99 protein-coding genes (1 of these 99 running past the window's edge) are annotated in these 115,343 nt (G+C 48.7%); 21 read left to right on the top strand and 78 right to left on the bottom strand.

Translation table 11 applies throughout. The annotated features are described in order from the left end of the window. The 15 genes from BMW94_RS22960 to BMW94_RS22890 form a co-directional block, all read right to left on the bottom strand. On the bottom strand, positions 1–281 hold the start of the coding sequence (locus tag BMW94_RS22960) for a dTDP-4-dehydrorhamnose reductase family protein (protein WP_091001183.1). 547 nt of this gene lie to the left of the window's left edge; the window shows 281 of its 828 coding nt (coding positions 1–281); its start codon is at positions 279–281; its stop codon lies beyond the left edge, outside the window. After that, the gene (locus BMW94_RS22955) at positions 278–1,264 is read right to left on the bottom strand and encodes a polysaccharide biosynthesis protein (protein WP_091001182.1); all 987 of its coding nucleotides are present in this window, start codon (positions 1,262–1,264) and stop codon (positions 278–280) included. The genes BMW94_RS22960 and BMW94_RS22955 overlap by 4 nt, the downstream gene beginning before the upstream one ends. Further along, positions 1,257–2,348: a non-hydrolyzing UDP-N-acetylglucosamine 2-epimerase gene (wecB, locus tag BMW94_RS22950; RefSeq protein WP_091001228.1), complete on the bottom strand. Its 1,092-nt coding sequence runs from the start codon at positions 2,346–2,348 to the stop codon at positions 1,257–1,259. The genes BMW94_RS22955 and wecB overlap by 8 nt, the downstream gene beginning before the upstream one ends. Positions 2,349–2,362: 14 nt before the next feature. After that, positions 2,363–3,964: a glycosyltransferase family 4 protein gene (locus BMW94_RS22945; RefSeq protein ID WP_091001181.1), complete on the bottom strand. Its 1,602-nt coding sequence runs from the start codon at positions 3,962–3,964 to the stop codon at positions 2,363–2,365. Between the two features lie 60 nt (positions 3,965–4,024). Then, positions 4,025–5,164: a CgeB family protein gene (locus BMW94_RS22940; protein WP_254790331.1), complete on the bottom strand. Its 1,140-nt coding sequence runs from the start codon at positions 5,162–5,164 to the stop codon at positions 4,025–4,027. Positions 5,165–5,226: 62 nt separating this feature from the next. Continuing rightward, entirely contained in the window at positions 5,227–6,321 is a 1,095-nt protein-coding gene (locus BMW94_RS22935; protein ID WP_254790330.1) for a CgeB family protein, read from the bottom strand. 257 nt (positions 6,322–6,578) lie between these two features. Beyond that, complete coding sequence (locus tag BMW94_RS22930; protein WP_091001180.1) at positions 6,579–6,920, bottom strand: hypothetical protein; 342 nt, start codon at positions 6,918–6,920, stop codon at positions 6,579–6,581. Position 6,921: 1 nt separating this feature from the next. Then, positions 6,922–7,221 (bottom strand): hypothetical protein, encoded by a 300-nt coding sequence (locus BMW94_RS22925; RefSeq protein ID WP_091001179.1) that lies wholly within the window; start codon positions 7,219–7,221, stop codon positions 6,922–6,924. After that, the gene (locus tag BMW94_RS22920) at positions 7,218–7,556 is read right to left on the bottom strand and encodes an alpha-helical endospore appendage domain-containing protein (protein ID WP_091001225.1); all 339 of its coding nucleotides are present in this window, start codon (positions 7,554–7,556) and stop codon (positions 7,218–7,220) included. Before BMW94_RS22920 ends, BMW94_RS22925 begins: the two co-directional genes overlap by 4 nt. A gap of 23 nt (positions 7,557–7,579) precedes the next feature. Further along, the gene (locus BMW94_RS22915; protein WP_024632560.1) at positions 7,580–7,867 is read right to left on the bottom strand and encodes a hypothetical protein; all 288 of its coding nucleotides are present in this window, start codon (positions 7,865–7,867) and stop codon (positions 7,580–7,582) included. Positions 7,868–7,988: 121 nt separating this feature from the next. Next, positions 7,989–8,741: an amino acid ABC transporter ATP-binding protein gene (locus BMW94_RS22910; protein WP_091001178.1), complete on the bottom strand. Its 753-nt coding sequence runs from the start codon at positions 8,739–8,741 to the stop codon at positions 7,989–7,991. Beyond that, complete coding sequence (locus tag BMW94_RS22905; RefSeq protein WP_063566662.1) at positions 8,738–9,448, bottom strand: amino acid ABC transporter permease; 711 nt, start codon at positions 9,446–9,448, stop codon at positions 8,738–8,740. The genes BMW94_RS22910 and BMW94_RS22905 overlap by 4 nt, the downstream gene beginning before the upstream one ends. Positions 9,449–9,452: 4 nt before the next feature. Further along, positions 9,453–10,196, bottom strand: a complete 744-nt coding sequence (locus BMW94_RS22900) for an amino acid ABC transporter permease (RefSeq protein WP_091001177.1) — start codon at positions 10,194–10,196, stop codon at positions 9,453–9,455. Between the two features lie 26 nt (positions 10,197–10,222). Beyond that, the gene (locus tag BMW94_RS22895) at positions 10,223–11,062 is read right to left on the bottom strand and encodes a transporter substrate-binding domain-containing protein (RefSeq protein ID WP_091001176.1); all 840 of its coding nucleotides are present in this window, start codon (positions 11,060–11,062) and stop codon (positions 10,223–10,225) included. 292 nt (positions 11,063–11,354) lie between these two features. Next, positions 11,355–11,684 carry a hypothetical protein gene (locus BMW94_RS22890; RefSeq protein WP_063566659.1) on the bottom strand — a complete coding sequence of 110 codons (330 nt, stop codon included), beginning with the start codon at positions 11,682–11,684 and terminating at the stop codon, positions 11,355–11,357. 266 nt (positions 11,685–11,950) lie between these two features. Here BMW94_RS22890 and BMW94_RS22885 point away from each other — a divergent pair, with 266 nt between their 5' ends. Next, entirely contained in the window at positions 11,951–12,487 is a 537-nt protein-coding gene (locus BMW94_RS22885) for a GNAT family N-acetyltransferase (RefSeq protein WP_091001175.1), read from the top strand. A gap of 153 nt (positions 12,488–12,640) precedes the next feature. Here the strand turns inward: BMW94_RS22885 and modB are convergent, their stop codons facing one another. Further along, the gene (modB, locus tag BMW94_RS22880; protein WP_091001174.1) at positions 12,641–13,324 is read right to left on the bottom strand and encodes a molybdate ABC transporter permease subunit; all 684 of its coding nucleotides are present in this window, start codon (positions 13,322–13,324) and stop codon (positions 12,641–12,643) included. Beyond that, positions 13,321–14,193 carry a molybdate ABC transporter substrate-binding protein gene (modA, locus tag BMW94_RS22875; protein WP_091001173.1) on the bottom strand — a complete coding sequence of 291 codons (873 nt, stop codon included), beginning with the start codon at positions 14,191–14,193 and terminating at the stop codon, positions 13,321–13,323. Before modA ends, modB begins: the two co-directional genes overlap by 4 nt. Positions 14,194–14,660: 467 nt before the next feature. On the opposite strand from modA, the gene BMW94_RS22870 reads away from it, so the two are divergent. Next, positions 14,661–15,719, top strand: a complete 1,059-nt coding sequence (locus tag BMW94_RS22870; protein WP_091001172.1) for a substrate-binding domain-containing protein — start codon at positions 14,661–14,663, stop codon at positions 15,717–15,719. 40 nt (positions 15,720–15,759) lie between these two features. Here the strand turns inward: BMW94_RS22870 and rpsN are convergent, their stop codons facing one another. The 19 genes from rpsN to BMW94_RS22770 all read right to left on the bottom strand — a co-directional run bounded on the left by rpsN (position 15,760) and on the right by BMW94_RS22770 (position 36,215). Continuing rightward, the gene (gene rpsN, locus BMW94_RS22865; protein WP_091001171.1) at positions 15,760–16,029 is read right to left on the bottom strand and encodes a 30S ribosomal protein S14; all 270 of its coding nucleotides are present in this window, start codon (positions 16,027–16,029) and stop codon (positions 15,760–15,762) included. Positions 16,030–16,059: 30 nt separating this feature from the next. Then, the gene (locus BMW94_RS22860; protein WP_091001170.1) at positions 16,060–17,256 is read right to left on the bottom strand and encodes a GTP-binding protein; all 1,197 of its coding nucleotides are present in this window, start codon (positions 17,254–17,256) and stop codon (positions 16,060–16,062) included. 240 nt (positions 17,257–17,496) lie between these two features. Further along, positions 17,497–18,723: a staphylopine family metallophore export MFS transporter CntE gene (locus tag BMW94_RS22850; protein ID WP_091001168.1), complete on the bottom strand. Its 1,227-nt coding sequence runs from the start codon at positions 18,721–18,723 to the stop codon at positions 17,497–17,499. A gap of 116 nt (positions 18,724–18,839) precedes the next feature. Next, a complete protein-coding gene (locus BMW94_RS22845) occupies positions 18,840–19,016 on the bottom strand; it encodes an ATP-binding cassette domain-containing protein (protein WP_175480819.1) in 177 nt (58 codons plus the stop codon). 336 nt (positions 19,017–19,352) lie between these two features. Further along, positions 19,353–20,513, bottom strand: a complete 1,161-nt coding sequence (locus BMW94_RS22840; RefSeq protein ID WP_254790336.1) for an amidohydrolase — start codon at positions 20,511–20,513, stop codon at positions 19,353–19,355. 162 nt (positions 20,514–20,675) lie between these two features. Continuing rightward, complete coding sequence (locus tag BMW94_RS22835) at positions 20,676–21,737, bottom strand: LLM class flavin-dependent oxidoreductase (protein WP_091001167.1); 1,062 nt, start codon at positions 21,735–21,737, stop codon at positions 20,676–20,678. A gap of 71 nt (positions 21,738–21,808) precedes the next feature. Then, positions 21,809–22,681: a LysR family transcriptional regulator gene (locus BMW94_RS22830; RefSeq protein ID WP_063566647.1), complete on the bottom strand. Its 873-nt coding sequence runs from the start codon at positions 22,679–22,681 to the stop codon at positions 21,809–21,811. A gap of 232 nt (positions 22,682–22,913) precedes the next feature. Then, entirely contained in the window at positions 22,914–23,462 is a 549-nt protein-coding gene (gene ssuE / locus BMW94_RS22825) for an NADPH-dependent FMN reductase (protein ID WP_091001166.1), read from the bottom strand. Between the two features lie 24 nt (positions 23,463–23,486). Beyond that, positions 23,487–24,404 carry an ABC transporter permease gene (locus tag BMW94_RS22820; RefSeq protein WP_091001165.1) on the bottom strand — a complete coding sequence of 306 codons (918 nt, stop codon included), beginning with the start codon at positions 24,402–24,404 and terminating at the stop codon, positions 23,487–23,489. Positions 24,405–24,459: 55 nt separating this feature from the next. Continuing rightward, complete coding sequence (locus tag BMW94_RS22815) at positions 24,460–25,392, bottom strand: ABC transporter permease (RefSeq protein WP_062324145.1); 933 nt, start codon at positions 25,390–25,392, stop codon at positions 24,460–24,462. A gap of 42 nt (positions 25,393–25,434) precedes the next feature. Beyond that, positions 25,435–27,078 (bottom strand): ABC transporter substrate-binding protein, encoded by a 1,644-nt coding sequence (locus BMW94_RS22810; RefSeq protein WP_091001164.1) that lies wholly within the window; start codon positions 27,076–27,078, stop codon positions 25,435–25,437. Positions 27,079–27,145: 67 nt separating this feature from the next. Next, on the bottom strand, positions 27,146–28,486 hold the full coding sequence (locus BMW94_RS22805; protein WP_091001223.1) for an LLM class flavin-dependent oxidoreductase: 1,341 nt from the start codon (positions 28,484–28,486) through the stop codon (positions 27,146–27,148). A 307-nt stretch (positions 28,487–28,793) separates the two neighbouring features. Further along, positions 28,794–29,069, bottom strand: a complete 276-nt coding sequence (locus BMW94_RS22800; RefSeq protein ID WP_063566643.1) for a glutaredoxin family protein — start codon at positions 29,067–29,069, stop codon at positions 28,794–28,796. Between the two features lie 311 nt (positions 29,070–29,380). Then, positions 29,381–30,946 (bottom strand): glycosyltransferase family 2 protein, encoded by a 1,566-nt coding sequence (locus tag BMW94_RS22795; protein ID WP_175480818.1) that lies wholly within the window; start codon positions 30,944–30,946, stop codon positions 29,381–29,383. A gap of 65 nt (positions 30,947–31,011) precedes the next feature. Beyond that, positions 31,012–31,776, bottom strand: a complete 765-nt coding sequence (locus BMW94_RS22790) for a GT-D fold domain-containing protein (protein ID WP_254790329.1) — start codon at positions 31,774–31,776, stop codon at positions 31,012–31,014. Positions 31,777–32,588: 812 nt separating this feature from the next. Then, positions 32,589–33,320 (bottom strand): sugar phosphate nucleotidyltransferase, encoded by a 732-nt coding sequence (locus BMW94_RS22785; protein ID WP_079696647.1) that lies wholly within the window; start codon positions 33,318–33,320, stop codon positions 32,589–32,591. Further along, positions 33,317–34,090 (bottom strand): glycosyltransferase family 2 protein, encoded by a 774-nt coding sequence (locus tag BMW94_RS22780; RefSeq protein ID WP_091001162.1) that lies wholly within the window; start codon positions 34,088–34,090, stop codon positions 33,317–33,319. The genes BMW94_RS22785 and BMW94_RS22780 overlap by 4 nt, the downstream gene beginning before the upstream one ends. Further along, the gene (locus BMW94_RS22775) at positions 34,087–35,202 is read right to left on the bottom strand and encodes a glycosyltransferase family A protein (protein ID WP_254790328.1); all 1,116 of its coding nucleotides are present in this window, start codon (positions 35,200–35,202) and stop codon (positions 34,087–34,089) included. Before BMW94_RS22775 ends, BMW94_RS22780 begins: the two co-directional genes overlap by 4 nt. 62 nt (positions 35,203–35,264) lie before the next feature. Then, the gene (locus BMW94_RS22770; RefSeq protein ID WP_254790327.1) at positions 35,265–36,215 is read right to left on the bottom strand and encodes a glycosyltransferase family 2 protein; all 951 of its coding nucleotides are present in this window, start codon (positions 36,213–36,215) and stop codon (positions 35,265–35,267) included. A gap of 757 nt (positions 36,216–36,972) precedes the next feature. On the opposite strand from BMW94_RS22770, the gene BMW94_RS22765 reads away from it, so the two are divergent. Further along, the gene (locus tag BMW94_RS22765) at positions 36,973–38,538 is read left to right on the top strand and encodes a M4 family metallopeptidase (protein WP_091001160.1); all 1,566 of its coding nucleotides are present in this window, start codon (positions 36,973–36,975) and stop codon (positions 38,536–38,538) included. A 183-nt stretch (positions 38,539–38,721) separates the two neighbouring features. Here the strand turns inward: BMW94_RS22765 and BMW94_RS22760 are convergent, their stop codons facing one another. Together BMW94_RS22760 and BMW94_RS22755 are read right to left on the bottom strand one after the other, a co-directional pair. Then, positions 38,722–43,188: a WIAG-tail domain gene (locus tag BMW94_RS22760; RefSeq protein WP_091001159.1), complete on the bottom strand. Its 4,467-nt coding sequence runs from the start codon at positions 43,186–43,188 to the stop codon at positions 38,722–38,724. Continuing rightward, a complete protein-coding gene (locus BMW94_RS22755) occupies positions 43,181–43,414 on the bottom strand; it encodes a hypothetical protein (RefSeq protein ID WP_091001158.1) in 234 nt (77 codons plus the stop codon). The genes BMW94_RS22760 and BMW94_RS22755 overlap by 8 nt, the downstream gene beginning before the upstream one ends. A gap of 173 nt (positions 43,415–43,587) precedes the next feature. On the opposite strand from BMW94_RS22755, the gene BMW94_RS22750 reads away from it, so the two are divergent. Both BMW94_RS22750 and asd read left to right on the top strand, forming a co-directional pair. Beyond that, on the top strand, positions 43,588–44,718 hold the full coding sequence (locus tag BMW94_RS22750; RefSeq protein ID WP_091001220.1) for a YheC/YheD family endospore coat-associated protein: 1,131 nt from the start codon (positions 43,588–43,590) through the stop codon (positions 44,716–44,718). Between the two features lie 85 nt (positions 44,719–44,803). Next, complete coding sequence (asd, locus tag BMW94_RS22745) at positions 44,804–45,595, top strand: archaetidylserine decarboxylase (protein ID WP_091001157.1); 792 nt, start codon at positions 44,804–44,806, stop codon at positions 45,593–45,595. A gap of 502 nt (positions 45,596–46,097) precedes the next feature. Here asd and BMW94_RS22740 read toward each other — a convergent pair. Continuing rightward, on the bottom strand, positions 46,098–46,883 hold the full coding sequence (locus BMW94_RS22740; RefSeq protein ID WP_091001156.1) for a helix-turn-helix domain-containing protein: 786 nt from the start codon (positions 46,881–46,883) through the stop codon (positions 46,098–46,100). A 124-nt stretch (positions 46,884–47,007) separates the two neighbouring features. Next, positions 47,008–48,465 (bottom strand): MocR-like pyridoxine biosynthesis transcription factor PdxR, encoded by a 1,458-nt coding sequence (locus tag BMW94_RS22735; protein ID WP_091001155.1) that lies wholly within the window; start codon positions 48,463–48,465, stop codon positions 47,008–47,010. A gap of 136 nt (positions 48,466–48,601) precedes the next feature. Between BMW94_RS22735 and BMW94_RS22730 the strand changes: the two genes are divergently transcribed. The 3 genes from BMW94_RS22730 (at position 48,602) to BMW94_RS30765 (ending at position 51,114) form a co-directional block, all read left to right on the top strand. Then, the gene (locus BMW94_RS22730) at positions 48,602–49,219 is read left to right on the top strand and encodes a pyridoxamine 5'-phosphate oxidase family protein (RefSeq protein WP_091001154.1); all 618 of its coding nucleotides are present in this window, start codon (positions 48,602–48,604) and stop codon (positions 49,217–49,219) included. Between the two features lie 178 nt (positions 49,220–49,397). Beyond that, the gene (locus BMW94_RS22725; RefSeq protein ID WP_091001153.1) at positions 49,398–50,696 is read left to right on the top strand and encodes an aminotransferase class I/II-fold pyridoxal phosphate-dependent enzyme; all 1,299 of its coding nucleotides are present in this window, start codon (positions 49,398–49,400) and stop codon (positions 50,694–50,696) included. Positions 50,697–50,979: 283 nt separating this feature from the next. Beyond that, positions 50,980–51,114, top strand: a complete 135-nt coding sequence (locus BMW94_RS30765; RefSeq protein ID WP_217648198.1) for a YjcZ family sporulation protein — start codon at positions 50,980–50,982, stop codon at positions 51,112–51,114. 157 nt (positions 51,115–51,271) lie between these two features. Here BMW94_RS30765 and BMW94_RS22720 read toward each other — a convergent pair whose 3' ends face one another. The 5 genes from BMW94_RS22720 to BMW94_RS22700 all read right to left on the bottom strand — a co-directional run bounded on the left by BMW94_RS22720 (position 51,272) and on the right by BMW94_RS22700 (position 56,146). After that, a complete protein-coding gene (locus BMW94_RS22720) occupies positions 51,272–52,489 on the bottom strand; it encodes an ABC transporter permease (protein ID WP_091001152.1) in 1,218 nt (405 codons plus the stop codon). A gap of 2 nt (positions 52,490–52,491) precedes the next feature. Then, positions 52,492–53,244 carry an ABC transporter ATP-binding protein gene (locus BMW94_RS22715; RefSeq protein ID WP_076290881.1) on the bottom strand — a complete coding sequence of 251 codons (753 nt, stop codon included), beginning with the start codon at positions 53,242–53,244 and terminating at the stop codon, positions 52,492–52,494. 27 nt (positions 53,245–53,271) lie between these two features. After that, positions 53,272–54,645: a DEAD/DEAH box helicase gene (locus BMW94_RS22710; RefSeq protein WP_072735468.1), complete on the bottom strand. Its 1,374-nt coding sequence runs from the start codon at positions 54,643–54,645 to the stop codon at positions 53,272–53,274. Positions 54,646–54,857: 212 nt separating this feature from the next. Beyond that, positions 54,858–55,637, bottom strand: a complete 780-nt coding sequence (locus tag BMW94_RS22705) for an SDR family NAD(P)-dependent oxidoreductase (protein ID WP_091001151.1) — start codon at positions 55,635–55,637, stop codon at positions 54,858–54,860. A 50-nt stretch (positions 55,638–55,687) separates the two neighbouring features. Next, entirely contained in the window at positions 55,688–56,146 is a 459-nt protein-coding gene (locus BMW94_RS22700) for a chemotaxis protein CheX (RefSeq protein WP_063566082.1), read from the bottom strand. Positions 56,147–56,593: 447 nt separating this feature from the next. Here BMW94_RS22700 and BMW94_RS22695 point away from each other — a divergent pair, with 447 nt between their 5' ends. Further along, on the top strand, positions 56,594–57,496 hold the full coding sequence (locus BMW94_RS22695) for a LysR family transcriptional regulator (protein ID WP_063566083.1): 903 nt from the start codon (positions 56,594–56,596) through the stop codon (positions 57,494–57,496). 32 nt (positions 57,497–57,528) lie between these two features. Further along, the gene (locus BMW94_RS22690) at positions 57,529–58,338 is read left to right on the top strand and encodes a histidinol-phosphatase (protein WP_091001150.1); all 810 of its coding nucleotides are present in this window, start codon (positions 57,529–57,531) and stop codon (positions 58,336–58,338) included. Positions 58,339–58,685: 347 nt separating this feature from the next. Here the strand turns inward: BMW94_RS22690 and BMW94_RS22685 are convergent, their stop codons facing one another. From BMW94_RS22685 to BMW94_RS22660, 6 genes are all read right to left on the bottom strand, one after another. Further along, positions 58,686–59,318 carry a GNAT family N-acetyltransferase gene (locus tag BMW94_RS22685; protein WP_091001149.1) on the bottom strand — a complete coding sequence of 211 codons (633 nt, stop codon included), beginning with the start codon at positions 59,316–59,318 and terminating at the stop codon, positions 58,686–58,688. A 180-nt stretch (positions 59,319–59,498) separates the two neighbouring features. After that, a complete protein-coding gene (locus tag BMW94_RS22680) occupies positions 59,499–60,233 on the bottom strand; it encodes a metallophosphoesterase family protein (RefSeq protein ID WP_091001148.1) in 735 nt (244 codons plus the stop codon). A gap of 39 nt (positions 60,234–60,272) precedes the next feature. Then, a complete protein-coding gene (locus tag BMW94_RS22675; protein WP_091001147.1) occupies positions 60,273–61,214 on the bottom strand; it encodes a metallophosphoesterase in 942 nt (313 codons plus the stop codon). Between the two features lie 177 nt (positions 61,215–61,391). Then, complete coding sequence (gene sdhB / locus BMW94_RS22670; protein ID WP_063566087.1) at positions 61,392–62,156, bottom strand: succinate dehydrogenase iron-sulfur subunit; 765 nt, start codon at positions 62,154–62,156, stop codon at positions 61,392–61,394. A gap of 460 nt (positions 62,157–62,616) precedes the next feature. Next, positions 62,617–64,359 carry a succinate dehydrogenase flavoprotein subunit gene (gene sdhA / locus BMW94_RS22665; RefSeq protein WP_091001146.1) on the bottom strand — a complete coding sequence of 581 codons (1,743 nt, stop codon included), beginning with the start codon at positions 64,357–64,359 and terminating at the stop codon, positions 62,617–62,619. A 43-nt stretch (positions 64,360–64,402) separates the two neighbouring features. Then, the gene (locus BMW94_RS22660; protein ID WP_063566173.1) at positions 64,403–65,071 is read right to left on the bottom strand and encodes a succinate dehydrogenase cytochrome b558 subunit; all 669 of its coding nucleotides are present in this window, start codon (positions 65,069–65,071) and stop codon (positions 64,403–64,405) included. Between the two features lie 312 nt (positions 65,072–65,383). Between BMW94_RS22660 and BMW94_RS22655 the strand changes: the two genes are divergently transcribed. After that, positions 65,384–66,307, top strand: a complete 924-nt coding sequence (locus BMW94_RS22655; RefSeq protein WP_063566089.1) for a LysR family transcriptional regulator — start codon at positions 65,384–65,386, stop codon at positions 66,305–66,307. Positions 66,308–66,362: 55 nt separating this feature from the next. Here BMW94_RS22655 and BMW94_RS22650 read toward each other — a convergent pair whose 3' ends face one another. After that, positions 66,363–67,034 carry a potassium channel family protein gene (locus BMW94_RS22650; protein WP_063566090.1) on the bottom strand — a complete coding sequence of 224 codons (672 nt, stop codon included), beginning with the start codon at positions 67,032–67,034 and terminating at the stop codon, positions 66,363–66,365. Positions 67,035–67,051: 17 nt separating this feature from the next. Then, positions 67,052–68,392, bottom strand: a complete 1,341-nt coding sequence (locus BMW94_RS22645) for a TrkH family potassium uptake protein (RefSeq protein ID WP_091001219.1) — start codon at positions 68,390–68,392, stop codon at positions 67,052–67,054. Positions 68,393–68,861: 469 nt separating this feature from the next. Between BMW94_RS22645 and BMW94_RS22640 the strand changes: the two genes are divergently transcribed. After that, the gene (locus BMW94_RS22640) at positions 68,862–70,559 is read left to right on the top strand and encodes a CPBP family intramembrane glutamic endopeptidase (RefSeq protein ID WP_091001145.1); all 1,698 of its coding nucleotides are present in this window, start codon (positions 68,862–68,864) and stop codon (positions 70,557–70,559) included. Here BMW94_RS22640 and uvrC read toward each other — a convergent pair. Together uvrC and trxA are read right to left on the bottom strand one after the other, a co-directional pair. Beyond that, complete coding sequence (gene uvrC / locus BMW94_RS22635; protein ID WP_091001144.1) at positions 70,528–72,618, bottom strand: excinuclease ABC subunit UvrC; 2,091 nt, start codon at positions 72,616–72,618, stop codon at positions 70,528–70,530. The genes BMW94_RS22640 and uvrC overlap by 32 nt on opposite strands. Positions 72,619–72,968: 350 nt before the next feature. Continuing rightward, the gene (gene trxA, locus BMW94_RS22630; RefSeq protein ID WP_036605788.1) at positions 72,969–73,286 is read right to left on the bottom strand and encodes a thioredoxin; all 318 of its coding nucleotides are present in this window, start codon (positions 73,284–73,286) and stop codon (positions 72,969–72,971) included. 263 nt (positions 73,287–73,549) lie between these two features. Between trxA and BMW94_RS22625 the strand changes: the two genes are divergently transcribed. Further along, the gene (locus BMW94_RS22625; protein WP_090810527.1) at positions 73,550–73,705 is read left to right on the top strand and encodes a YqzM family protein; all 156 of its coding nucleotides are present in this window, start codon (positions 73,550–73,552) and stop codon (positions 73,703–73,705) included. Positions 73,706–73,821: 116 nt separating this feature from the next. Here BMW94_RS22625 and dnaI read toward each other — a convergent pair whose 3' ends face one another. From dnaI to BMW94_RS22570, 11 genes are all read right to left on the bottom strand, one after another. Beyond that, positions 73,822–74,772, bottom strand: a complete 951-nt coding sequence (dnaI, locus tag BMW94_RS22620) for a primosomal protein DnaI (RefSeq protein WP_053783224.1) — start codon at positions 74,770–74,772, stop codon at positions 73,822–73,824. 230 nt (positions 74,773–75,002) lie between these two features. Continuing rightward, complete coding sequence (locus tag BMW94_RS22615; RefSeq protein ID WP_091001143.1) at positions 75,003–77,780, bottom strand: alpha-mannosidase; 2,778 nt, start codon at positions 77,778–77,780, stop codon at positions 75,003–75,005. A gap of 4 nt (positions 77,781–77,784) precedes the next feature. Beyond that, positions 77,785–80,958 (bottom strand): beta-galactosidase, encoded by a 3,174-nt coding sequence (locus tag BMW94_RS22610; protein ID WP_091001142.1) that lies wholly within the window; start codon positions 80,956–80,958, stop codon positions 77,785–77,787. After that, positions 80,955–82,274, bottom strand: a complete 1,320-nt coding sequence (locus BMW94_RS22605) for a glycoside hydrolase family 125 protein (RefSeq protein ID WP_091001141.1) — start codon at positions 82,272–82,274, stop codon at positions 80,955–80,957. The genes BMW94_RS22610 and BMW94_RS22605 overlap by 4 nt, the downstream gene beginning before the upstream one ends. Positions 82,275–82,524: 250 nt before the next feature. Next, a complete protein-coding gene (locus tag BMW94_RS22600) occupies positions 82,525–85,632 on the bottom strand; it encodes an alpha-mannosidase (protein ID WP_091001140.1) in 3,108 nt (1,035 codons plus the stop codon). A gap of 4 nt (positions 85,633–85,636) precedes the next feature. Continuing rightward, on the bottom strand, positions 85,637–87,985 hold the full coding sequence (locus tag BMW94_RS22595) for a glycoside hydrolase family 3 N-terminal domain-containing protein (protein WP_175480817.1): 2,349 nt from the start codon (positions 87,983–87,985) through the stop codon (positions 85,637–85,639). A gap of 34 nt (positions 87,986–88,019) precedes the next feature. Further along, positions 88,020–88,874, bottom strand: coding sequence for a carbohydrate ABC transporter permease (locus BMW94_RS22590; RefSeq protein ID WP_205525065.1), 855 nt, complete (start codon positions 88,872–88,874; stop codon positions 88,020–88,022). Positions 88,875–88,958: 84 nt separating this feature from the next. Continuing rightward, a complete protein-coding gene (locus BMW94_RS22585) occupies positions 88,959–89,888 on the bottom strand; it encodes an ABC transporter permease (protein WP_091001139.1) in 930 nt (309 codons plus the stop codon). Between the two features lie 75 nt (positions 89,889–89,963). Next, positions 89,964–91,436 (bottom strand): ABC transporter substrate-binding protein, encoded by a 1,473-nt coding sequence (locus BMW94_RS22580; protein ID WP_091001138.1) that lies wholly within the window; start codon positions 91,434–91,436, stop codon positions 89,964–89,966. A 282-nt stretch (positions 91,437–91,718) separates the two neighbouring features. Further along, on the bottom strand, positions 91,719–93,233 hold the full coding sequence (locus BMW94_RS22575; protein ID WP_091001137.1) for a response regulator transcription factor: 1,515 nt from the start codon (positions 93,231–93,233) through the stop codon (positions 91,719–91,721). Position 93,234: 1 nt separating this feature from the next. Further along, a complete protein-coding gene (locus BMW94_RS22570; RefSeq protein WP_175480825.1) occupies positions 93,235–95,022 on the bottom strand; it encodes a sensor histidine kinase in 1,788 nt (595 codons plus the stop codon). Between the two features lie 581 nt (positions 95,023–95,603). On the opposite strand from BMW94_RS22570, the gene BMW94_RS30625 reads away from it, so the two are divergent. Next, positions 95,604–96,113, top strand: coding sequence for a hypothetical protein (locus tag BMW94_RS30625; protein ID WP_175480816.1), 510 nt, complete (start codon positions 95,604–95,606; stop codon positions 96,111–96,113). A 154-nt stretch (positions 96,114–96,267) separates the two neighbouring features. Here BMW94_RS30625 and BMW94_RS22555 read toward each other — a convergent pair whose 3' ends face one another. The 3 genes from BMW94_RS22555 to BMW94_RS22545 all read right to left on the bottom strand — a co-directional run bounded on the left by BMW94_RS22555 (position 96,268) and on the right by BMW94_RS22545 (position 99,512). Continuing rightward, a complete protein-coding gene (locus tag BMW94_RS22555) occupies positions 96,268–97,239 on the bottom strand; it encodes a helix-turn-helix transcriptional regulator (RefSeq protein ID WP_091001134.1) in 972 nt (323 codons plus the stop codon). Between the two features lie 88 nt (positions 97,240–97,327). Then, positions 97,328–98,863 carry a replication initiation and membrane attachment family protein gene (locus tag BMW94_RS22550; RefSeq protein ID WP_091001133.1) on the bottom strand — a complete coding sequence of 512 codons (1,536 nt, stop codon included), beginning with the start codon at positions 98,861–98,863 and terminating at the stop codon, positions 97,328–97,330. A gap of 355 nt (positions 98,864–99,218) precedes the next feature. Then, positions 99,219–99,512, bottom strand: a complete 294-nt coding sequence (locus BMW94_RS22545) for a YuiB family protein (protein ID WP_053783239.1) — start codon at positions 99,510–99,512, stop codon at positions 99,219–99,221. Positions 99,513–99,742: 230 nt separating this feature from the next. On the opposite strand from BMW94_RS22545, the gene hemQ reads away from it, so the two are divergent. Then, entirely contained in the window at positions 99,743–100,489 is a 747-nt protein-coding gene (gene hemQ / locus BMW94_RS22540) for a hydrogen peroxide-dependent heme synthase (RefSeq protein ID WP_076290903.1), read from the top strand. Between the two features lie 295 nt (positions 100,490–100,784). On the opposite strand, the gene BMW94_RS22535 is transcribed toward hemQ, so the two are convergent. Together BMW94_RS22535 and BMW94_RS22530 are read right to left on the bottom strand one after the other, a co-directional pair. Next, the gene (locus BMW94_RS22535; RefSeq protein ID WP_064635718.1) at positions 100,785–101,039 is read right to left on the bottom strand and encodes a hypothetical protein; all 255 of its coding nucleotides are present in this window, start codon (positions 101,037–101,039) and stop codon (positions 100,785–100,787) included. Next, positions 101,036–102,229, bottom strand: coding sequence for an NAD(P)/FAD-dependent oxidoreductase (locus BMW94_RS22530; protein WP_090904512.1), 1,194 nt, complete (start codon positions 102,227–102,229; stop codon positions 101,036–101,038). The genes BMW94_RS22535 and BMW94_RS22530 overlap by 4 nt, the downstream gene beginning before the upstream one ends. A gap of 509 nt (positions 102,230–102,738) precedes the next feature. On the opposite strand from BMW94_RS22530, the gene BMW94_RS22525 reads away from it, so the two are divergent. Further along, positions 102,739–103,740 (top strand): NAD(P)/FAD-dependent oxidoreductase, encoded by a 1,002-nt coding sequence (locus BMW94_RS22525; protein WP_091001132.1) that lies wholly within the window; start codon positions 102,739–102,741, stop codon positions 103,738–103,740. 84 nt (positions 103,741–103,824) lie between these two features. Further along, complete coding sequence (locus BMW94_RS30265) at positions 103,825–104,076, top strand: hypothetical protein (RefSeq protein ID WP_139209396.1); 252 nt, start codon at positions 103,825–103,827, stop codon at positions 104,074–104,076. Between the two features lie 21 nt (positions 104,077–104,097). On the opposite strand, the gene BMW94_RS22520 is transcribed toward BMW94_RS30265, so the two are convergent. Together BMW94_RS22520 and BMW94_RS22515 are read right to left on the bottom strand one after the other, a co-directional pair. After that, positions 104,098–104,241 carry a sporulation histidine kinase inhibitor Sda gene (locus tag BMW94_RS22520; RefSeq protein WP_017692430.1) on the bottom strand — a complete coding sequence of 48 codons (144 nt, stop codon included), beginning with the start codon at positions 104,239–104,241 and terminating at the stop codon, positions 104,098–104,100. Positions 104,242–104,598: 357 nt separating this feature from the next. Beyond that, complete coding sequence (locus BMW94_RS22515; RefSeq protein WP_091001131.1) at positions 104,599–105,258, bottom strand: YheC/YheD family protein; 660 nt, start codon at positions 105,256–105,258, stop codon at positions 104,599–104,601. Positions 105,259–105,494: 236 nt separating this feature from the next. Here BMW94_RS22515 and BMW94_RS22510 point away from each other — a divergent pair, with 236 nt between their 5' ends. Together BMW94_RS22510 and BMW94_RS22505 are read left to right on the top strand one after the other, a co-directional pair. After that, positions 105,495–105,749, top strand: a complete 255-nt coding sequence (locus tag BMW94_RS22510) for a hypothetical protein (protein ID WP_063566109.1) — start codon at positions 105,495–105,497, stop codon at positions 105,747–105,749. 26 nt (positions 105,750–105,775) lie between these two features. Continuing rightward, a complete protein-coding gene (locus BMW94_RS22505) occupies positions 105,776–107,302 on the top strand; it encodes a Ppx/GppA phosphatase family protein (RefSeq protein ID WP_091001130.1) in 1,527 nt (508 codons plus the stop codon). Here the strand turns inward: BMW94_RS22505 and ppk1 are convergent. Continuing rightward, on the bottom strand, positions 107,262–109,343 hold the full coding sequence (gene ppk1 / locus BMW94_RS22500; RefSeq protein WP_091001129.1) for a polyphosphate kinase 1: 2,082 nt from the start codon (positions 109,341–109,343) through the stop codon (positions 107,262–107,264). The two genes, BMW94_RS22505 and ppk1, sit on opposite strands and share 41 nt — an antisense overlap. A gap of 247 nt (positions 109,344–109,590) precedes the next feature. Here ppk1 and BMW94_RS22495 point away from each other — a divergent pair, with 247 nt between their 5' ends. Together BMW94_RS22495 and BMW94_RS22490 are read left to right on the top strand one after the other, a co-directional pair. Next, positions 109,591–109,818 carry a hypothetical protein gene (locus BMW94_RS22495; protein WP_072735535.1) on the top strand — a complete coding sequence of 76 codons (228 nt, stop codon included), beginning with the start codon at positions 109,591–109,593 and terminating at the stop codon, positions 109,816–109,818. A 415-nt stretch (positions 109,819–110,233) separates the two neighbouring features. Next, entirely contained in the window at positions 110,234–111,214 is a 981-nt protein-coding gene (locus tag BMW94_RS22490; RefSeq protein ID WP_254790335.1) for a glycoside hydrolase family 53 protein, read from the top strand. 545 nt (positions 111,215–111,759) lie between these two features. Here BMW94_RS22490 and BMW94_RS22485 read toward each other — a convergent pair. From BMW94_RS22485 to BMW94_RS22475, 4 genes are all read right to left on the bottom strand, one after another. Further along, the gene (locus BMW94_RS22485) at positions 111,760–112,557 is read right to left on the bottom strand and encodes an MFS transporter (RefSeq protein ID WP_254790326.1); all 798 of its coding nucleotides are present in this window, start codon (positions 112,555–112,557) and stop codon (positions 111,760–111,762) included. An 8-nt stretch (positions 112,558–112,565) separates the two neighbouring features. After that, complete coding sequence (locus tag BMW94_RS30990; protein WP_254790325.1) at positions 112,566–112,817, bottom strand: hypothetical protein; 252 nt, start codon at positions 112,815–112,817, stop codon at positions 112,566–112,568. A gap of 71 nt (positions 112,818–112,888) precedes the next feature. Continuing rightward, on the bottom strand, positions 112,889–114,337 hold the full coding sequence (locus tag BMW94_RS22480; protein ID WP_175480815.1) for a stalk domain-containing protein: 1,449 nt from the start codon (positions 114,335–114,337) through the stop codon (positions 112,889–112,891). A gap of 261 nt (positions 114,338–114,598) precedes the next feature. Continuing rightward, positions 114,599–115,240, bottom strand: coding sequence for an NAD(P)-dependent oxidoreductase (locus BMW94_RS22475; RefSeq protein ID WP_091001126.1), 642 nt, complete (start codon positions 115,238–115,240; stop codon positions 114,599–114,601). Positions 115,241–115,343 lie beyond the last annotated feature (103 nt).

Genomic DNA, 115,343 nt, shown 5'->3' with positions numbered 1-115,343 from the left:
CGCCGCAAACGATGCGGCAGAAACCCGTTAATATGATAAGCGGTAATTTTATCTTCATCCGCAATGCTGTTCAAAACACCTACCGCATTAACGATGACATCCGGATGCACCGCCTCCACCAGACGGTCGACCATAAAGCTGTCGTTTACATCCAGCAGCAGACCGTTAGGGTCTGATACATCCCGTGTCGTGTAGAAGACACTATGCAAGCCTTGACGGCGGAAATAGTCGACCAAGACATGGCCGGCCATTCCGTTTCCCCCAAGTATCAGCAGTTTCATGACAGGAATCCTCCGCGTTGCAGAATTTCACGAATCTCTTCTTTGGTCATCAGTTGATGCTCGGAACTGAAGCTGCTGAAGGAGACCGGAGGACAGTTCGTGTAGTGCTCTTTCAACCCTGGAATACCCAGTGTAGGCAAAATCACTAAGTATTGCTCATCGTAGATAACGGTTGTCATGCTCTCGAATTCACTCATCAAAATTTCGTGAATCTTCTCACCAGGTCGGGTGCCGCGTTCCACAATGGATACATTCTCCATGCCTGAATCCTCAATCAGCACTTCTGCCAGATCTACGATTTTGCATGTCGGCATCGTCATGACAAAAATCTCGCCGCCAACGCTTTCCACCGATGCTTTGAACAGCAATGTGATCGCGTCTTTCAGGGTGAGAAAAAATCGAGTCATTTTCATATCCGTGATGGAGACTTGACCTTTGGATCGAATCTGATTCTTGAATAAGTGCACGACACTGCCGTTCGTTCCGAGTACATTACCACCACGTACAGTGACAAACCGCGTATTGCTATGCAGCAGATTGGCATATACGATTAACTTCTCGCCGATCGCCTTCGTCATGCCATAGAAATTGGATGGATTGGCGGCCTTGTCGGTCGAAATATAAATGACCTTTTCCACCTGATTTTCAATGGCAGCTTCGATGACATTCTGTGTGCCGATCACATTGGTTTTGAGTGCTTCATAAGGTTGGTCTTCACACACCGGCACATGCTTGAGCGCTGCGAGATGAAACACATAATCCACATGCTGACAGGCAACGGTTAAGGCATCCTTGTCTCGAATATCACCGATGCGAAAATGAAGACGCGGGTCCTCAAATTCACGACTCATCGCCACTTGGCTGGACTCATTCCGGGAGTAAACGATAATCTCCTTGGGCTGCTGGGGCAGCAGTTGAGCCACAAGTTCATAACCCCATGATCCCGTACCGCCAGTCACGAGTATACGCTTATTTTCAAACATGCATTTTCCCTCCAAGCAGAAATTTGACCACTTTACTGGATACATCGGTTGCTTTGTAGCCTTGTGGACAATCCCAGTCGTTTGAAATTTCGGTCATTACTTTCACACAGCCCGCAATACGCTCCGCATCCAGACCTGAGACCACGTTGCTGCCGCAATCCACCGTCTCCGGTCTTTCTGTCGTGCGACGCATGGTTACCGTAGGCACACCCATAATGCAGCACTCCTCCTGTACGGTACCGCTGTCCGTAAGTGCACAGCGTGCATGTCGCTCCAGCATCACGAAGTCGAAAAAACCGAATGGTTCGTGAAATTCCACCAGCGGGTGCATCTCCAGTTGCAGATGCTCGGCGATTCGAATAGCCGTTCGAGGGTGAATGCTGCATATGACTCGCATGGCATGTTCTTCAGCGACCTGGTTCAAGCCTTTCATGATCTCCAGCAAATGAGGAGGATGGTCGACGTTCTCCGCCCGATGGGCCGTAACCAAAAAATATTGCCCGGACTTCAGCTTCAATTTTTTCAGTATTTTGCTGGAACTTACCTGTGCGTCATAGTGACGCATCACTTCATAGATCGGGTTGCCTGTCAGCACAATTCGGCGACTAGGCACCCCTTCGCTAACCAGATGTTTCTTACTCTGTTCGGTATACGGCATATTAATGGTGGAAATGGCGTCGATAACCCTGCGATTTTTCTCCTCGGGCACATCCAGATCAAAGCATCGATTGCCTGCTTCCATATGAATGACGGGTATGCCCATCCGTTCAGCCAGAACAGCACATAAAGCACTGTTCGTATCACCGAGCAGCAGCACTTTATCGGGTTTTTCCTGATGTAATAAATCTTCCATTTGCGTAAACATCGACGATAACTGTCGGCCCAACGAGGCCGCTTCATCCTGAAGCACATAGTCCGGAGCCCGTAGGCCCATTTCCTTAAAGAAAAGACCGCTGAGACTTTCCGTGAAGTTCTGTCCCGTGTGTACCAGAATATGTTTGGACGCGTACTGGTCCAGCTTGGAAATGATCAGGCTGAGCCGTATAATTTCAGGTCGCGTACCCAGCACCGTCATGATCTTCATCGCAATCCCTGCCTTCATCGTCTATTGGATAATTTCCGGCGAACCCGGCTTCGTTTGGCTTTGCCAGGCGCACGTTTGCGAACAGTCGGCTGCCCCACGCGCACACGTTGTTTCTTCTTTTTGCTTGCCTTCAGCTTCCTCCCGCCTGTTCCCGTTCCTCGTTTCATTCGGTCACGAACCCCGTTGCGGTGGGTTGAATGCGGGTAACGACTTCGTCCCGTTCTGTGGCTTGAGCGAGGTTCTGTTTCTTCATGAACAGGCTGACCAATGGCAAGTGGAGGCAAGGGCGAGAGTGGCAATGCCTGAATTACAGTCAATGGGAACAATCGTGCCCGAACCGAAGTAGGTTCCAGAATCAGCACGGTTCGCAAACGGCCCTCACCCCATGCGTACACTGGACCATTCGGAGGCTGAATGTACGGAAACCATCCGGGAAAACGCATCAACCACTGTGTCACCATCGTATGCAGCTTTGCCCTGTAGGTTTCAATACCGTACAGCTTTTCCGCTTCTGTCCGATTACGCCAACCGGTGTCGGAGGCCAGTTCAGGATCATTTAGCAGGGTTGTTGCCAAAGTGACAAGCGCCTGGGAATCCCCGGCCGGAGCCAAAAATGCACCACTGCCTACCGATTCCAGCAATTCCTTGAGCCCGCCTTGGGCAAAAGCAATAACCGGTTTGGCAAAATAAAGCCCCTCCAGCGCGGTCATGCCGAAGCCTTCTTTGACCATGCTCGGAATGACAATCATATCCATAGCCGTATAAGCGAGAGATACGCTCTCTTCAAACGGCGTAAAGGTAAATCTGCGATAATAACCGGATTTTTTCACCCGGGATACACACTCGTCATAGTACTTTTTGTCCGCTGACGTACCAATGATCCAGAAACGGCAACGCGGATGGGTTTCACACAATTGCAGAGCCATATCCACAAAAGGTTTCAGACCTTTGGCATCATATATGAAGGAAGAGATGTAACCGATACAGTTCTGCGATGACTTGAGACCAAGCTCTTTACGTTTGCGTTCCCTCAAGTGAACCCATCGCTCAGGGTCCGGCAAAGCCGGGTCCCAGGTTGGGGAGATCACGGTCAATTTGGCACTCATGCCGGCTTGTTTGAATGTCGCTACCGCACTTTCGGATATGCCTATGATCCAATCCGAGTAACGCCCTATCATCTGTACAGCTTCGTTTGTATGTTCATTCAACTGAATAATTTCGGTAATCTTCCAGATCACCGGAATTTGCAGAGACTTCGCTGCTACGGCCGGCATCACATTGACACAGGTATTTGTTAACACCAGATCAGGTGCAGTCTCCCGGATAAGGGAGACCACGTCCTGATAAGCCGGTTTATGGCGAAGCTGTTCTGCATCTGTTGCAATCCCCCGGTAAGGTGTGTACACACCGTGAAGCATCGGCAGGAAGCATACTTTGACCTGAATATCGAATCTCCGCGCAAGTCCGGCAAGCTTTCCTTCCTGAGGAACCACGAGCACACAATCGAAGATGGAGGCCATCTCCCTCATAAAATGAAGCAACAGCTTCTCCGCACCCGTAATGCTGCGGGTGTTGCACACATGGGAAAATAACATGAGTTTGGGTTTAGTCGCCATGGCCGCACGGACCCTGAATACGAATATCCAGGGTTCTGTGCACACCTCCTTTCGGCAGGATTAAGGGAATATGATGCTTAACATTTCATTGATTCTTTTGCCGTACGTGTGATCCTTCAATGTCCGCTCCAGCCCTCGAAGGGCAATTTCACGGCGCTCTTTCTCATGAGTGAGATAGTATTCGACCTTATCGAGCAGCTCCTGAGGGGAAGAGTAGGTCTCAATTTCCACACCCGGTTTATAGAAACGTGCCAGGTCATCCCGCGCATCGGTCAATTGAAGAGTTGTGGAAGCCGCAATTTCAAATGTTCTCGGATTCGGGGAGGCGGGTAGAATTTTAACATGGTTGTTGTTAACGGAATCATCTTCGTGAGAGCGGTGAAGGTTAATGACAATTTTGGTGCCGTTATAGACATCGTTCGTTTCCTGCGGACTCATCCAGCGACCCAGTTCGATCTTCTCACCGTAAGCAGCATAGTCAGGCAGGCGGTCCCACCAGATGCCATTAAATACGGTATTATGCGACATCAGCTGTGCCATGATTGGATTGAAGAAATACACCCGGTTCCAGTAGGCCGAACCGATAAAGCTGACATCCCGGTGCAAGGGTGATGGGGTCGTAATTGGAAAGTAATGATTGGTAAAAGCTGCAAAAGGCAGGTAGTGAACGGAAGGACAGCCGTTTTGTCGATACAATTCGACACAGTTCAGTTCCAATGTGAACACATGGTCGAAATGCCTTACTGACTCCAGCGTCATATCCGTATAGTACGGATCATCCGTTAGCCAAATTGCCGTCTGAATGCCTGCTTGACGAATCGTATCCAGATGTTCCAGCGGAATATCCATGCCATCCAGCACAAGCACCAGGTCAGGGCGTGTTTGCAATGCAATTTCGGATACAGGCTGACGTGGATCGGAAAGCGTTACCTGCGCAACCATGCCCTGCAATGTTGCCATAATGGCTTCGTCCAGTGGGGAGTACGGGAATCCTTTACCTGAGGATACGTACAGCACGTGCAGCTGCCGGAAAGGCAGTGGTTCCTGTGCACAATTGACAATATAGTTGGCACGGCCGCGCAAATATCCTTCTTCCTTGCCCGCATCATATCCGGCATGTTGCCCATTTTTACGTGCTTGGTCAGCCAGACTGAGCACTGGTGCATGAGACTTTCTCGTTTTACGGTGTTTGAGAGTCATACCGCCACTCCTTTTATTTTTGGGATAGTGTTCTCTATGCTGCTGTCCTGCAGATGGAATATCTATACATGCTCCAGCAGCTGAGCGATACGACGGTTAAACGTATGCTGGTTCAGCGTGGTGAGCAGCCCTCGCCAAGCTAGGGCTTGCCGTTCCTCTTCATGGTGCAGATAATATTTGATTTTGCGCTGAAGTTCAGCCGCCGATGTGAACGTCTCGATGTCGTATCCCGGCTTGTAATAGCGGGGCAGATCTTTGCGCGCATCCGTAATTTGCATCGTGCCACAGGCACTAATCTCATACGTGCGTGGATTAATGGAATGACCTTCAAGATGATGCGTATTGCGATTGTCTTCCCCATTCTCACAAGTCCGATGAACGTTAATGACGATTTTGGCGCCATTGTAATAATCCACTGTCGCTCCAGGATCAATCCAGCCTTCATGAATGAATCGGCCCAGGATGTCGGAGCGTTTCAGCCGGTTCCACTGGCTGCCCGCAATAAATACCTTTTTGTCCGCCAGAAAAGGTGCCAGCTCGTCGAACAGTGCGATTCGGTTCCAGAATCCGGTGCCGATAAAACAAATGTCATACTGATGCTGCGGCGCGGTGCGCCTTGGTTGAAACATTCCCGGGTTCACTGCAAGCGGCATATAGATTACCCGGCCCGCTCCATGTGCAGTATAGAACGGCACAGCCGCTTCCTCATGCGTGAACACGACATCATAATGCTGACAGATGGTTGTCGTATCTTCGGTAAAATACGGATCATCCACAAACCACACTGCTGTACGAATTCCCAGTGCCCTTATGCCTTTTACCTGTTCCAGATGATCGGGGGGAAATACGTGTAGTCCATTCATGACCAGCACCAGATCGGGCCTATGCTGGCTGGCTTCCTGCAGCATGGTTGCCGGCGATCCGACAACACACTCACGAACAGATTGCTGCAAGGCTCCAATGACGCCTTCGTCGATGGCATCGAATCCCTGCGGAATGTACAGCACCTTCATATTCCGCACGGTCGGCTCAAACATCTGTACTCGCTCCATCACGGCCTGACAGCCGCCAAATCTGCGGCCTTCTGCATATCCGCCGCGGTATGCCGTCTCCGCTTCTGTAGGCGGTCGGTGTCGTCGTTTTGCCACATCCTTCACCCTGTCTTCCTTCAGGAGAGACCATTCCAGATTCTCTCCGAGATTGGTGTTCCCTCTAAAGGATATGCCCCGGGGTCAGATGCATCATGGACGGGTGTCCTGCAAGGCGCAAAATTGGCGTCTGCCCTCCACATCCGCCTGCACGGGCATGTCCGCTTTTGCGGCGATACAAATAACCCGGAGGGATCTGTCCCCCCGGGCAATCGTTATATATTGGACATGCATCTATAGTCATCCGAAAATGTATACCTATTCTGCTATTGCGCTTTGTAAGCCAGCTGATGTCCGTCCTCGAATCCCTTGGCGAAACCCGCGTTGAATCCCTCGTTGTACGCCTCGTTGTAGCCCTGACTGTATGCACTGTCCGGGTTCGGATCGGTAGGGGTAGCCGGGACGAACGGTTGCGCGGGCTTCAGACTCCGGTGCCGCCCTGCCGTACGTTTCTTTTTTTTGAGCCACGCACTGCGTCCTTTGAGGGTACGTTTGTGCAGTACACGTTTGCCTTTGACCGCACGCAACTTGCGGATTTTACGCAGACGGGTCCCGCGGGCAAGCAATGCTCTTTTGGTTCTCAGACGTATTTTTTTCTTCTTTAACATGTCAACATTCCTCCTGTATGTTCTGGACCATGCGTATCGCATATCCAGGATCTTTGAGCCAGGGCACACCAGGCTCCCCATGCTGGATTCGGGCCAATTGAATCCCCGTAATCATCCGGGACATCTCCTCTTGATAACGGCTCAGCACACGAATGTTCTCAGCCAGACTGCGGGCGGATACTTCGGAGTGGGCAGACACGCTGGCCACACTGTCCAGAATGCGGGCGAGCGCCTGCTGACTGTGTGCAATGGACTCAATGAGGGACAGTTTCGCTTCCTGCTCACGCCGCAACAGACTCATTTTCCGAGATCCCCCATATCCATACCGCCAAACATGCCACCGTCCATGCCGCCTTCTTCACCATCACTCTGCACCAAGATGGCCTTCAGGTTGTTGCATAATCCGGTTTCCATTCGGGTCAATCCTTCCAGTATTTCCACCAGCTGATCATGCATTTTGAGTGGCTCTGCGACCTGATCGCTATGCGTCAGAAAAGCCTCACCGTTCAAATGATTTAGCGCCCAGTTCCTTACCTTCTCGGCTTCAATCGCCTTGGCCTCCAAAATCAGGGCAACATTCCACTGCATTTTGGCGGCTGCATCCAACATCAGGATGAGACTTTGTTCTCTGCTCATGTCCATTCACCCGCCTTCCGGGCTTATTCTTCCTCTTGATCCGCCATCTCCCGCATGACCTGGGTCAGCGTTTCGGCTACGGCTTCTTCCAGGTCTGCCAGGCCTCCCAAATAGGAGATGATGCTTTTGTTGATTTGTCCCGAGCTATCCAGCAGACCGTCAACGCCATCCAGCTCCGGTTCGATATCCGGCAAATGATTGATGATTTCAGACATGCGCACAGCGACTTGACGTTTGGCATCCAGTACACGCGCAACCTGCTGGTGAGAATGTGCAATATGTGTGAGTATTTCATCGATTTTGCTCTGCATGGTCCTCCTCCTTACCGTCACGGCCTGCTTCACCCATAGAAAAACCCGGCCTATCAGCATTTGCCTGCTACAGCATATGCCGGGCCGGGATCGTCAGTTACTCCAGCTTGCGCCTATATCGTCAGATGACGTAACTCCAATCGGATGAGTAACGGCTGAGGAATTGGCGGGTACGTTCCTGTTTGGGTCGCACAAATACGTCCTCCGGCGTTCCTTCTTCCACTACGGAACCCCCATCCATGAATACAACTCGATTCGCCACCTCGCGGGCAAAACCCATTTCGTGGGTGACGACAATCATGGTGATACCCTCCTGGGCAATCGATCGAATGACCGACAGCACCTCCCCTACAAGTTCAGGATCAAGCGCCGAGGTAGGTTCATCAAATAAAATTACCTCTGGATTCAATGCCAGCGCCCGAGCAATGCCTACCCGCTGCTGTTGTCCACCTGACAGCATGCTGGGATACTCATTAATTTTGGCGGACAGGCCCACTTGTTCAAGCACGCGCAAGGCTCGTTCACGAGCATCGGCTTTGGACATTTTCTGAGCGATGATTAACCCTTCCGTTACGTTATCCAGCACCGTTTTATGTTTGAACAGGTTATAGTGCTGGAACACCATCGCCGTTTTTCGCCGCAACTGCACAATGTCATGTTTGCGGGCATGCTTGCAGTCTACGGTTAATCCGCTGATCTGTACCTTGCCCTCATCGGCACGTTCAAGAAAATTCACACAGCGCAGCAATGTCGTTTTGCCCGACCCACTCGGTCCAAGAATGGCAACAACATCCCCCTGCTCCACAGTCAGATCAATACCTTTCAACACTTCCTGCTGGCCAAATGATTTGTGTATATTCGTCAGCGATATCATGACACCCCTCCTTTGCTGTACACGGCAACTCTGCGTTCCAGCAAAGCTGTAATCCGCTCGACAATCACTGTCAGACCCCAATAGATCAATGCGGCAGCAATGAAAGCCTCCAGAAATTTCAGACTAACCGAAGCCACCACATCCGCTTTCCCGAGAATATCCATCTGTGACACGGTAAACGCAAGTGTTGATCCATGCAGGAAACCAACAAACATGCTGCACAGATTCGGCAGAACCGCACCCACCGCCTGCGGTAAAATAATGCGTCTCATGGCCTGGGAGGTACTCATGCCCACGGCATGTGCAGCTTCCATCTGCCCGGTGTCCACTGCAAGAATACCGGAACGGATAATCTCGGACATATAAGATCCCGCAGTCAACGAGAAGGCAATGAGCACGAACACCAGAATCGGAATGGAAGAAGACTGAAAGGCCCAGCCGTACCGGGCAGCCAGCTTGTCGATGATCAACGGAATCCCGTAATAGATTAGAAACAAGTGCATCAGCATCGGTGTCCCCCGAAAAAACGAAACATAGAAATCAGCGATCCGGTAGACCCAGGGAACCTTATAGATTCGGATTAAAGCAGTAACCAGACCAATGCCAAAGCCTGCGATTAACGGTACAATCGTAATGACGAGTGTCAGTGGCAATGCCTTGAGAATCTGGAAAAAAGATGTGTAGATAAAGTTGAAATCAATAGACATTCGCTCACCCCGCTATTCGTTTCAGGCGTTCAGCTCGTACTGCTGGCCCGCGGACTTCTTTCTTACGTTCGTGACGCTGGAGTCTGCGTTCTGCGAGAGCAAACCCTTTTTCAAGTACAAGCACGATAACATAGTAGACTATTGACAGACTGATATACACTTCAAGTGCATGCGATGTAGCCGAGATCAGCGTTTGCCCCCTGCCCACCATGTCCATGACACCAATCGAAAAAGCAAGTGACGTATCCTTTAACGAGCCAATCAACGTATTTGCCATATTCGGAAAAGCAACGATGAGTGCCTGCGGTACCACAATGCGCCGAAACGACTGAAACGTGGTCAAGCCCGCAGCATAAGCTGCTTCCGTCTGGCCCTTGTCCACACTGCGCACAGCTCCGCGAAAGATTTCGGCAAAGGACGCTGCATCACTTAGCGCATAAGTTACGATGACGAATACCAGCGGATCGGTCCTGGACAGATCAACCCCTAAAGGCTTGAGCAATTCGGGTAATCCGTAATAGACCAGAAACAACTTGATGAGAATCGGTGTGCCCCGCATGAAAGAGACGTACAGGGTCGCGAGCTGGCTCAGCACCGGAATCCGGTATAACCTCGGAACCGCCAGAAGCACACCGCCCACCAGACCGAGCACAATGGAACCGCCCAGTACAATCAGTGTAATATGCAAATATCGCAGCAGTTCAGGGACGAAATCCAGAACCAATGACAGATCGAATGATTTACCCATAACCGTCGCTCACCTTTCTCAACGAACTATTCCTCAACCGTGTAATCGGCTCCCAGCCACTCTGTGCTCAATTTGCTCAATGTTCCATCTTCCTTGATTGATTTGAGCGCTTCATCCATTTTTGTTTTGAGCTCTTCCTCATCCTTGTTCAGAATGAAATACACTTTGGAGTTGGACAGAGCCTCTCCTACAGTCTTTAACTGTGCATCTACCACTTTATTTTGATAATCGATGGCAAACTGCGTGCTGATGGTTGCATCCACCCGGCCTGTTTTGATCTGAGTATTCGTATCTTCCCCTGCTCCGGAATAGACAATGTTAATGGCGTTACCATTCGCTGCATTCCATTTCTCAGCCAGTACAGCCGCATTACTCGTAGCGCCAACAATCAGTTTTTTGCCTTTCAGATCCTCGATGGATTTTACATCCTGGTTTTTCTCGCTTACAACGATTTTATTAGGGAAAATGTTATATGCCTCGTCATTAAAAAGGAACTTGGCCTGTCTCTCTTCATTCACTTCCATTTGGTGAGCGATCAGGTCTATTTTCTTCGTTTCAAGACTAAGCAGCAGGTTTTTAAATTCCATTGTACTGAACTCGAATTCATATTCAGGCAATCGTTTATCAATCTCGCGGATCAGTTCTACATCGTACCCCGTCAGCTTGCCATTCTCATCAATAAAGCAAACATTAGGGAATTGAGTACCTGTACCCACAATGATCTTCTTCACTTTATCTTGACCGGACGCAGATGCGGAATCCGATTCATTCGATGCATTGCCTGAACTGCAACCCGCCAGTACCACCAACATAGTCATGAACAGCAATGCTGTCCGGAATTTCTGAATCCCCCATTGATTAACCATTCCCGATCTCCTCCACAGGCTGTTATTCAGCCAATATGATGTGTAATCCCATTCCTCATCTTTGATTTAACTAACCATTCACACTTGTATAGTCGGAATTAGGTTGAACAAAGAATAGCACCGTATGTTATGCCCAGGCAATATGTATGTTAATAGGACATCCTGATAACGTTATAGAAATTCTCTATATTTCACCCGTTTCTTGATCCAAAAATAACCAAAAGAAGCGATCCTCCAACTAGGCTGGGGATCGCTTCTTCAATTGCAGATCACTTTATTTTCAAATACGCATCTATCTGCGACTAGCCCATTTAATTTTACGAGCTACTTCTATACGCTGCAGTTGCAACAGTCCGATTCGTTCTTCAAACTTCTTGCGTTCATCCGTTGAATGGGCCGCGTGAATCTGATGGCAAAGACCTGTTAGTTTACTGTTGATATAATCAAATCTCATCCATAATTCTTCCTCAGGTGTGCGCTGCTCCGCTTCCGGCTGAAATATTTTGAGCTGGTGGATAAGGGACTGCTGCCATTCCTGGTCCTCAATTTGGATGGCAAAATGCAAAAGATCAAGATAGTCGTCGATTTGCAACGATATACCGCAATCAGGTTTCGTATTCATTAGTCGTCTCTCCTTATTTCAGTTCTTGGCTGGAATCAGTTAGTTCTATATTACAGGATGGAGCATGGTTTAGGCGAGTCCTTAAACGAGTAAAATTGTAAAAAGTTTTGTCATTTTTGCATATAGAAGCTTTCGATGGGCTTATAGACAGATCTGATTTGAGAATTATATTCCAACTATGAATTTCATGATAAAATAACACCAAAATATTTAAACCAACTTAACAGGTTGGAATAGTTAATTTTCGTAGAAGGGATTGATCGACCATGACCGAACAATACCGATTGGCTACGCTTGAAGATGCCGAACAATTGCAGGCTGTTACCGTGGATGCCTATGAGACGATTCGGGCCCTGAACATTCCTTTTCCAGCCGGACACGCTACACTGGAAGTCATCCAGAATAATATTGTACAGCATGAATGCTATATTCTTGAAAAAGGGGGAGAAATCATTGCCACGGTTACCCTTGACCGAGCCGAAGATGTACAGCGGCAAGCCATCAGCCCCTATCCTTTCATCCGCTGGTTCGCGGTAAGTCCAGCCCACAAAAGCCAGGGTTATGGCTCTAAACTATTGGATTGGGTTGAGCAAACTATCATTCTGCAAAAGCTTGATGCTCCTGCCGTATTTCTGGCAACGGCGACCCGCCATCCCTGGCTTGCTCCCATGTATGAACGTCGGGGATATGAGCCTTTTCATCACAAAACAGTACAGACACCTGAACGGCAGGAAGAGATTGTATTTATGGTCAAAACGCTCGACCCTTCCCGTTATAAGACGCCTTCTGTTCAAACAGGCTGAACAAATAGCGGCTTGGATGAACGTAAACATACATGATATCCCATATACACATCCCGCGTAAATGAAAACCCGCTCCGAGGAAAGATTCCTTGAGCGGGTTTTTGAATGCTAATGTTAATCAATCCTTATCGCTTTCACATTACATAGGCCAAATTATGCCTTCCCGTCGCGCGGCTGTCTGGTTAAGAGCAGCATGATAAAAGAAATGACGATAATGGAGCCGGTCCACATCCAGGCCATCGTCTGATTGCCCGAATCCACAGCAACATAGATTGCAGTGGGTACGGTTTGCGTTTTGCCCGGAATATTACCTGCGATCATGAGCGTGGCTCCGAATTCCCCCAGTGCACGGGCGAAACCCAGGATGAACGCCGTCATCAATGCTCTCCCTGCAAGCGGAAGCGAAATATAACGAAATACCTGCCATTCATTCGCTCCGATGGAGCGGCCTGCATCTTCCAGATCCCGATCAATCCCGCTAAAACCGGATTTCATCGTCTGATATACCAATGGGAACGCAACCACCACCGAGGCAATCACGGCAGCCCACCAGGAGAAAATGACAGGTGCAGAGAAGATGGCTTCAATCCACTGTCCGAGCAGGCTCTTCCGACCCAGTAACACGAGCAATATAAATCCGACCACGGTCGGCGGAAGCACGAGCGGAAGCATAAATGCCGTTTCCAGAAAAATTTTGCCACGAAACGAGGTACGCGACATCTTCCAGGCCACAGTGAGGCCAAACACTGCTGCGATCACACTGGACAACAGCGCAACTTGAAGGGAAAGACGAACCGGTGGCCAGAATACCGCCCAGTCTATTGCGCTCACATTCATTCCGGAATGGAGAACCCGTACTTGGCAAATACATCAAGCACTTCAGGCGTTTGCAAATACGTGTAGAATTGTTCTGCTTCTGTCCGGTGCTTCGTACCTTCAATAATCCCTACTGGATAATTGGCAGGTGTATAGCTGTTCTTGTCCACTTCAAATGCAATTTTCACCTGATCAGAAGTGAGTGCATCCGTTTTGTACACAAATCCCGCATCCGCATTGCCTGTTTCTACATATTGCAGAACCTGTCTGACATCCTTGCCTTGTACAAGCTTACCTTGCAACTGATCCCACAGTTTGGCATTGGTCAGTGCTTCCTTCGCATAGGTTCCAGCAGGCACACTTTCCGGTATACCAATCGCTACGGTCTTGATAGAATCAGCGGTCAGATCCTTCTCGCTTGTTACGGTATCAGAACGATCCGCTGGAATAATGGCTACCAATGAATTTTGCAGCAAATTCTTCTGATCACCGGATGCAATCAGCTTCTCATCCACGAGTGCGTTCATATTTTTGGTCGCAGCCGATACAAAAACATCTGCTGGCGCGCCTTGTTCAATCTGCTGTTGCAATGCACCGGATGCACCAAAGTTGAAGTTAAGCTCCACATTGGGATTCGCGGCTTCAAAATTCGTTTCAATTTCCTTCATGGCATCCGTGAGACTGGCTGCCGCTGAGATCGTTAGCTCCACCTTTTCCTGAGGATCTGTTGCCCCGGACGTTGAACTCTCACCTGATGTCGCTGGTGTTGAACCCGTTTGTTCCATTGCTGTGGATGCATCTTTACTGTCCGTACTTGCACCGCAACCGGCCAATACAAGAGCCAGTCCAAGTGACATACTCCCCAACACATATCCAATACTCTTTTTCATCTACTTCTCCCCCAATGTTATGTTTAGTTATAACTAGATATAATTAATTATATTTCATTATACATAAGATCATTGAAATAGGAAGGTAGTCTTTGAATCATTCGTTCAAGGGCAAGCCATCAATAGCTGAATTGTGGTGGGCGAGTTTATCCTCTCTGGCTGTTAATGGTATAGTACAAGAGAACCCAGCGTTTATCCGGGACGATGAGCGTTGATGAACAAATATAGTTTAAAATCTGAATATATATGTTCAACTAACATTTACACCATAACGGAGAGGACAGAAATAATCTGAAGAAGCGAAGCGTTCGCCTTTATCCCCGGATTTCCCCTTTTGATAAAGGGATCAAAGAAATCTGGGGATAACAGCGATCGGAGGATTGTTCTGTCATTGGAGTGCCAGTGTAAATATCCATTAGTTGAGGTTATATAGTTATGATCTGTATCTTGAAGGAGGATCTTCACTGATGACGGAGGAGCAATCCTATACCACCGAAGAAATATCCAAGCTACTCAAAATATCCAAACTGACGGTCTACGATCTGATTAAAAAGGGTGACCTCGTCGCTTATCGCGTCGGCAAACAAATGCGAGTTGACGCCACCGATCTGGAGGCTTATAAACAGCGCTCCAAGCAGCTTCAATCGCCAGCGCACCGGGCCGCTGTGGATTCAGTTCCCCCCTCTGAATCTTATTCCGGGACGGGAAGTGATTCGACCAATCATGTCGTTCATTCCGCTGCAAATGCTCCGCCTCTATCCAGAGGGACATTCGCAGCTTCAACTTCAATGACGGGCAACACTTCGTCAGCCCATTCGGCCCGTCATCTGGTCATTACAGGACAAGATATCAGCCTCGATATTCTCATGCGATATCTGGAGAAGCAAACACGGGATATTCGTCCGCTGCGTTCGTTCATGGGCAGTCTCGACGGCTTGATCTCCATGTACCGCGGGGAGTCCGATCTGGTCAGTACCCATCTGCTGGATGGAGATACAGGAGAATACAATCTGCCCTACATTCGCAAAATCCTGATTGGCTGGTCGTATGTCGTCGTGAATCTGCTGACACGACCTGCCGGGCTGTACGTTCAACGTGGTAATCCGAGCGGCTTGCAGAACTGGACAGATCTGAAGCAGCCTGAGCTGCGATTGGCTAACCGGGAGAAAGGTTCGGGGGCACGGGTATTGCTGGATGAACAATTGCGTCTGCATGGTATCGCTGCTTCTCATCTGATTGGGTATGACGTGGAAGAAACCAGTCATATGGGTGTAGCTGCCAAGGTCAGTTCCGGTGAAGCCGATGTAGGAATCGGCACCGAGAAGGCTGCACGACTAGTCGGTCAGGTTGATTTTATCCCACTTGTTCAGGAACGTTATGATCTGGTGATGCTGAAGAAACAGGGAAACGAAGCGTGGATCGAATCGGTACTGCGCATTCTGCAATCACCGGAATTCAGGCAGGAACTGCAATCATTTGAGGGATATGATGTATCCCGAACGGGTGAAATTTTGTATGAAGCCTAGCGCAATGGCACCTGGATTGCTCCTGGAGCATGTATGTGTCTTACCAGCTTGACTTCGTGACGCCCGGAATTTGCCCTTGATGAGCCAGCTCACGGAACACAATTCGCGATACCTTGAACTTTCTCAAATATCCTCTCGGGCGGCCTGTCAGTTCACAGCGATTTTTCAATCGGGTCAGAGAAGCATTGCGCGGCAGTTTTTGCAGTGCTTCATAATCCCCTTTTTCTTTCAATTCCCGGCGTAGCTCCGCATATTTGGCTACGATCGCCTGACGTTGTTTTTCACGTACCACGTTTGATTTTTTGGCCATGAATTACAGCTCCTTTTATGAATTTATTTTTTATACGACTTCAACTGGCCAAGGCAGAGGATTGTCGAAATGCCCCCAGTCGGCCTGCATTTCTTCATCACTGAGCAGACATTGGTCAAGTTCGTCTTCGATGATGGTGCGCTCCATTTCAATCCCGATCATGACCAGCTCGGTCTGACGGTCTCCCCACTGGGCATCCCACTTATCCAATACATCTGGCTCCGTACGCAAAACTTCTTCCTTGTCCGCTTCCGGCAATGCCGCAACCCAATGTCCGGCAGGCCCAAACTGAATCGACGATCCCGCCTGACTCAGACTTGCAGCCACATCCCCTTCTGCCGCGAGCCACACCAGCCCTTTGGCACGCACCACTTCTTCCGGCCAGTAGCTCATGAATTCAGCCAAACGAGAAGGATGGAATGGTTTTCGACGACGATACACGAAGGAACCAATACCATATTCCTCGGTCTCCGGTGTATGTGATTCCTTCTCCAGCTCCTGAATCCATCCGGCGGACATGCTTGCCTTCTCGAAGTTGAAGAGACCTGTATTCAAAATTTCAGACGGGTTGACTTGTCCGTTCACAGTCTGAATGATTTTGGCGTTAGGCTGAAGCTTGCGGATGACACCTTCAAGCTTGTTCAGCTCGGCGTCATCGACCAGATCACATTTGTTCAGCAACAGAACATCACAAGTCTCGATCTGGTCAATCAGCAGGTCCACAACATCGCGCGTATCTTCCTCACCTGTAGCCTGGTTCCGATCCAGCAGACTCTGCCCTGAAGCAAAATCATGCCAGAATCGATGGGCATCCACGACGGTTACCAGACAATCCAGCTTAGCCAGACTAGTCAGATCAATACCCGACTCCTCGTCGGCATATGTAAAGGTCTGCGCTACCGGCACAGGTTCACTAATGCCTGTTGACTCAATCAGGATGTAATCAAACCTGCCTTCATTCACCAGCTTCTCAATCTCCTGCATCAGATCATCCCGCAAAGTGCAGCAGATGCAGCCATTGGACAGCTCCACCAGCTTTTCTTCGGTACGTGACAATGTCGCTTCACCCTTCACCAGAGCGGCATCGATGTTAACCTCACTCATGTCATTAACGATAACCGCAACCTTGAGCCCCTGCCGATTGTGCAGTACGTGATTAAGAACGGTTGTTTTACCTGAACCGAGGTAACCGCTAAGAACAGTTACCGGAACCTGCTTTTGTGTCATGTGTATCTACTCCTTATGGTTGTGGTCAATTTGCTTTCGACATTAATAGTAATTATTACGATTAACAACAATGACTATAATCCTGTTGAAGGATGTTGTCAAATCATTTTTAGTGCAAAACCGCAAACTCCCGCCAAAAAAAGGCCAATGGCCTACCTCCTGTAGCTTCGCATCATAATGATACGTCTCCAGAAAAGTCAGTCCATAAGCCTTTAATTTTTTCTTATAGATGCCATACAATCACGTCGTCACCACAGATTGGGCCCTATTGCCTGCTTCCATCCTTTGCCTGAAAGCTACAACGAGAATCATGGCTGTAACGGACAGCAGCGTGCAGATCGTAAACATGGTTGAATACGAGCTTATTTGTACAATTAATCCCATCGCAAGCCCGCCAAGAGAGAAGCCCAGATCATACGAGGACATGAAAATACCCATCAGTACATATCGGGAATCGGCAGGCAGCACAAATGATAAATACGTGGTTAATGTCGGGTACAGCATTGCCACGGCAAACCCACTGAACACCGCAGACAGGTAAACCACCGTACCGATCGTATCCGACAGAGCGAGTAGCTGGGTTCCCAGTGCCGTACATAACAGCAGACCCGCCATCAGCCACGTATTCCAGCTGCCGTCGGAGGGGATTTTTTTACGCAAAATGAATCTGCACAAGATGACGACCAGTCCCTGGATTGTTAAAAATACGCCTGCGCTCGCCTTCCCGGTCGATACCATATACAGCGGGAGAAAGGTCGCCGTGGCTCCAAATACACATGAAGCAAACAGCATAACTACGCTGCTAATCAACAGTGGTGTGCTGCGCCAGATGCCGCCGAATGACCGTAACATATCCCCGAGCGTATACGATTTATTCTGTACCGTGCTTCGGGGCAAGTCCACGTTATAACCGATCAGGAGCGGAAGAGCAGCCAAACCGATCATTAGCAAAGTAAACCAGATATCGCTGGCATTTTCCCAGATCTGGATAGCGAGTATGGGAATGACCAGAGACGGGACCATCGTAAAAAGGGTATACATGGACAATCCCTGAGCCCGGTCCTTATCCTCCAGCTTTTCCACCATACCAGCCTGCATCGTCATGGAAAAGAAAGCCGTGGCTACACCTTGCAGCGCCCGCAGCCACAAATACGTTTCCACACCAAAAACAACAAACAACAGCAACGTTGCGGCATGCAGAATCAACAGCCATTTCATCACAAGGAGTGGACCGTAACGCCCCAGAAGCTGCGCTGCAAAAGGCCTTAGAAGCATACACGTAAACATGTACGCCCCCATCATCAGGCCAATCTCGGCCTGGTTCAATCCTGCTGCTTCACTCCGCAAAGGGAGAATAATTGTCAAAGCCGAATTGGCGGCAAAAAATAAAAAGGCTAACAGATAAAACCGGATAAATGAAAAGGATACCGGGTTTAATTTGCCGTTCGCCGTTACAGATGACCTCAAACCGTTACCCCCACTTTCTTCTGGCAGTTAACCCACAGACACATCTGTGACTGGTTTTCTTTGTTCATAGGCAAAAACAATCATTACCGCCCCTAGGATAGCACAAATCATGTAGATCAGCGACTTCTAAAAGGCATAACGGATGCCAGCAATGCTTTTGCATATTCATTCTTTGCATCCGAGAGACGATTTCGTTCAAGCTCTTCCACGATCATTCCCCGATATAGAAAAAGTACCCGATCACACAGATTCGCCACGGCCTGAAGATCATGTGCAACAAAGAGATAGGTCATGTTCATTTCATGCTGAAGCGAACGAAGCAATTCCAGAACCTGAGCCTGAACGGAAACATCCAGTGAACTGAGCGCTTCATCCAGAACGTGATGTATGCATGCATATTTCCCTTCCTTTTCCCTCAGTAATATCTTATATAAGAGTAATTATTACGATTTATAATAGTAATAATTACGATTAGAATCGTAGCACACAATGTGCTGAACCACAACTACTACATTAAAATACGGAAACAGCAAAAAACGGTCACCTGATTGAGGTCACCGTTTTTTTGCGTCCATTCGTAATTGTATTAGCTTATTATGTTAATTACGTATCTACCTAGCAATTATCAGTTATCCGCCGCTTGACTGCAACTTTTGCAGTGACTGTTCAGCCAGCGCTGCCAGAAGATGTGCGCCAAGCGGCAGCGCCCGTTCGTCCACATCGAATGCAGGATGATGCCATTCGTGTGGGCCTGACGTTCCGAGGAAGAGGAACAGACCCGGAACCTCCTTTTGGTAAAAGGAAAAATCTTCGCCCGCCGGGGAAGGTATCGGCCGGATACTGGTCAACCCCACCTCGCTCGCGACCTGCTCCGCCGCAGCAGCCAACGACGCATCATTGACCACGGCAGGTGGTCCCTGAATCCAGCGCACGGTAGCCCGTGTCCCATAGGCTGCTGCGACACCGGCAACCACCTGATTGAAACGCTCACGAATCCGGGCACGAACCTTCTCGTCAAAAGTACGCACGGTGCCGTCCAATATGGCTTCTTCGGGAATAACGTTCCAGGCGGTGCCGCTGTTTATTTTGGTCACACTGATTACGGCACTCTCCTGTGCTCCAACATTACGACTCACGATGGCCTGTAATGCAGTCACAATATGAGATGCCACCACAATTGGGTCAATGCCCGCTTCCGGCACTGCCGCATGGGTTCCGACACCCTCCACTTTAACCACAAAACCATCTGCCGCTGCAAGCAGCGCCCCTTCACGGATACCTACCGTACCGACCTGCAGATCCGGTTTGTTATGCAACCCAAAAATAGACTGAACTTGGGATAGCGCTCCGCTCTGAATAACCTGCCGTGCCCCCGTCGCCTTCTCCTCCGAAGGCTGGAAAATCAAACGAACCTTGCCCGGCAGCCGGGACTCTCGCTGTTTCAACAATCGTGCTGCACCGATCAGAATGGCGGTATGTGCATCATGACCGCAGGCGTGCATTCGGCCAGCGATTTGCGAGGCATACTCCAGCTTCGTTTCTTCCTGGATCGGCAGGGCATCAATATCTGCGCGTAAGGCCACTACCGGGCCATTGTCCTGCCCAATTTCAGCGATAAGGCCCGTTCGCAGCGAATATTCATCTGCAATCCGTACCCCTTCCTCCACCAACCAGCCTCGAATGGCTTCTGTCGTTTCCCGTTCCTCTCCGGATAGCTCGGGGTTACGATGCAAATGTCGCCGAATCGCGGTTAAGTGCTCTGCGAATTCTTCATCCTGCCCAACGTAAATTTCATGCTTGCGGCTTTGTTCTTCTTGCTCTGCCTGTTGCTCAGGCTGTTTCAGATCACTGCTCACGACATTGCCTCCTTTTATCATCGTATGTGCCATGTAAGATGGGTTAATATGATACACGGGTCACTTCAACAGGTATGCTCTATATCATGTATATGCCTAACCGATCACCGCTTGCGCAGGTGTCGACTCATGCGCAAATTCGCCCAGTCCCTGCTCATCCAGCGCCTCACGCAACAGTTCAAATGAACGAATACGCTTGGCAAAATCACGTGTGGCTGTGGTAACAATCAGTTCATCTACGGCAAAATCCTGCTGGAACTTCGCCAGTGCCGGACCAACTGTTTCCTTCGTACCTCTCGTCACACTTGGCTCCAGAATCTCGATCCGATACTCCTCGTTCGATTGCCGTCCGAATTCTTCCGCCTGCTCCACGGAACCAACCGTCAATACCTTGCCATTCTCCAGATGGATCTTGACCAGCATGTGTTCACTTGCCAGTCCTTCGGCTTCTTCCGCACTCTCCGCCACAATCAATGATATAGCGAGGATGGCATATGGCTCCCGTCCATGTGAGCGGTCGAATTGTTCCCGGTAAATACGCAAAGCCTCCAGAGCAACCTCCGTGTTGCTATTAATAAACAGTGAAAATACGTAAGGCAGTCCCAGTTCTGCCGCCATGCCTGCACTATCAATACTTGCCCCAAGTACGTATAGCTCTGCCGGGTTTTCGGATACGGGCGCAGCACTCAAGCCGGCCAAAGGATGTGTATTATCTTCATGCGGTTCATTATGGATGAACTGCTTCACCTGATTGATTTTCTCTTTCAGTGAAGCGGCCTCCTGAATCCCTTGCTGTAGTGCCTGCGTGGAGCGGGGCAATCCTCCCGGTGCACGTCCAATACCCAGATCAATTCTCCCCGGACCAAGCGCAGAAAGCACATTGAAGTTCTCTGCCACTTTGTAAGGACTATAATGTTGCAGCATCACCCCGCCAGAACCGAGACGAATCCGCTCTGTATGCGCCAGCAAGTGGGAAATGAGCACCTCCGGTGAGGAGCCGGCAACATGACCTGAATCATGATGTTCCGATACCCAGAAACGATGAAATCCAAGCTGTTCAGCCCGCTGTACCAATTCAATCGTATGCCGAAAAGCATCAATCGGCGTCTCCCCTTCATAGATCGGGGTTTGATCCAATATGCCAACACGAATACCCATCCTATTCTCCTCCTTCGATCATGCCGAACCTGACTTTTTAAAATCCTTCCTTGCTTCCTCAATGACTCTCTCTATAGCTGCCGCAACAGTTCCCCGAAAGGCTCTGCAAAAGGCGAATGTTCTTCTTTTAACGTAACGACGCTGATTTGCAACGATACACCTGCAACCTCATGTACCTGAATGGGGAACAGCTCCTGATCCTGCACTTCCTTTTGCACTGTCAGACCTGGGAGAAACGCAATACCTGCTCCTTGCTTCACCAGTTTCTTCGCCGTTTCCGAATTATCAACGTGATATGTAATATCCGGCGGGTGCTCCAGCGAGTCAAAGGCCCGGTGAATGCGCAGCCAGTCCAATGAACCACATTCAAAAAAGACCAGCTGCTCATTCCTGATCGCCTCCATGCTGACATGCCCGCGTTCAATAAATGGATGGCCTTTGTACACGTATAGCTGGATTGGATCTTCATAAAAAGCAACCGTACGGATTGCAGGATGCATGACCTTCCGCACAAAAGCAAGATCGATTTCCTGACCCAGCAGCTTGGCGACGAGTTGGTCCGTCGTCGCTGTGGTCAGTTTGATGTTCACCTCAGGGTAAGCTTCCTTGATTTTGGGCAGAAAGTCGGGAATGACATAGTTGGATACGGATACCGTACTGCCGAGTCGAAGTGCATCGGGCGTCGTACGGCGTTGCTGTATCTTCTGTCTGCCCTTCTGAATCACTTGCAGCACCTGTTGGGCGTAGGGAAGGAATTTTCTTCCTTCCTCCGTAAGCACAATCTGTTTACCGAGACGGTCAAACAATTTGCAGCCGAGTTCACGTTCAAGGGACTGAATACGAGCGGTGACAGAAGGTTGGGACAAAAAGAGTACCTCGGCAGCCTTATTGAAGCTTCCGTAATGATTGATGTATACAAATGCTTCAATGTTCTCAATATTCATAAGCGCCCCCCGAATTACAAATTGAACGAAGAAGATTTACACTTGCCACTCCAATGACAGAACAACCTTCCGATCGCTGTTATCCCCAGATTTTTTTCGTTCCCTTTTTAAAGGGGAAAATCCGGGGATAAAGGCGAATGCTCCGCTTCTTCAGGTTTTTTCTGTCCTCTACGTTCTTGTGTAAATGTGTAGTTAATTTCTATATCTATTTATCCAATGAATTTACTTGGTTTTATGATATCGTAATACCATTCTTTTCCAGAGTCAATATCAATTCTTCCAGGGAACGATCCAATCTTGTAGTGATGTCCGCCGAAAGCACATATTTTCCGTCATCCAGTCGATCAATTCCCTGATCAACTGCGTATACTCCGCCGAGAATATGTCTGCCGCCAAGTGCTGCCAGAACAGGCTTCAATGCATAATCAATGGCGAGCAGATGGGCAATCGAGCCGCCGATGACTAATGGAAGAGCCAGCTTGCCCCGCAGACCTTCCTGTGGAATCAGATCCAGGAACAGCTTCAGCACGCCAGAGTATGATGCTTTGTATACCGGTGTTGCCACGATGACTGCATCCGCTGCTTCAACAACAGCGAGCGCATCACGAATGAATGAGCTATCAAACTTGGCCTGCACTAGATCTTCCGCTGGCAGGTCGGCTACATGAATTACCTCAACGGTAATGCCTGCCTCTTTTAATTTATTGCTGCTGTAATCCGTAAGGCCTGTCAGACGCGAACGTTTGGAAGGTGATCCGGCAATAATAACGACATGTGACATCATGATTCCTCCTTGGAATAGCGGTCAAGCCGCTCCATTTACTTTGGGGTCCAACCGATCGCGAATATCGTCTCCAATCAGATTAACCGCCAGCACAAACATGGTAATTGCAAGTCCCGGGAAGGTACAGATCCACCAGGCAACCGTCAGATAACCTCTCCCTTGCGAGAGCAACGCTCCCCAATCCGGAATTTCCTTCAACACACCAAGTCCAAGAAAGCTGAGCCCGGAGCCTGTCAGAATGGAGGTACCCACGCCCAGCGTCGCCATAACCAGCAACGGAGATAAGGAATGAGGCAGTACATGCTTCCAAAAAATACGGGCATTGGAGCCCCCGAGTGAACGTGTGGCTGTAATAAAAGGCAAACCTTTAACGGACATGACCTGCCCACGCATCACCCGTGCATATCCTGGAATGGAGGATACCGCAACAGCCAGTGCAATGTTAAGCAGTCCAGGTCCCAACGCTGCCGCAACAGATAATGCCAGTAACACGCCTGGAACAGCCATCAGAATATCAACGGCACGCATGGTGATTGTATCCAAAACACCTCCTGCATAGCCGGCAATAATGCCAAGAGCACTGCCCACAAGACCACCCACCAGCACCGAGGCAAATCCAATCAGCAGTGAATCCCTGCTGCCATGCACAACCACACTGAAGATATCCCTGCCAAAATAATCGGTCCCAAACAGGTGCGCAGCAGAGGGAGCCTGCAGGATGGCATCCGTCATCATCTGAGTTGGATCATAAGGTGCAATCCATCCCGGCACGATTGCACAAGTGCCGGTAAACACCACGACCAGCAAAGCTGCATAAAAGAATAAACGGGATACCGCGAATGAGACGCGGTGACGCAGGGGACGGCGACTCCAGAGGCGTAAACGCCCTGTTCTGGCCGTCCAGCCTTTTTCGTCACCCATCAATGGTTTCATGCTCATAAGACTCCTCCTTCCTCACTACGCGTTCAGATGTTTCAGACTGTTCCATCCGTCCTCACGTTCGGACTGCACGCCTAACTCTGGGATCAATGTACGCATAAGAGATATCCACCAGTAAATTCAACACGACATAGATAATTGCTGTGAAAAAGACTACGCCCTGCACAACAGGCAGGTCTTTGGCCATCAACGCATCCGCGATGATTCTGCCGATACCCTGTCTGGAGAAGACCGTCTCCACCACGACGGTTCCTGCAAGCAAATCACCAATCAACATGCCGATGACCGTCACCGCAGGAATCAGTGCATTACGCAGTGCATGACCGTACATGATGGTCCGCTGTGAAAGACCTTTTGCTCGTAATGCCACGATAAACGGCTCGTTCACCACTTCCAGCATGCTGTTACGCACCATACGTACGATGAAACCCGCACCGACGAGGCCTAGTGTTGCAGCTGGAAGCACCAATGAACTGAATCCGTCTGAGCCCATCGCCGGGAACCAGCCAAGCTGAACCGAGAACAACAGGATCAACAGAATGCCGGTCCAGAAGGTGGGCATGGAGATGCCAAACAATCCAACGAGCCGGGCGATGAAATCAATCACGCCATTACGATGAATGGCAGATAATACGCCGAGCGTAATACCAATGGTTATCGCTATGATTGAGCTGAGCGCGGTCAGCGCCAGTGTGGCAGGGAAATGTTCCAATATTTTGGGCAGCACCGGGTCGGAATTGATCATTGATTTGCCGAAATCGCCGCGCAGCATGTCTCCGAAATAGTTGGCAAACTGGATGTAAAACGGCTGATCCAGTCCAAGCTGAACCCGCAGGTTCTGAATCATCTCGGGTGTTGCCGATGACGGGTCCAGCATAAGCAGGACCGGATCACCCGGCAGCAGATACATGATGCAGTACACCAACACCGAAGCTCCCAAAATAACCAGAAGCGATGTAGCAAGTCTTGTCAGTATCGTTTGAACCATACCGGGTCGTCTCCTTCCTGTCTGCATAATTGACGTTTCGTATTATGGCTGAATCCGAACATCGTTGAACAACGGATAACCGAGTGAATCAAACTTGATGCCCTGCACCGACTTGGATGCAGCCACCGTATAAGGGAACACATAGATTGGCAAAATTACAGCCTGCTCGATCAGATATTGTTGAATCTGATTATAGATATCCACACGTTTATCCGGATCAGTCTCCACCGCTCCCTGTTCGAGCAGTTTATCGATCTTCGGATCAGATAAACCGGATAAGGTCGGGCGTTCACCTTCTGCACTCGTATGATAGAAGGCATAGAGCGCATTCGGATCGGAATTGACCTGGCTGTTGCCATAGAGATCATAATCCCAGTTCTGATAGATGACCGTAGCAACATCCTTCGTAATTTCAACCTCAACAGCTATACCCACCTGCTTGAGCTGCTGCTGAATAATCGCTGCAATGTCGTTACGCTTCTCCCGGTTCGGCGAACCGTCCACATAATGCAGGGTCAGCTTCTTGCCATCTTTTTCACGAATGCCATCTGCTCCCTTGACCCAACCTTGCTCATCAAGCAGCTGATTGGCCTTGTTGATATCCGGATTGATACTTCCTTCAAGGGAATCATCATAACCGAGGATTCCCGGAGACAGTGCAGACCACGCGCGTTCGTAGTTGCCCAGATACAGTGTCTTCACGATGGATTCCACATCAACTGCAGATTGCACCGCCTGTCTGACTTTCACATCATCCCAAGGCGCTTTGCGCAGATTGAAGAAGAGGGTATACGGCAAACCAACGGTATTGGCTTGAAGCAATTGCTGGTTCGGATCGTTCTTCAGGGCAGCAATATTTTGCGGTGGAACCGTCTCGGCGGCGAGTACCTGTTTACTCTGAACACTGCCGATGCGTGTTGCTTCTTCCGGTACAATTTTGAACGTAATCGTATCAATATGAGGGGCACCTTCATTTTCAACGGTTGCAGGAGCCCAGTTGTAATCCTTGTTTTTGGCGACAACGATATCCGCATTTTCATCCCATTTCACAAAGGTATACGGACCGGTCCCCACCGGATTTTTACCCAGTTGATCGCCATACTTTTTGGCGGCCGTAGGAGATACAATCCCCAGCAGGGCCTGACTCAAGTTACCGAGAAAAGCTTGCGAAGGCTGTTCCAGATTCACCTTAATGGTGTATTCATCAATGACCTCCGAGGAGCTATAAGGTCTAATCAGGGCAAGGGAATTGGCGGCTTTGGTGGTCGGATCGATTACCCGATCCAGATTGAACTTCACCGCTTCCGCGTTAAATGGTGTGCCATCATGGAACTTCACATCTTCACGCAGTTTGAACGTATAACTTTTGCCATCCTCCGATACACTCCACTCCTTGGCGAGCCAAGGTTTGATGGAACCATCCGGCAGCTGCACCACCAGATTGTCATAGATGGTTCGGATCGCACGTACGGTTACGGCAAGGCCACTTCGATGCGGGTCCAGCGTATCCGGCGATGTGGCGAGTGCGTAGGTTAGATTCCCACCTTCTGCTTGCCCAGCCGCCTGCTCCCCACCGGAAGCCTGAACTGCACTGTTCGAGTTACCTCCCGCTCCGCAACCGGATAATACCAGCACCAATACTGCCGCCAATGCCATATATTTCATCCATGAGATAGACCTGTTCATATAGCTTCCCCCTCTGTGTATACAGGTGTCATTGATTCATTTGTGCCGATTTTCAGTCTCCAGTTTCTTAAGCCTCGGTTCCCACTTGCTCCCGGGCAGCCGTGTAACGATTCACCGGAATTTGCACACCGAGATTGCCACGCAATGTGTCATGCTCATATTCGGTGCGATAGATGCCGCGCTCTTGCAGAATCGGAACAACCAGTTCCACGAAATCGGCCAATCCACTTGGCAGTTCGGAATGAATAATGAATCCATCCGCCGCTTCGGCTTCGAACCATTCCTGGATCTTGTCAGCCACCTTCTCCGGTGTGCCAAGGAATTTGCTCTTCGGTGTAGCTGCCCGCAGGGCTACTTCACGCAGCGTCAACCCTTGCTCTTTGGCATCCCGCTTGATTTTGTCCGTACCACTGCGGAAGCTGTTGCTGCCAATGCCATTTAATTCAGGGAATGGTTCATCCAGCGGATACTGGGAGAAGTCATGATGCTCGAAGAAACGTCCCAGGTAATCCAGCGCTTTATCGATAGTGACCAGGCTGGCAATCTCCTGATATTTCTGTTCTGCTTCCTCTTCTGTCCGTCCGATAATTGGATTGATCCCTGGCAAAATGACGATATCCTGTGTGGAACGTCCATAGGTTGTTGCGCGGGTTTTGACATCTTTGTAGAAGGCCTGTGCATCCTCAATTGAATCATGTCCTGTGAAAACAGCATCCGCTTCTTTGGCAGCGAGGGTCTTGCCATCTTCAGAAGAACCTGCCTGGAAAATAACCGGCTGTCCCTGCTTTGAACGTGCAATGTTAAGTGGGCCCTGTACGGAGAAGAACTCTCCTTCATGATTGAGTGTGTGCAGCTTGGATGGATCGAAGAAAACGCCGCTTTCTTTGTCTCTTATAAAGGCATCGTCTTCCCACGAATCCCACAAGCCTTTGGTCACTTGCAAATATTCAGTTGCAATCCGGTAACGTTCCGGGTGGGTAGGATGGTTGCTTTTACTGTAGTTTTTGGCTGAACCTTCAAGCGGGGACGTAACCACGTTCCAACCAGCGCGGCCATTACTGATCAGATCAAGGGAACCGAACTGTCTGGCAACTGTGAATGGATCACTATAGGAGGTGGAAAGTGTTCCAACCAGACCGATTCGTGACGTAATGGCGGCCAGGGCGGACAACAAGCTGATGGGCTCAAATCGATTCAAGAAGTGAGGTATGGATTTCTCGGTAATATAAAGACCGTCAGCGATAAAAACGAGATCGAATTTGCCTTCTTCTGCCTTCAACGTTTGGCGTTTGTAAAATTCAAAATTCACACTGGCATCCGATTGAATCTCCGGGTGTCTCCAAGTCGTCATGCTGCCTCCGACACCGTGGACAATCGCTCCAAATTTCAAACTGCGTTGAGCCGTCATAACCATTCCGCCTTCCTTGGATTAGGATATATCAAGAAATTTCTAAAGTCCGATCTGATATGGATTACGAATGAAGAAAATTCAAAAGTTAACTATTCCTATGAGTTTGGTCAGCTTTAATTCCACAAATCTTATCACTGCCCCGCACATCGGTCAACAGCGTTGCTTATAGAACTTTTCTATATAAGGATTGGATATCTGAATAAGAGGATGGATTAGAGCTTATAAAAGTCCCCGACTGCTGCACACTGATATGTCAGCCTTTAGCAGCCGGAAACTGCTTTATCAAGAGATCCGCCACGTCCGGTCAGACTGCTGCTTCATCAGGCTGGGCGAGAAGTTCCGCCAGTTTCTCCAGATCGGGCTCCAGCAATGCTTCATACTTGCCGTCTCCACCCACCTCAATGACAGGTACATGTCGAATGCCATATTTGGCTTCAAGCACGTCCCTAAGCACATCATTGCCTTGCACTTCGATGTTCTCAAAAGGCTGGTTGCGTGCCGTTAGGAATGCCTTAACCTCCCCGCAGAAATGACAGCCTGTTTTGCTCCAGAGCACTACTTTTTTCGATGTAGAAGACATCGGCATACCTCCTGATTGATTCATTGTCAGATCAGGATGGATGACCACCCAGACCATTAATTCCTATCTGTTAAATAAGAATTATGGCTATAAATGTACTCCTCACCTCTTCAAGCGTCAATGGATCTGCCAATAGAATAAACCTATAAGAGCATAGAAAGATTAAATTTAAATCACCCTGTCGTTACATTTCATGATTCGTGATATATGTAAAGTTCGGATGCGGAAAGATGTATCGCGTTACAATACGCTGTACATGACATTCCGCATCATGCTGTCGAAACAGTTATCAAGGCAGCCGAACCCGGTCATTACAAATCTTCGTTCAAGAGCTGGGGAGGAGCTATAATGGGCCACCCTTCTTCAATCGCACGTAATTGGTGTGCAGATACATGAACGATATGCCCGAATTGCACTCCCCACCGTTCCGCAGCATAAGGGGTTGCAAACCTCCTGCGTTTACCGCCACTGATTTGGAACCATATATCCCGCTCATTCGTCGCGGCAACAATCATGCCTTCCTTCAGCGCATCGCGGTGGCTCTCATCAGGTTGAGCATGAACATGACTTCTTTCCAAGGGCCAGCCCTGTACCTCACTCGCAGATACCAGTGGCTCACCTGCCGGTACGCCGAGCACATCCGGTTTCGCAACCAGAACGGGAGAAATCCCACGTGGAACGGGGATGTTCAGCTTGCGTCGCTGTCCACGCATCAGTCGATAAACATCGCCCTTGATATCAGAGATGAAACAGCCCTCCGGGTAAAAATCCGTACTGCGTCTCAGCTTATGCATTACATCGCTGCTGCCCTTGGTGGAAATGCGCTGTCGCGGGTCAGGGGAGTCCGTCTTGCCAAGAGGCGTCGTGTTCTCCTGCTGACTGGTCGACACCTCGGCATGCAGCGAGAGCCGGGAAGTATCGGCAACCAACGCATGGGAATCTCCCCATTTTTGGGTATAAAACTGTTCGTTATCCTTATTCACGGTTACATAATCCTGTTCTCCCAGCGCCTTCATGCTTACGCTTCCGTAGTGATGTATGAACGCATCCCCGGCTACCGCCAGCCTGTATCCCGCCAGCTTCGCCCGGATGATCCAGTCGTCATCTTCAAAATTGCCCACAGCGTAACTTTCATCAAGATAACCTACCCGCTCCAGCAATTCCCGTGAGAACAGCCAGCAAAATCCGACCAGCCTGTCGGTCTCCCGATGTTTCGTGGCATCCGGACGATTATGTCGGGCAGCAAAAGACCACATATCCTCCACTTCCCTGTACGGGACTTCAATCTGCTGATCTCCGCCAATGTAATTCGTAACCGGACCCACAACTCCCATCTCGGGATGACTGTCAAGACAGGTCATCATGTTTTCCAGCCAGCCCGGGGTGACCAGTGTATCGTTGTTCAGCACCACGATATGTCGCCCCCTCGCCATCATCATTCCATGATTGACACCGCCGGCAAAGCCACGATTCTTATCCAGCGCAGCGACCCTTACCATGCCACCTTTGCGGAGCATGGCATCCGCCGTGCCATCCTTGGACGCGTTATCTACAACAATAATTTCAAAGGGGGCAGGCGTATGCTTCTCGATACTGGACACACATTGCATGACATACTCGCGCTGGTTGTACGTCGGAATAATAATGCTTACCCCTTCAAATACGAGGCCAAAAGAACTCTGTCCCTGCCGGACGCCTTCATCATACCCTCGGTGATAGCCCTGCTTATACAGTTTTGCGTTCTTGGCTGCCCGTTTACCTGAGCCTTGGCGTCTAATCTTCCCTCCACTCCGGCTTCGAGCTGCATGCAAAACAACGGTTTTGGATCGCGATGCATTCGGCTGTGTTGAACTTCTGCCTGATGTGCTCTTGCTCATGTTGCTTCCTCCATTTCCCCCTCGTCTGGATGCACGGTACGATGAACGCCGCACCAGACCGTCCATTAGAGATGAAGCTCTCCTGTAACCAATTTGTCAGCCAAATGTCCAAAATCTATGGCAACCCGACCCAGCTCACCAGCGATTCGGTGGCACAGAATGACGGCCGGAATTCCCGCTGCTACAAGAGCAATGTCGAACGAATGCTCCGCAGCCTGCCGCATTACCCTCGGGATATCCGCAACCCCCTCCACTGCACCTATGATGCCTGTCACTTGGACGCCGCGGCCGTTCAACAACGCACCGAGCTCTGCAGCCCGGCTTCCAATCAGCAGCACCCGGCGTCCCTGTACCACAGGTAACAACAGACCTGACTGATGCAGACTGTAGTTAATCGTGGAACTGGTCAGATTCAGCCGGGACCAGTCAATGCCGAAATGCCGCAATACTGGAAATAACAGTCCCTGAAAAGTGGGCGCACGCGAGATCGGGACACCGATCCAATCGGCGCCCCGAATGGCTTCCGCGAGCTCTGCGCGGATGTCCGGGGTGGAGCGTGGCACCCCTGCATAAGGCAGAAACGGTGCCAGCTCACGCACTTGCTCGCCTGGCAGCACCGTATCGGCTGCCAGAGTCAGCAGTTCGCCATCTCCAAGGCGAACGACGGACAGGGGGCGCTGCGCATCCAGCGCTCCCTGGATCTGGCCAGCCATCTCATGAGGGCTGGCCAGCCGGGTTAGGGTGGGCGCATATTGGCGGAATCCCGCCTCGATCAGATCTGCCGCCGCCACGGCAGGCAGAATATGATCGGGCGGGATGTGCTGCGCCACCAGCGCCTCCCCGCCCGCGAACACGCCGTCGCGGTAGCCCTCGGCGTAGCCGCTCTCGGGCGCTGCTGCCGGCTGCGCAGGCGCCAGTGCCCTTGCGCTGCCAGCATGCGCGGCAGCGCTTTTCCGCCCCGCGGGGGCGACACCACCGTGCCGGTGTGTCGCTTGCGGCGGGGCGGGGCCAGCACCGCTGGCAGGCAGCGCCTGTGGCGTGCTGGCTTGCGGTGCTGGCCCGGGCGCACGCTGCGCAGCCGTGCGCTGTTTGGCGCGGGCGCCTGCGGCCCGCCCGCCCTGCGGCGCAGCATGCCCGCGGCCTGCAACTGCGCGCTTGCCCTTTTTGGCGCGCGCCCCTTTGCTGCCACGGCTCACGCCTGCACGCTCGCCTGCTTTCACGCGGGTGCCTGCACTGCCCCGCCTGTCGGCTATTTTCGCTCCCGTTTTGGCTCGTGCTCCTGCGCTCCCACCACGTCTTCTACCGGTGCGCCCGCTGGCCTTGCCTTTCGGTTCTGCAAGAAGCTTGCGCTCTATTCCCGCGAGCTCCACACTTCCCTGCTTCGCACCTTTGTTTCCCCATTCGTGATCTGAACTTGCTTTGGGCTGCACTCCCACAGATCCGTGCCAGGAGCCGGCATAACTGCCCAGTGTCTTCTTTCTACCCAAGTCGCTGCGTTTTGCTACTCTCACGGCATTCCCTCCCTTGGCATGCACGAGGAGTGCCGCCGCTGCACAAAACGCCGGAGCATTCTTCCGGCTCCGGCGCAGGTTGTTCTGCTCTCATGGGACCCCTCACAGCGGCAGCATCAGGCGCATATATTTTAGGGCAGTTGACCCTTCATGCGGATGGCTGCTTCCTGAAGCGATTGGAACGTCCCGGCATCACTCCAATATTTTTGCAAAATATCGTACTCCAGTCCTCCAGCCGCTGCATAATGATTGTTCACGTCTGTAATTTCGAGTTCGCCACGTGCAGAAGGCGCAATGTTTTGAATAAGATTGAATACATGGTCATCATACATATATATGCCAGTAACACAATAAGAGGTCTTCGGATCACTCGGTTTTTCCTCAATGTATGAGATTCGCTCTGGATGCTGTGGATCAAACACCGGCACCCCATACCGCCGTGCATCGTCCACTTCTTTGAGCAAGACACGAGCTGTACCCGCAGGCTGCTGCATATACTTATCCACATAAGGCTTCAAATCGTCGCTAAACAGATTGTCTCCCAGCAGCACAACGAATTTCTCTCCAGGAAGGATAAACGATGTCGCCAGATCCAATGCTTCGGCAATCCCGCCTGCCTTTTCCTGAATCCGATACGTCAGCTTGACCCCATGATCTGCTCCGCCACCCAAATACTCCGTATATAACCCAGCGGAATGTTTGTTGATCACTATCAATATCTCTTCAATGCCTGCCTGGCGGAGTCTGTCGATGCCATACATAATCATCGGATGCTTGCCGACTGGAATCAGATGCTTGTTAATCAGCCGGGTCAGAGGATACAGTCGTGTTCCTGTTCCGCCAGCAAGAATTACACCTTTCATTCCACGTTCCCTCCTTCATCGGATGTCTCAATATATTTAAGGGGATCGACATGCCATTTGTTGATAAAAATGGATCGATTGCGCTCAAGCAACTGTTTCCACGCTACAGGATCGGTCTTCAGAAAACTCGCGCTGCCGCGATGATGTACGAGAACATCCCCGCATACGAGCAAACGGTACCCTTTCTGACAAGCCCTGTAGCAATAATCATCATCTTCATAGTGTCCTGGCGAATAGACCTCGTCAAGCACACCAATGTCCTCCATCACACTTCGCCGCATGAGCATGCATAAGCCGACAATTCGTCTGACTTCCTTCCACCTGGAAGAGTCGACTATATTGTTGGCAGCAGCCAGTTCCTGAAAATGTGCCATGTCCCGGAACTCAAGCTCCACCTGCTGGATTCCACTTGCATAGTTGGTCACCGGACCTGTAATGCCAATGTTTGCATCACTGTATAGGGCTGCCCGCAGATTTTCAAGCCAGCGTGAGGTTACCGTAACATCATTATTCAGCAGCAACAGCTCATCACCACAGGCTGCACGGAGTCCGGCATTGCAAGCCGCCGGGAAACCCCGATTGTCCGGTAACCGGACAAAACGAATTCGTTCCTGGGCACAATACGCTGCCGTCCCATCAACCGAGCCATTATCCACAACGATGATTTCATACGATGTATGAGGATCGGTATATTTTTGAATGGCATCGATACATGGCTTCAGCAGTTCCAGCCCGTTGTACGTCGGAATAATAATACTCGTCAGTGTCATCTGGCGTTCCTCCTGTAGGCCACTTCAGCACGAGAAATGGATCGGGCTTGTGACTTATTGCCGCCCATATCCAGCCAGGCTGCAATCGCCTCCAGATGGTCGCCAATGATCAATCGGGCGACTTCGTTGCCACTGCCCGTATTGGTGGAACGCAGGCGATTGGAACGAATGACATCCACTTGACTGGGTGCAGTCACTTTTAATCCATGCTGAATGGCTAGACTTTGCGCCTTGGGAGGAACGGCCAGCGCCTCCGGTTTGACGATCTGGATCATCTTACGTGAGAGGGCATGAGGTACAGCCGTCAACGAATTGGAACCCAGATCCGAACGATTAAGCACACGGTTGAGATATGCTTTGATCCGGCTCACTTCATCCTGGCGGGCAAATGGAGGCAACAGCGATGAAAGATTGTTCAGTGCCACGTCATCTCCCCGATCGACCGCATACAGAAACGGGGCGAGCTGCTCTGCCGGGACGACCATATCCCCATCCACAAAGAGAAGGGTCTCCGCCTCCGTCATCTTGGCTCCCAAGGCGCGGCCTACATCATGTCCCGCCCGGTCAGGTTCATAGACCAGCGTAATACCAGGCTGTTCAAGCACCTGTGTTAGACTGTTGTCCGTTGTTCCATTCAATACCACAACGATATCCGTCAGCGGTAACCGTTTCAGTTGTACAAGCACTTGCCCCAGCGTAAGTTCCTCATTGCAGGCACAGACGACTGCAGCGGCAGGTTTATTCAGGGCAAGTGGAATGATATTCAATGAACGTCCGGCAGCTTGAGCATACCCCTGCATGAATGCTTTCCCTGCCTGCATTGCAGCAGAATAGCCCTTTAGATCCGCTGAGATTGCAGCCTGCTGCTCCTGCCAAGCCAAACGTGCTTGTTGTTCAATCGATTGATCATTTCCCAACATCTTGCGTCCTGCCCGTTGCCCTGCGCTGAATGCCTCATGCAATACGGACCTGCTCGTTGCCGACCTGCTCGCTGCTTCACTCTTTAGCGGCGGCTTAGTCAGGTTCCTCCTGCCTATGGTTCTGGCTCTGTTCCTTGGTGTTCGTCTGCCTGCTGTCCGTTGACGACGGACGCCCCCTGAACGCTCCTTCATTTCCTCACCTCCAGCATGCTGCATCTTTTGACGAGTTTTCTTTGTTGTTTCAGGCAACATGCTCATCTCGTCAGGCTACGAACACGCTGCAGATCGGAATGTCCTCCGCGTGGGCCAAGCGTATCGGTTATCCATCTGATCGCTGTCAGATGATCATTCCATACCACTTGGCTGAGCGGGTCAGGCCCCTTTCGTCTCTTGACTCGAACTGCATTCATTTTGCCTACAGGCACATGATGAACGGCACGCACCTTCAATCCGTTGGTGACCGCCTTTGCATGTGCCAACGGTGGAATCTCCAGTGTGTCCGTACCAATCACTTCAAGTGCCTTGCGACTTAATGCATGCGGAATAGCTGTCATGGAAGCCCCTTGCAGATCAGGTCTGGCAAGCATGCTGTTCAGCGCATGTTTGGCCTCTACCACAGGGTGAACAGGGATACGAGCCACCGGACCGTTATAATCATTAAGTGCCACATCTGTCCCATCCAGAATCGCTCGCACATAAGGCGCGAGATGTTCTGCCTGAATTGGAATGTCTGCATCCGTGAACAACAGCACCCTGCCACGAGCTGCCGCTGCACCGATTCTTCTTCCTCCATCATGTCCCAAAGCTTCGGCATAACGAAGCACCTGTGCGCCCGCCCTTTTTGCCGCTGCTGCCGTCCCGTCCGTTGAACCATTCACAATAACAAGCACTTCAGCATCACGGGATATACGCAGCGCCTGACGGACGACTGCACCAATGGTTCGCTCTTCATTCATGGCAGGTATAATGACCGAAAGCAGTGGCTTATGCGAGTTCGTCGAATCCTGTGCACGTGTCTCTCTCATCGCATCCTCAGCTCCGAATGCTGGCAATTCCGTTTGCTCCACGGGTGGAATTACGTACTTATAGGCCTTTTTACCCTTTTTGTAAGCAGATTTCAAACGATGCTTCTTTAATTGCGCTTTTCTTTGTGCCAGATTTGATTTGGCTGCATAAAAAGCTGTATTGCCGCGTTTTTGCAACACAGTCACCTCCCGGGTGTACATCATCGGCATGCAAAGGGAGTACACGTTATTCTATGTATTCATGGAGCAGTGGAAACGGCGTATGTCCTTGAACCGAGCAGGTTCTATCTGCCACCAGGCTCAGTCAATCCATTTATTTAGACAAAATTCGTCAAAATATGCGAAATATGCTACAGCTCCCCTACTTCAGACACAATTTTAAAAAAAATTTAAAATTGCATCTTTTCCAAACTTTTACATTGTGATAATATACGTTGCAAGAAGTCGATTGACAAAAAAATCCTAACAAGGAACACACGTTCCTTCAAAACCCTTTTTTATTCCTGTTAATTGACCTTGGGTAAATTATGCATGCAGGATGATACGAGAAACTGTTTTGGCTTTGTTGCATGTACCTTGAGAGGAGTGATGCCGTTCAATACGTAATTCATTTTTTATGTGAACCCGGAACGAACACCCCGGCTCCGTAAGAACATCTTCTGCTTCGCAAGTGGACAAGACCCCTGGCTTCTGAAAGAGGAACCACAATGAACGATTAAGCCTTATGGCTGGACCGAATAAACGGTACTCCTTTGACACGCCCAACCACAGGCATACAGGCTCTGCCGACTTTGTTCCTTATCGTTTCTTGTCATATTCCACGTTTCAGATTCAGCCCCACACTCCGCGCTGCCCAAGTTGCAGACGGAACTCCAACCGAGATTGGCATAATCCTTTGTTTTTCAAAAAAATCATATTGAGAATGGGAGAGTTTACTATGAAATTTGCTAAAGTTATGCCAACAATACTTGGAGGAGCTCTTTTGCTCGCTTCCGTATCTTCTGCTGCTGCAGCTCCATTGTCTGATCAGTCCATTCCATTGCAGGCCCCATATGCCTCTGAGGAGGGTATCCCGTTGAACAGCGGCTCTGACGAAACGATCTTCAATTTCCTTGGACAACAGGAACAATTCCTGAACTCCGACGTGAAATCCCAACTCAAAATTATTAAAAGAACTACGGACACCTCTGGTGTACGACACTTCCGCCTGAAGCAGTACATTAAGGGAATTCCAGTCTACGGTGCCGAGCAAACGATCCATCTAGACAAAACAGGCCAGGTTTCATCCGCACTTGGAGATCTCCCACCGGTTGAAGAACAAGCCATCCCTAATGACGGTGTCGCTGAAATCAGTGCAGAAGATGCGATCAAGATTGCATCGGAGGAAGCCACTTCCCGCGTTGGAGAGCTTGGCGAACCACAGAAAACCCCTGAAGCGGAACTAAACATTTACCACAACGAGGAAGATGACCAAACCTACCTTGTTTACATTACGGAAGTCAATGTGCTGGATCCCGCCCCATTGCGTACCAAATATTTCGTAAATGCCGTTGACGGCAGTATCGTATCTCAATATGACCTCATCAACTTCGCAACAGGAACGGGTACAGGTGTACTTGGTGATACCAAAACCCTTACAACTACCCAATCCGGCAGTACCTTCCAACTGAAAGATACGACTCGCGGGAATGGGATTGAAACCTACACTGCAAACAATGGTTCCTCCATTCCAGGTACACTCCTGACAGATTCCGATAACGTATGGACTGATCGTGCAGGCGTAGATGCCCACGCCCATGCTGCTGCCACGTATGATTTCTACAAAAACAAATTCAACCGCAACGGTATTAATGGCAACGGTTTGCTCATTAAATCCACTGTGCATTACGGCTCCAACTACAACAATGCCTTCTGGAACGGAGTACAGATTGTATTTGGTGACGGTGATGGAACGACTTTCCGTTCTCTATCTGGTGATCTGGATGTAGTAGGACACGAATTGACTCACGGTGTCATTGAGTATACAGCCAATCTGGAGTACCGCAATGAGCCAGGTGCATTAAATGAAGCCTTCGCTGATATTTTCGGAAATACGATCCAAAGCAAAAACTGGTTGCTTGGCGACGATGTCTACACCCCTAACATTGCAGGTGATGCACTGCGCTCCCTATCCAACCCTACATTGTATGGACAACCTGACAAATACGCTGACCGTTATACTGGAACAGCGGACAACGGAGGCGTTCATACTAACAGCGGTATCATCAACAAAGCCTACTATCTTGCAGCCCAAGGCGGCACACATAATGGTGTGACTGTAACAGGAATCGGGCGTGATAAAGCCATTCAAATCTTCTACAGCACACTCGTGAACTATCTGACGCCTACATCCAAATTTGCTGCTGCCAAAACAGCGACAATCCAAGCCGCTAAAGATCTGTACGGAGCGACTTCTGCTGAAGCTACTGCAATTACCAAAGCTTATCAAGCTGTAGGACTGTAAGAATCATTCGTTGTTGAACTCATATTAAATCGTTCAGGCACCCCTCATCGTCCGAACGGAGCAAGCTTATATATGAAAAAAAGCGGTGTCCCGGACATAACCGGGAACCGCTTTTGTCTATTTAAACATGTGAAATCATTCGTCTACAGATGTCTTGGATGAGGACACATGATCGCGCTAATCTTACACGGAAGGCCCAGCGGCAATCCATGACAACAATCCGTAGGTGTGTGTGGAGCCCGTAGTTCGTGACACTTCCAGTACGGCTTCATCCTCACTCTGGGAGAGGAGCGACACCTGGAATCCCCGATCATTACACATGGCGACAATCACATAATGCTCCGATATAAACGACTCCTCGAAGGCTACCGTTACTTCCACGCACTGTTCATCCTCAGGCAATATAAAGGCCTCCATACCGAACTGCTGCACCACAGGCTGACGGCCGACACTCCGCACAGGCTGGAATGCCAGGTGTTTGGCCTGAACAGCTCCGGATTGCAGCTGATCGCTGCCCACTGCCTCATCACACAAATGTTCCTGCGTAACCGATTGAGGATCGAGCTTATACTCTACACTATTGCCAGTCTCTTGTGGCTGATCGATATAAGACGGATTCGTGTTAGTGTTAGCCTGAGCTGTATCATCTGTCGTCAATAAATCTGCCAACGACTCAATCCACTGCTCCGTCTGACCCAACTGCTCTTGTTGTTCGCCCGGCTCTTGATCCGATATTTGGATGTCCTGTGTCGCCTCTAACTCTTCTAATCCCTCTATAGTCAGCTCATTCAAAAGGGCTGCCTGAGACTGTTGTTCAGCCTCAATTTCCAGCAGCAGTGCCTCCTGTCGTTTCGACGCTTCCAGCTGCTCCAGCGTCTCTCCGCTGACCTGTCGAATAGCGTTCCAGATCTCTTCGCTTAAATGCGCAGTACCGACAATTCCCGCATTCAGATGACTGGATGTAATGCTTTGCTCACTAAGTTTGCTTCCATCAATGGCACGGTCAGCAAGATGTGCGGATGAGATCGTGCCTTCGGCCAGTTTGCTGCCGTTCACACTGCCGTCGGCCAATTTGGCGCTTGTGACTGAACCATTTTGCAAATGAATTCCAGTTACCGATTCCGCTTTCAGGTGGGATATCCCAATGCTGCGCTCTTGAATATGATCAGCATGGATCGCTCCCTCTTGAATATGGTGAGATTGTACACTTTCGTTTGCGATATGAATATCCGATACCGCACCTTCAAGCAGCTTGCTGCCGCTTACACTGCCATCTGCCAGTTTGGCAATCGTTACTGATCCATTTTGCAGATGAGTCGCACTTACGGACTCTTCTTCCAGATGGGATGTGCCGATGCTACGTTCTTGAATATGATCAGCAAGAATTGCTCCTTCTCGGATATGGCGGGATTCCACACTTTCGGATAAGATATGGGCGCCCGACACCGTATCTTCAAGCAATTTGCTACTGCTTACACTACCGTCAGCTAATTTCACACCCGTCACGGACCCATTCTGCAAATGAATAGCACTTACGGCTTCCTCTTCCAGATGGGATGTGCCAATACTTCGCTCTTGAATATGATCAGCCAAGATCGCTCCCCCCTGGATATGGCGGGATTGCACATTTCCGTCGGCGATATGGTTACCCGATATCGTACCTTCGAGCAATTTGCTACCGTTAATGCTGCCGTCAGCCAACTTGACACTCGTTACGGACCCATTCTGTAAATGAAACGAACTTACCGACTCTTGTTCCAGATGGGATGTGCCAATACTTTGCTCTTGAATATGTTTAGCAAAGATCGCTCCCTCCTGGATATGGCGGGATTGCACGCTTTCGTCAGCGATATGATTACCCGATATTGCACCCTCGGCTAATTTGCTGCCATCTACACTGCCGTTGGCAAGTTTGGATCGGGTTACCGATTCTGCCTGTATTATAATCGAACTTACCGCTTCTTCTTCCAGATGAGATGTGCCGATGCTTCGCTCTTGAATATGATGAGGAAGAATCGAACCATCTTGAATATGACGGGAATGCACTGCTCCTTGCTGCAGGTGAACAGCACTTGTTGACTCTGCCTGAAGATGCAGACCACTGATTAGCCCCGGCTGCAGATGCGCAGCAGTAATCAATAAAGGTGCAAGATGATCCGTTTCAACAGATCCTGGAGCCAGATGATGAGAAGTAATCACCTGTTCGGCAATATGCTCTCCATGAATAATGTCGGACTTCAGATGCTGGGAGTTTACCACCAGTGAACCCAGATGATCAGTTTTCACGCTACCTTCAGCCAGATGAACGGATTGTACAGCGGATGGCTGCAGATGCGCGCTACCTACGGCTGCCCGTTGTAATTCAGTTCCAGATACCGAGTCTGCTGTCAGATGGTCTGCTGTCACGGAGCCATGCCGTAATTTGTTACCTGTAATACTACCATCGGCAAATAATTCTGGTGAACGCACTTCCTCCGACAAATGTTCCAGTGAAACGGCATGCTGTTTCAGGTGATAACCGCGAATGGTTCCGGCAGGGATATGCTTGGCGTTAATGCTTTCGGCCAGAATCTTGGTTGAAATCACACTACCGTCTGCGAGTTTGGCAGATGTGACAGCCAAATCTGCCAATTTATCCGTACCAACACTCTCTGGTGAGAGCTTAGGGGAGGTAACCGCATGATCTGTAAGATGAGGTGGAAAAATGGACCCTCCAGCCAAATGGGCTGAAGTTACACTGCCAGGTGCCAATTTGTCTGCGGTAACTGCGGCCCGTGCAATGGCTTCTGTTTCAACACTGCCCGGCTGAAGATGGGGTACACCTACTGCATGTTCTGTCAAATGCTCAGATTTCACTGCATAAGGTCGCAGTGCCTCGGAGCCTACGCTGCCTGGAGCCAGATGTGTACCTGTGACTCCACCGTTCGCCAGATGCGATGATACCACACTTCCCGGAGCGATCGCTTTGCTTCCAACCGAAGCCGTTCCAAGTTTCTCTGCCGTCACACTTCCATCTGCGAGTTTGGATTCTGTAATAGCACCATCCTGTAATTCATGCGTACCCACTGCCGAGTCTGCCAGATGACGAGCGGATACCACTCCATCTGCGAGGGAGTCACCGGACACACTTCCGGTTGATAAGTGACTTGCCTCAATGCTGCCACTTGCAATATGAATGGAATGAATAGCCGCATTGTCTACATGTACAGGTGTTATTCCCCGGTTGGCGATGTGTTCCGCACGGATTGCTCCTTTGGCAAGATGTTTTCCCTGCACAGCCTCATCCGCAATCTTGGAAGCAACAATACTCTGGTCGGCAATTTTGGAGGCCGTAATCGACTGTTCGAGCACTTTCGCAGTACCTACCGACTGGTCTGCCAGCTTGCTGCTGGTCACGGCACCGTCAGCCAGATGTTCGCTTTGCACTTCCCCATTGCCGATCTGTTCACTTCTCACTGCATGCGCACGGATCTGTGTTGAACCAATGGAACCATCCACCAGATGTCTTCCATTAATTGAACCTTCAGCAATATGACTTGTTCTTATCGCCCCATCTTCAATCTGTTCACTTCCGACACTTCCCCCAGACAATTGCGAACGTCCTACTGCCCCTTCTGCCAGATGGGTCTGTTTGACGCTTCCCGGCTGGATATGGCGTGCTTCGATAGACTTCTCTTCCAGTTTGCTGCCCGTCACCGCACCTTCACGGATTTTGGCCGTTGTAACCGCATCGTCAGCCAGCTTCGATGTATGCACTGCCCCGCCAGAGAGATGCCGGGTGTCCACGCCGCTGATCGCAATCTTATCGCCAGTAACGGCATGATTTTTGATTAACTCTTCCGTCACCAGCATACGGCTGAGATGTCTGGTGCCGATGGAGCCATCGGCAATCTTGGCCGCATCAATAACCTGATTGCCCAGCTTCTGCGATGTGATGCTGCCATCCCTGATTTTATCGCCTGCAATCGACGCATTACGTATTTTGTGACCGGACACCGAACCATCGACCAGATGTTCTTCGGAGACGGAGGCTTCCGCAAGCTTGGCGGAAACGATGGCACCGTCTGCAATGTGAATGCTGGTCACGGCATAATCCTGTAACGCTTCGCTGCCAACGGCTCCCGGCTTCAGCTTGGAGGCATCTACGGAGAACGGGGCCAGCCTGCTTTCTGTAACGGCAAACTCACTCAGGTCATCCGTATAGATGAAGTGTCCCGTATGACCCGGCATTTGATTCTGATTCAGAATCTTCAGTCGGTCCTGAGCTGTTACTTCTTTGTTGGTCTGCTCTTCCGGGGAAACGGGAGCCGCGGGAACTACACTGCTCACCTGAAGCTGCTTCTCCGAACTGCCAGCACTCCTGTTTTCTACAGCAGCAGTATCATGCTGCGGTTGTACTGCATCCACTTGGAGAGTGGGTTCCGGTTGATTCTCAGGTAAACGGAGCTCCACGGATTCCGAAGAATGCTCTTCTATGGGTTGAATCGCTCTCGGTACCGGTGCATGTGTAGTCAGACGTTCTTCCTTCTTAGGAGTCAGGCCTGAATTTAATGATCCTACACGGCGCTCGGTTAGTTCCAATTCTTTAAATTTGGGGCTCACATGCCGCAGCTTCGGCGTTGGAGCCTTTTTTTTGCCTTTTTTACTCATGCAGCTTGCTCCTTCCTCTCACGTTCGTCTCCGGCATCATATGCGTCAGTATGGGCATCTGCCACTGTAATTCATGACTTTGCTGGGTTACATTGCATCGATGCACAAGCTTAAAGACATGAATAATCGAACTGTCCCTACCTGAAATAGGCTGTACCCATGCGTATATGTAAGGCGGCTGTCCACGCCCCTGCCCCGGCATTGTCATACGATATCGTGTAAGCATTTTGCATAACTCCAAGTTATATAGAAGGCTCATATGAGAACACGTTGATGTGATGCATATCGATGCATCATAATTCCGGCATGCGTTATCGTGATGTCCAACCATGCGGTGACAGGCCGGCATTCTATGGATGGACGATCCATGGTCGCGATAACATTGAAGGAGGAACGGTCATGCTACAAGAAACGATCGGTATTCTGTTCGATTCACGCATGTACCGGGGGATACCTGCTGGAAGGACGGGTCAGGAATCACTCGCGAATGTTGAACAGGCAGCGGCCTGTTATGGATTAACCCCTTGTTTTTTGCGGCTGGAAGACGTGGATTCGGACACCAAAACCTGTATGGCTTATGTAAAAAAAGAGGGCATATACGTTCGTCAAAGAATGCCATTGCCTTCCGTTATTCATAACCGGGCCCTCCAGCTTCGCCGTTCGGAGCAGCATCAGGTGACCAAACTGCTATTGCAGGGCATACAGGTATACAATGTGCGCAATCGCTACCGCAAAGACCACATTCACGAGATGCTTTATCAGGACCCCGGTCTCAGACAACATCTCCCCCGTGCGGTCAAAGCTACACCTGATTCTTTGGCATATATGATGGAACAATATGATGATCTGGTGATCAAGCCATGCAGCGGAAGCATCGGTCACGGCATTATGCGGGTATTCCAAAAGGACGGTCAATGGAAACTGACATGTGAGACAAGGACTTCACGCAAGGGATGGGCTACCTTTCGACTGAATAAGGGAGAACTGCCATCAGCCACCCTGCGCCGTATTTTCCGGCATGCTTATCTCATTGAAGAGCGCATACCTCTGGTTCGTTATGAAGGAAGACCTGTAGATCTGCGGGTATCCGTGCAACGTGGAATTGACGGTTTGTGGGGGATCACCGGGATATTCGCCAAAGTGGCTCCAGCGCATACATTTGTCACCAATATCGCCCAAGGCAGCAGAGTCATGACGCTGGCCGAAGCCCTTGAGTTGCACGCAACCGACTGGCATGCACTTGAACTGGAGGCCAGAATCCGGTCTGTCGGGCTCCGCATCGCACGGACGCTGGCTTCAAGCCTGCCTCATCTTGCGGACCTCGGACTTGATCTGGGGATCACAGAGAAGGGCCAGATTTATTTTATCGAATGCAACGGAAGGGATCAGCGCTACGGTTTCCACAAGGCCGGCATGACGGAGACTTGGAAAGCCAGCTATCGGCAACCGATGGCTTACGGACGTCTGCTGCTGGAGCAGAATTCGCGCATACCAAGGCAGCCCCAGACGTATGATCGTGGCCTATATTGATTTCGCGGGCATTCTGTGTCAATATTATGCAGAACGGCCGGTCCTGCCGGCCTTGAAGTTCGCACTAACCCTAAGGGGGATATTCATGGCAAAAACGCTGTTGCGGTTAATGACCGAGCTTTCTTCTCGCAAATGGATCTCCCGGACTGTGGGAGCCTTCTCCAAGAGCCGGGGAAGCAAGGCATTTATCCCTTATTTTGTCCGGACCTACGACATCCCTGTTCAGGAAGCTGAGAAAGACTGGAAGGAATATCGTTCGTTGAATGATTTCTTTACCCGTAAACTTAAACCGGGCATGCGCCCGCTTGAACTTTCAGAACATGCACTGATCAGTCCGGTCGATGCCAAAATTACGGCAGCCGGTCCTGTATCTGCTGGAACACTCCTGAATGTTAAGGGACAAAATTATACACTTGCTGAATTATTAAACCACTCACCACATTTGGAGAAGTACAAGCACGGTTATGCCTTTGTCCTGTATCTCAGCCCACGCGATTATCACCGCATTCACGCGCCTGTAAGCGGTCGCCGAATTGAGAGTGAACATATTAAGGGCAAGGTTTATCCCGTAAATGATTTTGGTCTGACCCATATGAAATCGGTGCTGAGTCGGAACGAACGACTCATTACGTATATTGCTCATGATTTTGGAGAAGTTGCTGTCGTGAAAGTAGGCGCAATGAATGTGAGCAGCATACAGTACGCGGGTGCGGATGTAAGTTCCTGGACGCAAGGCGATGATCTCGCATATTTTGAATTCGGTTCCACCGTCGTACTGTTAACGCAAAGCGGCACATTCGAACCGAAAACAGGCTTGCAGCCTGGTGACTCCGTCAAAATGGGAGAATTGCTCGGTCGGTTAAAACCCATCCAATGAGCAATACACAGATGATTCCTGAATAACAGGAGTCATCTTTTTTTAATTTCTGATCTCAAGAAACAGATTACACAGAACTTTGGCCTATATAAAAAAATAAATATAAAAAGGTACTCACAGCCGGAACACCTTTTTAGGGTAAAGTGTCCAGGCTATGAGTACCTTTTGCTGATCAGAGAATCCGATTATCCGCTTCAGAGCGATGTAGAAGTCAGGATGTTTTCCGTTCCCATTCCATGTATACATGCAATACGAAGCTACGCTTCGTCATATTGGTTTTCTAACGATTCCTTAAAACCATACGTCCTGCATTTCCTCTGCCGGTTTGGAGCGGCGCAGGCGGTTCCGGAAAATATTAAAGCCCTTGATAGAGCATCCCCGGTTGCGGACCCGACGTTTTCCGTTCATCACAAGTTCCCCCTTTCGATCGTCTGGAATGCTACATACTTACCCCTGCTTCCCAGAATTGAAACGTTGCCATATTCTACCGGCCTGAGAGGCCCTATCGAATCTCGGACGGACTTTTGCCGGTGTACTGCTTGAACTGACGACTGAAGAAAAAGATATCGCGGTACCCGAGGGCATCTGCCACTTCGGTCACATTCATGCCGGTGTGCACCAGAAGATGTTCGGCCCGCTCAATGCGCATACGAATGATATAGGATTGCACGGACGAACCAATCAATTCCTTGAACTTGATTGAGAAGTACCGCGGCGATAGTCCAGCTCTGGCAGCAAGGTCTTCCACGCGATGGGTTATCCCCGGATGCTGGCGTACATAGTTAGCAACCTCCTGGATGACATCAGACAACTGGTTGCTTACCTTCTTCTCCACAGGAGCTTCTGTATCTGCACGCAGCAAATGAATCATCAACTGTTTCAGAATGAGCCGGCTCTCTTCATCCCGCCCATATACATCGGATAGGAACAGTCGTACATACCGAGCCAGCAAATGCTCGAATTCCACCGTTTCCAGTACCTCACGATAGGACTGGGGAACATCATGAACAGGTATATCTACATCAAAATGAATATACGTAAGTACCAACGGTTTTTGCTTATTATGTGTTGCAGTAGGATGATCGCCTGGCCTGAACAGAAAACAACTACCCTTGCCAACTTCATACGACCGGTCATTCAGCACAACGGTCCCTTCACCACTCCATACATAAAATAAGTCATAGTTTTGCATCGGTTTTTCCCGCTTCTGCCACTTCCATCCCGGTTCGCAGACAATTTTGGCGACGGCGGGCAAAATAACAAAAGATGACGGCGATGCCTGCAGCATGTCGCCACTCCCCCTTGAAAGTTAATCTCTTTTGCATACTGCATCAACAATGATGCGATATGTGTTTATATATGATTTCTGCTCCTGCTGGAGCGATACGCCTTATTCCATTATACAGCGGAATTCACCGAAACGAAAATGTGCACTTCTCCCATGCTAAACGCATTCGCCGTATCCCCTCCTGAATCTCCTCTTTCTCCAGATGTGCAAAGCCAAAACACGCAGCCGGAGGGCTTGGAGTCAGCCAATAACGGACCGCATCGCGGAATATGACACCTTCCTTCTGAGCCAGTGCCTTGAACTGAATGTAACTGTCGATATCCCCTTTCCACGCAGCATAAATATGCAATCCAGCATCCCCAGGCTGCATGAGGAAGGGTTCCGGTAATTCCCGCTTCATCTCATTGACAAAATAAGCATGCCGTTCCCCGTAGAGACGGGTTAACCGTCTTAGATGGCGCAAATACCCTCCTCGCGCCATAAACTTCGCAAGTGCACGCTGCTCCAGAAGCGCTGGAGGTACGGGTTCGTACAGTGCTTTTGCAGCGATCAGTGGCTGCACCAGACTGGGTGGCAGAACCGCGTAACCAAGCCGGAAGGATGCAACCATCGTTTGTGAGAACGATCCGACATAGATAACCCGTTGTTCACGATCGAGTACTTTGAGCGGTTCAATCGGTCTACCACCCCAGCGAAATTCACTGTCATAATCATCTTCAATAATGACGGCATTTCGCTCAGAGGCCCATTCAAGTATGGCTCTCCGTCTGTCCAGACCAAGGACAGCCCCTGTAGGAAACTGGCGGGTTGGTGTCACAAATAACGTCTTTGCTTCCCAGGACTGCGGAATAATCCCCCCGGTATCTACTTCCGCTGGAATAATCTTTCCTCCGCAGGACTTAACGGCATGAGCAATTCCCTGATATCCCGGGTTTTCCAATACAACAGCGGCCCCCTCTGGGATAAGCAATTGTGCTATCAAAGTGATGCCCTGCATGGAACCACTAAACAGTACGATCTGTGATGCCTCAGCCTGAATGCCCCGTGTCCACCTCAGATGTGATGCGATGGCCTCACGTAGTTCAAGGTCTCCAGCAGCACCACTTCGTTCATGCGATCCGCTCCGATGAACGGCGGCCAGCGCACTTTTCCATTCCGCTTGCGGGAAATGCTCGGCAGGCATACGCTGTACATGGAAGTTGATGACCCGTTGCTCCCGGTCAAGGGCTGACGGTTTTCCCTTTTCATTCTGAATATTCAGCGTACTCACCCGCTCTCCCCATGGAGAAAGTTGAATCATTGCCTCCTGCTCTGCATGGTCTTGTGCTGTTATGGTGTCCGAAACAAAAGTCCCTCTTCCCCTATGCGCTCGCACGTAACCATCAGCCAGCAGCATGTCATATACCTGTGCCACGGAGCCGCGTGACATTTCATATTGACGTGCCAGCTCCCGGGTGGAAGGCAGTCTTGTGCCTCCAACCAGCGTCCCTGCATGAATGGCGTCACGCAAAGCATGGTACAATGCCTCGTATTTGTAGCGGTGTTGAACCACGTATGAATCCATAGGCAGCCACAATTCCATCGTGCACCTCTTTTTCCAAATAAATTGGTCTATTAAAGTGAATGTAAATTGGATCTTTTTATATGTCAATGCAGGTTTTATTGTTATGGCTAAGGTACAGCGATCTAATCCATATGCCATTCAAGGGGGAACACCGATGAGAAGAAAAGAATTTAATGTAGATGAAGAACAGGAAATGATAACATTTCTGGACCAATGCTCCTTTGGTTTTCTGGGAACGGTCAGTGCGGACGGGCAGCCACGGGTGACACCGTTAAACTTCGTATATATGGACGGTTGTTTTTATTTCCATGGCAGTATTGCCGGTGAGAAAATGAAACAGATCAAGCAGGATTCCTCCGTCAGTTTTACCGTGGCAGAAGAGTTTTCCCTGATTCCATCTTATTTCAGTGATCCCGAATTAGCTTGTCCGGCAACTTCTTTTTTCAAAAGTGTAATGGCATTCGGACAGGCAGAGCCGGTTCAGGATCTGCACGTTAAGGGCAAGGTTCTTCAACGCTTTATGGAGAAACTCCAGCCGCAGGGCGGATATGTCCCCATTGATGCAGCTGATCCCCGCTACAAAGGTAATCTCAAAGCCGTTGCTGTGGTTCGCATTGTTCCTGAACGGATCAGTGCCAAGTTCAAATTTGGACAGAACCTCTCTGCTGAACGCTTTGACCATATTAGCGGCGAACTGGAACAGCGTAACGAAGGACGAGATGCAGAAACTGCCGAAATGATGCGGAAATATTGTCCTTTTCATCAGACATAACATCCATTTTTCATCGTATAATCAAACGGGAGAAGTAACATTAACCTAACTCAAAAACACCTGCAACAACGCGGTGAAGTGATAAAACTGTCATTATGCGTAATTTCCGTGACGGGGGCAAGGCAAGGTGTTATAATGTTAGGCAGTTGAATCCCAAAGACTTGGAAGGATGAAAAGAATGAATCCACTGGCTGAACAGTTGAACGAAAGTATTCAGGCAGGCAGCAGTCACGTCTACTCCATGCTGTCGCAGCTCGGCAAAGAAATCTATTTTCCAAAAGAAGGTATCTTGAGTCAGTCTGCTGAAGCAGCAAGTCTGGCCAAAACCTACAATGCTACGATTGGTATTGCTCTGGAGGACGGTGTGCCGATGCACTTAGCTGTTATTCAGGATAAGCTGTCCGCATACCAACCGAAGGATTTGTACCCTTACGCTCCGCCTGCAGGGAAGCCTGAGCTGCGGACCGTATGGAGAGACAAGATGCTGAAGGAAACACCTTCCCTTGAAGGTAAAACGTTTGGTAACCCCATTGTGACTAACGCATTAACTCATGGACTGAGTATCGTAGCTGACCTGTTCGCCGAAGAAGGGGACGCTGTTATATATCCAGATAAAAACTGGGAAAATTATGAGCTGACCTTCGGCATTCGTCGTCATGGCGAGTTAATTCATTATCCTCTGTTTGATGATCAATTGAACTTCAACAGTGCAGGCCTGCTCGAAGCGTTGCTTGCGCAGAAGGACAAAGGCAAGGCGATCGTGCTGCTGAACTTCCCGAACAACCCTACAGGTTATACGCCTGGAGCCGAAGAAGCAGATGCCATCGTGGATACGATTCGGCAAGCGGCTGAGGCTGGTGTGAATGTCGTTGCTGTGACAGATGATGCCTACTTTGGTCTCTTCTTCGAAGATTCCATTCACGAATCCCTGTTTGGCAAGCTGGCGAACCTTCACCCACGTGTGCTGACTGTCAAAGTTGACGGTGCCACGAAGGAAGAATTCGTCTGGGGCTTCCGCGTTGGATTCATCACGTATGCCCATGAAGATGCTGCGGTTCTTCATGCTCTGGAGCAAAAAACACTCGGTATTATCCGGGCAACCATCTCCAGTGGCCCGCATCCTTCCCAAACGTTTGTACTGGATGCGCTAAAAGCACCTGAGTTCGAAGCACAGAAGCTGGAGAAGTTTGAAATCATGAAAGGCCGCGCCAACAAAGTAAAAGCCATTCTCGATAGCGGTAAATACGGTGAGGTATGGGATTACTATCCGTTCAACTCCGGTTACTTCATGTGCCTGAAGCTGAAGGATGTGGGCGCAGAGCAACTTCGGACCCATTTGCTACAGCAATACGGTGTCGGTACCATTGCACTGGGTGAGGCCGATCTGCGAATTGCCTTCTCCTGTATTGAAGAATCCGGACTGGAAGATCTGTTCGATACGATCTATCGTGGGGTTTTGGATCTACAGACAACTTAATTTATATGCAGTAATGCTTATCCAAATAAATAATTCAGGAAGCGAACCTGTGTCCGCTTCCTGACAAAATATGAACCCCCTCTGTATCCTGGCGAATGCCTCTCGATACGAAGGGGGTTTTGTGTTCCACCCTGAAAACGTATAGCTGTCTTGAACGGGGCAAATGCCCAAAACGATGATTTTCAAGCTGTACCGGGCAACGGCCCAATCAGCCTATCCCCAAGGCACATAATATACGATGTACGCAAGGGCGTGCCCAACACCACTTGAAAGGGGAATGAACATGTCTGAAGTTGTTGAAGAAACAAGAGGCGGTTATGGATGCGGCGGTTACGGTTACGGAGGATTCACAAATACAGGTGCCATTCTCGTTCTGTTTATTTTGCTCGTAATTATCACAAAATCGTTCCTCTGTTAGTCCATACGTCCTCAACAAGAGTCGGAACAAGGTAAGCAGACTGTAGCACAAAGAAGGGTATTCCGGGATACAGCTTGGAATACCCTTCTTTTGTTATGTTATGCAAGAGTCCAGTCGGCGTCGCCAATGATCGTTAACTGGTCAGACGCTCGACCATTCATTCATCCTCTTCTTCCTTCAACCACTTGTTGCCCTGAGAACGTCGCATCAAGTAGATGACCAGCACACCAAGAACCAATGCTGCTACGGTCATGCTAAGTCCACTCCATCCCCCAGCCAGCATCGGCAGCCACATAAGCAAGGCAGCCAGTGTATGCAGATTCGAGATGAACCCCAGCACCTGGGAACGACGACTCTCTCCCGAGATGGGATAAATCATAATCCAGAACGATTCACTATGACTGCGACGCAGTGCACCCAGTTGCACACCCACAAGCATCAGGAAGAACAGGTATACACCAATCCCGAAATAACTGCCTGCCGTCCACCAGGACAGCAGCATGCCCAGTACAATCAAGCGTACAACGATAGAGAATACTTCCGTTCGGATGAACGTTTTGGTAATCAGATAGCGATAGGCTTTCCCTGCATTCCACGGGAGGCCACTCCCCCATTTGCTGAGCCAGCGGCGAGAACTTACTTTTTGGCCTGATGAAGGCACATCTACAAACCATCCCAGCGTACGCATCACTCGTCCAGCCTGGCCCTGCTCCACCTGAATGAGACGGTCCCATGAAACCCGATGTTTCAGAGGGATACGCAGAGCAACGATATAAACGACAGCCAGCAGCAGCAGGAACCAGATGCTTCGCTGTGGAGGCTGCCACAACCAGGCGGCAACCGCCAGTACAGCCAATGCCCATCGGAGCAAACGATATCCTCTGGCAGCACCGATTTGCACCATGCGCAGCTCTTGCCAAGCCCCATAGCTGGACAGCCCTTTCCACAACAGCAGAAGCAGGATAAACCAGCCAAATGGCCTTGCATCCTGATCTGCACGAACATAGAGCGGCCACAGCGTAACAAAGACGAGCAGCATGCCCAAGGTTTTATAGATGATGCCACGAGCGAAGCTGTTTTTCAGATATTCGTGCATCCGATATTCCTGCGGGCGTAAAAACACGATGTCTGCCTGATGCAGATATGTACGATAACTGCTAAACAGCACCAGTGGTGCCAACAGCAGCAACGTAATCCAGCGAATTGGGAATCCCGCAGGAATATGCTGTACAAACGATGTATACCAGGCGGAGAACGCAATGACGAGAAATAAAAACACCATGGCTACGCCGCTCTGAATGACATAACCCAGATAAGGAAGAATTCCATTCCAGAATCCCGTGCGTCTTTGCTTCCATAGCTGCTTGAGATCCATGCTTAATCCCTGCCTTGTACAAGGGAATAGAACATATGCTCCAACGTGGCATTCGATTCCCCGAATTGAGTACGCAGCTCATTCAGCGTCCCTTGAGCAATGACCTGTCCTCGGTGCAGGACAATAAAACGGTCACAGTAATTTTCAATGGTGGACAGAATATGCGAACTCAATAAAATGGATGATCCCGAAGCCTTCATTTCAAGCATAAAATCAAGCAAAGAGCGAATTCCGAGTGGGTCAAGTCCCAGGAAAGGCTCATCAATGATATAAAGTGGCGGACCTGCCACAAAGGCACACATGATCATGACCTTTTGCCGCATACCTTTGGACAGGTGGGTCGACAGACTTGTACTTTTCTCATTCATGCGAAACAAGTCTAGCAGTTTCTCCGTACGCTTTTTGAAATCAGCCTCAGAAACACCATAGGCTCTGGCCGTAAACTCCAGATGCTCCATGACGGTCATCTCGTCGTACAGCTCCGGAGATTCCGGTACAAAGGCCATGGCGGATTGATATACCTGTGGGTCTTCGTCACGCTTCTTGCCCATAACCCGCACTTCTCCCTGCTGAGGGGTCATCAATCCTAAAATATGCTTCATCGTAGTACTTTTGCCAGCACCGTTTAATCCGATCAGTCCGACCATCTCTCCGCGTCCAACTTCCAGATCGATGCCGTGGAGGACCGGCCGCTTGGCACTGTATCCTCCGCTTAGCCCGTTGATTTTCAATACGGGTGGTTGAACGTTATCCATCTATCCCTGCACCTCTTTCGTCAGGTTTTATTCTTCAGAGCGCGGCTCTTTACCTTTGCTCCATTTGGGAGCGCCCTTGTTCTTACGATCCTGGTCCCGTTCTGTTCTGCCAGTATTGCCAGCTGGCTTGCCGCCCGCCGGACGTTGATTCGAAGCAGCCGTTCTGGCGCCGCCATTGCGGCTGGCCTGACCAGGTTTACGATCCCGGGATTGTCCTGGTTTTCTGGAGAAAGAATGCCCTTCAGGCCGCGTATCCGGACGCGGATCAGCCTCCAGCACTTTACCCCCGAACAATACACGTTCCGGCAATTCGATTCCAAGTTCTCGCGCAAACTTGCGCATAATGAAAATTTGCGTTTCGTCGACGATCGACAACACGATACCACTGCGACCCATACGACCTGTTCTTCCTGCACGGTGAACATAATGTTCCGAATCAAATGCAGGATCATAGTTAATGACCATCGGCAAACCTTCAATATCCAGTCCTCTGGCTGCAACCTCGCTCGCGATCAGCAGCTGCAGTTTCCCGTTACGGAAAGCAGATAGCACGTTGCTGCGGGTCACTTTGTCAGCATCTCCATACAGCGCAGCTGCGGAGAAGCCCAGATGATTCATTTTCGCTTCAACCTCGCCAATATCCTCGGTAGCATTCACAAAAACGATGGCGCGATCCGGGTTATACTGTCTAACCAGACGGCGCAGCATATCAATTTTGTTGCGGTTTTCTTCTACAAAATAAAAATGCTCAAGTCCCGCCGCAGTTGCCCGGTCCGGTTCAATTCCGATCTGTACCGGCTCTTTCATCTCCCGCTTCGCAAGTCCTGCGGTATGTTCATCAATCGTTGCTGAGAGGAAAATGAGCTGACGGTCGCGCAGGGCACTGCGCAATACAAAGTCCACGTCACTTACCCCGCCGAGCTGGAATACCTGGTCTGCCTCGTCAATAACGATCGTGGAGACGTTGTGCATTTTCAGCTTTTTCAGCGTGATCAATTCCTTCAGTCGTCCTGGCGTTCCTACAACCAGTTCCGGATGCTCACGCAGCTTCTCGATCTGACGTTTTACTGCAGCGCCGCCAATTAGCCCCAGAACGCCAATTTTGCGTTCTTCCCCATAGCGCTGTGCCTCGCGGACAATCTGCATCGCCAGCTCTTGTGTAGGCGCAATGATGAGCTTCTGTGTCCCTTTTACATCACTTTTGATGGATTGCAGCAGTGGCAGCAAATAGGCGAGCGTCTTGCCTGTTCCCGTCTGCGATTTCGAAACCACATCGCGACCTTCCAAAATAACCGGGATCGTCTGCGCCTGTACCGGTGAAGGTTCGTTGATGCCGTGTCTAGCGAGTACAGCCTCAAGATCCTGTTCTACGCCAATTGAAGCAAATGTTTGATTCGTCATGTATGTCCATCCTTTAAATTTATTCATTTCGATGCTCTAGCCCTGCTTGTACTAATAAAACCGAAGCCTGTCATCACATTACCTTTCATTATATGCGAAAAAAGCCTCTGGACCAAATCTTATTCATGAAACATGTTTTTGCACACAAAAAAAAGAAAAGCCCCTCGGCGGAGCCCTTCTTTTATCCGATATATGATGCTCATTGTTGCATCTTACTTCTGATTCATTACACCGTGCGATAGTCTGTCAGCAAGACGCGGAAATAGCTGATACAGCCACACTCCAGCCGAAGCCAGTCTGGGCAGATTTACTTCTTCCTTGCGCTTCTTCATCGCCCGGATCATATGCCCCGCAACCTCTTCCGGCTTCAGCATCATCCAGCGTACATTATTCACATAGTTACCGGATGGATCCGCCCGTTGAAAGAACGGTGTATCGATGGGTCCGGGATTAATGGTCGTTAACGTGACTCCAGTCTTGCGAAGTTCCTGGCGCAGGGCATTGCTGAAACCTAGTACGGCATGTTTGGTTGCCGTATATGAGGCGGATTTTGCAGTTCCGATCTTGCCAGCCATGGAAGCTACATTCACGATTTGTCCTCTGCCTCGTTGTAACATCTGTGGCAGCACTGCCTTGGTACATCGAACAATGCCCATGTAATTAACGTCCATCATCTCATCGAATTCCTGCACAGACATATCCGTCATCGCTGCAAATTTCCCGTAACCAGCGTTATTCAGCAAAATATCGATTCGTCCGTATTTCTGCAACATCGCATCCACGGCTGTCTGAACTTGCTCAGTATTCGTTACATCTAACGTGAGTAGTTCATGTTGCCCTTTCAGCGAAGCACCAATCTCTTCCAGCTTGTCCCGCGAGCGGGCAGCCAGAATCGGGATGGCTCCTTCTTCTATCAGCATCTGTGCACAGAGCGCACCAATTCCGCTCGACGCACCTGTGATAAAAACAACCTGGTCTTTCAGCATACCCAATGTCCTCCCGTATTGAACACATATTGCCCCTAGAGGCGCATGGTTCTATTCTACGAGATCATCACTTGAATATCCATCTCACCGATTCCGTCCATCAGCAAAGGAATGCTCAATGCCTTCGTTGCACTAAAAGAACTCACGTATTCAGAATTCATCACTTGTGGAGGTGTAATATCAACAACGACACCCTGATTGGACAGGATGGTACTTGCATTGCCGCTAATCATATTGCCAAGTTCAGAAATAGCACTTTTACTCATTTCGTCCATTTCTGTAATGACAAAACCGCCCATCATGGCAGAAACGATTTTCAATGCTACCGACTCTTGTATTCCAAACACGATGTTTCCGCTCAGTTGTCCAGTCATTCCGATCACGATCCAGACATGGTCTGCAATGTACTCCACATTTTTCACGCCAAGACTCCCGGTGGAAGGCGAAACCTGGATGAGCTGTTCGAATACGTTCCGTGCGGATTCCAGGAAAGGATTAATCACTTCCGCTTTCACTGTCTATTGTCCCCCTTACACTGGGTTATTGGTCACACACCAAAAGTCCCATATTCAATAAATTTATTATACTTTATCACGTACAAGAATTCACCAAGAATTCGGCAAGGCATGTGTACTATAATTTATCGTCATCCGCGGGGCAAATGTTTATAGCTGATTCTAGCGAAAAAACGAGGCTTTTCGCATCTGTTGCAAGAACAATTGCCTTGAAGAGGCATGCCAAAAGGCATTTAGGACTTTTTTACTGTTTCTTAAAATATTTAAAATTTAATTTCTTGAAATAAAATTAATTTCTCGTTCTAATGGACCTCCCCAAATCCATGATGTTCCCTTCATTGCCCTGCTGTCCTGAATCACCTATAATTTAAGGAACGGAACAATGACCAGTTACGGGATTCCACCTATGGATAGACAGAAGACATTTTACGTGCAAGGAGGCCATACATGAATATCAGTCAACTGGAGACGCTGATTACCATCTCGAAAACGATGAGTTTCCGCAAAGCCGGAGAACTTCTAAATCTGACCCAGCCTGCCGTCTCGGCTCAGATCAAGAGCCTGGAGGATGAATTCAGAACCGTTCTTGTTGATCGGAACCAGCCGGTCACTCTCACCGATCGTGGACAGGTGTTTCTTCAACATGCCGAACGTATGCTGGACATCGTGGGTGAGCTGAAACAGAAGCTGATGGATCTCGATGAGACCCCTCAGGGACATATCAGACTCGGTACAACCACGTCCATTGCCATTCAGATTTTGCCACGGGTCTTATCCTACTTTCAGGATCAATTCCCACTCATTAAGACCAGTATTCAATCCCTGCCTTCCTCACAGATCTATACCCAGGTCGAGAATGGTATGGTCGATATCGGTATCGGTTATCTTACGGAGCGTAATCCTAACCTGAATACGTCCGTGCTGTATTATGATACTTTCGAACTTGTGGTATCCCCATTCCATCCACTGGCGAAGCAAAAGCATGCAGCAGTGGATGTTCTGCGCAGCACACCTCTGATATTGCTATCTCCGGATACGGTGGGGCGCCGCTTTACGGAAGGCATTTTCAAGAAACATAATATTGAGCCCAATATCGTCATGGAGTTGTCGAGCAGCGAGGAAGTGAAACGGATGGTTGAAATTAATCTCGGGGCAGCCGTGATATCGAAACAATCCGTTGCCCATGAGTTGCGGCAAGGCACACTGCGCATGATTCCACTGAGTGAACTGGAAGTCAGTCACCCTGTCGGAGTCATCTACAAATCAAGTCGTTATGTGAATTCGGCCATGCAGCAATTCCTGAGCGATCTCAAAGGCATGCCGGAGACCCAGTTCATCAGTTCAGAATGATAAATGAGCCATGAGAAAGGAAGGATTTCCATATGAAATTTGATCTTCATACCCATCATTTTCGTTGTGGTCATGCAGACGGCAATATTCGCGACTATATTGAGGCAGGTATTCAGTCTGGACTTCAGGTCATCGGTATCTCGGATCATACACCATACTTTGGCAGTGACGAGGAGCAGGCATTTCCCCGGATCGCGATGGGCAAGTCTGAATTGCGTCATTACGTGGAAGAAGTACTGGCTCTGAAGGAAGAGTACGCGGGCAAAATTGATGTGCTGCTTGGCATTGAATCCGACTATTTCCCTGTCCATGCCGAATTGTATCGCAGTACGCTGGGGCAATATCCTTTTGACTATATTATTGGTTCAGTTCATCATACGGAAGATGTCAGCATATTCAACAAAACCCGCTGGAATGGATTAAGCGACGCACGTAAGGTTGAAGTGAAAGAGAGTTACTATGCATTGATTCGGCAATCAGCCCGAAGCGGCATGTTCCAGATTCTCGGACATATTGATGCCATGAAAGGAAATTATCCACCTTTCTCGGACATTATCGCGGATCAAGCCATCGATGAAACGCTGCAGGTCATTGCAGAATCGAACGTGGCTATTGAAATTAATACGTCGGGTAAAACCAAGCTCAGTGGTGGCTGGTACCCGTCCGATGCCATTCTGGAGCGTGCGCATCATTACGGAGTGAAGGTGACCTTCGGATCGGATGCCCACAAACCGCAGCGTGTTGCTGATGAACTGGATGACGTTCGTACACGTCTGCAAGAGATTGGGTTTACGGAATGGGTATACTTCAAGCAGAAACAAATGCAAGTTGTACCGTTTTAAACATAGAGCACCACAATAGCCCTCACGGCGAAAAAAAACGCTGTGGGGGTTTTTCTTTGTATCCTAATATAAAAAAATGTTATATACGTTCAACTAAATATTTACACGATAACGGAAAGTAGTTCCTTCATCGGAGTGTCGGTGTAGAAATTCCATAGTTAAACTTATATAGACAAAAAAAATGAACCCGCCAAGTGCGGGTCCCAACAGCATTATCTATTATCAAAAAGGGGGTCATGAGATAAGTTTACCCGCTGTCTGTTAGAGTTCAATTGCAGCTATATTTCATTTGTGTAACAAATAATTGAAGTTCGTTTCAAACCTCTGCTGTTTCATTCAATTCTATGTTACTCGTGCTTGTCGGATACCAACGTTTGCAGGCGATTTTCCCAATGAGAACGGACATGCTGTTCACGATAGAGACTATACACCTTAACATCCAGCAGAGTATCCGGCGTCTCACCATCCTCATGATTCAAAACAAATGAGGGCAGGGTTCGTTCATAAATCATACCGCTTTTACAGAGAACCCGTTCGGATGATACATTTGCCTCGTAACAGCGGGCTTCCACTTTGCACAAATTAAGCTCGCCAAAACCGAATTCCAGCAAACGCTGCACTGCCTCAGTCGCGACTCCCTTACCCCAGCAGGACCTGTTCAAAATATATCCGATCTGTGCGGTACCGTTCTGTTCGTTCCAATGCTGGAATGAAGTGATGCCGATGATCTGTTCGCTGCCTTTCCAGCAGATGCCGTAGTGAAGTGAATCCAGCTTGGCACTGCTGCTGCGAATCTGATTCAATAATCGCCGAGCCCGGATTGGTGTGGGCTGACTCCCCCTGTTTACATAACGGATCACCTGCGGGTCAGAAAACAGCTCCGACAACGTGCTGTAATCACTCTGACGTAATGATCGAAGAATAAGGCGCTTTGTCCGTAAAGCAGGCAATCCTTGGGCCAGCATTTTTCGGGTCAGCATGACAATCGCTCCTTTTGCCTAACGGGTTCTAGTCCGGTAAGACAAGCATGCTCTGAGGTTGATCCGGCGCAAATAACATACATGGATAAACAATGAAACATCACTATGCTCCACAATACTCCGCTCAGTAGCCGGAACATTAGTATGCCAATTCATTACAGCAGTTTATTCCTGACCTAACTAATCCGTTTGCAGCCCGCGATAAACGCCTGTACGAAGCTCTCGGATATAGAAATCAAGCGAAGGCACCTGAGCCTGCTGGGCAGTCTTTACTTCCTGCTCAATATCATAAGGAACCCTTACAAATTGGAGGTTAAACGGATTGTTCCGATCATTGCTGTCCTCTCCTTCAAGGATACAGTAAGAAGCCTGGGTATAATCAAGCGGGTTCCCCACGCTGCCTGCATTGAACAACATTTTCCCATTGATAAATTGCAAGTATGCGTTATGCACATCCCCATATCCCACGACATCCGCCACACCAAACTCAGACTCATCTGCCGGAGGATCGAACATCGCTAACCTTTTCTCGATCTTATCCCACGGCTGTACACGGTGATATACACTTTGGGGAGAGGCATGCACCAGACGGATCGTACGACCACTCAGCTCTAACTGGTGGCTAAACGGCAAGCTCTCCAAATATGTCAATCGCTCCTTACCCAGCCGCTTCGCTTGCCAAGTAAAATTCTCGTTGTCCTGATTAACCGCAACCAACTCATCCCAGTTGCCCCGGATAACTTGCTCACATGTCTCTCTCACCAGATCAACAACCTGTACCGGATCAGGCCCCTTGCCAACGAGGTCGCCAAGACAAAAGATTCGCTTCAAGCCGCGACTCCGAATATCTTTTAATACCGCTTCCCAAGCAGTCATATTGCCATGAATATCGGATACAATCGCAATTCGTTCCATCTGGCTAACCTCCCTTTATGCTCTATATTCTTTATGTTGTTAACCCTTTAGTTCAAAAACCGTCAATTCCGGCCTGCACAAAAAGCGAATCGGCAGTTGGGTCATGCCAAAGCCACGGTTCACATAGACTGGCATATGCTTATCCCCTGCGTAATATAACCCTTGAATATACTTGAGTGAACCTCTCGGTGTAGTCAGTGCCCCAATCCAGGGAAAACGCACCTGCCCGCCATGACTGTGTCCAGAGAGCTGTAGTCCGAAACCGTAAGGTGCTGCAATGTCTGCATAATCGGGCTCATGCATAAGCAGCAGTTTCCAGACCTCACTACTCAACCCCTTGATTGCTACAACAGGATCAGGTCTGCCCGTAAGCGCGTCATCCAGACCTACTATCGCAATACGTGAATCCCCTCGTTCAATCAGAACATGGCTGTTTCGGAGCAACGTGAACCCGGCCTCCTTAAACATCAGCTCAACTTCGTGCTGCTGCTGGCCTCGATAATCATGGTTCCCCAATACGGCATATTTGCCATACTTCGCTTGCATTGATGCCAGTGCAGGAATACATTCACGCATCGGTTCTGCTTCCCGTTCAACCATATCTCCGGTAAAACAAATCAGATCAGGCTGCTGTTCCCTTATCGTTTCAGCCAGCTTCTCCATTTGTTTCTGCCCCGTATGGAATCCAAGATGAGCATCACTGAACTGAATCACACGCAGTCCCTCAAATGCTTTTGGAAACTTGGGCAGTTTCAACTCAACGTGCTTGATCTCCAGATGACGAGGCTCCCATAACCAGGCATATCCTCCTGTGAGTATACTGGCACTCGCCGTCATGAAGATCATGCGCAGCAAAAAACTGCGCCGGGAGGGATCATGATCCTTTTCCTCTCCGGGAAAAATGGAGTCCTGCGAATCAGATCCATTCTGTGAGCGCCGGGGCGGCGAGATCTTGCTGCCCTCACGCGGTGTTTCTCCCATGCGTCCCCCTCCTTCTTCCGCTCCAAATCCATCCCCTTAGTATACCATATTCTGCATGACTAGCCCGGTTCCTTTGCGAGTACAGAAAAAGAAGCCGGGATCTTAGGCTATATGTGCCAAGGATCACGACTTCTTCTAATGGTGCAGATCCGAAGTTCTGCATTTGATATGACTAGATTACACACCCAACCAGCGTTTGAACATATGTTTGGTTGTTTGTTTGTTCATTTCGGCAATGGAGGTAGTCAACGGAATACCTTTTGGACAAGAGCGTACGCAGTTCTGCGAGTTACCACAGCCCTCAATACCTCCGTCTTCCATAAGTGCTTCCAAGCGGTCTTCAGCGTTCATCTCCCCTGTTGGATGAGCATTGAACAGACGTACTTGAGAAAGAGCTGCCGGACCGATAAAGTCTGTTTTTTCATTGACGTTCGGGCATGCTTCGAGGCATACACCACATGTCATACATTTGGACAGCTCGTAAGCCCACTGACGTTTCTTCTCAGGCATCCGCGGACCTGGACCGAGATCATAGGTACCATCAATCGGAATCCACGCTTTAACCCGTTTCAGGGCGTTAAACATCCGGGTACGGTCGATGACGAGGTCACGAACCACCGGGAAGGTTTTCATCGGTTCGATGCGAACTGGCTGTTCGAGCTTGTCGATCAGGGCTGCACACGCTTGACGCGGCTTGCCGTTGATGACCATGGAGCATGCTCCACAGACTTCTTCGAGACAGTTCGATTCCCAGCAAACCGGGGCAATGGACTTGCCTTCCGTATTAACCGGGTTCCGCTGGATCTCCATCAGGGCGCTAATAACGTTCATGCCGGGACGGTACGGAAGCTCAAACTCTTCGTTGTACGAAGATGACTCCGGGTTGTCCTGACGGGTGATGATAAACTTGACGGTTTTTTTTGCTGTAGCTGTGTCCGTCATATCGTTGTCCCCTCCTTTGGTGACGATGATTGATTGCTATCGTTACAAGACCACAATGTTCACACATGGTCACTCCGCTGGCAGAAGATCCTTCCGATCGCTGTTATCCCCAGATTTCTTTGATCCACCTTATAAGGTTGGAAATCCGGGGATAAAGGCGAACGCTTCGCTTCTTCAGTATTCTTCTGCCTTCTCCGTTCAGGTGTTAACTTTTAGATCATATAAATATAAAATAAAATCCTCTTGATGTTATGCAGCAGGGCGGGCGCTTCTTCAGGACATTTCCGCTTCCTCCGCTACGTCGCGCACGCAGGGTCACTTTGCTGGAAACTGCACTCCATTCATTCTGGTTTGCAGTAACGTTGAGAAGCTCCGCGTACGCTTTGCCTCTATGTGTCTACTGCTTATCCGTTAAGATGCTAAGTCTTTAACTTTATGAATGGACCAAAATTCACTTTACTTAATCCTTCGAGTAGTCGCGGATCCGTGGTGGGATCAGGGAAACGTCTACAGGCTCGTACGAAATTTTTGGACCTTCCTTCGACCAGCTTGCGATCGTTGTTTTCAGGAATTCCTCGTCATTACGTTCGGTGAAGTCCGGTTTGTAATGCGCTCCACGGCTTTCGTTACGCAGCAATGCGCCCAACGTCATCGCTTCTGCCAGTTCAAGCATGTTCCACAACTGACGGGTAAATGCCGCACCCGGGTTGTTCCAACCGGAAGTGTCGTACATGTTGATTTTGCCGTAACGCTCTTTCAATTCTTTGATTTTGCCGATGGTCGCTTCCAGTTTATCGTTGTAACGTACCACCGTCATGTTCGCCGTCATCCACTCGCCAAGCTCTTTGTGAATGACATAGGCATTTTCATTGCCCTGCATATTCAGGATGCCCTCGTATTTATCGGTTTGGCGCTTGGTATAACCATCGAATACGGAAGAACTGATATCTGCGGACGATTTTTTGAGTCCTTTGATATATTCAACCGCTTTCGGCCCAGCTACCATACCACCGTAGATTGCCGATACCAGGGAATTTGCACCCAGACGGTTTGCACCATGGTATTGGTATTCACATTCACCAGCTGCGAACAATCCTGGAATGTTGGTCATTTGGTTATAATCTACCCACATGCCGCCCATGGAATAATGGACTGCCGGGAAGATTTTCATCGGGATTTTACGTGGGTCATCACCCATGAACTTCTCGTAAATCTCAATGATTCCGCCGAGCTTCACATCCAGCTCCTTCGGATCTTTGTGTGACAGGTCAAGGTAGACCATGTTCTCGCCGTTCACGCCGAGGCCCATATCCACACAAACGCTGAAAATTTCACGCGTCGCGATATCACGCGGAACAAGGTTACCGTATGACGGATATTTTTCTTCGAGGAAGTACCAAGGCTTACCGTCTTTGTACGTCCAGATCCGTCCACCTTCACCACGAGCCGATTCGGACATCAGACGCAACTTGTCATCGCCTGGAATGGCTGTCGGGTGAATCTGAATGAACTCACCGTTTGCGTAATTAACACCTTGCTGATACACCGCACTTGCGGCAGTACCTGTATTGATAACCGAGTTGGTTGTTTTACCGAAAATAATGCCAGGGCCGCCGCTCGCCAGAATAACCGCTTCTGCCGGGAACGTCTGTACCTTCATCGTTTTCAGATCCTGTGCTACAATCCCGCGGCAGATGCCTTCGTCATCAATAACCGCCTGCAGGAACTCCCAGTTCTCATACTTGGTCACGAGACCGGCCGCTTCCCAGCGACGCACCTGCTCATCCAATGCGTAGAGCAATTGTTGTCCTGTCGTTGCACCGGCAAACGCTGTACGGTGATGCTTCGTTCCGCCGAAACGACGGAAATCAAGCAAACCTTCCGGTGTCCGGTTAAACATTACGCCCATCCGGTCCATCAGGTGAATGATGCCTGGTGCCGCTTCACACATCGCTTTGACTGGAGGCTGATTCGCCAAAAAGTCACCGCCGTATACTGTATCGTCAAAGTGTACCCATGGGGAGTCGCCCTCACCCTTGGTATTTACCGCACCGTTGATTCCGCCTTGGGCACATACGGAGTGGGATCTTTTTACAGGAACCAGTGAAAATAAATGAACATGGACTCCGGCTTCAGCCGATTTGATCGCCGCCATCAATCCCGCGAGACCTCCGCCCACAATAATTACATTAGATGATGCCATTGTTGTTCACTCCCTTATAAGTCAGCATTTGAAGTCCAAATGCTTAAATCAGAACTGTTTTAACTGCGTCAATCATCGAAGTGGCTACCTGGAAATCCATGCTCCGGAAAGCAAGCAGCGATACAATAAACATGATGGCTACGATGGCAAACAAGCTCATGCAGATGTAGGAAGATACACGCTGTGCACGCGGACCAACCGTAATCCCCCAGCTAACCAGGAACGACCACAGGCCGTTGGCAAAGTGATAGGATGCCGCAACCACACTGATCAGATATAAAATAAACGTTACCGGGTTCATCACGATGCCATGTATGACACCGCCAAGCTCTTCGTGTGTGACATTCCCCAGCGCAACTTGGAAACGAGTCTCCCAAATATGCCAGATGACGAACACAAACGTAATGACACCGCTCACGCGCTGCAACGTATAGCGCCAGTTGCGCTCATTGCCAAAACGTCCCACGTTAGGCTTGGCCTGATAGGCAATGTACAAACCATATACACCGTGATAGAACAGCGGCAACCAGATGAGAAGCGTTTCAAGAACAATCACGAGCGGCAGGCCATTCAGAAATGCAACTGCATCGTTAAAGCCTTCTTTGCCGCCTTCAACTGCCGAGAAGTTCGTCACCATATGCTCAATGAAAAACAGACTGAGCGGAATGACGCCAAGCAAGGAGTGCAGCTTTCTGGAGTAAAACCCTTTCATAAAATGTCGATCCCCTTTCGCTAAATACAACGTTTTCATAAATAAAATTCGCTTATCATGACACAAACCTTTCCCAAGGAAAGGTTCGACAAATTGTTCCGTTTTCTTCAGGTGTGAACAACTTGTGTCACGATTCATGTTACTCCTTTTTTTCTTATAAGGGAATTGCAATATAATTATTAAATGTTATAACCTATAGGTATAAGTTATAAACATCGGTCGTGCAGGCCATACAACATGGAGAAATATTTGACAAGGAGATGCCTCACGCAAAGTACGTTCATACGTTCATTAGAAAAGAGGTTAGTGCTCATGTTCGAGGAATTAAACGCTTTTGCGGCGGTTGTAGAGCAGTCCAGTCTGAACCGTGCATCGAAATTGCTGAATCTGTCACAACCCGCGCTGTCTCGCAAAATCTCCAAATTGGAGGATGAGCTCGGCGTAGCGCTCTTTCATCGCCGTGGTAAACGACTCGAATTAACCAGCGTAGGCCAGTTCGCCTACACTTTCGCGGTAGAGCAGAAACAGCAGCAACAGAAATTTCTGACCATGCTGGCCCAGTACAAGGACGAAGAACAAAGCTCCATTACGCTTGGAGCCAGTCTGACAACGCTTCAAACCACATTACCACCGCTGGTTAATGCATTTATGGAGAAACACCCGAACGCGGAGATCAAGCTGGTGACGGGGAAAACGCATGAAATCGTCTCATTTGTCCGGGATAAAAAAGCCGATGTGGGCATCGTTGCCTCTTCTATAAGTGAAGCCGGGCTGAACTGTGTGCCGCTCTTTGATGATCATCTGGAGCTGGTCGTGCCTTTAACGCATCCCCTATCGGGTAAAGAAGCTGGAATGGAACATTTGCAAGATCTGCCGATGATTACGTTCTCCAAAGGAACGTGGTATCGCAAATTAACCGACGACCTGTTCCAACGCTGCGCCGTGATGCCGGATATTCGCATGGAGATCGATTCCTTTGAAGCGATTGTCCGTCTTCTGCCTACCTGCAAAGCCGCAGCCCTGTTGCCCAAGTCGTATCTCCGCCCTCAATTGCTTGCGGATAATGATCTCGTCTCGGTATATCTGCCGCAACTGCAACAGACCCGACGCACAACCTGCATGATCTATGGGGAAAAGGAAGACCTCAGCCAAACCTCCAGACAGTGGGTCAGAGAAACGGCTGCGCTCTTTACAGCAAAGGCGCCGCTGCCCTCACGGAGGACTACGACGCCTTAGCATTCATATCAATCAGCCGAGCTCAACACTCTGCTTTCATTTAATAGACTCAGCTCTAGCTCTCTTGGCTGATCACTTCTTCCTCAAAACGGTCAATGTCATCATTCATGCCGATAATCACCATGATATCACCCATCTGAAGCGAGTCCAGTGCAGTCGGGGCAATAATGACCCCGGCTTCCTTTTGCAACGCTACAATGCTGCAGCCAAAGCGTACCCGTGCATTCAGAGTGGATAGCGTTTTATTATGCAGACAAGCTGGAACCTTCATCTCCACAATACTGTAATCATCGGACAATTCGATATAATCCAGCAGATTCGGGGTAACAAGCTGATGGGCAACCCGGATTCCCATGTCACGTTCAGGATAGACCACACGATCGATCCCCAGCTTGTCCAGTGCCCGTCCGTGAAGAACCGAAATGGCTTTTGCCACAACAGTTTTTACACCGAGTTCCTTCAGTAAAATAGCAGTGAGAATACTGGTCTGGATATCCGCTCCAATGGCAACGACACAGCAGTCAAAATTGCGGATGCCCAGAGAGCGCAGCACTTCCTCATCAGTGGAATCCGCGACGACGGCATGGGTGACCAATTCACTCATGTCTTCGACGACTTCTTCATTTTTATCGATCCCCAGCACTTCATACCCGAGCTCCATTAATTCCTGTGCCAGACTGGAGCCAAAGCGCCCAAGCCCAATTACCGCAAACTGCTGTGTTTTCATTGTTCTTCACGAACCCCTTATCCAATAATCATTTTGCCTTCCGGATACCTGTATAATTCTTTACCCTTTTTCTGTCCGAGTGCATACGCGAGCGTAATTGGTCCAAGACGTCCCGCAAACATGGTGAAACAGATCAAAAGCTTGCCGATCGTGGTCAGCTTCAGTGTAAGCCCCATAGATAAACCAACGGTACCGAAGGCGGATGTCGTCTCAAATAATATCATCAAAAAACTGCTGTCTTCCGTCGTACTAAGCACCATCGTAACTGCAATGATGAGCAACAGGGCAAGCAGTGTAATCGTCAGTGCTTTGAAAATGCGTTCTTGTAGGAGCCGATATCTGAAAAAGACGATATCTTCCCGTCCCCGCATCATGGCATAGACAGCTCCGGCCATAATCATAAACGTGGTTGTTTTAATGCCGCCTCCGGTAGAACCGGGGGAAGCACCAATAAACATCAATATAATAATGAAAAATTGCGTTGCCTGCCTCAGGCCAGCAATGTCTACCGTATTCGCCCCTGCTGTTCGCGGGGTTATCGACTGGAAGAACGAACCAAGAATTTTGCCACCCCAGTTCAGACCACCCAATGTCCGGGGATTGCTGAATTCAAACACAAAGATCACCAGTGCTCCAAATACGATCAACAAACCGGTTGTCAACAGCACCACTTTGGAATGCAGCGACAGCTTCTTCGTCCTCCGATACTCCACCAGATCGGACAGAACGACAAAACCTATACCGCCTGAAATAATCAGGAACATGGCTGTAAAATTCACGAGCGGATCATACACATACCCGGTTAAGCTGCGGAATTCTCCGAACATGTCAAACCCGGCATTGTTGAACATCGAGATCGCATGCCAATATCCATAATAGATGGCCTGCCCCATTGGCATATCGAACGACCAGCGAATGGCGAACAACGTGCCACATATGCCTTCGAGTATGAGCGAGTAGATCACAACCTTGCGAATAAGGCGGACGATCCCCTCCATCGTACTCTGGTTCATCGCTTCCTGCAAAATCAACCGCTCACGCAGAGAGATCCGCCGTTTGAATGCAATCGCCACCAGTGTCGACATCGTCATAAAGCCAAGGCCGCCAATTTGAATCAGGATTGCAATTATAATCTGACCCAACGTCGAAAAATGAGTACCTGTATCCACCACAACCAGCCCCGTTACACAGACTGCAGAAGTTGCAGTGAAGAGTGCGTCAATAAAAGGAAGGCTGACCCCACTTCGACTGGATGTCGGGAGCATCAACAGAAGTGTCCCGAGCAATATAATACCCGCGAACCCTAGGACCAGAATTCGGGGTGGCGATAGACGCATCCATTGAACATTCATTTTCACTTGAGTATCATCCACCTCTGCCAAAAAGAAAATGACTCCACGACGTGGAGCCTTTCTCCGAAGCGCTTTTCCATATGACTTGACGGAAAAGCCAAGCACTTGGAAAGCCACATTTCGGAGTGTAAACATGTATGATTTTCGCTGTAACACATATACATCAGGTTGGAATACATTTTATTCTTTCTATTGGTTCCCTTGTTAGCCTAAAGACATGCGGAATATTGGACATTTGATTCAAAATTATAAGCGCTGCAACGTTTGTATACAAAACGATTTTTGTGTAAATAGCATCGAATTCCGTCAAAAAGGGAAAAACTCAGATATGGCGACGGATAGATCAGATTGTTTCGATCATTTTCATTCGTTTTCATGCATTTGCACCGCTTCTCGTTTCGCCATTGGCATTCGGGGCTTGGGCTGTGCTATCTTTACTTTAATATCCATATTAATAAAGGAGGAACAATATTAAATGAATCCCTTAGGGCAGCCTTTGGTACTCAAAGCTAACTTCAAGCGTTTAGGGTTGCTTGCGGCGATTGGCCTGATTCTGTTTTTCGTTTTTCAAATCTTTCCTGCCACCTCATCGCAAACGACTGATATCCAGTCTACTTCCTTCATAAGCAAGGAGAAAGCGGCGGAGTCGGCACGATCTTTTGCAGCTTCTCTACCTGATTATACTCTTCCGACGGATACCGGAAACGAGCTGGTGACATACCAAACCCATTCCGATATTTATGGGTATATGGCCAAAACCAAACAGTTAGAAACCTATAACAAGAAATGGGAAACAACCTACCCTTACGATGTGTACCGCGTTCGTTTGCCCGATCAGGACAAAGGCGGTTATTTGAATGTTGACGTACATATGAGAACAGGAAAAGTTGTCGGTTTCAAGCGCGAACTGCCTTCTTCCCTGTATGCATCCATTGAGGCTGAGCAGGACAAAAGTAAAGTGAATGCTGCCCAACGTTTAGCTGAAGATAACCTTTCCCTAAATGAAAAAGAGCAGCTTGCCGCTAGCGTCCTTGGCGAATTCGGGTATACTGTACCGAAACTTCAACTGGACACCCGTGAAGAAGAAGCGGGGCTGCAATACACGGATAATGAAAAGCAAATTGGGGATTCCAAGCTGGAACTTAACTTTACGTTTGAAGACGGAGCCGTTCGCTCCTTCGAATCGGTATTCTCAGTCCCTACCTCCCATACCGACTATGTAGCAAATCAGACTAAGCAAGCCAACTGGATGACTTACGGCGGTTATGCTTTTCTTACCTTTGTGCTTGGCGTGCTCGCGATTATCTACAGCATTCTGACCAGAGCACACACGTCGTTTAAACGCGGAATCGTTCTGTCTCTGATATACTTTGCGGCTTCCGTGATTGGCACACTGAACATGATTCCGCTCTTTCAGGCGCAGGGACTGTCTAACTTTATGCTGACCTTCCTGATGGTGATGCAAGCTGGGATCACGTTAGTCATGAGTGCAACCATCTATCTGTCGCTCGTTGCCGGTGACGGCATGTGGCGCAAAATCGGTCTGAATCCTTGGCCTCGGGCCAAAGAACCCGGATACGGCAAATATGTGCTGCACAGTATGTATACAGGTTACTTATGGGCGTTGATTCTGCTGGGTGTGCAATCCGTACTGTTCTTTATTCTGGAGCGCAGTATTGGAAGCTGGTCAACAACATCGGCTGACCAGTCCACTTATAACATGAGTTATGCCTGGATCTTCCCGATTATGGCCTGGATGGCCGGGATTGGTGAGGAAACAGTCTATCGTCTGTTCGGAATTCGCATGATGCAGAAGGTGGTACGAAATACGTTCATCGCCTGCCTTATCCCAACATTGATCTGGGCTCTGGGACACACCCTGTACCCGATCTATCCGGTGATCTCACGTCCAATAGAGCTTACGGTCATCGGACTTTTGTTCAGTCTGATCATGCTGCGCCACGGCTTCATCGCCGTTGTATTCGCGCATGTTATCTTTGACAGCCTGTTGATGGGGTTAAGCCTGATCTTCATGGGTGATGCACTGAACATTTCCGCAGGACTCTTCTGGATTGTGCTTCCGGCCATCGTTGGTTATGTCATCTATAAGATGAATCCAAAACAAAAAGAGAAGCCGTATGTCACGACTCCTCATCACGAAGTGCTGCAATAATTTGATTCGCAAGCTTGTCACCAATAGATAGAGGCCGGAAGTCTTCGACGCTGGCCTCTTTTATTTTGCGTAAAGAGCCAAAATGCTTCAGCAGCAGCTTGCGCCGCTTTTCTCCGATCCCCGGAATGGCATCCAGACGGGAAGTCACCATCGATTTACCACGCTGCTCGCGGTGGAACGAAATCGCAAAACGGTGGACCTCTTCCTGAATCCGCTGCAACAGGTAGAACTCCTGACTATCCCGAGGCAAGGAGATGACTTCCGGTGGGTTGCCGATCATCAACTGTGAAGTCTTATGCTTCGCATCCTTCACCAGACCGCATACCGGAATAAACAGCCCCAGCTCATTTTCCAAAATATCCACGGCTGCTGAGATCTGCCCTTTGCCTCCATCAACCACGATCAGGTCAGGCTGGGTTAAGTTTTCCTTCAACACCCGCTCGTAACGGCGACGGATAACTTCTCGCATCGTTTCATAATCATCCGGTCCTTCAACAGAACGGACCTTGTACTTCCGATATTCCTTCTTATCCGGTTTTCCATCGGTAAATACGATCATGGCAGATACCGGGTTCGTACCCTGGATGTTCGAGTTATCAAACGCTTCGATACGGTGAAGCTGATCCAGTCCAATAAAACGTCCCAGTCCTTCAGCAGCTTTCGATGTCCGTTCTTCATTCCGCTCAATCAGGCGGAACTTCTCTTCCAGTGCCACACGTGCGTTATCCACGGCCATGGTGATCATCTGCCGTTTCAATCCACGCTGCGGAATGTGGACTTTGATTTCCAGCCATTCCTGCAATGCTGCTGCGACTTGAGAAGGATCTTCAAGACCTGGGGGCTGTTTATCAGCCGATACATCTTCCTGAGCAACAGCGTCTTCCTGGATAACCATCGTAGCTTCTTCCGCTTCTGCTTCGGGTTGGATATCACCGTAAGATGCACGGGACTCGGCTACACGCAGCTCAACCGCAGAATCTTGCGCCAATCGCGTTGCCTCTTCTGACTCGATTGTCACCGCCGCAGGTACCGCTCCATCAGCATCGGATATATCATCCGCACCACCGTCACCAACTGCCAGTTCTTTTGGCATTTCCGGCAGTAATATCTCCTGTGGCAACGCTGGATTATCACTGTAGTACTGGGTCACGTAAGACATAAAGTCACTGTATGCCTCACCGTAAAATGGGAACGTTGATACGTGTCGTTCGATCATTTTCCCCTGACGCATATATAGAATCTGGACACACATCCAGCCTTTATCAATGGCAAAACCAAACACATCGCGGTCTCTGGCATCCGCCATCGTAATTTTCTGTTTTTCCATCATCGCATCAATGGCAATAACCTGATCCCGAAGTTCCTTGGCACGTTCAAAATATAGATCCTCAGCCGCTTCCTGCATTTTGCGCTGTAAATCCTTTTTGATCTCCTCATGCCCGCCACTCAAAAATGAACTGATCTCCTGGGAGATCTCATCATACTGCTCCTTGCCCACTTCTTGCACACAGGGAGCGAGGCACTGTCCCATATGATAATACAGGCATACTTCCTTCGGCATTACACCGCATTTGCGTAACGGATACATCCGGTCAAGCAGTTTTTTCGTTTGGTGTGCCGCATATGAATTCGGATAAGGTCCGAAGTATTTGGCTTTATCTTTGAGCACCCGCCGGGTCACTTCGAGTCGGGGATGTTTTTCATTCGTAATTTTAAGGTAAGGAAACGTCTTATCATCCTTGAGCAACACGTTATACCGCGGCATATGTTTCTTGATCAGGTTACACTCCAGAATGAGTGCTTCCATATTACTGCCGGTAACGATATATTCGAAATCACGGATTTCGGACACCAGGCGCTGTGTCTTCCCATTATGACTGCCGATAAAATATGATCTTACGCGATTCTTCAGCACTTTGGCTTTACCTACATAGATAATAGTACCTTCACTATTTTTCATCAGGTAACAGCCGGACATGTCAGGCAGCAAAGCCAGCTTGTGGCGAATCTGCTCTAGTGCCTTCTCCTGCTCCTGCACGTTTGTAATGAATTCATCCATAATTCGGTGGGTCCTCCTTCCCGATTACTGAGAAAGCTGATAGCTTCACCTTACATGAGGCACTCCGATGACAGAATGACCTTTCGATCGCTGTTATCCCCAGATTTCTTTGATTCTTTTCTTATAACGTATAAATCCGGGGATAGGGCATGCTTCCGAAGTAGCTTTCTTTCAGAAAGCTTTTAGGCGACCACTTCGTTTCTACAAGTCATTTCTGCCCTCTCCGTTGTTCATGTAAATTTCAGTTTCACCTTATAATAAATAGTATATCTTATATTGTCCTATATGAAAGGTTTCGACGCAAAACGCCCCCGGCGCATAACCGGAGGCGTATGTGAAATCTTGGTCAATTATTGGTGTTTTTCGATAATTCCTTTGAGAGCATCTTTTGAGTTCAGACCAACCACTTTATCAACCGGTTGACCATCTTTGAAGAAGATCAATGTTGGAATGCTCATTACGCCGAAGCGGGAAGCGGATTCCGGATTTTCGTCCACATTGACTTTAGCAATTTTCACTGCATCGCCAACTTCGGTGGACAGCTCTTCCAGGATTGGAGCGAGCATTTTACAAGGACCACACCAAGGCGCCCAGAAATCAACAAGAACCGTTCCTTCGCCTTCGACTTCAGCGTTGAAGGATTGATCGGATACGTTAACAATAGCCATGAAATTGTCCTCCTTATATATACTTACGGTTTATTTTAACCTGTAACGTCGCGAACGACACTTCCAGTATAACACAGCTACTCTAATGTTGTGAAATGAACGCATCAATGTTCATCTTCCCAACATCAAATCTTCACAATTGAAGAACTTACAGGTTCGCTGCAAAATCTTTACAAACGCTTTCTTTTCCAAGTATACTAAAATTACTCCGGGCTTCAGCTCCCTGTAAGGGCAAGCTGTTATCCCCATAAGGAGGCAATACCATGGATGCAAATGTGCGGATCAACGACCCGCGTGAACATGTGAACGAGGAACCCCGTAACGATCTGTTTGATCTGATCGCGGGTGTTGCTGGCATGGCCGGCCTGATGACGGTTATCTTTTTCGGAATGGTGATTTTCAAATTTATCACCGAATAGGATCTTCAGGCTGCACGCAGGCCAGAAAAGCCCGGTTTTCGCGACAATGCGAAAGCCAGGCTTTTTTTGGGACTATATGAGTAAAAAATAGATCAGATCGGTAACATAAATAGAAATTAACGTTTACCCCGTTGATTCTCACCTCGAACCGAGATGACATCAACAAACGGACGAATCCGGTCCATCAAACGCTGGCCTTTGTTCATTTCCTCGCCGTCCCTGCTGGTGAAGCTAAGATGTTTCTCCAGCCCATCCAAGTTGTAGTTAGACGTGTAAAATGTAGGCTTGCGATTCATACGGTAATTCAGAATGGAACCCATCACATGATCTCGAACCCATGGGTTCAGATTCTCTGCCCCAATATCATCAAAGATGAGCAGATCACAGCTTTTCAGAATATCCGTCGTTTCCTTCAGCTTGTTTCCTTCACTAATCATGGATTTCAGATCCTCCACAAAATCAGGCATATAGATAATAACACCTGTGTGGCCCACAACCGCGAGTTCATGCAGCAGATAACACATCAGAAACGTCTTGCCCGTTCCAAATGATCCTTCCAAAAACAGTCCTTGCGGAGACAATCCATTCTCCTTGGTGTCGTTAATATAACGCAGAACCTGGTTCACCGCCGGAGCACGCATCCGATCCTTGCCCATAATTTCCACATCGTTATATCCTGCATTGAGCGCACGCTCGTCCACATAGAAGCTGCGGATTCTCTGCTTGATCACATGCTCATTTTGCCGGGCGATATGTTTGGAACAAGGTGCTTTTTTATCTATAATTTCGGGTTTACCGTTAAAATGCTCTACTTCCAGTTTGCAAAAGTGACCCTGGAAATCGTTAGGACAGTTGTCGAGCCCCGGACAGTTCGCACAGTTCTTCGAATCTTTGGCATACTGATACAGCTTGCTCAGATCGGTAATAAGCTGTGCATCTTTCAGTTCAGGATGACCTGCGCGGAATTCGCGTACGTACGGATCTTCCATCAATTCCGCCGCAATCCGCCGCGACTGTTCACGAAAGGAAGGATTCAGCTGCTGAAGCAGTCCTCCCAAGGATTCCATGGCTTCAAGCCCCCTTAATAGTTTCAATATAGAATGAACAATTGAATTTTACGATGACCATCATGATGGCAGGGTAACCTTCGATCGCTTGTAATTCTACTGTTCATTCTATATAAACTTGAGGAATAACTCAACATGTTCAGCTGGAAAAAGCATTATCCATTCCATGACAGTACGCAGAACTTCGGTTAGACACTACACAAAGAATTGATCCGATCACGCTTGGAAAATTAACGACGCAACCCTACCGTAACAATCTCACAAGGTCCCGCTTGAAGAGCCCATTCTTTGCTGATTAAGGCAGTGGTAGATTCATTTAGAACTGTAGAATTCAGCTTACCTGTCTCTTCCTCCAGAATGTTGCTCTGATATGCATCTTCCAATGCTTGCGGGATGGACTCAGAAGCAGCAAACTTCAACTCAGTCGTATTGGATCGCATATTATACCAGCGCAGCATCAGATCACCCGAATCTTCGTTCACCTTCAGTGAAGAAAACGCAAGACCGTCCCCTTGCCACTCAAAAGGTGTGTTGCTTGGCGTCAGGAATCCCGGATGTACGTTCGTCTGAGCCAAAGTCCATGGAATCTGGAACTGGTAAGCTTCAATGTACGCTCCGGATGTTGCTCCATTCCCGTCATGAGGGATAATCTCCAGTTGGAAGGAATGCTCGCCGAGACACTGAGCTTCCGGTGTCGGGAACAATCCCCAGTCTCCAAGCTCTCCCACGGCACGAAGCAATGTCACGGCAATCGTATTCCGTCCATCCTCAAGAACCTCATACTCATTCAGACCGAGATTGGCTACAACCAACCCAGCCTGATCCTCGCTCACATCAACAAAACTTTGCTGATGCTGGGTGTTGCTCGGATTCTGCCATTCCGGTGCAGGCGCATTATCGCGAGTAGCAATTTCGAACATCGAGTCAACGTGATGAACGGCAGCTGTCAGATCCGTCGGGAAGAGTGCCCGCACCCGATGATCCTTCGCCTGATTGTTGAAGGTTGTTTCGAGCTTGATGCCTTTTCCACTGCGGCTTAACGACACAATGGTTCGGATTTTGAGCGTAACCATTTGTTTGGAACGTTGAGCTTTACGATGCGGATAATAGATAAGTTCCCGCTGCTCACGATCAAGCGTTTCGTCGGCGGATTCAGGAATCTCCCAATGATGAACAATTTCGTACGAAGCTCTGTAAGGCGCATCTTCAATAACCCGAATTTCTGCCCGAAGATCCTTCGTAGTCAGTGCCACTTCGTTCTCCGGTTGCTTGAACATGTACTCATTGCCGATATCACCGACATTTTCATACACGCCAAGATCTTTGTACGTTCGGCCTGTCCGTTTATCCGTAAGTGCAAAAGATCCATTGTCTGCAATATTTACGATAAAATATTCATTTTCCATGCCACGTTCACCACGCAGCAGTGTATTTGAATTCGCAGCATTGCTGTCCATGCGAACCAAAGCATACGTCTTCAGGCCAAGTGCAGGCACATTCTCTGCTTCAAACGTAATGCTGACCCGACGGCAGCTATATGGCTGACGGAATCGATCATCCGGCAGATCATAGCCGAATTGCAGACCCAGATCCTCTACCATACACGGAACTGGCTTGCCTTCTTCATCCACCAATATACGATCTGACAGGTCGATAGCGTTCATTTTGGCTGCCATATCTTCCAATGAGAAACCATCGCGGAAGTACAAACGGGCCGCATCCAGTTCAATCTGAACCACACCGCTGCGCTCCCATCCCGATGTGTTAAACACAACCACAGGCCGCGCTTCTTCACCATATCGTTCAAAGGTTGAAGTATCCACAGCTGCGGCGATTTGGCTGGTGCTATCCTCAATCAGGGCCTCAGCGACATGACGGCTCTTATCAAACCGGGTGACCATCTCTCGATGCACCTCGTCTACGCTACAGCCACAGATGCTGTCATGCGGATGATTCTGCATCAACGTTTTCCAGGCATAGGTAAACTGATCATGCGGATATGGATGACCCAGCAGATGCGCGAACGAAGCCAGGGGCTCAGCCACTTTTTCCAACATGGATTGGCCCAGTTGGTTCATCTGTTTCAGATAAACGCGTGCGGAAGCCGTGTTCACCAGAGTGCCCCAGCCATCAGTACGCTGGCTGCGCAGCTCTCCTTTTACAACAGACAACTCCTGAACCGCAGATGCTTTCAACGCTGACAGATAGTCCGGGAAGTTGGAGTGAACAAACTCGATATCGGGATACAATTGTTCAGCCATACGGATGGCTTCAGGCAGATCCTTCTGAATCGGCTGGTGATCACATCCGTTCATGTACAGCAATTCATTGGTCGATGCATATTTCTCCGCGTCAGCCAGCTTGGTTTCCCAGAACTTGCGAGCTGAAGCTTCGTCCACAGGAACCTCATTCCCGTTAGAGTACCAGTTGGCGAATAAAACACCAAGCACTTTAGATCCATCCGGACCTTCCCACATCAGCTCTGAGAAACTGGATTCGTATCCATCGTCAGACACCATGTTGTTGAAGCCCGTTGGCTTCACGCCTCGCCCGAAAAAGACATTATCGATGCCCGATTGCAGCATAAGCTGCGGTGTCTGTCCTACAAGTCCGAATGTATCTGGGAAGTATCCGATCTTTGAAGGTGTTCCGTAACGTTTGGCATCCCGATGTCCGACCTGCATATTACGAACATTCGCTTCACCACTGGTCAGGAAGGCATCCTGCAAAATATACCAAGGCCCAATGACAATACGGCCATCACGAATATGCTTCTCCAGCCGTTCCTTCTGCTCAGGTCTAACCTGAAGATAGTCATCGATGATGATCGTCTGGCCATCCAGGTAGAAGCTTTTAAAATCCGGCCCCTGATCGAGCTGATCCAGCAAGGCATCCACTAGTTGCACCAACCGCATATGATGTTTCTCATACGGCAAATACCATTCCCGATCCCAGTGCGTGTGAGAGATAATATGCGCTCTTTTCGATTTGCTTGTCGGTTTGGTCATTGTATTATTCCCCCTCTACCTCTTGTTGTACAATCTCTACTTCATCCGGACGATATACGGCTTGCAGCTGTCCGGCTGCATCTGTGGCAAACAGCACCGAGCGATTTTTCTCCAACAGGAACGTATATATGACTCCCGTACGTGTATCTCTGACTTTCACCTCATGATTCAAAGCGAACTCCGATACAAATACGTACAGATTGCCTTTTGGGAAGCTCAGCTTCCGGCCATAAATCCCTGCCAGATCACCGCCAGATATCCATTCCAGTTCATTCTCGATACCAGCCACTTCTGACGCATATCGATACAGGTCAGCCAACGGCTCATCCCGGCCGTTCAGCTCCAGCGGCAGCGGGCTCCAGATCAACTTACCTTTGCCTAATGGCAGCACTACAACTTCATCAGGTTTATGATTCTCCGCATGAAGTAACGTTTCCTTCGCCACCTCGGCAATCCGGCGACGACCATACGTGACGCGGTGATTCACCCCGTTAATATTCAGCATTTCTTCTCGCTGTACGTTGCCCAGACTGCGCTGACCGACAAGATGATCTGCTCGATCACTTCTCTTCCAATAAGCATCCAACCCGAGCGGCCCGGTAATAAGCAGCGTAGCTCCTTCATTCTCCGCGAAGTTCAATAGCTCGCTTAACGCATCGCTGTCCATGTTGTGCGGACTCGGAACCATGATCAGCTTCGGAGGTTGCTGCTTCAATGTTTCCAGATGATACTCGGATACAGCCCGGAATGGCTGCTTCAGCTCATAAGCCATCACACGGGTCAATTTTGTGGTTGCATCATAGGCCAGTGAACGGTTCGAGAAATCGTTTGAATACGGGAAGACCACCGCAATGTCCTCCAGCTCGCGATCGGTAAACAGGTCCCGAATCTGCTCCATGAATCGGCCAAAATCGTAAGACACATCAGCTTCAGGTTTTTCTGTACCATCCGCTCGCAGCGCTCCGATATGAGATTCATTGGCATTATCCATATAGAAGTTCGTATTCCAGATCCATTGCACTGCTCCTGCACCGCCTGTTGAGAAGGCATAGGCGTATTTGCGCTCCAGAATGCTGTGAAGCTCTTCCTCTGTGCGTTTGGCCCGGCCATCCGGGGTTTCCACATACATGATGCCTGTCTCCTGAATGAGATTGGGTTTATGTGGTGTTTTGGCGAAAATGCCGTCCCAGATCAGGTCATCGTTGAGCCACCAGGAATGCACGGTTGTATAGTCCACTTCACGCTCGTAGAAGAACGGTGAAGGCCGCTGTGCTCCGAGAGCTTCATCCTGCCCCACGGTAACCAGATGATGGGGAACAAGATCCTTGATCGTGCCTACAAGCTCTCTCGCCCAAACATTATGCATCTCCATCGAGAAGAGACAGTAATCAAGCCAGCGTGTTCCCTTTTTAGCCTTGTGCATGTCCTGTACATCGAAATTAATCTCTTCCGGTTCAGGAATGATCGCTGCGGTAAAGTCCGGCAGCTGCTTAGGTGACATGTTCCATGCCTCCTGCAACGCTTCAATCGTCTGATGCCGCTGCTGAAGCCACTCGATAAACGCCTGCTGCTCATACGAATCTCTTGCCGAACGTGGCCCATCGGAGAATATGCGCACAGGATCAAACATCGACGGTTCATTAATCAAGTCCCAGTCCACATGTGTGGAATGTCTGTGACGACTAACAATGCTGCGAATGAAGCGTTTCTGTGCATCTACGCTCTGCGGGTCCAAATATGGATTTGTTCCTTCCCACGTCTCGGGTGTAAAGGAGAAAAAGGTGAACGTCACTTGAAGGCCGTGCCGTTTTGCCGTTAACAGGAACGCATCAATAGCACGCAGTACATCCTCAGACATATGACCATCCACCTGCATCATGTTGCGATAGGCAGTCCAGATTCCGGTCCGAATCCAGTTAATGCCGGCTTTCGCCATCTGTGCCATATCCCGATCCCATACATCCGCATTGGGAAGGAACAGGAATTTCCGTGCCACGTCCGAGGTCATGTAGGTCATACCAACCACAGGCAATGGACGACCGTCTTTGATAAAATAATCTCTGCTGCGTGTAATGACTTCCCCTTCTGCCAACAAAGCTGCGTCCTGACCCCAGAAGCCTTGCCGCAGTATGCGAACTTCGCCATCCGGTGCCTGAACACGACCCACGATTCGGTACAGCCCGCTCTCGATTGAAACCGGAAGAAGAATGCGTTCAAAACGCTGTTCGCCGGAAAGTTCCAGCTCCAGTTGATGATTCCATACCTTCTCTACCGTGCCGTTTGTGCGATCTTCCCGTTCAACGGTTAAATCAAACGTCCACAGCTCCGGCTCACTTCGTCTGCTTCCCGCACGCTGTAGAATTTGGGTTTGGAGGATCAGTGAAGCTCGTTCACCCAATTCATACGAAGCATAGTTCGGCTTCAGAGATAGCTCGGTTACACCTTTGGCGCAATACTGCGCCAAGTTTACCATTTCGGCTGCTCCGTTCTGATCCCAGAAGGCAGCCGTCAAAGGCAGATGCACAAACAGCCAGCGTGAACTGGCAAACGTACTGCGGGAGTTTTCCCATAATACGATTGGGGCAGCGATGCTGCGACCATCCTTGCTTCGGCCGCGGAGCAGCGGAGAAATCTGCGTGCTCATCGGGCCTGAGGAACCCATCTGGTGTGGCAAATCGCTTGTTTTGGTTGTATGAGGTACCAGATTCCACGTATCCGCATTCTCGAACAGTCCCTCTTTACCTGCAAGGAGTGGAATATCTTCTGAGGAAGTTAGTGAATCCACTTTGGCTGCGGATACCTTTAACGCCTCATGAATGTAAAGTTCCTGGTGATACGCCGTTTGTTCCGACTCGGAAATCCATGCCCCATTCTCCTGACGAACAGGACGTTTGAATGGTGCGCCACCAATGCTGATCAGACTTCCCCCCTGATGAAGAAAAGCTGCGATTTCGGTCCAAGCGGATTTAGGAAAATAAGGCGCATGCAGGTTCACGAAACACCCTTCACCTGCCGCTGTGCTCAAAGCCGAAGCCAATTCATCCGCGCCCACAACGATGATCTCTTCCGATGCTTTCCATGAATCAAGAGCACCTTGCGTTGGCAAAGTACCCTCCACTGGAAACGTTGGATCAGAGAAAATAATCAACTTGGTTCTCTTCACCTGTGCGCTACTCATAGCAAACCATCCTTCATGGATTTATAGACCAACTGGGAGAACAGGCTGTTGGACCAAGCAAACCATTTTCTCGTAAAAATCGTCGGATCATCGGCATGGAAACCTTCATGCATATATCCTGTATCCGCATCCGTTGCTTCCAGCATCCGAATGATTTCGAGCTTCTCTTCAGCAGACTGGGCCGTCAATCCTTGCATGGACAGACCCATATGCCAGATGTAATCCGGCGGTGTATGCGGGCTGCCGATTCCTTTGGCAACTTTGCCTTCATAATAGAACGGATTCTCTTTGCTAAGCGCAAAACGTCTCGTATTCTGATAGATCGGATCATCCGCTGTAACGTAGCCAAGATAAGGAATGGACATCAGTCCCGGTGTACCCGCATCATCCATCAGGCAGTAGTTGCCGAAACCATCCGTCTCATAGGCATAGATCGGGCCAAACTCGGGATGACGGTAAATACCGTACAGCTGAATACCATGATCTACTTCGGCTTCCAGATCCTTAAGCTCCTGCAGGAACTCCATATCCCGGAATACCCACTCCGCGAACTCCTGCATCTGACGCAGGGCAACCACGGCAAACATATTGCCTGGAATGTTGTAGTGGAAATCACACGCATCATCACTGGAACGGAAACCGGACCAGATCATGCCTGTGTAATTGACGGGCATACCTCGTCCGTTATTGCGAATTGAATCCGTAGCAATGCCGTTATTGCGGGTAAAGCTGTATGGTGACTTCTCCATGTGATGCTGCTCCACCCGGAACAAATCCACGATTTTGCGCATGGCGGCTTTGAAGCTGGAATCGAAAATATCGGTCAGTTCGGTTTCTTTCCAATATAAATAAGCGAGACGCACAACAAAGCACAAGGAATCAATCTCGAATTTGCGCTCCCACACCCAAGGTGACATCTCGGTCACGTCGGTGGTGTTCCAGTGCCAATCATTGGCTGTCTCGTTGAAGGCGTTGGCATATGGATCAATATGAACGTACTGGATGTGGCGCTTAATCAGACCACCAATAATGCGTTGCAGGTCTTGATCTTCCTTGGCAAATGGAATGTAATGCACCACTTGCTCCACGGAATCACGCAGCCAGGAAGCTGGAATATCGCCAGTGATGACAAAGGTCGTGCCGTCATCCATTAATTTCGTTGTTGTTTCAATCGTATTCGGGAAACAGTTCTTGAATAGTTGAAGCAGCTTCGGTCGATGCGCCAGCTTTTGCTCCGCTTCTTCCATTACAGCTTGTACGGCTTGTGGCAATGCAACAGGTGGCATCGGTATTTTGGGTAGTCTGAATTGTTCCATGAATGAGTGCACTCCTTAAACAAATTGAATGGTGTAGCTATTGAGGATGAAACAAAAAATTTACACGGGACCACTGCGCGGTCAGAAATATCCTCCGATCGCTGTTATTCCCAGATTTTTTGATTCCCTTTTCTAAAGGGTAAAATCCGGGGATAAAGGCGAACGCTTCGCTTCTTCGAATTCTTTCTGCCCTCTTCGTTATCGTGTAAATACGTTTACTCCTATATAGCTCAATATATTTCAAAAAGGTTTACCGTAATAGCACGGTTTTTATTTCGTAAGGTTTAAAAGATAATGTAATCTGACCATTAGTGGTATCCAAAGGCTCACCTGCTTCTTCCAAAGCATTGGAGTGATAAGCTTGCTCAAATGCATGCGGCCATTGCAGCGTCACTCGTTCACGTGTGCCCGAAGACTCATAGAAACGGAGCACTGTACCGTTTCCTGCCTCTGCCGGTTTGACCGTATCCAAGATGACATGGCTGCTATCGAATTCAATCCATGATCCAGTTGCCGGGCGTACGCCTGCGTTCTGGTCCACCTGATGCACAGGCACTTCATGGTTTAATTCGGCCGCCTGACGTACCGTATGTGCACTTCTCCAGTCGCCTTCATGTGGATACAGGGAATAGGTGAAGTCATGTTCTCCAATATCCGCAGTCCGGTCAGGCCATCTCGGTGCACGCAACAAGGAAAGGCGAATCGTGCTTCCCTGTACGTCGTATCCATATTTGCAATCATTGAGCAGACTGACGCCATATCCGTGCTCGGCGACATCTGCGAAGCGGTGTCCGCACACTTCATACTGAGCTTGCTCCCAACTCGTGTTACGATGAGTTGGACGCTCCAATGCACCGAATGGAATTTCATAGGTTGCTTTGGAAGTCACTATATCGATCGGGAAGCCCACTTTGAGCAATTTATGATCTTCATTCCAGCTTACATGGGTTTTAAAATCGATCCGTCGATTGTCATGATAGAACACCATATCCTGTGTAATCACAGACTGATGAAGCTTCCACTGAAAACGAAGTACGTCCTTCGTAGTACCTGCCAGAACCAGCTTTTTCTCCAAGAGCTCCACTTCTCCAGCAACCTGAGCCTCATAACGGCTGTCGATATCCCAGGCATCCCAGAGCGTCGGACGGTCATGGAAAAAGTGAAATTGATTGCCGCGTTCACCTGGCTTCAGAATCTCGCGTTCTGCTGTCTTGTCCCACAAGCGGGATATCTCGCCAAGCTCGTTGAAGTGAACATGGTAATACGCGGTTTCCCATGTATCTGTAAAGTTCTTTTGCCCGGCAATGCTCGCCATTTCCCGTACATTCGTTTCCCTTGCATTTTCCGGAACGAGCCAAATCGTCTTATGACCAAACGCTGGAATGTCGGGCACCAGAACCGAAATTTGGCCATCTTCCCGATCCATGCGCAAACGCTGACCTTCTTCATCGATGACGTAACGATCCAATCCATCGTGCATTTGAAGTTGAACGACTTCACTTCGATTCCAACCAAGGCTGTTGAACACAACATAAGGAACAGAACCCTCTGGCCCCTGCGTGTTAATCCCCCTCGTTAATGCAGCAACACCTTGATTCAGTCCTGCTCTACCCAATTCGAATACCCGAATATACTCCTCATCCGACGTTACATAGGATTCCGTTATGGCCGAACCAGGGATAATATCATGGAATTGATTCAGCAAAATCAGCTTCCATCCATCATGCAGCGCCGAACGCACTTCAGCATCCTGCTGCGGCTCCATATCCGGTAAGGCAAGTGTGTTCCAAAGCTCCGCTTCGCGATAAAGCACCTCAGCCTTCCGGTTGTTGCGCTTATTGCGGCCATGGGTCGTATAGGTACCCCGGTGAAGCTCCAAATACAAGTCGCCATGCCACTTCGGAAGATCAGGCTGCGCCTTCTCGATTCCGTCAAAGAAGGCACCGGCGGTACTATAATTATTCTTCGGCTGTCCCACCATCAACTCGGAACGATCCACGTACTCCAACATCTCTCGCGTCACTCCGCCGCCGCCATCGCCATGCCCATACAGAAGCATATGCTCAGGATGCGCCGCCTTCTCGCGGTAAGACTGCCAATGATCATGAATGTCCTTCGGCAGCGTATGCTCGTTGACACCATGATTGAGATAAGACAGGATGGACGTGCCATCAATACCTACCCAGTGGAACAGATCATATGGAAATACGTTCGTATCATTCCATCCGAGCTTGGTGGTCATGAAGTACTCCACATTGCCATGCTTCAAAATCTGAGGCAGGGAAGCACAATAACCAAATGTATCTGGCAGCCATTCAATCTGTGATGTTTTGCCGAACTCCTCCATGTAGAAGCGCTGACCATATAACATCTGACGAATCAGGGATTCCCCGCTCGGAATGTTCAGATCCGGCTCAACCCACATCCCGCCAACTAGTTCCCAACGTCCTTCAGCAATGCGCTTCTTCACCCGTTCATACAGTTCGGGATCATGTTCCTTCAGAAAAGCATAGAGCAAAGGCTGGCTCTGGGAATAAACATAATCCGGGTATTCATTCATGAGTGCGTCCACCGTGGAGAATGTACGACTGGTCTTGCGCACCGTCTCACGTACAGGCCACAGCCAGGCAATATCAATATGCGATTGCCCCACCATATGCTCCAAGCCTTCGGCGTTTCCACCAATCTCTCGCACTTCATGGATCAATCTTTCTTCGATACTGCGGATGTCATCCCCCTGCTTGACAGCCTCTTCTGTCAGACCTACGAATTGATCCATCGCCCGATAGATCGCTTCCAACAGTCGCACACGGCGAAAATCACTTTCCGGCAGCAGCACCGCGGAATCACGCACTATCGTGACCGTGTACATCAGGCTGCGGACAGGTTCATTCGGTCGCACCAACAAACTGCTAATTGATGTAATCGGCGGCTGAATAACCGCTTGTTGGTTCAGTGGATCTACAGGCTCGGGTACCGGATCGAATAACTCAATCTCAAGTTCAGGCTGAGTCCCTACTCGGGAAGGGTCGAGTGTTACATACGTATGATTACGATCCAGCCCCTGATAAGAATGTCCATTCACCCGAAGCAAGCCTTCCCCACCGGATTCAAATACAAGTCCGTAAGGTTCTTTCTGCCAGGAGGCAGGTACATCCAACCGTGTCCGGAAAAAATAGGTCGTTCCCTGATCACTCGGGAAACGATTCAACCCCTCGCCTTCTGGATAAGCCTTCTGATCTTCATATTGTCCTGGCACTTTATAATAAGCGCGGGTGATGTCCCAGCTGCGCAGCTCCATTTGCTCCAACCACTGACGTTCGGACAACTCGCGAATAAATCGTCTGATGCGTTCCAATTCCTTACGCCTCCTCTACCGTCAGCTCGGCGAACTGCGTATCTTTCACATGTCTTCCGATATGAATATGGAATTGTCCTGGTTCAACGACAGGCGTGAGATCACGACCGATATATTGCAGCTGCTCCGCTCCAATATGGAAGGCTACCGTCTTCGTCTCTCCAGGTTCCAACATCACTTTTACAAACCCCTTCAGCTCTTTGGCTGGACGTGCCACACGGCTAACCACGTCGGATACATACATCTGAATGACTTCTGCACCTCTGCAAGACCCCGTATTGGTGACTTCCACTGATACGGTGACTGTCTCATCGGCCGTCATCCATTCTGTACTTAGCTTCGGCTCACTGTAATCAAAAGTAGTATAGCTAAGTCCATATCCGAATGGATAACGTGGCTCCAGATCCTCTTCCAAATAACGCTTGCCGCGTGAACGTTTGCCATTATAGTAAATCGGTAATTGACCCACATGCTTCGGAATGGATACCGTCAGTTTGCCGGACGGATTCACTTCGCCGAACAAAATGTCCGCAATGGCATGCCCACCCTCTTGACCTGGGTACCATGCTTCCAGAATGGCATCGGCATGTTCATCCACCCATGGCTCGGTGATCGGGCGACCGTTGATATAAACAATGACAAGTGTTTTGCCAAGCTTATGAATCTCTTGAATCAGCTCCAGCTGGACTCCTGCAATCCCAAGCGTCATGCGGTCAATGCCTTCTCCACACTCCATGTCATTCCATGAGTTATCGGACACATTGGAAGCACCTGTCTTCAGATCGATCGTTCCTTCACCAAAATCACGGGCACTCGAGCCGCCAACGACCATGATGACCGTATCGGCCTGACGTGCAGTTTCTATAGCGTGCTCGAACCCTTCTCTCGAATCACCCTTGATGCGACATCCCGGTGCATAGAGCACCTGATTTTCACTATTTGAATGTTCAGCTGAGCTTTCCCTTGCGTGCCCACTCTCACTTACAGCAAGCTTACTGCGGATGCCATCCAGCACCGTAGCCACTTTGGACTTCGGTTGGGGGGATGTATAATCGCCCAACTGGTTGTAGGCTTGGTCTGCATTAGGACCAATAACAGCAATTCGGCCCGCTGTTGCCGTCGACAGAGGTAACGTTGCAGCTTCATTTTTGAGCAAGACCACACCTTCTGCAGCCAATTGGCGTGCCAGTTGAATATGTTCTTCACTGCCAATGACTTCTGCCGCTCGATCGGCATCCACATAAGGCTGCTCGAATAATCCCAGCTTGAATTTCAGTGCCAGCACACGGCGGACAGCCTGATCCAGTACAGGCATTTCAAGTTTGCCTTCCGCGATCGCTTGCACCAGAAATTGTCCAAACATCTCACCGGACATTTCCATATCAATCCCTGCCTGAATGGCCTGTACGGATGCTTCCAATCCATCTGCCGCCACATCATGCCCACTTGCGAGCATGTTGATGGCACCGCAGTCCGTAATCACCAGACCGTCAAAGCCCCAATCTTTTCGCAGAACGTCATCCAGCAGCTCCGTATTAACCGTACACGGGATACCGTCGATTTCGTTATAAGCCGGCATAATGGATTGAGCGCCTGCTTCAACAGCTTTGCGGAACGGATACAGATCTACTTCCAGCAGCTCACGCCAGCCCATATGCACCGGTCCCGCATTGCGTCCACCTTCCGAGCTGCCATAACCGACAAAGTGTTTCAGTGTAGCCGCTACCGCATCCTCTTGGTCCAAACGCTCGCCCTGAAGTCCTTGCACGGAAGCAACAGCCAGTTCACCAATAAGATACGGGTCTTCCCCAAAGCATTCCTCGGTACGCCCCCAGCGTGGATCACGTACAACATCCAGCACCGGAGAATACGTTACCGCACCACCTTGAGCACGCGTCTCGCGAGCGACTGCCCGACACATGTCTCGGTACAGATCCACATTCCAAGTACTTCCTAAGAGCAGAGGAACCGGATAGACCGTACCGTCAATCGCCATATGTCCGTGAGAGCATTCCTCTCCGATCAGAATGGGAATCCCCAGTCTGGAATGCTCTACAGCATGGCGCTGAATAAGGTTTACTGCTTCTGCCCCTTCTCTGGCAGACAGTCCATTTTCAAGCGTAACCCCCGTCCATGGATCTGCACGAAGTGCACCGTACAGGGAGCCTACGCCCCCGTTTTCCACCTGCTGCTTAAAGGATTCATTCAGCGTAATGTTCCCTTGATTATTGGTATATGTCTGCCAACCAAAAGGCTGGATGAGTTGACCCGCCTTTTCCTCCGTCGTCATTAAGCCCAGCAGATGTTCTACTCGCTCTTCCACGGATTTACTTTTGTCCTTATATATCATCATCCTTCGATACCTCCACCCTATAGAAGTGATTCGGTTACTCTTTGACAGCTCCGACCGTCAGACCCTGTACAAAGTAACGCTGGAAGAACGGATAAGCGAAAATAATCGGCAATGTAGCGAGAACCACCATGGCCATCCGTGAAGTATCCTGCGGGATGGATTGCATCGCCGCCAGACTCATCGAGCTGTTCGCCGAGTTCTGCTGGATGAACTGGATGCTGGACTCAATCCGCATCAGCATCGATTGCAGCGGTACGAGGTTGGGGTTATCGATATATAACAGCGCATTGAACCAATCGTTCCAGTAACCGAGCGTACTGAACAATCCGATTGTCGCCAGCCCTGGCAGTGATAATGGAATAACAATCTTCATAAACGTATAAAATTCTCCGGCTCCATCAATTTTCGCGGATTCAATGACCGCATCCGGTACACTGGTTGAATAGAATGTACGTAGGATCATGATATAGAAGGCATTCATTGCAAGCGGCAGAACCAGTGCCCATATGCTATCTTTCAAATGAAGAAGTTGGGACACGACCATATAGGTCGGAATCATCCCTCCATTAAACAACATGGTCAGAATGGCAAATATGGAGAAAAATCTCCGATAACGGAAGCTCTTGCGGGATATCGCATAAGCGTACAGCGACATTAGAATCAGACTGATGATGGTACCCAGCACCGTCACCAGAATGGTTACCCCATAAGCACGCAGCAGCGTGTCTCCACTCTGCCACACAAACTGATAGGCTGCGAGACTCCATTCCTTCGGAATCAGTCGATACCCGTCACGGGCCAGTGCTTTCTCGTCCGTGAACGAGATGATCACTACAAACACGAAAGGAAATACACAGATTAAAGCGAATAGTCCGGCCAAAATATTCATAATGACGTTCCAGCCATTGGATACATGATGGAAGTCGCGTTTTTTTACGATTTGAGCCACAGTGGTTCACTCCTTTCCTTTGTCCTAGAATAGGCTGCTATCTTTATCGATTTTGCGTACAACATAGTTGGAAAGGATAACAAGCACGAAGCCTACAACGGATTGATACAATCCGGCAGCGGTACTCATGCCAATCTCACCACTTGTTTTCAAGCCACGATACACATACGTATCAATAACATTGGTAACGGCATACAACGTACCCGAATCCCTTGGAACCTGATAGAAGAGACCAAAGTCGGCATAGAAGATGCGGCCCACAGCCAGCAACGTCATAATAATAATGATCGGTGAGAGCAAAGGAATCGTAATGTTGCGGATCTGCTGCCATTTATTGGCGCCATCGATCATCGCTGCCTCATACAGCGACCGATCAATCCCCAGAATGGAAGCGAGATAGACAATGCTGTTGTACCCGATCGTTTTCCACAAAGCTACGAACACCAGGATATACGGCCAATACTTCGCTTCCGAATACCACTGAATCGGTTCCACACCGAACCACCCAATAATCTGGTTCAACATCCCCCGGTCCATGCTCAGGAAGCTGAACGCGAAATAACCGACAATAACCCAGGATAGGAAATACGGCAGGAACATACCTGTTTGATACAATTTGGCCAATCGTTTATTGACCAGCTCCGAGAGCAGAATGGCCAAACCTACAGCGAATACCAGCCCCAGAATAATAATGGCAAGGTTATAAAAAAGCGTATTTCGAGTAATGAGCCAAGCATCGTTGGTGCTGAACAGGAATTTAAAGTTATCCCAACCCACCCATTCGCTCTTCATCAGACTGGCCCAGAAGCCTTCGCGGCTAAAGCGATATTGTTTGAATGCGGCTACTGTACCAACCAATGGCAAGTAGGAGAAGAAGAAGAACCAGATGGCGCCTGGCAGCACCATGAACAGCATGACTCGGTTTCTAATCAGATTTTTCAAAAATGCGGTCATATGGAGATCCTCCTTCAGGCTTGAATGAAAAAGGATCGGGCGCAACAAGCAGCGGCCCGATCCCTGAATTTACCCTTACTTATTTGCCGCTCTCCAGGCATCAAGCTGGGTTTGGGCTTCAGCCATCACTTTTTCAAGTCCGGCTTGATTGAACTTCTCAATCACTTGCTCCAAGTTGTTCTCTGGGTCCAGCGTACCTGTCATCAATGCGGCCCAGTATTGCTCTTTGACATTCTGCACTGCTGTCAGTTCGGACGACACCTTGCTGGAATCAAAGTTAAAGCTCAGAATTGGGGAATTTACACCCTCTGCATTAAACTTCTTGAACTCATCCCATTTGTTGTCCGGGTCATTGTTGTTCAGATACAACAACATGTTGTTACCGAGGGAGTAAGAAGGCATATCATAGTTCTTGGATTCAGCCAGATTTTCTATGTACGTGTCATCCACTTTTTTGTAGTGAACGCCCTCAATACCGGAATCAACCATATTGCGCAGCACTGGATCTGTATTCAACAGGTTCAGGAACTCCATTGCTTTCTCCGGATATTCGGAGTTGGCTGAGATCGCCATGATCGAACCTTGTACAGAAGTGTTGGTAATGATCGCGTCACTTGCTGGTGTGGAAACTACCGGATATCCGTAGCTCGCTGACCATTGGTTATCTGCAAGCGGTTGTGTCTGTGCACGATCCAGGAACCAGTTGCCTGATGTAGTCAGGTCATTGGTAGAGCCTGTTGTTGCTGCCTCTGGCGATACATAACCAGCTTTATAGTATTTGCTCATCGTTTTGAGTGCTGCTTTCATTTCCGGAGTATCCAGAATGTTCACGATCTTGTAATCCGTTGTATCCAGTTTGATCGCCATTGGCAAATTCTGAATGACATAGTCATAAGGAACATAAGGAACGAAGTTTTTATCCATTCCAAATGGAGTCACGCTTGGCTCATTTTCCTTGATTGTTTTGAGCAAAGGCTCCAGACTGTCCAACGTACGGATATTGGAGATGTCCATTTTGTATTTATCAAGCAGCGTTTTGTTGAAACGCCATACCTCTTGTTGTGGCAGCTCTTTGTTGGCCGGAATTCCGTAATTGTGTCCGTCTACTTTCGAACCACTCAGGAATGCAGGATCAATCGTTTTAATAAGGTCCTGACCATATTTAGGGAGCAAATTATCAAGCTCAAGGAATGCGCCCTTTCTAGCATTTTGAACATAATCGAATCCGCCGGAAGAGGTGAACAGGATGTCCATTGGCTCGCCGGATGCTACGTTAACTTGCATCTTTTGCGGATAGTCACCCCAGTCAACCATTTTCATTGTAACTGTGGCATTGATTTTTTCTTTCGTGTACTTGCTGACTTCTTCCATCACTTTATTAACATCTTTCTGAGGGGTACCAATGGTGTACCAGATCAGCTCGACAGGAGCCTCTCCTGCTTCCCCTGATTCTGAAGCATCCTTGCTTCCTCCACAGGCGCTAAGAACGAGTGTAACCGCCATCAACAATGCAAGAACGAGAGAAAAACTTTTTCTTTGTTTACTCATTTCCTTGATCCTCCCTTTTCGTGTTCCCTTTAGCTGTACAAACTAACTGCTTTAACCTTATCGAATGAAAGCATTTTCAAAAAGAAGATAAACTTAATATTTCGAGGTACAAATTAAAGAGAAATCAGTACCGATTCATGAATTTGTACCTATTTGAATAAATCGCTTACATCAAAAAGACATGCTGAGTAACATTTGGCACCAACTCCATTGCATGCCCTCCTGTCCCCAGAATGCCTCATTTATTTCAGTCCACTGGTCCAATCGGTGATCCACTGAAAATTATCCAAAAACCTTAAAATCGGTTGGTGAAATTCCTACATACTTGCGGAACTGTTTATAGAAATATCCGGTCTCCCAGTACCCCACACTCCTTGCGATCTCATGCACTTTCAGATTCGAATTGCGCAGCTGTTCCTTGGCACGTTCAATCCGGTATTTATTGATATATTCGGCAAAAGTCTCCCCCGTCTCCTTGTGGAACAGTTGTCCCAAATATACCGGATGAAGATGATAGTGAGCACCCAGCAGCTTCAGGGAAAGCTCTTCTGCGTAATGTTTGTCAATATGTTGAAGCACCTGATTGACGATCGGATTCTTTAAATCCTGAAGCAGAGACTGTATCGTCTCTGTCCCCACCTGCTGCAACGCCTGAACAAGTTCATCAAACGTTCCACTGTCCAATACAAGGCGAAGTCCACGTTGGTAAATAGCCGATTCATCCGAATGTTTGATGCCCTCCAATTCCATCTTGAAGCGAATGACCACTTCCAGTGCGATATTCTGCAACTCAGCCGGAGTAACCCCGTCGCGGTGCTGTTCAAAATCAACCCGAATTCGCTCCGCAAGCAGCTCTGCATTACGGGATAGAATGAGCTTCGCGTACTCCTTCCAATCGATCGAGAAGGAAGAAGCAGAGCTTCCACCCTTCTCCAATATGGCATGATCGATCACTTTGAGATTGGGATAGATCATCACATACTGAAGCGCCTTTTTCGCCTCCTGATAGCTTGCAGGAGCATGGTGGAGTCCGCGCATCAGACTTCCTGCCCCAATCAGAACAGCAGGATGTGTCTCACACAGCGCAGCGGATAATGCCTGAAGGCACTCCATAAATTTCTTTTTCTCGTCCTCGCCTGCATGCATATTGGCAACAATGACAATATCTCCGTCGATGTCATGGAATATATTCACATAGGACTTATCCTTCAGCATGTCCTCCACTCGCTTGAACATGCCGGATGCTTCTCCTTTAGTACGCAGTATTGCTACTGCAACATCAGGTGCATCCAGCGAAAGATTCAAGAACTGCGCCCGTTCCTCGAATTCCGTGGCCGCGATCTGTCCCGTCAGCCATCGATGAAGGATGTTGTCTTTCAGAATCTGAACACCATAAGCATCATCTGTTTGAGGAGACAACGCATGGTCCAGCTTGGAAGCCGTATTGCGAAGCGTCGATTCCAGTTCTTCCACATTGATCGGTTTGAGCAGGTAATTTTCGATACCCAGCTGCATGCCCTCTTTCAAATATTCAAACTCATTAAAACCACTTAGAATAATTACCTTGATGTCAGGCTGCAATTGCCTTGCTTCCCGAATCAGATCCAGACCATTCATGAATGGCATGGAAATATCGGTGATCAGTATGTCCACAGGCTGCGCGGACAAGGCGTTTAATGCGGCCTGTCCATTGCCGGCATGGCTTACAATTTCCATATCGAACGACGACCAATCCAAAATATCGTACAATCCTTCAATGATGAACGGTTCATCATCCACAATAAATACCTTGTACATATTAAAAACCTGTCCCTTCTGTATGAGGATAACGAACCCTGATCAGGGTTCCTTCTCCGAGTGTACTTTCTATCGTGATGCCGAATTCCGGTCCATACAGGAAACGCAAACGGGTGTGTACGCTGCGCAGTCCGAACATTTTACCCGACTCTTCCGGACGTTCCAGTTCTTCTAAAATTTCAGTCAGGCGCTCAGGATCAATGCCTTTACCGTTATCTCTAACCTCTACCTGCAAAGCGTCGCCCAGTTCTTCAACAACAATCGTTAATTGATTATCCGAACGTTCTGTCTGAATGCCGTGCACCACATAGTTCTCAATAATCGGCTGTAGGGACAGCTTAACCACCGGATGCTGGTTATGCACAGAGTCCAACTGAATCGTGTACATGAAAATGTCCTTATACCGGATTCGGAACAATTCCAGATACAGACGGCAAGCTTCCATCTCATCCTTGAGCGTATAATTTTTCTTCTGTTGAACGAGGCTCTTGAATAACACGGATAAACTGTAGATCATCTCCCCGACATCCTTCGCACCCTGCGAAATCGCCCTCATTCGAATGACTTCCAGCGTGTTATAGAGAAAGTGAGGATTAATCCGTGCCTGGAGAGCGACCAGTTCTGTCTCCTTTTGTTTGATCTCCGCTTTGTAGACGCGCTCAATATATTGATTAAGTTCATCCAGCATATCGTTGAAACTGTGTGAGATCTGTCCAAGCTCATCATCACGGGCATCATCGATGCGTGCTGTCAGGTTGCCATATTTCACCCTTTGGGTGAAACGAATGATTCTGCGGGTGCGTTTGGCAAAATTAATGATGAAAAATGCCGGAACCAGCACTGCAAACAGGATACATATGATGCTAATCGAAACGATTGTGTTGCGTGTACCCGCGTAGGCCTCAGCCATCTCATCCACAGGAACCGTGCCAACGACCACATAGCCCTGATCCGCCGAGACAAACTTGTTCACATACATATTTCGCTCCTTTTTCATCGAGTCCATATCCGTCTGATCAAACAGGGAATCGGCCACATTGATATAGGGGTATTTCTTGCCGTAATAGTTACTGTTGGAATCGAACAATACTGTACCTTTGGCTGACAGCACCACAATTTCTCCCTTGAGATTACTTTCGTAACTATCCAAAGCGTTGCCAATACCTGCTGAGTCAAAGAAAACAAGGAACTGACCCAAATTTCGAAGGGTCTGTGTATCGTTGATAGGCACCCGAATCGCATACAGCGCCGGGTCCCATTGATCAATTTCTTTACGAATCCAATAGTTTGGTGCGCTGATATTCGGTGTCTCCATCGCCATCACGTCAGGAATATAGGAATGAGCCACATTGGTGTTCAGCTTTCTGAACTGCTTATGTTGATTGAAGGAGGACAAATCCTGCCGCTCGGCACTATATAACATCACTTGATTGATATCCGAATTGCGATCCATGATATTCTGAAAATGTTTCAGTACATCAGCTGAATAATCATCCTGATTCGCATAATAGCCATTCGTCAGATGCTGTACATACTCGGCGTACGTGTGATTCATCAGGTAGGTGATATTGGCTGATAAGGCCTCATTCTGATGCATATCTCTCACCATGTTTTGCACCGATTCATACTGCTGATGAATATATCGGTCAACACTCTCCATGGCCGCTTTCTGGATCGCCAGCTCTCGGCGAATCGTGGCATCGGACACGGACAGGAAAATGATATAGGACAAGGTAATAATCGTTACAATCGAAATCATGGAGAAGATGAACAGCATCTTCATAAACATATTATTTTTAAAGAAATTTTTGTAAACGCTAACAATTCTCAAGTCACATGTTCCCCCCGATGCTGTTTTCCTGTCTAAAGTATATCATCTGCCTTCTGACATTAACTTGTCACCTGGAACTTTTCTTTAGTTTATACCTGTGTTTCTTTAATTTCGCCCTATTTGAAAATGCTTTCACGCCCTATCGTTAACCATAACTTTATTTTTGTGTAAAAGAATACCTTACATTCATTCGACTTGAAGGAGGAACAGCATGACACGCAAACACAAACCCAAAGGCCTTATCCCCAAAGTAACCGCAATGGTTCTCACTTCGGCTCTGCTTGGACAAGTCATTGCCTCATCCGTTTATGCAGGAGACACGCTTCCTTACACAGGTGACAGCGCCAAGGGAGTAAATCAGCCTTACCAGCATGGCTACACCGCTGCCCAGATTCTGAATTGGACACCCGAAAGTGATATCCATGGTGATCTGCTTCGTGCTCATGTACCTTTGCAGCCACGTAACGATGCCTTTGCGGCCACGCAGGCTTATCCCGAACTCAGCCCGGACACCCAGCTGTTTACGATGAGTGGCGATTATGGCAATTCATTCTTTGACAGCACCCCGTACACCAATGAATTCAGCGAGTATCTCTTTAATTATTGGCAATACGGAGTATACGAAGGAACCCTTCACCAAGACACTTCAGGTCAAAAAAGGAAAACAGTCTGCCATTCTGACAGGTCTTCCGACCAATGGCGAACATTACGTCCTGAATATTGCCATTGGCAAACAGAATCCAGTCACAACGACTGGACAACTGGCAGATACTCAGATTACACCATATGCCAAGGAAAAGGTGACGGTAAAGGATGGAAAGTACACCCTCGCATTGCCTGATTTGGAGGATTGGTACAAAATCTATGTCTATGAAAATGAGGTGCCACGCGAATTCGGAGTAACTTACGTTTCGCAGAAATTCCCTTATATCATTCGGGGCAGAACGAAGCTGAGCGAGCTGACATTCACGCCTGCGTCCAGCACCAGCTCCCTGAAGCTCGTTATTGAAGATTATGCCAGCAATAAAGCAACGACGATGCTGCGATAAAAGATTCACAAGAAATCAATCCAGCCCTTTCGCTTCCCTAGAGGAAGTCGGAAGGGCGAGTTGCTCGAGGTGTGCAAACAATCGATCGTTTGCCCAAACATGATAATCATACTGTTGGTATGGTTGTTGAAGCAACAAATGTTGTCAACAAACTTCAATTCGCATCATTTTCATAATGTTTGGCGATACCGTATGCCATTTTCTGAATCCGCCGCTTCAACTCCAGTGGTTCGCGGATGCGAATGGCCGTGCCGAAGGTCATGAGATATGTCGGAAGGTACTTGTTCATCGTCGGAGCATCGATCAGAAACCGTGCCTCCCGATCGGTTCGTTCCGTCAAATAGTGGCGCAGATGCCAGTGGCCACAAACCGCATTAAGCGTGTCAGGCTGTCCCTCAATACGGATTACCGTCAACGGTCCATCTGCCTCCCGTCTCTGGTTGGACTGCTCACAGAAAAACGCGGACGCCGAGAAAGACTCCGGCTTGTCAAACCTCGCTTCGGTTGACTCCAGCTGTTCGATTCGTTCGACGCGAAACGTCCGCATCGCCTGCGACCGATGGCAGAACGCGACAACGTACCATTCATTTCGGTCATACGCTAGCCCATATGGATCGACTTCACGTTCGCCAGCCTGCTCCGCATTCGCTTTCCGATAGACCATACGGACCGTTCGCCCGTCATTCGTCGCTTGTTCCAACTCCCGCAACAATGGAACGACTGAAGGCGGACGCGCTGAAGAGACCACGTCCAAGCTGCTCTGCTTGCGTGACAGATCGTGGCGCTGCTCCTCGTGCAGTCCATTCTCCACCTTCTTCAGCGCGTACTCCAGCTCCTGCACATACGGATAGCCAGCACCTTGCGCAAATTTAAACGCATCCACAAGCGCCTTCAACTCTACAGAGTTAAAGAACAATGGCGTTTCCTTGAAATTTTCCAGAATATGAATACCACCATCATGGCCCGATTCCGCCACGACCGGCACGCCACTTGCGCATAATGCGTCGATATATCGATACACGGTGCGGACGCTAATCTCCAAACTGTCCGCGATCTGAGCGGCGGTGAGCTTTCTTCCGGATCGCAGCATCCAAAGCATGGACAGCATATTATCCCATTTCGCCATCGAGAGCCCTCCTCTTTTCCTTGAAAGAATAAAAGGCGAGTCTCCTTTGATTTAGGTGACTCGCCTTATGGGTCATTATTATGAATTGTTATGAAGTTCCTTTTTGTTTGCTTGCCTGCATCTGCTGGGCAAACCTCATCATCTCTTCGAACTCTTCTTCGGATACGGCATCGCCGTCGGCACCTATGTCTTGTACAATTGGAATTTCGGGTTTGGCTTTGGTTCCTTTGCCGTATGTACGGGAACGGGTTCCAGCTGCACCAGCAGCCTGTTTGCCTTTGACCTTGGCTTGGTCTCGAATGTATTGTACTGCCTTCTCATAGGAATTCACCTGCTTGAGCAGCATGTTGGAGGCAATGGCCTCAACAAAGTTACGGTTAATTCTTTGTTCACCACCGGATACGAGCAATGCCATCAAGTAATGAATCAGCACATTGATCACTTCACCCGGCAACTTGTAGCTGAGGTCAATCTTCTCAAAAATGTCCACCAGGTTGTCCGGTACGGCACCAGGGAAGAACGTCTGAAGCAATCGTGTGTAGGGCTCATTACGCAGCATCATATTATATTGATGAATATCACATTTGGTCGAAAATTGCGGAGGCACTTCGACGTAGTATTCCATCTGTACCACATGTTCGACAGGCGGTTCACCGGAATCCTCTTTCCGCTCAGGCTCCTCCATATGCTGTCTGAGGGCAACAACCTTCGCTGCCTGAACTGTCTGCTGCTCATGTCGCTTCTTGGTCTGTCTGAACTGCAGGCTTGCCTTGTGTTGAAGATCATCCAGCACGAGCTGCCCCTGTGGGTTAAAGATATCATCTTCATCCAGCAAACGACATACATCCTGTACGCTGAGATTGAACTTGTTCACCACATAATTCACAATGCCGAGCTGTTCGTGATCGAACCGCAGTTGCTCCACATGACGGCGATTAACCGACTCACGCGGAAAACGCAATATAATGTCGGCATAATTCAGACTGTTCTCTTCTGCTGCCCCATTGATCCCGCTGCGCTGAGCCGAAGTCGACACTTCCGACAACGCCTGCTCCAGCTCATAATCAATGACATGGGTATTCAATTCAAATATATCGTAAAAAGGAACGGAAATATTCTCTTTATTTGCTGCCGGGTAAGGCGCGTCACCGCTCTCTATCGCCGAAAAACCGGAACGTAGTGAGAGTACGGCGAACTTGCCGATTTTATCACGAAGCAGCAGTGTCAAATGCTGTGTACGGAAAAATTCTGCCGGAGAGAGCGGAGGCTGCAGCTCATATTCATAAATGTAGTCGTCATTTTCCGGAATATACAGCCGTGAAGTCTGAAGCAAACCAACGGCTTCAAGCTTGGATGCCTGCTCCACCAAATATTTGCGCCCTTTCTCGCTGGGCTCGAGTCCCAGCGTCATGAACAGCCTCCGTTGCTGTTCAAGCGGCGAGTAACCGACCTGTTCACCGGGAAGATGCTGAAATAGCAGTCGATACAAGCCTATCGCAAAGGCACCTACCATTGGCTGATACGCTCCGGTGAGCATGCGGTCATCCAGGGCACTAAGTCCAAACTCCCTGTATACGCAGTAGCGATGATGTTCAGTATAATGGTGCAAATTCTTCATGCGCATAGCTTGATCTCCTTCTCCCCAAAAGGTTGTTTATCTATTCTATCATAAATGTCCGATCCTCAAATGCTCAAAAACAGGTAAAAAACGGACCTGTTCTCGCTCCGTTTCGTCCTAGGTCGACAGCATTCACGTTTTCGCAGAGTTGCTAGATTACTATAAAAGCTACAGCCTTAGAACACAAGTAAACATATGGAGAAATGTTATCCATATATATATGAGACATGTCCGAACAATCATGCACATTTTTTGGATGCATGCCAAAAAGCCTTCCCTTTGCACTCGTAAGCGTTTACGACAAAGGCAAGACCTTTACGGAAAATGCAGTCCAGCGTTTGCTGCCAAATTGGCTAGCCGATTAAAACATTTTGTACCCACCCAGACGAAGTTTGCGAATGGCCCAGCCACTGATGACCGCTCCAGCAAGTCCAGCTACGCCCGTCATATAGTCTACAATATGGAAAGAACCCAGATGCGACATCAACGATGCCGTATGATCCCATAAGGAATACACGACGACAGGCAGAATGACAATAATGAACAGATAGGAAGGAAACCAGGTTGTCTTCATCAGCATATTCAGAATGAAACCGATACCAAACATCATAACGAAAAATAACACCATTAATACCAGCACAGGTATAAACTGCATCGGGTGACGTTCACCTCTTCTTTCACTGACTCGGTTTCTCTTACTACGGATAGTAGATAGTGTACCGCAAAAAATGTGGCGAAGCAACGAACTTTCTGGACAAATTTCCCTATATTCACCTTCTCTTCATTTGCCCTTCTACTTCCTGTTGGGATACAATGAAGACGATAAAGCACTCAACCGTCCCTTACCGGGATTTGGAAATATAACCTGCAGGAGGAATCAATTCAATGAACGAAGCCGCATCAACACTGGAGGGCTGGTACGCCCTGCATGACTTCCGCTCGATTAACTGGGCCGCCTGGAAAGCAGCCGATGATGAGGAACGCGCCGTAGCACTGGACGAGCTTCAGGCATTCTGGAAGGAATGGAAAGCAGTAGAGGATTCATCCAAAGGAAGCACTGTCGTTTATACCGTTGTGGGACAAAAGGCTGACCTTGTTATGATGCATTTGCGTGAAACGCTGGAAGATCTGAAGGCCGTTGAGAACGCGTTTAACAAAACGATGTTTGCGCAGTACACCACCAAATCATATTCTTATGTCAGTGTAGTGGAACTGAGCAATTATCTTGGCAAAGAGGGCGAAGACCCTATGCAGAACCCGGAAATTATCGCCCGTCTCAAACCGGTCCTGCCACAGCGGCAATACATCTGCTTCTACCCGATGAACAAAAAACGCGAGCTGAACGACAACTGGTACATGCTGTCGATGGACGAGCGTCGTACGATGATGCGCAGCCACGGCATGATTGGTCGCAGTTACGCTGGCAAAGTGAAACAGATCATTACCGGTTCCGTTGGTTTCGACGACTGGGAATGGGGCGTTACGTTGTTTGCGGATGATGCACTTCAGTTCAAGAAGCTCGTTTACGAGATGCGCTTTGATGAAGTCAGTGCCCGTTATGGCGAATTCGGTTCTTTCTATGTGGGAAGTCTGCTGAACGAAGCAACATTGGAAGAGATGCTCAAGCTGTAAATCGGATAAATTACAAAAAGCACCGCGATACCTCCATTAAGGAGAGGATCAGCGGTGCTTTATATGTATCAATATTCTACCACCTCAAGCTTGATTTAGATCTATATCGTTTGAACTATTTATTTATACAAAAACGGAAAGGACAGAAAAAACCTGAAAAAGCGAAGCGTTCGCCTTTATCACCGGATTTTCCCTTTAACAAAAGGGAATCAAAAAATCTGGGGATAACAGCGATTGTAAGGTTATTCTGTCATTGAAGTGTATGTGTAAATATCTTTAGTTCAACTTATAGTCTCTAATCCTGCTCCTCTTCATCAACCGCTTTCAGAGATTCCAAAAACTCAGCTGTTGCCCGGTCACGGTCACGTCCCTTCTCCTTAAGCCGCTCAATGGCAGGCAAAATGAGAATATCCACTTCCTTCTGAACGATATAAGCCAGATCATACTGATCCTGTTCCTCCAGATAACCGCCAACCTGCATCAGGGCGTTGTAACGATCCAGTTCTTCGCGTGTGAGTAGTCCTCTGACCTGAACACTGCAATGTCTCATCCAAAAAACCGCCCTTTCTTCAGAACCAAAGGAATGCCACCAATGATAAACAAGTACCGGAGATCCACCAGCTTTTTCAGCTGAGCCGCTTTCCATCCCTTGTATTTCTTGCCGCCTACGACGGCGATCGCTTCGCCTTTCCCCAGTGACGCAACCGTACCTTTACTTGTAAACACAAAAGGCTGCGGCTGCTTCTTGCGGATGGCAGCGACAACGTTTTTGGCGCAGTTAACACCTTGCTGCATCGCGATCTGAGCTGTAGGTGGATATGGGCGCCCTTCGTTGTTGAACACGAGTGAATTGTCACCGATGACATAGACGTGCTCATGCCCTGGGGCACGAAGGAATTCATCAACCTTCACCCGTCCACGCATTACTTCAAGGCCTGCCTGCTCAAGCAAAGCATTCCCACGGATACCGCCGGTCCATACGACCGTTGCTGCATCGATTTTTTCTCCTTCACCCACAATGACGCCATCTGGCAGACATTGCTTGATCGGAACACCGATTTTGAAAGTAACACCTTTTTTCTTCAGCACGTTCATTGCATGCTCAACCAGTTCCGGGTCAAAGCCAGGCAGAGCTGAAGGCGCTGCTTCCACATTATAGATGTGCACATTTTTGGGATTCACGTCGAATTCCTTGCAAAGCTGAGGAATGCGATCCGCAAGTTCAGCCACGAATTCGACACCACTGAAGCCAGCCCCACCCACGACAAAACGAATGCGGTTACGTTTATTATCGTTTTTGTACATGGCAAACTGGTATTCGATATGCTCACGAATCATTCTGACGGAGTTAATGCTGCGAATGGTCATGGCATGATCAAGCATGCCAGGAATACCAAAGGTCTCCGGTTCTCCACCCAATCCAATAATCAGATAATCATAGGATAACGTGCCATCCTCCAGAATAATCTTCCGATCCTGCAGGCGGATCTCCTTCACCGAAGATTTGACCAGATCAATCTTGAACTCGTCAATCAGCTTCGAAATCGGGACCCTTGCATGTTCAATGGTATCTGTGCCGGCTGCCGGCATATGTAGATGTGTAGTGATATAATGATAATCATGCCGGTTCACCAATGTGACATCGGCCTCGTTATAGTTCAATTCCTTCTGCAGCCGCTGGGCTGTCAGAATCCCGCCATAGCCCGCGCCGAGGATGACGATTTTGGGAATACTGCTCATGTCTATACCCCTTCCGGTTTCATTGCATCAGCCATTCGATTGTTTTGTTGTAAAAAGGCTCTTACTTACCCATATTGATGAGGTCTTATCCATTATGACGACAAATGTTAACTTCGCGAATTTATTTGAACTTTTTGCATGCAAGTTATCGATTAAAATTGTGAAATTATACACAAGATTCAACAAAACGCGGGTATTGTCTTCACATTACAAATTGAGGCTTAATTAGACAAAAAAAACACATAGTACAGGTCAAGGATATCTGTATTTGTGGCAAAGATCAAGGTTTTTTTTGTTATTTTTCATAACCTTTCATTTCCAATTTCATCCTATTCTCACCTGATCTTCATCTATTGTTCCCAGATTCATCAAACTGCCAACTTTGCAACCCCGTTTACACCGTTTATAATGAGAAAGACAGTTCAGCAACAAACGCTGGTTACCATACGTACCCGGCTTTATTATTTCTGTTAACTACCTATTAAAAATAAGAAAGGTGTTGTTGATTCTTGACTGCACAAACTGCCGGTCATAACATGACCGATTTGCTTATTATTGGTGGCGGCCCTGCGGGTCTGTTCGCCGCGTTTTACGGAGGGATGCGTCAGGCATCCGTTACGCTGGTTGAAAGTATGCCACAACTTGGTGGACAACTTGCCGCCCTCTATCCCGAAAAATTCATCTATGATGTAGCCGGATTCCCAAAAGTTACTGCTCAGGAGCTGGTGAATAATCTGGTGGAGCAAATGAGCCATTTTAACCCGAACATCCGTCTTGAAGAAAAGGTTGTATCGGTAGAGAAATTAGAAGAACGCCACTTCGTCGTAAAAACCGATGTGAATGAATATCACGCCAAAGCCGTAATTATCACTGCGGGTGTGGGTGCATTCGAACCCCGTCGTCTGGAGCTTGAGGGTGCGGCCAAATTCGAAAAAACCAATCTGCACTACTTCATCAGTGACCTGAACGCCTTTGCCGGCAAAAAAGTACTGATCAGCGGTGGCGGGGACTCCGCTGTAGACTGGGCGCTTATGCTCGAGCCGATCGCTGAGCAAGTAACCCTGATCCATCGCCGCGACAAATTCCGCGCGCATGAGCACAGTGTCGAAAACCTGATGAATTCCAAGGTGAACATCGTTACACCTACCGAAATTACGGAACTTCACGGTGAAGACCGCATTACCAAGTTGACTCTGGCTCACGTCAAAACGAAGGAAACACAGGAAATTGAAGTTGATGATGTAATCGTCAATTTCGGCTTTGTCTCCTCCCTGGGACCTATCGCAGAATGGGGCATCGAAATTGATAGCAATTCCATCGTGGTCGATTCCCGCATGGAAACTTCCATTCCGGGTATCTACGCTGCCGGAGATATTACAACTTATCCAGGCAAGCTGAAGCTGATTGCTGTCGGATTCGGTGAAGCGCCAACCGCAGTCAACAATGCCAAGGTTTATTTTGACCCAGACGCCAAGTTGTCCCCGGGACACAGCAGTAACATGAAGCGCTAATTCCTTTTGGAATACTATAGAACATAAAAGACACAAAAAAGGGTATCTTACTCCTGAATGAATTCAACATCAGGAGGGATACCCTTGTCTTATATATGCCCGCTGTGTAACGGTCTGGTTGTACCGGAGCAGGCTTGTCCCCACTGCCTTCAGGGACTGTCAGAATGCGGCAAATTGGACGATTACACCGGACCATACAGCCCTTACGTCATTCAAACTTCCTCTGACACGGCAGACGAAGCGGAAAACGTTTGCAATCATATGATGTACTGTCACCATTGTCAGACAACCACGCTATGGCCTGTCAATCTATGGGACATGTCCGGAAACCTGTAACATTGCCTGCAATGAGGATCTCTAGTGAAGAATGGCAGATACGTCGGTACCCAGTTTGCGCTTATGGATTTCTGCCAACAGCAGTGCGATGAAATCTCGTTCGAGATTCAACTCAATCGCCTTATGGTAGGAATCCAACAACATCTCATCGGATAACATAGCCATTTCCCGCCACAACCTTTCCTTTTTTTTCCTCAAAACTATCATATCAGAGATTTATAAAGAGAACAAGCGTTCTTGTTATCCACAACATCATGTGGAAATCCTGTGTATAGTTTGTTGATAAATGGTAAAAATGTTGATTGATCAACGTGGATAGTGTGGACAGTATTTATACACAGGATCATAACCTATCGAACAGAACGATTATCAGAGCATTTTTTTTTTAGAATAAATTCATAGTTTCAAGAGTTGATGCGAGTAAATTACCCTTCATGGTTAAAATTCAAACGTTTTCCATCTTGTTTCCTTCTATATTACTATCGGAAATTCTTTGGATTATTTTAGCTTTTTTAGCCATTTTCATTGCGGTCTGGTGTTCACTTCCAAAATCCATATCTTGCCTGAATGATCCAGTCCATAATCGAAGCCAAGCTGCCCCACACCCGGGAACTGACTTTCCATGATATTCGTACAGGTGAGTGTCAGTGAACGCATCTCACGACGTTTATGTTTTCCTGAAATATGAGGTAGGGACAGAGCGAGCGCTCTCCTGCCGGACAGCATCGTTCCTCCTTTGCTAATATTGGTCACGACAAGTCCTGGACGAGCGAGCCGTCCCACCATAGAACGGAATACCCAGCCTCTTTCTGTCTTGACGACCTTGACTCTGTAATCGATAGGTCTGCCTTGAATGGTCGCCAGATGAATGCCTTGCTGGATCAGGTATCTCCGTCTGGCTTTTACACGGATTACGGAGCGGTACATCTGATCAAACTGAGTAAAAGAACGGGTTATTTTCATATGAGTGTACCGATAGGTTCCTCCGCTTGCCGATACTCTAATGACACCGTAACCACCACCACCGACAACAGGTTTGATATACACCATTCCATAATGACTAAGCATGTTTAGCAGATTCCCCGAGTTGAACGCCTTCGTCTGTGGAATGTGGACAGCAGCTACCGGATATTTCAACAGCGCCTCTGTCTTTAGCCATTTGCTTGCAAGCTGTCTCGACATGGGTTGATCTCCTTTCGTGAACAATAGTCCTTCCTTATACATACTCAATAGAAGCCGTGCTTTCTTGGATGTCTGTCCAAGGCTGGGGCCCCTTTTCCGTGTATAAGGTCCGTCAGCTTGGTTCGAGGTCGGAACAGGCGCCTGGTTTGCTTTTCAAACGCATCAAACTATCGTATGCTACTAAGGAATGGTATGGAGAGGCTTAAATATGAGGATCTAAGGAGCGTTCAGAAGACATGGAATCTTTTTTTAAATCGCTGTATGGTGTAGCCTATTTTGCAATTTCTATCGTTCTGGTAGCCATTACGGTACTTCTATTCGTTACAGGTATTCGACTGTTTATGAAGAAAAGCAATCGCGGCTTTGCTGTAAGTTGCATTCTGTTTGCCTGCTTTATCGTCTTCATCATTGTGGTCATGCTGACCACGCCCTTCTCCTCGACGCCTCCGGGTTCACCGGAAGCCATGGCTGCCTTGCTGAAAGTCGGGTAGATTAACCTCTGTAGAAGGAGATGCTTATGACACATAACGAAATACTCGGAATCATCGATATCGGCTCCAATTCCATTCGTCTGGTTATTTATGAACTCGACCAGGATGGAGCCTATCGCATCATTCATGAAGACAAATATGCCGCTCGTCTAAGCAATGTAGTTGAACAAGACGGAACCATCCTGCGACATTCACTGGACAAGGCCATTACGATTTTGCGACAATTTAGGGCTACTTGCGAAGCATATCAAACCAAGCTTATCCGGGCTGCAGCTACGGCTGCCATTCGGAATGCAGGTAATGCCCCAGAAATTATAGGTTGGTTGGAAGCCGAGACGGGACTTACCATCGAATGTGTATCCGGTGATCAGGAAGCCTATTACGGTTTCCTAGGTGTCACTCAATCGATTGATCTGGCGGATGGTTATGTCGTGGATATTGGCGGCGGCAGTACCGAGATCACTGTATTCCGTAATCGAAAAAGACTGCACAGCATCTCTCTGCCTATTGGTGCGGTTAACTCTCATGCCCGTTATGGTGGAGAAGATCAGTGGACTGAGGCAAATGCGGCTGCACTATGTAATGAAGTTATACAGGCATTAAGCGATCAGGATTGGGTTACACAGCATCCCGGACTACCTCTCATTGGACTTGGTGGCACCATGCGTACACTGGCCAAAGTGGAGCAGAAGAGAACACAATACTCACTACCGGTTACGCATCATTATGAAATCGGTGCAGAAGAGATGGAAAATATCGCTCGTTCTTTGCCACATCTAACCTCGGCACAACGCAAGAAAGTACCCGGACTTGCCAAGGATCGTGCCGACATTATTGTTCCAGGTGTACTCATATTGCGGACGGTCTTCCGAATCATCCAAGGGGATCGTTATGTCGTGAGCGGAGCGGGATTACGGGATGGTTTGCTAAGGGATCTCCTGGCTGAAGGTAAGCCGGTCGTGCCAGATGCGCTGCGGGACAGCATTCGCAACTTCATTCATTTTGGCCCACCCATTCCGGAGAAACGTCTGAATCGGATTCACCATGATGCGCTTACCCTGTATACTGCCCTGCAAGGTAGTGCTCCCGATCCAGCGGATGCCCGGATTCTGTACACGGTCTCCATGCTGCACATGGCTGGAAAACAGATTAACTACTTCCGGTATCCCCAGCACTCGGCTTATTGGATCATGAATGCAAGCATCTACGGACTATCTCACCGGGAGACCATCCTGAGTGCCGTTGCAGCGGATTATCATCCCAAAAAAAGAACGCCCCAGCTGCTGCATAAGCACAAGGACATTCTCAAGGATTCGGATGAACGGCATGCCCATCGCTTGGGCTCTCTGCTGCGCGTGACTGAAGCGATTAATCGTTCTGAAAGTATTACCGCCTTAAAGGCGGCAAAAGAAAACGACTCGCTGCAGATGCAATTCATCTGTACAGCGGAGCCGTTACTGGAACTCAGTGGCCTTGACGATGCCGTCAAGGATCTACAGGAAGCTTGGGGAGTTACGTTAACGCACTCCATTCAGCAGGCTTCCAGGGAATAATGCCCATCGCCTCCGTCTGACTTCTCAGCGGGGGCTTTTCATTTTGTACAAAAACATAATTGCCGCCAGGCATAAGCTCTCTTGCCTTCACATTATCCATGAGCGACAAATTCAATATATCGACCAGCATCTTCTTCAGCTCCGGATCAAACACGGGACACATCAGTTCGATTCTCCGCTTCAAATTACGGGTCATCCAGTCTGCGCTGGATAGATACACATCCGGGTTCCCGCTATTTTCGAAATAAAACAGTCTGGAGTGTTCCAGAAACCGGTCCACGATGCTGATCACACGAATATTCTCACTAAGTCCCTCTACCCCCGGACGCAAGCAGCATACGCCGCGCACGATCAGATCGATCTGTACTCCAGCTTGAGATGCCAGATACAATTCATCAATGATATCCTGATGGGATAAGGAATTGATTTTGGCAATAATCCTGGACGGTCTTCCCTTGAAGGCATGCTCCCTTTCCCGACGAATGAGCGCAAACAGTTCATCCTTCATGCCGTCAGGGGCGACGCGGAATGCCTGCAAGGCTTTGGGTCCTGAATATCCGGTAATCTCATTAAACAACTCCGATGCATCCTCACCAATGATGGGATTGGAGGTAAACAGTCCTACATCGGTGTATACTTTGGCCGTGCTTTCATTATAGTTACCTGTTCCAACATGCACGTACCTTCTCAGACCACTCTGTTCCCTGCGTACGACGAGAATAATCTTGGCATGGGTCTTTAATCCGACCAATCCATATACGACATGACAACCTGCCTTCTCCAGCGTGCGGGCCCATGCAATATTACGTTCTTCATCAAATCTGGCTTTTAGTTCAACAACAACCGTCACCTGTTTGCCGCTCTCGGCTGCATGAGCCAATGCGGGGATGAGACGGGAATCCCCATTCACCCGATATAACGTCATTTTGATCGCCATCACACGCGGATCTTCCGAAGCTTCCACAATAAAGTCCGTTACCGGTTCGAACGATTCGTATGGATGATGCACGAGTACGTCCCGTTTACGCAGCAGTTCAAAGTGACTTTCCCGAGGAAGGAACTCCAGAGGATACACAGGCTGCACCGGACTGTATTTCAGATGAGTGAACCCTTCCAAACTATCCACAAACCCGGCCAGAAAGCTCAGGTCCAGCGGTCCATCGATCTCATACACAGGGTCTTGAATATCGAACTCTTCCTGCAACTCTAGCAACGCATCCGGGCGGAAGTCCTTGCAAATTTCCAATCGCACCGGTGCTCCCCGTCGTCTGCGCCGCAGCTCCTTCTCGATCGCCTCAAGTAAATCCTCAGCTTCTTCTTCATTAATGGAAATATCCGCATTGCGGGTCACCCTGAATTCCTGAACAGCCAGCGGCACATATCCGCTGAATAAAGTATGAATATGATGTTTGATCAGATCCTCGATCAGAATGAACGTTTTCTTTTTACTATTCGCCCTTAAAGGCACCTGAACGACCCGCGGCAGATTGGAAGGCACCTGAACGATAGCCAAAAATGGCTCGCCCTCCTGCTCTTCTTCCTTCTGCAGCATCACGGACAGATATACAGACTTATTGTGTACCAGGGGGAACGGCCGGCTGGAATCGATCGCCATCGGTGTTAATACCGGGAAAATGATCTCATGAAAATACTGGTCCATTGCTCGCTGTTGGGTCATATTCAGATCGGTATATTCCTGAAAATTCACGCCTTTCTTGGCGAGAAGACGAATGAGCTCCCGATAGGTTTTATATTGCTCGGCGACCATGGTCCCCGTTCGTTTAATCAATCTGCGGTACAACCCGGAAGGGGTGTAGCCCGTAAAATCCTTTTGCGTAAATCCAGCCTTGATCTTCTCTTTCGTCTCCGCTACCCTTACACTTACGAACTCGTCCAGATTATTGGCGACAATACCAAGAAATCTCATGCGTTCCAGCAGAGGTGTTGTTGGATCTTGTGCCTCCTGGAGCACACGGCGATTGAATTCTACCCAACTTAAATCACGGTTAACGTAGTTACCTGTTTTGACATCTCTATGCATGTATGGCCTCCGAATTTGTTACATATCTATTCTTGGTTAGATGTTATGAACTAATTGTACTATTCGTGATTGGCTACAAGCGTCAGCGCAGTGTAAATGCTGTGTAAAATTTATGTAAATGATACCTCATGACGATAACTTTTTCCATCCCTTTACAAAGAGCAGGAGACAGAGTAAAGTGATTTACAGTGTAAAATGTCCGGTTGCTGTCCACATTCTAAAATTGTTTTTGTTAAAGGAGTATATAATGAAATCGAACAAACCTAGAACGTTACAAAAAAATATAGAGTTTTTCACAGCTGCACTATCTCAATGCACGGTAACCGCATGGCAGGAAGATCCGGCTGGCGTATATTGTGAAGTGGGTCGCGGCATCGTAGAGCAGATCAGCGAAGACAGCGTGAGAATTCGCAACGATAATGGTACGAAGAGTCATTATGACCGGGATATCACGATGTTCCAAACCGAAAAATAATTTTGCGTATATTTGAAAAAAAGACTAGCTTTCCGAAAAAGAGTGGTGTATACTCTTGGCACAAGGAAAGGAGGTGCGTCAACATATCTAATCACATGTTGAACGTGTCCCTTACCCGATCCACTAGCTCAAAATAAACTGATTCTGGTGGAGGCGCGGGATACGGATCAAGGTTTCAAAAAGCGCCAGGGTAGAAAAGCCGTCTTCGGACGGCTTTTTGTTTTGTCTTTTTTCGGGAGAGGTTGAAAAAACAACCAAAATATTGGAAATGGACCCTGTAGCTGAGTAAACGATGCTCGTTATAATTAGGTTGCAACTCAACCCATATTCGAGGAGGCATATTGTAATGTTTAAAAATGTAAGGGGTTTCAAAACATCCATCGCTCTGGTCTTTGTTTTGTTATTCACCTCCATTATGCTGCCCGCAGGCCAGCATGCCAGTGCAGCACCAAGCTTCGCCAAAGGAGCCGACATCAGTTGGGTGCCCGGGATGGAAGCACAAGGCTACAAATGGAAAGACAAAAACGGCGTACAGCGTGATATTATTGATATTTTAAAAAATGATTACCAGATCAACTCCGTTCGTATTCGTGTCTTTGTTAATCCTTCGAATGATTATGGTAACGGTTACATGAACAAGGATCGTGCAGCTACTCTGGCCTTGCGTGCCAAAAATGCAGGCATGAGTGTCATGCTGACCCTGCACTACAGTGATTCCTGGGCTGACCCGGGTCAACAAACGAAACCTGCGGCCTGGAAAAACTACACGTTCCAACAGCTGATGGATGCTGTATGGAATCACACGCGTGAAGTTATGACGGCCATGCAGAGCAAAGGTGTAACCCCCGACTGGGTACAAATTGGTAACGAAACAAGCAACGGCATGTTATGGGAAGATGGAAAAGCATCCACCAACATGAAAAATTATGCGTGGCTGGTGAACACGGGCCATAATGCCGTGAAATCCATCAGCACCAGCACCAAAACCATTGTGCACCTCGCAAATGGCGATGACAATGCCCTCTTTGTATGGAATATCGGTGGTCTGATCAATAACGGTGCCAACTTTGACATGATTGCCATGTCCCTCTATCCTTCCGCTTCCGGCTGGAACACGGCTGTTACCAATGCTGTGAACAATGCCAAGGATCTGATCAACCGGTATGGCAAGGAGATTATCGTATCGGAAATCGGGATGGATAATACGCAACCCGCAGCCGGTAAAAGTTTTGTCGCAGCGATGAAAACGCAATTCCGCAACCTGCCAAGCAGCAAAGGTAAAGGTGTATTCTATTGGGAGCCTGAAGCAACGCCGGGTTACAACGGCGGTTACAGCAAAGGTGCATGGCAGTCTAACGGCTTGCCGACTGTAATGTTGGAAGGATTTATCGACTAAACACGGGAATAAGTATTTTAAGAGCAGCAGGTGGCGTTACGGGTACGGATCGTTCTTTCGATCGCTGTTATCCCCAGATTTTTTTGAATGTCCTATTCCATAGGACAAAATCCGGTGATAAAGGCGAACGCTTCGCTTCTACAGAATCGATTCCGTCCCCTCCACTAAGTTTGCAGCTTATGAGAATACTTCTAAAATGTGTTTAGTAAGAATTTGAGGTAGTAATAAGAAAAAGGCGCTACTTCCGTTGGGGAAGCAGCGCCTTTATTTGAGAGTTGTAGTGATTTGACGGAGTTGAACCGAAGCGTACCTCAACTTGTCCAGAACAGCGTATGGAGCGCTAATGAATCGTAGGCGTCTTATTTAAGGATTTGAATCTTCCCCAGAATTCTAAGGAACTTGAGGCACGCTATACCCGAATAAACAGCTGTTTACAGTGTTTTTATCCGGAGATTTTGGGAAATAACGTGTCTGATGTTCCTTACATTTTAAAAAAAGGACCTGAAGGCCAAATAAGACGTCCCGTGTTCCTTAGAAAGAACGTTTTAATCCATTACAGCTTCTGGAGCAGCTTGGTCCCGAAAAGCCCGGTAATTCAGCAAACCTACGAAGATGGCTACTATGGTCAATCTGGACGCAAACAGGTAGAGGTTCACAATCCCGATATATTCGGCAAGCCCAGCCATACCTAGCAAGGAAATACAAAAGACCAGATGCATAAGAGATGCTTGAGCAGACAGTACCTTGGGCAGCAAAAGTTTCGCCACGCTGCTCTGAATCAAGGTACGCCGATTAATCATGGAAAGCTCAGCGAATGGCCCCATCAGCATCACGAATATTAGCGCCACGAAAGGCTGTGTGTTCATTGCGTAAAATGCGGTCAACACTCCATAACCCGCCATGCCGATCATCATTACCGCGAAATAGCGGTTGCCAATAATCCTTGCCAGAGTATGCACCAGCAAGCCGCCACCTATTGTTCCGGCAAAATATGCGGCATTAATGAATCCCCACCATTCCTCCCCTTGTCCAAGTGCGACTTGAACAAAAGCCAAGGTAAAGGCACCTACCCAGATTGAACCGCCGAGCATGTCGATCATATCCATAAACGTAAGCACCCGCAGACGAGGCGTTTTCCATATCATTTTCCAACCTTCGGTTAAGGTATGCCATCTGCTTGTTCCGAGTACAGGTGTGACGTCAGATGAAATGTGCAACTTCCGTTCTTCAGCTTCAGCTTCCCCTTCCATTGGTTCTTTGACGCCAAGCGTAAAGGCCGCGGCCAAGCCATAAATAACCGCTGTCAGCAACAACGTTGGGCTAGCCCCAATCAAGGCAACCACAACACCGCTTAGTCCCCAGCCTTCAAACTGTACGACCTGATATCGCTGACACTAATAAGTCCGTTAGCCTTAAGCAGACCTTGCTCGTGTGTCACAAGACGTGGAATAAGGGCATTCCGAGCCAGAGTTGTCCAGCCGTCGAGAAAGGACATGACAAATACGAGCGAAAATACGAGCACTAGCGATGCTGCCTCTCCGTTAAGCTGTAGATAAAAGGCCAGACAAGCGAACAACAGGAACTGCCCCGCTTGTGACATCAAAAGAAGCGCGCAGAAGTCATATTTTCCATTGGCGCATAAAGCAAAGAAGATGTCTTTCCTTTAGATATTTTCTATGGGATACGAATATGAATCGTATTACTTTCAGAGTTCCACTTTACTTCCGCCCCTAATGTTTCAGAAATAAAGCGAAGGGGCACCATTGTTACACCATGTATCATCTTCGGTTTTAACTCATCCGGCAGAGACTTGCCGTTTAATCGAATACTCTCCGACAACGCATGAATTTCAATGATCGTATCATCTTTCTTAACGACACCAGTAAAGTTGCCTTGATTCCATTCAATGGTAGCTCCAACAGATTCAAATACTCCCCGCAAAGGCACATAGCTCACATTCTCCAGGATGATCGGCGGGATCACCAGACGGAGTGTCTCATCATTTACCTGCACATGGATGGGTGCCTTCACAGGCTCAAGTCCAGAAGGTGTGCCAGAAGAATCTACCGTCCATTTCAGGACCGTTCCGTTCTCAAGCAATGCATAATGACCCTGGAATTGACTGTTTGCAATATCCAATGCATTTTCAATTCCCGGTACTTGAACAGCTGCGTATGTCGGCTTATCCCAGTAACTGTCCCACATCCATACCGTACCATCATCTTTAATCAGGCTAAAAGAAGATCCGGTACCGCCAGCAATCTTCTGGACTCCTTCCGCTTGAAGTACTCGGGTTGGATGCAACAGTTTACCAGGAGTAGGATACAACTTCGAGTTGTTCCACGTCCATAATGTCCCGTCTTCTGTTAGAGCAGCAGCTCTCTGTCCTGATGATACAATCTCTGTAGTCTCCATCAAACCGCTTAAGATCGTTGGCTTCCTTAATTTGTCCGGGCTTGTTTCGTAAAGCATAGTCCCCCAAACATGTACGTCCCCTTTATCATCAAGCATCATCGCTGAGCCATAACCTGCGGCAATTGATTTACCTAAAGGAAGCCCTTCTACCTTTACAGGCATAAAAGAAGGCGTATTCACTCGGTCTGCTCGTCCCCATTGCCAAACTGTGCCGTCTGCTTGCAACGCAAGACTCTGATTACCTTCGGCAGCGATGGCTTCAATATCTCTCAAACTTTTTACTTGTAATGGCTCCAGTACTGTTCGATCAGGGGTACTATCAAGCCCTAACTGCCCATCATCATTCGATCCCGTTGCCCAGACCGTACCATCTTTTTTTAAAATAAGTGCATGTTTTGTGCCACTGGCAACAGCAATCGCGCCATCCATTTTCATTTGCACGGGAGAATCAGACGGAACCGAGTAACCATTACCAATCAAGCCGCTGTTTCGCGTTCCTCCCCATACCCAGACGGAGCCATCCTTTTTAACCGCATAAACCGCCCATTCTCCTGCGGTGATCGCAGTAACATCAGACAATAGCTTCTTATTTGGATTAGCGTATTCCGTTGCATGTACAATACCCGGCATCAAAAATAGAGTCATTACTGCCAGTAACAAACGTATTAATGCGGGTTTTACTCGTCTATGTATTCTATTGTAAGACACATTACCATCCCTTTTTCCGGAAATTAGAGCTGTTCTGCAATACTTGAAAATATTGGATAACTCTCGCTCTGATTAGTTAACGTTAGGAGATGGAGGTTTGTTGCAACTATTTAAATTTAGTTTCTGACGAATTTTTGCTGTCTTTCTAATGATCCTTTTCTACAGAGCATCCATTTCATTTCCTCATGAACATCAAACAAACGGACACCGATCTGTCGAGATCAGCGTCCGTTTGTTACATTCAATATGGTGATTAAAGTATTACTTCGCTTCGCCTACAACCGTAAAGCGTTCGTTCTTATGCTGCGGGTTTTCGATCTCATCAACCAAAGCGATGGCATAGTCAGCATAGCTGATGTAGCTGTTGCCTTCACTGTTCACCAGAATCTGATCTTTACCCGATTGATATTTGCCTGTGCGTACACCCTCTGGATTAAAGAATCCCGCCGGGCTCAGGAACGTCCATTGAATACCTGAAGAAGCTTGCAGATCCTGCAAGTTTTTACCCTGGTTGGTTGCTGTTGCTTTGTATGCATCAGGGAATCCAGGGGAGTCTACAACACGCAAGGTTTGAGTTTCATCTGTGAACAGACTGCCTGCACCACCAACAACGATCAGACGAGTATTCGGCGCCTCTTTCAGAACGTTAATCAGGGTTTGTCCTGCTTCCACATGCAGATTCTCTTTCCCGGCTGGCGCACCGAAAGCATTGACGATCACGTCGAATGATTTGGCATCCTCTGCCGTAAGGTCAAATACATCTTTTTCAAGTACATTCAGACTTTTATCCTCCACCTTGGATGCATTACGAACGATCGCTGTCACTTCATGCCCTCTATCCAACGCTTCTTTCAAAATCAAATTACCCGCTTTACCTGTCGCACCAATAATTCCAATCTTCATCATGATCTCTCCTCGTATAGTATTTTTTGAAGGCAGTTTTGACTGAATTACCAGTTCCCGAGGGAACTGGCGAACGCCTTGTGAATTTCCAGTTTGCTCTTTG

The sequence above is a fragment of the Paenibacillus sp. OK003 genome (assembly GCF_900109515.1).
In the GTDB taxonomy this organism is placed as follows: Bacteria; Bacillota; Bacilli; order Paenibacillales; family Paenibacillaceae; genus Paenibacillus; species Paenibacillus marchantiae.
This window is presented reverse-complemented; position numbering and strand designations above follow the sequence as displayed.

Bases quoted from the DNA above. Each gene is read 5' to 3' on its own strand.
- BMW94_RS22810 (WP_091001164.1), bottom strand. From the start codon at position 27,078: ATGAACAGGTCTATCTCATGGATGAAATATATGGCATTGGCGGCAGTA.
- BMW94_RS22640 (WP_091001145.1), top strand. From the start codon at position 68,862: ATGAATCCCTTAGGGCAGCCTTTGGTACTCAAAGCTAACTTCAAGCGT.
- BMW94_RS22815 (WP_062324145.1), bottom strand. From the start codon at position 25,392: ATGGTTCAAACGATACTGACAAGACTTGCTACATCGCTTCTGGTTATT.
- BMW94_RS22685 (WP_091001149.1), bottom strand. From the start codon at position 59,318: ATGCTGACCCGAAAAATGCTGGCCCAAGGATTGCCTGCTTTACGGACA.
- BMW94_RS22610 (WP_091001142.1), bottom strand. From the start codon at position 80,958: ATGAGTAGCGCACAGGTGAAGAGAACCAAGTTGATTATTTTCTCTGAT.
- BMW94_RS22785 (WP_079696647.1), bottom strand. From the start codon at position 33,320: ATGAAAGGTGTAATTCTTGCTGGCGGAACAGGAACACGACTGTATCCT.
- uvrC (WP_091001144.1), bottom strand. From the start codon at position 72,618: ATGGATGAATTCATTACAAACGTGCAGGAGCAGGAGAAGGCACTAGAG.
- dnaI (WP_053783224.1), bottom strand. From the start codon at position 74,772: ATGGAATCCTTGGGAGGACTGCTTCAGCAGCTGAATCCTTCCTTTCGT.
- modA (WP_091001173.1), bottom strand. From the start codon at position 14,193: ATGAAAAAGAGTATTGGATATGTGTTGGGGAGTATGTCACTTGGACTG.
- BMW94_RS22520 (WP_017692430.1), bottom strand. From the start codon at position 104,241: ATGGCTATGTTATCCGATGAGATGTTGTTGGATTCCTACCATAAGGCG.
- BMW94_RS22605 (WP_091001141.1), bottom strand. From the start codon at position 82,274: ATGGAACAATTCAGACTACCCAAAATACCGATGCCACCTGTTGCATTG.
- BMW94_RS22555 (WP_091001134.1), bottom strand. From the start codon at position 97,239: ATGGCGAAATGGGATAATATGCTGTCCATGCTTTGGATGCTGCGATCC.
- BMW94_RS22690 (WP_091001150.1), top strand. From the start codon at position 57,529: ATGAAATTTGATCTTCATACCCATCATTTTCGTTGTGGTCATGCAGAC.
- BMW94_RS22835 (WP_091001167.1), bottom strand. From the start codon at position 21,737: ATGGGTATTCGTGTTGGCATATTGGATCAAACCCCGATCTATGAAGGG.
- BMW94_RS22945 (WP_091001181.1), bottom strand. From the start codon at position 3,964: ATGGCGACTAAACCCAAACTCATGTTATTTTCCCATGTGTGCAACACC.
- wecB (WP_091001228.1), bottom strand. From the start codon at position 2,348: ATGAAGATCATGACGGTGCTGGGTACGCGACCTGAAATTATACGGCTC.
- BMW94_RS22720 (WP_091001152.1), bottom strand. From the start codon at position 52,489: ATGGATCTCAAGCAGCTATGGAAGCAAAGACGCACGGGATTCTGGAAT.
- BMW94_RS22860 (WP_091001170.1), bottom strand. From the start codon at position 17,256: ATGACACAAAAGCAGGTTCCGGTAACTGTTCTTAGCGGTTACCTCGGT.
- BMW94_RS22795 (WP_175480818.1), bottom strand. From the start codon at position 30,946: ATGAGCAAGAGCACATCAGGCAGAAGTTCAACACAGCCGAATGCATCG.
- BMW94_RS22655 (WP_063566089.1), top strand. From the start codon at position 65,384: ATGTTCGAGGAATTAAACGCTTTTGCGGCGGTTGTAGAGCAGTCCAGT.
- BMW94_RS22915 (WP_024632560.1), bottom strand. From the start codon at position 7,867: ATGCAGAGCAAAATCGATGAAATACTCACACATATTGCACATTCTCAC.
- BMW94_RS22845 (WP_175480819.1), bottom strand. From the start codon at position 19,016: ATGACCTATCTCTTTGTTGCACATGATCTTCAGGCCGTGGCGAATCTG.
- BMW94_RS22650 (WP_063566090.1), bottom strand. From the start codon at position 67,034: ATGAAAACACAGCAGTTTGCGGTAATTGGGCTTGGGCGCTTTGGCTCC.
- ssuE (WP_091001166.1), bottom strand. From the start codon at position 23,462: ATGTCACATGTCGTTATTATTGCCGGATCACCTTCCAAACGTTCGCGT.
- BMW94_RS22545 (WP_053783239.1), bottom strand. From the start codon at position 99,512: ATGCAGTTTATACCTGTGCTGGTATTAATGGTGTTATTTTTCGTTATG.
- hemQ (WP_076290903.1), top strand. From the start codon at position 99,743: ATGAACGAAGCCGCATCAACACTGGAGGGCTGGTACGCCCTGCATGAC.
- BMW94_RS22920 (WP_091001225.1), bottom strand. From the start codon at position 7,556: ATGAGCAGAGAACAAAGTCTCATCCTGATGTTGGATGCAGCCGCCAAA.
- BMW94_RS22725 (WP_091001153.1), top strand. From the start codon at position 49,398: ATGAATCCACTGGCTGAACAGTTGAACGAAAGTATTCAGGCAGGCAGC.
- BMW94_RS22615 (WP_091001143.1), bottom strand. From the start codon at position 77,780: ATGACCAAACCGACAAGCAAATCGAAAAGAGCGCATATTATCTCTCAC.
- BMW94_RS22765 (WP_091001160.1), top strand. From the start codon at position 36,973: ATGAAATTTGCTAAAGTTATGCCAACAATACTTGGAGGAGCTCTTTTG.
- BMW94_RS22955 (WP_091001182.1), bottom strand. From the start codon at position 1,264: ATGTTTGAAAATAAGCGTATACTCGTGACTGGCGGTACGGGATCATGG.
- BMW94_RS22755 (WP_091001158.1), bottom strand. From the start codon at position 43,414: ATGCTTACACGATATCGTATGACAATGCCGGGGCAGGGGCGTGGACAG.
- BMW94_RS22890 (WP_063566659.1), bottom strand. From the start codon at position 11,684: ATGAATACGAAACCTGATTGCGGTATATCGTTGCAAATCGACGACTAT.
- BMW94_RS22490 (WP_254790335.1), top strand. From the start codon at position 110,234: ATGCTGCCCGCAGGCCAGCATGCCAGTGCAGCACCAAGCTTCGCCAAA.
- BMW94_RS22675 (WP_091001147.1), bottom strand. From the start codon at position 61,214: ATGGGAGAAACACCGCGTGAGGGCAGCAAGATCTCGCCGCCCCGGCGC.
- BMW94_RS22495 (WP_072735535.1), top strand. From the start codon at position 109,591: ATGAAATCGAACAAACCTAGAACGTTACAAAAAAATATAGAGTTTTTC.
- BMW94_RS22800 (WP_063566643.1), bottom strand. From the start codon at position 29,069: ATGTCTTCTACATCGAAAAAAGTAGTGCTCTGGAGCAAAACAGGCTGT.
- asd (WP_091001157.1), top strand. From the start codon at position 44,804: ATGGCAAAAACGCTGTTGCGGTTAATGACCGAGCTTTCTTCTCGCAAA.
- BMW94_RS22695 (WP_063566083.1), top strand. From the start codon at position 56,594: ATGAATATCAGTCAACTGGAGACGCTGATTACCATCTCGAAAACGATG.
- BMW94_RS22595 (WP_175480817.1), bottom strand. From the start codon at position 87,985: ATGATGATATATAAGGACAAAAGTAAATCCGTGGAAGAGCGAGTAGAA.
- BMW94_RS22510 (WP_063566109.1), top strand. From the start codon at position 105,495: ATGGAATCTTTTTTTAAATCGCTGTATGGTGTAGCCTATTTTGCAATT.
- sdhB (WP_063566087.1), bottom strand. From the start codon at position 62,156: ATGACGGACACAGCTACAGCAAAAAAAACCGTCAAGTTTATCATCACC.
- BMW94_RS22895 (WP_091001176.1), bottom strand. From the start codon at position 11,062: ATGGTTAATCAATGGGGGATTCAGAAATTCCGGACAGCATTGCTGTTC.
- BMW94_RS22760 (WP_091001159.1), bottom strand. From the start codon at position 43,188: ATGAGTAAAAAAGGCAAAAAAAAGGCTCCAACGCCGAAGCTGCGGCAT.
- BMW94_RS22580 (WP_091001138.1), bottom strand. From the start codon at position 91,436: ATGAGTAAACAAAGAAAAAGTTTTTCTCTCGTTCTTGCATTGTTGATG.
- BMW94_RS22940 (WP_254790331.1), bottom strand. From the start codon at position 5,164: ATGACTCTCAAACACCGTAAAACGAGAAAGTCTCATGCACCAGTGCTC.
- BMW94_RS22905 (WP_063566662.1), bottom strand. From the start codon at position 9,448: ATGTCTATTGATTTCAACTTTATCTACACATCTTTTTTCCAGATTCTC.
- BMW94_RS22750 (WP_091001220.1), top strand. From the start codon at position 43,588: ATGCTACAAGAAACGATCGGTATTCTGTTCGATTCACGCATGTACCGG.
- modB (WP_091001174.1), bottom strand. From the start codon at position 13,324: ATGAATGTGAGCGCAATAGACTGGGCGGTATTCTGGCCACCGGTTCGT.
- BMW94_RS22715 (WP_076290881.1), bottom strand. From the start codon at position 53,244: ATGGATAACGTTCAACCACCCGTATTGAAAATCAACGGGCTAAGCGGA.
- BMW94_RS22925 (WP_091001179.1), bottom strand. From the start codon at position 7,221: ATGAGTCTGTTGCGGCGTGAGCAGGAAGCGAAACTGTCCCTCATTGAG.
- BMW94_RS30765 (WP_217648198.1), top strand. From the start codon at position 50,980: ATGTCTGAAGTTGTTGAAGAAACAAGAGGCGGTTATGGATGCGGCGGT.
- BMW94_RS22710 (WP_072735468.1), bottom strand. From the start codon at position 54,645: ATGACGAATCAAACATTTGCTTCAATTGGCGTAGAACAGGATCTTGAG.
- BMW94_RS22730 (WP_091001154.1), top strand. From the start codon at position 48,602: ATGAGAAGAAAAGAATTTAATGTAGATGAAGAACAGGAAATGATAACA.
- BMW94_RS22740 (WP_091001156.1), bottom strand. From the start codon at position 46,883: ATGCTGCAGGCATCGCCGTCATCTTTTGTTATTTTGCCCGCCGTCGCC.
- sdhA (WP_091001146.1), bottom strand. From the start codon at position 64,359: ATGGCATCATCTAATGTAATTATTGTGGGCGGAGGTCTCGCGGGATTG.
- rpsN (WP_091001171.1), bottom strand. From the start codon at position 16,029: ATGGCCAAAAAATCAAACGTGGTACGTGAAAAACAACGTCAGGCGATC.
- BMW94_RS22530 (WP_090904512.1), bottom strand. From the start codon at position 102,229: ATGAGCAGTATTCCCAAAATCGTCATCCTCGGCGCGGGCTATGGCGGG.
- BMW94_RS22830 (WP_063566647.1), bottom strand. From the start codon at position 22,681: ATGAATATTGAGAACATTGAAGCATTTGTATACATCAATCATTACGGA.
- BMW94_RS22575 (WP_091001137.1), bottom strand. From the start codon at position 93,233: ATGTACAAGGTATTTATTGTGGATGATGAACCGTTCATCATTGAAGGA.
- trxA (WP_036605788.1), bottom strand. From the start codon at position 73,286: ATGGCTATTGTTAACGTATCCGATCAATCCTTCAACGCTGAAGTCGAA.
- BMW94_RS22625 (WP_090810527.1), top strand. From the start codon at position 73,550: ATGGATGCAAATGTGCGGATCAACGACCCGCGTGAACATGTGAACGAG.
- BMW94_RS22805 (WP_091001223.1), bottom strand. From the start codon at position 28,486: ATGACGGCTCAACGCAGTTTGAAATTTGGAGCGATTGTCCACGGTGTC.
- BMW94_RS22475 (WP_091001126.1), bottom strand. From the start codon at position 115,240: ATGAAGATTGGAATTATTGGTGCGACAGGTAAAGCGGGTAATTTGATT.
- BMW94_RS30625 (WP_175480816.1), top strand. From the start codon at position 95,604: ATGGCAATTCATTCTTTGACAGCACCCCGTACACCAATGAATTCAGCG.
- BMW94_RS22550 (WP_091001133.1), bottom strand. From the start codon at position 98,863: ATGCGCATGAAGAATTTGCACCATTATACTGAACATCATCGCTACTGC.
- BMW94_RS22775 (WP_254790328.1), bottom strand. From the start codon at position 35,202: ATGAAGGAGCGTTCAGGGGGCGTCCGTCGTCAACGGACAGCAGGCAGA.
- BMW94_RS22820 (WP_091001165.1), bottom strand. From the start codon at position 24,404: ATGAGCATGAAACCATTGATGGGTGACGAAAAAGGCTGGACGGCCAGA.
- BMW94_RS22515 (WP_091001131.1), bottom strand. From the start codon at position 105,258: ATGTCGAGACAGCTTGCAAGCAAATGGCTAAAGACAGAGGCGCTGTTG.
- BMW94_RS22910 (WP_091001178.1), bottom strand. From the start codon at position 8,741: ATGATATCGCTGACGAATATACACAAATCATTTGGCCAGCAGGAAGTG.
- BMW94_RS22885 (WP_091001175.1), top strand. From the start codon at position 11,951: ATGACCGAACAATACCGATTGGCTACGCTTGAAGATGCCGAACAATTG.
- BMW94_RS22930 (WP_091001180.1), bottom strand. From the start codon at position 6,920: ATGTTAAAGAAGAAAAAAATACGTCTGAGAACCAAAAGAGCATTGCTT.
- BMW94_RS22585 (WP_091001139.1), bottom strand. From the start codon at position 89,888: ATGACCGCATTTTTGAAAAATCTGATTAGAAACCGAGTCATGCTGTTC.
- BMW94_RS22505 (WP_091001130.1), top strand. From the start codon at position 105,776: ATGACACATAACGAAATACTCGGAATCATCGATATCGGCTCCAATTCC.
- BMW94_RS22570 (WP_175480825.1), bottom strand. From the start codon at position 95,022: ATGTTTATGAAGATGCTGTTCATCTTCTCCATGATTTCGATTGTAACG.
- BMW94_RS22590 (WP_205525065.1), bottom strand. From the start codon at position 88,874: ATGAATATTTTGGCCGGACTATTCGCTTTAATCTGTGTATTTCCTTTC.
- BMW94_RS22780 (WP_091001162.1), bottom strand. From the start codon at position 34,090: ATGACACTGACGAGTATTATTATTCCGACGTACAACGGGCTGGAACTG.
- BMW94_RS22680 (WP_091001148.1), bottom strand. From the start codon at position 60,233: ATGGAACGAATTGCGATTGTATCCGATATTCATGGCAATATGACTGCT.
- BMW94_RS22870 (WP_091001172.1), top strand. From the start codon at position 14,661: ATGACGGAGGAGCAATCCTATACCACCGAAGAAATATCCAAGCTACTC.
- BMW94_RS22900 (WP_091001177.1), bottom strand. From the start codon at position 10,196: ATGGGTAAATCATTCGATCTGTCATTGGTTCTGGATTTCGTCCCTGAA.
- BMW94_RS22735 (WP_091001155.1), bottom strand. From the start codon at position 48,465: ATGGAATTGTGGCTGCCTATGGATTCATACGTGGTTCAACACCGCTAC.
- BMW94_RS22535 (WP_064635718.1), bottom strand. From the start codon at position 101,039: ATGAGACATTGCAGTGTTCAGGTCAGAGGACTACTCACACGCGAAGAA.
- BMW94_RS22660 (WP_063566173.1), bottom strand. From the start codon at position 65,071: ATGAAAGGGTTTTACTCCAGAAAGCTGCACTCCTTGCTTGGCGTCATT.
- ppk1 (WP_091001129.1), bottom strand. From the start codon at position 109,343: ATGCATAGAGATGTCAAAACAGGTAACTACGTTAACCGTGATTTAAGT.